The organism is Acidovorax sp. SRI_002 (assembly GCF_057586455.1).
Window position 1 is genome coordinate 1 of record NZ_JBYCZW010000007.1, and the last position, 112437, is coordinate 112437.

101 protein-coding genes and 3 tRNA genes (1 of these 104 only partly in view) are annotated in these 112437 nt (G+C 64.3%); 53 read left to right on the plus strand and 51 right to left on the minus strand.

What is annotated here, in order from left to right; all coding sequences use genetic code 11:
* The coding region (locus AC2YJX_RS19305) for a DEAD/DEAH box helicase (protein WP_487256989.1) at positions 1-1381 on the minus strand (1381 nt) is incomplete at its 3' end.
* A 243-nt stretch (positions 1382-1624) separates the two neighbouring features.
* Between AC2YJX_RS19305 and ettA the strand changes: the two genes are divergently transcribed.
* Both ettA and AC2YJX_RS19315 read left to right on the plus strand, forming a co-directional pair.
* A complete protein-coding gene (ettA, locus tag AC2YJX_RS19310; protein WP_055400762.1) occupies positions 1625-3286 on the plus strand; it encodes an energy-dependent translational throttle protein EttA in 1662 nt (553 codons plus the stop codon).
* Between the two features lie 60 nt (positions 3287-3346).
* A complete protein-coding gene (locus AC2YJX_RS19315; RefSeq protein ID WP_487256990.1) occupies positions 3347-5785 on the plus strand; it encodes a DUF1631 family protein in 2439 nt (812 codons plus the stop codon).
* A 115-nt stretch (positions 5786-5900) separates the two neighbouring features.
* On the opposite strand, the gene AC2YJX_RS19320 is transcribed toward AC2YJX_RS19315, so the two are convergent.
* The 9 genes from AC2YJX_RS19320 to AC2YJX_RS19360 form a co-directional block, all read right to left on the minus strand.
* Positions 5901-7223, minus strand: a complete 1323-nt coding sequence (locus AC2YJX_RS19320; RefSeq protein WP_487256991.1) for a TAXI family TRAP transporter solute-binding subunit — start codon at positions 7221-7223, stop codon at positions 5901-5903.
* Positions 7224-7357: 134 nt separating this feature from the next.
* Entirely contained in the window at positions 7358-7885 is a 528-nt protein-coding gene (locus AC2YJX_RS19325) for an EF-hand domain-containing protein (RefSeq protein WP_487256992.1), read from the minus strand.
* 13 nt (positions 7886-7898) lie between these two features.
* Positions 7899-8696, minus strand: a complete 798-nt coding sequence (locus AC2YJX_RS19330) for a lectin (protein WP_487256993.1) — start codon at positions 8694-8696, stop codon at positions 7899-7901.
* Between the two features lie 142 nt (positions 8697-8838).
* Positions 8839-9846: a P1 family peptidase gene (locus AC2YJX_RS19335; protein ID WP_487256994.1), complete on the minus strand. Its 1008-nt coding sequence runs from the start codon at positions 9844-9846 to the stop codon at positions 8839-8841.
* Positions 9847-9912: 66 nt separating this feature from the next.
* A complete protein-coding gene (locus AC2YJX_RS19340) occupies positions 9913-10269 on the minus strand; it encodes a copper-binding protein (RefSeq protein WP_487256995.1) in 357 nt (118 codons plus the stop codon).
* The gene (locus AC2YJX_RS19345; protein ID WP_487256996.1) at positions 10266-10805 is read right to left on the minus strand and encodes a DUF411 domain-containing protein; all 540 of its coding nucleotides are present in this window, start codon (positions 10803-10805) and stop codon (positions 10266-10268) included. The genes AC2YJX_RS19340 and AC2YJX_RS19345 overlap by 4 nt, the downstream gene beginning before the upstream one ends.
* A gap of 18 nt (positions 10806-10823) precedes the next feature.
* Entirely contained in the window at positions 10824-11321 is a 498-nt protein-coding gene (locus AC2YJX_RS19350; RefSeq protein WP_176885612.1) for a cupredoxin domain-containing protein, read from the minus strand.
* Positions 11322-11342: 21 nt separating this feature from the next.
* Entirely contained in the window at positions 11343-12725 is a 1383-nt protein-coding gene (locus tag AC2YJX_RS19355; protein ID WP_487256997.1) for a multicopper oxidase family protein, read from the minus strand.
* A 1-nt stretch (position 12726) separates the two neighbouring features.
* Positions 12727-14178, minus strand: coding sequence for a TolC family protein (locus tag AC2YJX_RS19360; protein WP_431153079.1), 1452 nt, complete (start codon positions 14176-14178; stop codon positions 12727-12729).
* Between the two features lie 705 nt (positions 14179-14883).
* On the opposite strand from AC2YJX_RS19360, the gene AC2YJX_RS19365 reads away from it, so the two are divergent.
* Both AC2YJX_RS19365 and AC2YJX_RS19370 read left to right on the plus strand, forming a co-directional pair.
* Positions 14884-15075: a hypothetical protein gene (locus AC2YJX_RS19365; protein ID WP_487256998.1), complete on the plus strand. Its 192-nt coding sequence runs from the start codon at positions 14884-14886 to the stop codon at positions 15073-15075.
* A gap of 360 nt (positions 15076-15435) precedes the next feature.
* Complete coding sequence (locus AC2YJX_RS19370; RefSeq protein WP_487256999.1) at positions 15436-18984, plus strand: EAL domain-containing protein; 3549 nt, start codon at positions 15436-15438, stop codon at positions 18982-18984.
* 27 nt (positions 18985-19011) lie between these two features.
* On the opposite strand, the gene AC2YJX_RS19375 is transcribed toward AC2YJX_RS19370, so the two are convergent.
* Entirely contained in the window at positions 19012-19671 is a 660-nt protein-coding gene (locus AC2YJX_RS19375) for a YitT family protein (RefSeq protein ID WP_218299490.1), read from the minus strand.
* A 323-nt stretch (positions 19672-19994) separates the two neighbouring features.
* Here AC2YJX_RS19375 and AC2YJX_RS19380 point away from each other — a divergent pair, with 323 nt between their 5' ends.
* From AC2YJX_RS19380 to AC2YJX_RS19395, 4 genes are read left to right on the plus strand one after another with little or no spacing between them, the layout of a single operon-like run.
* Entirely contained in the window at positions 19995-20825 is an 831-nt protein-coding gene (locus AC2YJX_RS19380) for a DUF3348 family protein (RefSeq protein WP_487257000.1), read from the plus strand.
* On the plus strand, positions 20822-23500 hold the full coding sequence (locus AC2YJX_RS19385) for a DUF802 domain-containing protein (RefSeq protein ID WP_487257001.1): 2679 nt from the start codon (positions 20822-20824) through the stop codon (positions 23498-23500). Before AC2YJX_RS19380 ends, AC2YJX_RS19385 begins: the two co-directional genes overlap by 4 nt.
* Positions 23497-24156 (plus strand): OmpA family protein, encoded by a 660-nt coding sequence (locus AC2YJX_RS19390; RefSeq protein ID WP_055393450.1) that lies wholly within the window; start codon positions 23497-23499, stop codon positions 24154-24156. Before AC2YJX_RS19385 ends, AC2YJX_RS19390 begins: the two co-directional genes overlap by 4 nt.
* Entirely contained in the window at positions 24149-24742 is a 594-nt protein-coding gene (locus tag AC2YJX_RS19395; RefSeq protein ID WP_487257002.1) for a DUF2894 domain-containing protein, read from the plus strand. The genes AC2YJX_RS19390 and AC2YJX_RS19395 overlap by 8 nt, the downstream gene beginning before the upstream one ends.
* A gap of 39 nt (positions 24743-24781) precedes the next feature.
* Here AC2YJX_RS19395 and AC2YJX_RS19400 read toward each other — a convergent pair whose 3' ends face one another.
* Entirely contained in the window at positions 24782-25657 is an 876-nt protein-coding gene (locus tag AC2YJX_RS19400) for a DUF3703 domain-containing protein (RefSeq protein ID WP_353848498.1), read from the minus strand.
* Positions 25658-25660: 3 nt separating this feature from the next.
* The gene (locus tag AC2YJX_RS19405; protein ID WP_218299494.1) at positions 25661-26308 is read right to left on the minus strand and encodes a cation efflux transmembrane domain-containing protein; all 648 of its coding nucleotides are present in this window, start codon (positions 26306-26308) and stop codon (positions 25661-25663) included.
* Between the two features lie 71 nt (positions 26309-26379).
* Here AC2YJX_RS19405 and AC2YJX_RS19410 point away from each other — a divergent pair, with 71 nt between their 5' ends.
* From AC2YJX_RS19410 to AC2YJX_RS19425, 4 genes are all read left to right on the plus strand, one after another.
* Complete coding sequence (locus AC2YJX_RS19410) at positions 26380-26841, plus strand: Cd(II)/Pb(II)-responsive transcriptional regulator (RefSeq protein ID WP_055393445.1); 462 nt, start codon at positions 26380-26382, stop codon at positions 26839-26841.
* Between the two features lie 196 nt (positions 26842-27037).
* Complete coding sequence (locus AC2YJX_RS19415) at positions 27038-27838, plus strand: MlaE family ABC transporter permease (RefSeq protein ID WP_055393443.1); 801 nt, start codon at positions 27038-27040, stop codon at positions 27836-27838.
* Between the two features lie 59 nt (positions 27839-27897).
* On the plus strand, positions 27898-28935 hold the full coding sequence (locus AC2YJX_RS19420; RefSeq protein ID WP_487257003.1) for an MlaD family protein: 1038 nt from the start codon (positions 27898-27900) through the stop codon (positions 28933-28935).
* A 35-nt stretch (positions 28936-28970) separates the two neighbouring features.
* Positions 28971-29651 carry a hypothetical protein gene (locus tag AC2YJX_RS19425; RefSeq protein ID WP_487257168.1) on the plus strand — a complete coding sequence of 227 codons (681 nt, stop codon included), beginning with the start codon at positions 28971-28973 and terminating at the stop codon, positions 29649-29651.
* Between the two features lie 11 nt (positions 29652-29662).
* Here AC2YJX_RS19425 and AC2YJX_RS19430 read toward each other — a convergent pair whose 3' ends face one another.
* The 6 genes from AC2YJX_RS19430 to AC2YJX_RS19455 form a co-directional block, all read right to left on the minus strand.
* Positions 29663-30040 carry a hypothetical protein gene (locus AC2YJX_RS19430; protein ID WP_228894763.1) on the minus strand — a complete coding sequence of 126 codons (378 nt, stop codon included), beginning with the start codon at positions 30038-30040 and terminating at the stop codon, positions 29663-29665.
* 126 nt (positions 30041-30166) lie between these two features.
* Positions 30167-30349, minus strand: a complete 183-nt coding sequence (locus tag AC2YJX_RS19435; RefSeq protein WP_055393434.1) for a hypothetical protein — start codon at positions 30347-30349, stop codon at positions 30167-30169.
* A 210-nt stretch (positions 30350-30559) separates the two neighbouring features.
* Complete coding sequence (locus tag AC2YJX_RS19440) at positions 30560-30880, minus strand: hypothetical protein (RefSeq protein ID WP_255577577.1); 321 nt, start codon at positions 30878-30880, stop codon at positions 30560-30562.
* A gap of 209 nt (positions 30881-31089) precedes the next feature.
* A tRNA-Ser gene (locus AC2YJX_RS19445) sits at positions 31090-31179 on the minus strand.
* Positions 31180-31259: 80 nt separating this feature from the next.
* Positions 31260-32177, minus strand: coding sequence for an SPFH domain-containing protein (locus AC2YJX_RS19450; RefSeq protein ID WP_055401799.1), 918 nt, complete (start codon positions 32175-32177; stop codon positions 31260-31262).
* A gap of 52 nt (positions 32178-32229) precedes the next feature.
* Entirely contained in the window at positions 32230-32655 is a 426-nt protein-coding gene (locus AC2YJX_RS19455) for an NfeD family protein (protein WP_176885629.1), read from the minus strand.
* Positions 32656-32801: 146 nt separating this feature from the next.
* Between AC2YJX_RS19455 and AC2YJX_RS19460 the strand changes: the two genes are divergently transcribed.
* Positions 32802-35171: an arginine/lysine/ornithine decarboxylase gene (locus AC2YJX_RS19460; RefSeq protein WP_121419719.1), complete on the plus strand. Its 2370-nt coding sequence runs from the start codon at positions 32802-32804 to the stop codon at positions 35169-35171.
* A gap of 180 nt (positions 35172-35351) precedes the next feature.
* A complete protein-coding gene (locus AC2YJX_RS19465) occupies positions 35352-35912 on the plus strand; it encodes a fasciclin domain-containing protein (protein WP_121419720.1) in 561 nt (186 codons plus the stop codon).
* An 87-nt stretch (positions 35913-35999) separates the two neighbouring features.
* Here the strand turns inward: AC2YJX_RS19465 and AC2YJX_RS19470 are convergent, their stop codons facing one another.
* Both AC2YJX_RS19470 and fabI read right to left on the minus strand, forming a co-directional pair.
* Entirely contained in the window at positions 36000-36845 is an 846-nt protein-coding gene (locus tag AC2YJX_RS19470; RefSeq protein ID WP_487257004.1) for a DNA ligase, read from the minus strand.
* A gap of 77 nt (positions 36846-36922) precedes the next feature.
* Positions 36923-37723: an enoyl-ACP reductase FabI gene (gene fabI / locus AC2YJX_RS19475; protein WP_055401808.1), complete on the minus strand. Its 801-nt coding sequence runs from the start codon at positions 37721-37723 to the stop codon at positions 36923-36925.
* A gap of 104 nt (positions 37724-37827) precedes the next feature.
* On the opposite strand from fabI, the gene AC2YJX_RS19480 reads away from it, so the two are divergent.
* The 4 genes from AC2YJX_RS19480 to AC2YJX_RS19495 are packed head-to-tail and all read left to right on the plus strand — an operon-like array spanning position 37828 to position 43404.
* Positions 37828-39654, plus strand: coding sequence for an extracellular solute-binding protein (locus AC2YJX_RS19480; protein WP_487257005.1), 1827 nt, complete (start codon positions 37828-37830; stop codon positions 39652-39654).
* Positions 39655-39672: 18 nt separating this feature from the next.
* Positions 39673-40704, plus strand: coding sequence for a microcin C ABC transporter permease YejB (locus AC2YJX_RS19485; RefSeq protein ID WP_487257006.1), 1032 nt, complete (start codon positions 39673-39675; stop codon positions 40702-40704).
* Between the two features lie 22 nt (positions 40705-40726).
* Complete coding sequence (locus AC2YJX_RS19490) at positions 40727-41773, plus strand: ABC transporter permease (RefSeq protein WP_487257007.1); 1047 nt, start codon at positions 40727-40729, stop codon at positions 41771-41773.
* 11 nt (positions 41774-41784) lie between these two features.
* A complete protein-coding gene (locus AC2YJX_RS19495; protein ID WP_487257008.1) occupies positions 41785-43404 on the plus strand; it encodes an ABC transporter ATP-binding protein in 1620 nt (539 codons plus the stop codon).
* 257 nt (positions 43405-43661) lie between these two features.
* Here AC2YJX_RS19495 and AC2YJX_RS19500 read toward each other — a convergent pair whose 3' ends face one another.
* Together AC2YJX_RS19500 and AC2YJX_RS19505 are read right to left on the minus strand one after the other, a co-directional pair.
* Positions 43662-44258 carry a lipocalin family protein gene (locus AC2YJX_RS19500; protein ID WP_487257009.1) on the minus strand — a complete coding sequence of 199 codons (597 nt, stop codon included), beginning with the start codon at positions 44256-44258 and terminating at the stop codon, positions 43662-43664.
* A 523-nt stretch (positions 44259-44781) separates the two neighbouring features.
* Positions 44782-45765, minus strand: coding sequence for a PhnD/SsuA/transferrin family substrate-binding protein (locus AC2YJX_RS19505; RefSeq protein ID WP_255577578.1), 984 nt, complete (start codon positions 45763-45765; stop codon positions 44782-44784).
* Positions 45766-45986: 221 nt separating this feature from the next.
* Here AC2YJX_RS19505 and AC2YJX_RS19510 point away from each other — a divergent pair, with 221 nt between their 5' ends.
* The 5 genes from AC2YJX_RS19510 (at position 45987) to AC2YJX_RS19530 (ending at position 51564) form a co-directional block, all read left to right on the plus strand.
* A complete protein-coding gene (locus AC2YJX_RS19510; protein ID WP_487257010.1) occupies positions 45987-46859 on the plus strand; it encodes a hypothetical protein in 873 nt (290 codons plus the stop codon).
* 23 nt (positions 46860-46882) lie between these two features.
* Entirely contained in the window at positions 46883-47353 is a 471-nt protein-coding gene (locus tag AC2YJX_RS19515; protein ID WP_121506749.1) for a hypothetical protein, read from the plus strand.
* Positions 47354-47480: 127 nt separating this feature from the next.
* A complete protein-coding gene (locus tag AC2YJX_RS19520; protein ID WP_218299506.1) occupies positions 47481-48701 on the plus strand; it encodes a hypothetical protein in 1221 nt (406 codons plus the stop codon).
* Positions 48686-50890, plus strand: coding sequence for an ATP-binding protein (locus tag AC2YJX_RS19525; RefSeq protein ID WP_487257011.1), 2205 nt, complete (start codon positions 48686-48688; stop codon positions 50888-50890). The genes AC2YJX_RS19520 and AC2YJX_RS19525 overlap by 16 nt, the downstream gene beginning before the upstream one ends.
* 281 nt (positions 50891-51171) lie before the next feature.
* On the plus strand, positions 51172-51564 hold the full coding sequence (locus AC2YJX_RS19530) for a VOC family protein (RefSeq protein WP_487257012.1): 393 nt from the start codon (positions 51172-51174) through the stop codon (positions 51562-51564).
* A gap of 89 nt (positions 51565-51653) precedes the next feature.
* Here AC2YJX_RS19530 and AC2YJX_RS19535 read toward each other — a convergent pair whose 3' ends face one another.
* Positions 51654-52547, minus strand: a complete 894-nt coding sequence (locus AC2YJX_RS19535; RefSeq protein ID WP_487257013.1) for a LysR family transcriptional regulator — start codon at positions 52545-52547, stop codon at positions 51654-51656.
* 106 nt (positions 52548-52653) lie between these two features.
* On the opposite strand from AC2YJX_RS19535, the gene AC2YJX_RS19540 reads away from it, so the two are divergent.
* From AC2YJX_RS19540 to AC2YJX_RS19550, 3 genes are all read left to right on the plus strand, one after another.
* Positions 52654-54018, plus strand: coding sequence for an acyclic terpene utilization AtuA family protein (locus AC2YJX_RS19540; RefSeq protein WP_487257014.1), 1365 nt, complete (start codon positions 52654-52656; stop codon positions 54016-54018).
* A gap of 176 nt (positions 54019-54194) precedes the next feature.
* A complete protein-coding gene (locus AC2YJX_RS19545) occupies positions 54195-54557 on the plus strand; it encodes an AtuA-related protein (protein ID WP_487257015.1) in 363 nt (120 codons plus the stop codon).
* A gap of 45 nt (positions 54558-54602) precedes the next feature.
* On the plus strand, positions 54603-55595 hold the full coding sequence (locus tag AC2YJX_RS19550; protein WP_487257016.1) for a Bug family tripartite tricarboxylate transporter substrate binding protein: 993 nt from the start codon (positions 54603-54605) through the stop codon (positions 55593-55595).
* A gap of 191 nt (positions 55596-55786) precedes the next feature.
* On the opposite strand, the gene AC2YJX_RS19555 is transcribed toward AC2YJX_RS19550, so the two are convergent.
* Positions 55787-56680 (minus strand): LysR family transcriptional regulator, encoded by an 894-nt coding sequence (locus AC2YJX_RS19555; RefSeq protein WP_487257017.1) that lies wholly within the window; start codon positions 56678-56680, stop codon positions 55787-55789.
* Between the two features lie 125 nt (positions 56681-56805).
* Between AC2YJX_RS19555 and AC2YJX_RS19560 the strand changes: the two genes are divergently transcribed.
* Genes AC2YJX_RS19560 through AC2YJX_RS19570 form a run of 3 tightly spaced genes read left to right on the plus strand, consistent with a single transcriptional unit; the run spans position 56806 to position 58652 of the window.
* Positions 56806-57672, plus strand: coding sequence for an MBL fold metallo-hydrolase (locus tag AC2YJX_RS19560; RefSeq protein WP_487257018.1), 867 nt, complete (start codon positions 56806-56808; stop codon positions 57670-57672).
* Positions 57673-57725: 53 nt separating this feature from the next.
* On the plus strand, positions 57726-58004 hold the full coding sequence (locus AC2YJX_RS19565; RefSeq protein WP_487257019.1) for a hypothetical protein: 279 nt from the start codon (positions 57726-57728) through the stop codon (positions 58002-58004).
* 3 nt (positions 58005-58007) lie between these two features.
* Complete coding sequence (locus AC2YJX_RS19570; protein WP_487257020.1) at positions 58008-58652, plus strand: DsbA family protein; 645 nt, start codon at positions 58008-58010, stop codon at positions 58650-58652.
* Between the two features lie 25 nt (positions 58653-58677).
* Here the strand turns inward: AC2YJX_RS19570 and AC2YJX_RS19575 are convergent, their stop codons facing one another.
* On the minus strand, positions 58678-59568 hold the full coding sequence (locus AC2YJX_RS19575; RefSeq protein ID WP_228894824.1) for a LysR family transcriptional regulator: 891 nt from the start codon (positions 59566-59568) through the stop codon (positions 58678-58680).
* Between the two features lie 132 nt (positions 59569-59700).
* On the opposite strand from AC2YJX_RS19575, the gene AC2YJX_RS19580 reads away from it, so the two are divergent.
* The 4 genes from AC2YJX_RS19580 to AC2YJX_RS19595 all read left to right on the plus strand — a co-directional run bounded on the left by AC2YJX_RS19580 (position 59701) and on the right by AC2YJX_RS19595 (position 65505).
* Positions 59701-60699 (plus strand): DMT family transporter, encoded by a 999-nt coding sequence (locus AC2YJX_RS19580; RefSeq protein WP_487257021.1) that lies wholly within the window; start codon positions 59701-59703, stop codon positions 60697-60699.
* 180 nt (positions 60700-60879) lie between these two features.
* Positions 60880-61248 carry a hypothetical protein gene (locus tag AC2YJX_RS19585; protein WP_147433748.1) on the plus strand — a complete coding sequence of 123 codons (369 nt, stop codon included), beginning with the start codon at positions 60880-60882 and terminating at the stop codon, positions 61246-61248.
* Between the two features lie 584 nt (positions 61249-61832).
* Positions 61833-63176 carry a PQQ-dependent sugar dehydrogenase gene (locus tag AC2YJX_RS19590; protein WP_487257022.1) on the plus strand — a complete coding sequence of 448 codons (1344 nt, stop codon included), beginning with the start codon at positions 61833-61835 and terminating at the stop codon, positions 63174-63176.
* A gap of 160 nt (positions 63177-63336) precedes the next feature.
* On the plus strand, positions 63337-65505 hold the full coding sequence (locus tag AC2YJX_RS19595; protein WP_487257023.1) for a TonB-dependent receptor family protein: 2169 nt from the start codon (positions 63337-63339) through the stop codon (positions 65503-65505).
* Between the two features lie 74 nt (positions 65506-65579).
* On the opposite strand, the gene AC2YJX_RS19600 is transcribed toward AC2YJX_RS19595, so the two are convergent.
* The 5 genes from AC2YJX_RS19600 to AC2YJX_RS19620 form a co-directional block, all read right to left on the minus strand.
* Positions 65580-66149, minus strand: coding sequence for a P-loop nucleotide/nucleoside kinase family protein (locus AC2YJX_RS19600; RefSeq protein ID WP_487257024.1), 570 nt, complete (start codon positions 66147-66149; stop codon positions 65580-65582).
* Between the two features lie 209 nt (positions 66150-66358).
* A complete protein-coding gene (locus AC2YJX_RS19605) occupies positions 66359-67345 on the minus strand; it encodes an alpha/beta hydrolase family protein (RefSeq protein ID WP_487257025.1) in 987 nt (328 codons plus the stop codon).
* Entirely contained in the window at positions 67342-68217 is an 876-nt protein-coding gene (locus AC2YJX_RS19610) for an AraC family transcriptional regulator (RefSeq protein ID WP_487257026.1), read from the minus strand. Before AC2YJX_RS19610 ends, AC2YJX_RS19605 begins: the two co-directional genes overlap by 4 nt.
* 201 nt (positions 68218-68418) lie before the next feature.
* Positions 68419-69378: an NAD(P)/FAD-dependent oxidoreductase gene (locus tag AC2YJX_RS19615; protein WP_487257027.1), complete on the minus strand. Its 960-nt coding sequence runs from the start codon at positions 69376-69378 to the stop codon at positions 68419-68421.
* Entirely contained in the window at positions 69341-69829 is a 489-nt protein-coding gene (locus AC2YJX_RS19620) for an Rrf2 family transcriptional regulator (RefSeq protein WP_487257028.1), read from the minus strand. Before AC2YJX_RS19620 ends, AC2YJX_RS19615 begins: the two co-directional genes overlap by 38 nt.
* A gap of 248 nt (positions 69830-70077) precedes the next feature.
* Here AC2YJX_RS19620 and AC2YJX_RS19625 point away from each other — a divergent pair, with 248 nt between their 5' ends.
* The gene (locus tag AC2YJX_RS19625; RefSeq protein WP_487257029.1) at positions 70078-70800 is read left to right on the plus strand and encodes a class I SAM-dependent methyltransferase; all 723 of its coding nucleotides are present in this window, start codon (positions 70078-70080) and stop codon (positions 70798-70800) included.
* A gap of 120 nt (positions 70801-70920) precedes the next feature.
* Here AC2YJX_RS19625 and AC2YJX_RS19630 read toward each other — a convergent pair whose 3' ends face one another.
* Entirely contained in the window at positions 70921-71859 is a 939-nt protein-coding gene (locus tag AC2YJX_RS19630; RefSeq protein WP_487257030.1) for a LysR family transcriptional regulator, read from the minus strand.
* 118 nt (positions 71860-71977) lie between these two features.
* Between AC2YJX_RS19630 and AC2YJX_RS19635 the strand changes: the two genes are divergently transcribed.
* On the plus strand, positions 71978-72376 hold the full coding sequence (locus AC2YJX_RS19635) for a tautomerase family protein (RefSeq protein ID WP_487257031.1): 399 nt from the start codon (positions 71978-71980) through the stop codon (positions 72374-72376).
* A 45-nt stretch (positions 72377-72421) separates the two neighbouring features.
* On the plus strand, positions 72422-72895 hold the full coding sequence (locus tag AC2YJX_RS19640; protein WP_487257032.1) for a cupin domain-containing protein: 474 nt from the start codon (positions 72422-72424) through the stop codon (positions 72893-72895).
* Positions 72896-73260: 365 nt separating this feature from the next.
* On the opposite strand, the gene AC2YJX_RS19645 is transcribed toward AC2YJX_RS19640, so the two are convergent.
* Entirely contained in the window at positions 73261-73815 is a 555-nt protein-coding gene (locus tag AC2YJX_RS19645) for a hypothetical protein (protein ID WP_487257033.1), read from the minus strand.
* Positions 73816-75204 (minus strand): DUF3696 domain-containing protein, encoded by a 1389-nt coding sequence (locus AC2YJX_RS19650; RefSeq protein ID WP_487257034.1) that lies wholly within the window; start codon positions 75202-75204, stop codon positions 73816-73818.
* A gap of 319 nt (positions 75205-75523) precedes the next feature.
* Between AC2YJX_RS19650 and AC2YJX_RS19655 the strand changes: the two genes are divergently transcribed.
* The 6 genes from AC2YJX_RS19655 to AC2YJX_RS19680 all read left to right on the plus strand — a co-directional run bounded on the left by AC2YJX_RS19655 (position 75524) and on the right by AC2YJX_RS19680 (position 83011).
* A complete protein-coding gene (locus tag AC2YJX_RS19655) occupies positions 75524-76762 on the plus strand; it encodes an ROK family transcriptional regulator (protein WP_487257035.1) in 1239 nt (412 codons plus the stop codon).
* Positions 76759-78249, plus strand: a complete 1491-nt coding sequence (locus tag AC2YJX_RS19660) for a sugar ABC transporter ATP-binding protein (protein WP_487257036.1) — start codon at positions 76759-76761, stop codon at positions 78247-78249. The genes AC2YJX_RS19655 and AC2YJX_RS19660 overlap by 4 nt, the downstream gene beginning before the upstream one ends.
* A complete protein-coding gene (locus AC2YJX_RS19665; RefSeq protein WP_487257037.1) occupies positions 78230-79246 on the plus strand; it encodes an ABC transporter permease in 1017 nt (338 codons plus the stop codon). The genes AC2YJX_RS19660 and AC2YJX_RS19665 overlap by 20 nt, the downstream gene beginning before the upstream one ends.
* 203 nt (positions 79247-79449) lie before the next feature.
* Entirely contained in the window at positions 79450-80430 is a 981-nt protein-coding gene (locus AC2YJX_RS19670) for a substrate-binding domain-containing protein (protein WP_121419798.1), read from the plus strand.
* A gap of 329 nt (positions 80431-80759) precedes the next feature.
* Positions 80760-81770: a sugar phosphate isomerase/epimerase family protein gene (locus AC2YJX_RS19675; protein ID WP_487257038.1), complete on the plus strand. Its 1011-nt coding sequence runs from the start codon at positions 80760-80762 to the stop codon at positions 81768-81770.
* 56 nt (positions 81771-81826) lie between these two features.
* Positions 81827-83011 (plus strand): Gfo/Idh/MocA family protein, encoded by a 1185-nt coding sequence (locus AC2YJX_RS19680; protein WP_487257039.1) that lies wholly within the window; start codon positions 81827-81829, stop codon positions 83009-83011.
* 84 nt (positions 83012-83095) lie between these two features.
* Here AC2YJX_RS19680 and AC2YJX_RS19685 read toward each other — a convergent pair whose 3' ends face one another.
* Positions 83096-83446 carry a hypothetical protein gene (locus AC2YJX_RS19685; RefSeq protein ID WP_010461104.1) on the minus strand — a complete coding sequence of 117 codons (351 nt, stop codon included), beginning with the start codon at positions 83444-83446 and terminating at the stop codon, positions 83096-83098.
* Between the two features lie 194 nt (positions 83447-83640).
* Positions 83641-84981: a GNAT family N-acetyltransferase gene (locus AC2YJX_RS19690; RefSeq protein ID WP_487257040.1), complete on the minus strand. Its 1341-nt coding sequence runs from the start codon at positions 84979-84981 to the stop codon at positions 83641-83643.
* Between the two features lie 80 nt (positions 84982-85061).
* Here AC2YJX_RS19690 and AC2YJX_RS19695 point away from each other — a divergent pair, with 80 nt between their 5' ends.
* Together AC2YJX_RS19695 and AC2YJX_RS19700 are read left to right on the plus strand one after the other, a co-directional pair.
* Positions 85062-86720: an NAD+ synthase gene (locus AC2YJX_RS19695; protein ID WP_487257041.1), complete on the plus strand. Its 1659-nt coding sequence runs from the start codon at positions 85062-85064 to the stop codon at positions 86718-86720.
* A gap of 55 nt (positions 86721-86775) precedes the next feature.
* On the plus strand, positions 86776-87114 hold the full coding sequence (locus AC2YJX_RS19700; protein WP_007857855.1) for a P-II family nitrogen regulator: 339 nt from the start codon (positions 86776-86778) through the stop codon (positions 87112-87114).
* A 114-nt stretch (positions 87115-87228) separates the two neighbouring features.
* Here AC2YJX_RS19700 and AC2YJX_RS19705 read toward each other — a convergent pair whose 3' ends face one another.
* From AC2YJX_RS19705 to AC2YJX_RS19730, 6 genes are read right to left on the minus strand one after another with little or no spacing between them, the layout of a single operon-like run.
* Entirely contained in the window at positions 87229-87822 is a 594-nt protein-coding gene (locus tag AC2YJX_RS19705) for an LOG family protein (RefSeq protein ID WP_487257042.1), read from the minus strand.
* Complete coding sequence (locus AC2YJX_RS19710; protein ID WP_487257043.1) at positions 87815-88225, minus strand: diacylglycerol kinase; 411 nt, start codon at positions 88223-88225, stop codon at positions 87815-87817. The genes AC2YJX_RS19705 and AC2YJX_RS19710 overlap by 8 nt, the downstream gene beginning before the upstream one ends.
* Before the next feature lie 55 nt (positions 88226-88280).
* The gene (locus AC2YJX_RS19715) at positions 88281-88829 is read right to left on the minus strand and encodes an RDD family protein (protein WP_055393768.1); all 549 of its coding nucleotides are present in this window, start codon (positions 88827-88829) and stop codon (positions 88281-88283) included.
* A 45-nt stretch (positions 88830-88874) separates the two neighbouring features.
* On the minus strand, positions 88875-89765 hold the full coding sequence (locus AC2YJX_RS19720) for a DUF3106 domain-containing protein (RefSeq protein ID WP_121419804.1): 891 nt from the start codon (positions 89763-89765) through the stop codon (positions 88875-88877).
* Positions 89766-89789: 24 nt separating this feature from the next.
* On the minus strand, positions 89790-90242 hold the full coding sequence (locus AC2YJX_RS19725) for a DUF3619 family protein (protein WP_121506719.1): 453 nt from the start codon (positions 90240-90242) through the stop codon (positions 89790-89792).
* Complete coding sequence (locus AC2YJX_RS19730; RefSeq protein WP_121419806.1) at positions 90239-90808, minus strand: RNA polymerase sigma factor; 570 nt, start codon at positions 90806-90808, stop codon at positions 90239-90241. The genes AC2YJX_RS19725 and AC2YJX_RS19730 overlap by 4 nt, the downstream gene beginning before the upstream one ends.
* 293 nt (positions 90809-91101) lie before the next feature.
* Between AC2YJX_RS19730 and AC2YJX_RS19735 the strand changes: the two genes are divergently transcribed.
* From AC2YJX_RS19735 to pbpG, 6 genes are all read left to right on the plus strand, one after another.
* Complete coding sequence (locus tag AC2YJX_RS19735; RefSeq protein ID WP_121506718.1) at positions 91102-92895, plus strand: acetolactate synthase 3 catalytic subunit; 1794 nt, start codon at positions 91102-91104, stop codon at positions 92893-92895.
* Between the two features lie 143 nt (positions 92896-93038).
* Positions 93039-93530, plus strand: coding sequence for an acetolactate synthase small subunit (gene ilvN / locus AC2YJX_RS19740; RefSeq protein ID WP_007857867.1), 492 nt, complete (start codon positions 93039-93041; stop codon positions 93528-93530).
* A gap of 61 nt (positions 93531-93591) precedes the next feature.
* A complete protein-coding gene (gene ilvC / locus AC2YJX_RS19745; RefSeq protein WP_055393779.1) occupies positions 93592-94608 on the plus strand; it encodes a ketol-acid reductoisomerase in 1017 nt (338 codons plus the stop codon).
* Positions 94609-94800: 192 nt separating this feature from the next.
* Positions 94801-95634: a CDP-diacylglycerol--serine O-phosphatidyltransferase gene (pssA, locus tag AC2YJX_RS19750; RefSeq protein ID WP_055393781.1), complete on the plus strand. Its 834-nt coding sequence runs from the start codon at positions 94801-94803 to the stop codon at positions 95632-95634.
* 213 nt (positions 95635-95847) lie between these two features.
* Positions 95848-97386, plus strand: coding sequence for a 2-isopropylmalate synthase (locus tag AC2YJX_RS19755; protein WP_121419808.1), 1539 nt, complete (start codon positions 95848-95850; stop codon positions 97384-97386).
* Between the two features lie 116 nt (positions 97387-97502).
* A complete protein-coding gene (gene pbpG / locus AC2YJX_RS19760; RefSeq protein ID WP_121506717.1) occupies positions 97503-98579 on the plus strand; it encodes a D-alanyl-D-alanine endopeptidase in 1077 nt (358 codons plus the stop codon).
* A 199-nt stretch (positions 98580-98778) separates the two neighbouring features.
* On the opposite strand, the gene AC2YJX_RS19765 is transcribed toward pbpG, so the two are convergent.
* From AC2YJX_RS19765 to AC2YJX_RS19790, 6 genes are all read right to left on the minus strand, one after another.
* Positions 98779-99606 carry an IclR family transcriptional regulator gene (locus tag AC2YJX_RS19765; RefSeq protein WP_055393786.1) on the minus strand — a complete coding sequence of 276 codons (828 nt, stop codon included), beginning with the start codon at positions 99604-99606 and terminating at the stop codon, positions 98779-98781.
* A gap of 56 nt (positions 99607-99662) precedes the next feature.
* A complete protein-coding gene (locus tag AC2YJX_RS19770) occupies positions 99663-100424 on the minus strand; it encodes an arginyltransferase (protein WP_487257044.1) in 762 nt (253 codons plus the stop codon).
* Positions 100421-101176 (minus strand): leucyl/phenylalanyl-tRNA--protein transferase, encoded by a 756-nt coding sequence (aat, locus tag AC2YJX_RS19775; RefSeq protein ID WP_487257045.1) that lies wholly within the window; start codon positions 101174-101176, stop codon positions 100421-100423. Before aat ends, AC2YJX_RS19770 begins: the two co-directional genes overlap by 4 nt.
* Positions 101177-101374: 198 nt before the next feature.
* A tRNA-Asn gene (locus AC2YJX_RS19780) sits at positions 101375-101450 on the minus strand.
* A 52-nt stretch (positions 101451-101502) separates the two neighbouring features.
* A tRNA-Asn gene (locus AC2YJX_RS19785) sits at positions 101503-101578 on the minus strand.
* A 137-nt stretch (positions 101579-101715) separates the two neighbouring features.
* Positions 101716-102135 carry a YbaN family protein gene (locus tag AC2YJX_RS19790; protein ID WP_055393793.1) on the minus strand — a complete coding sequence of 140 codons (420 nt, stop codon included), beginning with the start codon at positions 102133-102135 and terminating at the stop codon, positions 101716-101718.
* Positions 102136-102240: 105 nt separating this feature from the next.
* On the opposite strand from AC2YJX_RS19790, the gene def reads away from it, so the two are divergent.
* The gene (gene def / locus AC2YJX_RS19795; RefSeq protein WP_218299770.1) at positions 102241-102780 is read left to right on the plus strand and encodes a peptide deformylase; all 540 of its coding nucleotides are present in this window, start codon (positions 102241-102243) and stop codon (positions 102778-102780) included.
* Between the two features lie 188 nt (positions 102781-102968).
* Here def and AC2YJX_RS19800 read toward each other — a convergent pair whose 3' ends face one another.
* Positions 102969-105578, minus strand: a complete 2610-nt coding sequence (locus AC2YJX_RS19800; protein ID WP_487257046.1) for a [protein-PII] uridylyltransferase — start codon at positions 105576-105578, stop codon at positions 102969-102971.
* A gap of 86 nt (positions 105579-105664) precedes the next feature.
* Positions 105665-106480, minus strand: coding sequence for a type I methionyl aminopeptidase (map, locus tag AC2YJX_RS19805; protein WP_487257047.1), 816 nt, complete (start codon positions 106478-106480; stop codon positions 105665-105667).
* A gap of 137 nt (positions 106481-106617) precedes the next feature.
* Between map and purL the strand changes: the two genes are divergently transcribed.
* Positions 106618-110625 (plus strand): phosphoribosylformylglycinamidine synthase, encoded by a 4008-nt coding sequence (gene purL / locus AC2YJX_RS19810; protein ID WP_487257048.1) that lies wholly within the window; start codon positions 106618-106620, stop codon positions 110623-110625.
* A gap of 191 nt (positions 110626-110816) precedes the next feature.
* Here purL and AC2YJX_RS19815 read toward each other — a convergent pair whose 3' ends face one another.
* On the minus strand, positions 110817-111500 hold the full coding sequence (locus AC2YJX_RS19815; RefSeq protein ID WP_121419814.1) for a class I SAM-dependent methyltransferase: 684 nt from the start codon (positions 111498-111500) through the stop codon (positions 110817-110819).
* 276 nt (positions 111501-111776) lie between these two features.
* Between AC2YJX_RS19815 and AC2YJX_RS19820 the strand changes: the two genes are divergently transcribed.
* Positions 111777-112437, plus strand: partial view of a DUF808 domain-containing protein gene (locus AC2YJX_RS19820; protein WP_436130034.1) — the 5' portion only. It continues 326 nt past the right edge of the window; the window shows 661 of its 987 coding nt (coding positions 1-661); its start codon is at positions 111777-111779; its stop codon lies off the right edge, out of view.

Genomic DNA, 112437 nt, shown 5'->3' on the forward strand with positions numbered 1-112437 from the left:
CAGGGGCACCACCGGCGCGGCCACCACGGGCACCACCGCCGCCGCCACTGCGGGGGCCGCGGTCACCGCCACCGCCGCCGCCAGCACCCTGGCCGGCCTTGTTGGTGCGGATGCGGTCCATCATTTCGCTGCGGGCTGCCTTGGCGGCTGCCTGCATCACGTCACGGCTCGGGGGCTTGCCTGCACCGCCCCAGATGGTCTGGCGGCCCATGGCGATGGGCTCTGCCTTCTCGCCCGCGTCGGGGCCGAAGCCTTCGATGATCTGGACCGGGATCTGCTGCTTGGTGAAGCGCTCGATGTCCATCATGAAGCCTTCTTCGTCCATGCAGACCAGGCTCACGGCTTCGCCGGTAGCGCCAGCGCGGCCCGTGCGGCCAATCCGGTGCACGTAGTCTTCAGAGACGTTCGGGATTTCGTAGTTGACGACGTGCGGCAGGTCGTCGATGTCAATGCCGCGCGCTGCAATGTCGGTGGCCACCAGAGCGCGGATTTCGCCGCTTTTGAAGCCTGCCAGTGCCTGGGTGCGCGCACTCTGACTCTTGTTGCCGTGCAGGGCCATGGCCTGCACGCCGTTCTTGGTCAGGAACTCGGCCACATTGTTGGCACCAAACTTGGTGCGGGTGAACACCAGCACCTGGCTCCAGTTGTGCTGCTGGATGATATGCAGCAGCACCTGCTTCTTCTTGCCACGGCCCACGGGGTGAATCACCTGCGAGATGCGCTGCACGGTGGTGTTGCTGGGGGTGACCTGGATGCTCTGAGGGTTCTTGAGCAGGGTGTTGGCCAGGTCGCGGATTTCATCGCTGAAGGTGGCCGAGAACAGCAGGCTTTGCTTGTCCTTGGGCACCAGGGCCAGCACCTTCTTCACGTCGTGGATGAAACCCATGTCCAGCATGCGGTCGGCCTCGTCGAGCACCAGCACCTGCACGGTCGACAGGTCCAGGAAGCCCTGCTGCTGCAGGTCCAGCAGGCGGCCGGGCGTGGCCACCAGAATGTCCACCCCGCGCTTGACGCGGTCGATCTGCGGGTTCATGCCCACACCGCCGAAGACGACGGTGGAGTTGATATCCAGGTATTTGCCGTATTCGCGCACGGATTCTTCCACCTGGGCGGCGAGTTCGCGGGTGGGCGTCAGCACCAGGGCACGGATGCCCTTGCCACCGAACTTGTTCTTGGGGGCAGCGCTTTGCGAAAGGCGGTGCAGCATGGGCAGGGTAAACGCGGCGGTCTTGCCGGTGCCAGTCTGCGCGCCAGCCAGCAGGTCGTGGCCTGCGAGCACGGCGGGAATGGCCTGGGCCTGAATGGGCGTGGGGGTTTCGTAGCCCGTTTCGTGCACGGCCTTCAGGATGGCAGGAGCCAGGTTCAGTTCGTCAAATGTCATGTCTTTGGATGCGCCCGTCCGGGGCGCTGGGTATCGGCCTGTCGTGCAACCGGGAGGTTGTCGAGCCAGTCTCAAGCCGATGAGGTTCAAGAGTGGGAGCCTGGAAGTTGATGCTTCCTTCGTCCCCAGCAGTGTGCTGATGTGGCGGGCAACTGGAGCCCGCTACGGTGGGTATTGTCGCATGGCCCGATAATCTCGGTTTGCACGCAGAATTTCTGCTCATTTTTGCAGGTTTGACACTCAATGGCCCAATACGTTTTTTCCATGAATCGCGTCGGCAAGATCGTGCCGCCCAAGCGGCAGATCTTGAAAGACATCTCCCTGAGCTTCTTCCCGGGCGCCAAGATTGGCGTATTGGGGACTAACGGTTCGGGTAAGTCCACCCTCCTGAAGATCATGGCGGGCCTTGACAAGGAAATCGAAGGCGAGGCCATCCCCATGGCCGGTCTGAACATCGGCTATCTGCCCCAGGAACCCCAGCTGGACCCGACACAAACCGTGCGGGAGAGTGTGGAAGCCGGCATGGGCAAGGTTTTTGCCGCCAAGGCCCGTCTTGAAGAGGTCTACACCGCCTATGGCGCTGAAGATGCCGACTTTGACGCGCTGGCCGCCGAGCAGGCCGAGCTGGAAGCCATTATTGCAACGGCGGGTACCGACTCCGAGCACCAATTGGAAATCGCAGCCGATGCGCTGCGCCTGCCACCTTGGGATGCCAACATTGGTGTGCTCTCCGGCGGTGAAAAGCGCCGCGTGGCCCTGTGCCGCCTGCTGCTGTCCAAGCCCGACATGCTGCTGCTCGACGAGCCTACCAACCACTTGGACGCCGAATCGGTGGACTGGCTGGAGCAGTTCCTGCAGCGCTACTCCGGCACCGTGGTGGCCATCACCCACGATCGCTACTTCCTGGACAACGCCGCCGAATGGATTCTGGAACTGGACCGTGGGTCCGGCATCCCCTACAAGGGCAATTACTCCGACTGGCTGACCCAGAAAGGCGCCCGTCTGGAAGCCGAACAAAAGGGTGAGGAAGCCCGCGCCAAGGCCCTGAAGAAGGAACTTGAATGGTCGCGCCAGAACCCCAAGGCCCGCCAGGCCAAGAGCAAGGCCCGTCTGGCCCGCTTTGAGGAACTGAGCGATTACGAATACCAGAAGCGCAACGAAACGAACGAAATCTTCATCCCCGTGGCGGACCGTCTGGGCAGCCAGGTGATCGAGTTCAAGAACGTCACCAAGTCGTTTGGCGACCGCGTGCTGATCGACAACCTGAGCTTCAATATACCTGCAGGCGCCATCGTCGGCATCATCGGGCCCAACGGCGCCGGTAAGTCCACGCTATTCAAGCTGATTGCGGGCAAGGAAAAGCCGGACGCGGGGGAGGTCGTTATCGGCTCCACCGTCAAGATGGCCTTTGTGGACCAGCACCGCGATGACTTGTCGAATGACAAGACCGTCTGGGAAGACGTATCGGGCGGGCTCGACATTCTGAACGTGGGCAAATTCCAGATGGCCAGCCGCGCCTACTGTGGCCGGTTCAACTTCAATGGCGGCGACCAGCAAAAGAAGGTTGGCATGCTCTCAGGGGGGGAGCGCGGTCGTTTGCACCTGGCCAAGACCCTGATTGCGGGCGGCAACGTGCTGATGCTGGACGAGCCGTCCAACGATCTGGACGTGGAAACCTTGCGGGCTCTCGAAGACGCGCTTCTGGAATTTGCCGGCACGATGTTGGTAATCAGCCACGATCGCTGGTTCCTGGACCGGATCGCCACCCACATCCTGGCGGCTGAAGGTGACAGCCAGTGGACGTTCTTTGACGGCAATTACCAGGAGTACGAGGCCGACAAGAAGAAGCGCCTGGGTGAAGAAGGAGCAAAACCCAAACGAATGAGGTTCAAAGCCCTCAAATAAGGCGTCAGGTCAAGTAGCATTGCATCTGGAAACCTGTTGTCCGATCGATTCCTCCCCACCATGTCCCAGACTGCTTCTCGTTCGAGAACTGTTTTCCGCGCCTGTGTCGTCAACGCCGTGCGCGGCGGCGAGGCGTTGATGCAGGAATTGGTCAAGGTCACGCAAGGGGCCCTGACGGGTGAGGAGTCTGTCGTCCGCAATATCCAGCAGCGCAATCTGGTCAGTGACAGCCTGCGCTTGCTGAACCAGCATGAAGCTGCGCTGGTCAAGGGTTATCCCATGGCCCTGCTGGAGATTTTTGCCGAAGGTCCCGCTGCCAAAGGCCGCAGTTCTGCCGAGGACACCGGCATGGACTTCGGTGAACTCTCGCTCATGGATGAGAACGAGATGCAGGCGCAGGTGGAGCTGTCCAAGGCGCAGCAATCGGCGCTGCATGCCACTGATGCGGTGCTGGCCGAACTCAACACTCTCGTCAGTTCCGCACAGGGCTTGCGCAGTGTGCAACCCGAGCGCAACCCGCTGCGCCCTGAAAGTTATATCCGCGCTCTCCAGCAAGTGGTGGGAGACACTGGCGTATCGCCCGAAGTGCGCCAGCTGTGGATGCAGCACATGCGCGACCTGTTGGGTAAGCTGCTGGTGGATGAATACAAAAAAACGGCTGCCAGCCTGCGCGAACATGGTGTTCAGCCCGTGGGCTACGCGGTGCTCGGCACGCCCGGCGGCAACGCGGGTCGTGGCGGTGGTTACGGCGGCCCCGGCACCAACACCGGCATGGGTACCGGCTATGGTGGCGGGTACTCCGGCTATGGCAACTCGATGGGCGCGCCCATGGGAGACTATGGCAACACCGGCTATGGCCGTGGCATGGGGCCTTCCACTGGCTGGAGTGGCGATTCCCTGCAATCGCCGATGGCGCCAGCCGCAGAAGAAGCATTGTTGACGGTGGGCATCCTGCGCCAGATGTTGGCTGGCGGAGATCCTTTTGATCCACGCGCATATGGCGCCATGCCTTCGCACCCGGTGGCTTTGCAGCCTGCGTGGGGTGTGCCTCCTGCGGGCGGGGTTGTGGCGGGTGCCCAACCCATGCCACAAGGCGGTGGTTACTACCCTGTTGGTGCAGCGGCCGAGGCCATCGAGGACATGGCCCAGCTCGAACGCTTGGTGGGAAGGCTCGCCAGCGGCAGCCAGGCAGCTTCGCTGTCGGCGCCTTTGACGGGGTGGCGGGGCCCTGGTGTGGCTCCTGTGGTGTACGCGGCTATGCCGATGGAGGCGGCCACCCAATCCCCGGCCATGGCCATTGAGGTGGTTGGCCGCATGATGGAGAACATTGCCCAGGATGCTCGCCTTCTGCCTCCCGTGCAGAAGGCTGTGAAGAGTTTGGAGCCCGCACTCAAACAACTGGTGACACACGATGGGCGGTTTTTCACCGATGGCACCCATCCCGCGCGCCGTTTGCTGGATGAGCTGACGCAACGCAGTCTGGCGTTCACCGCAGAAGCAACGCCGGGGTTCAGCAGTTTCATGCGCTTGGTACAAGGGGCGGTGGAGCACCTGACTGCCAACGAAATCAAAGATGCAGGGCCTTTTGATACCGTGCTCAAGGCCCTGCAGTCTGCCTGGGAGACTCAGGAGCAGAAGATCAAGGCCCATCAGGAAGCGCAGCAAAAAGCCTTGCTCCAAGCGGAGCAGCGGGAAATGCTGGCCGAAAAGACTGCGGCCGACATCCGCAGGCTGCCTGATCTGGAGAACGTGCCCGCCGACGTGCTCGATTTTGCCGCCGGCCCATGGGCGGATGTGATCGCCTTGGCGCAGGTGCTCAAGGGCGGAGATGGGCAGGATGAGGACCCCGGTGGCTACTTGGCGCTGGTACCTGTGCTGCTATGGAGCGCCCAACCCGACCTGACCCGCCAGGAACCTGAGCGCCTGAACGAGGCCATTCCCGGCCTGCTGGCCAAGCTGCGCAAGGGGCTCAAGACCATCAATTATCCCGCTGTGCAGACCAGCGCCTTCTTGCAGCGTTTGGTGGGGCTGCATCAGTCGGCCTTTGAAAAGCCAGCGCCCGCACCTGTGGCGGCGCCTCAGCCAGAACCCGAGCCGGTGGCCCAAGAAGCAGCCTCTGCTGAAGCGCAAGCCTCCGCTGTGGCCCCCGAGGACAGTGTTCAGGCGCCCGTGGATGCGCCCGATCCCTACGCTGACTTTGTAATTGGCGCGTGGGTCGAGCTGGTCACCAACGGCCGGGTCGTCCGCACGCAACTTACCTGGGCCAGCCCACACGGCACTCTGTTCCTTTTCACCGCACCGGATGCAAGCACGCAGTCCATGACCCGGCGGATGCGTGACAAGCTGGCTGCGGACGGCTCCTTGCGGGTGGTTCCGGCAGTGTCCTCCACGGTCCGTGTTCTGGACGCTATCTCAGCGGGCTCGTCCCGGAAGGTGACCAGCAGCGCCCCTTCCTCCAAAGTTGCCCCGTTGGGCTCCAAGTCTTCCAAGACACGCTAACTCAGCACCCCGCGCTTCCCACGCGATTCGCCATCGCTTTGAGCCTTGGCCTCGCGTGCTCCATGCAACAAAGGGCGCTCAATTCACAGATGTACCCTGAAGCGCCAGGGACAGCTCAGGCGCGGAGCAACTTTTTGCGCACCAGGTGAATGTGATTGCGCAGCGCGTACAACTCGTCTGCGTAGGACAACGGTACGCTCACTTTTTCAGCCTGTGCCTCCAGCGTATTGAGGGCCTTGAGCAGCTCGGTGGCGTCAATGTTGCCAGCCTCCATGTCGTTTTCAATCTCACGAAGCCGGCCATACCAGCGGAATACGCGTGAACGCACGCGGAACTGGTACAGCGGCGGCACGACGCGCGACAGCGGGAGCATGATCGCCAGCAAAATGCCCAGTACCAGCCACATGCGCTCAATCAGGTTTGCCATCCAGAACGGCAGGTAGCGTTGCAGCATCGGCACCGGCTCGTTCATGGCCCGGTCGCCTTCCTTGGCAATCGGAAGTTCGCTATTGCGTGAGTTGGGGAACTCGCGGGCCCGGTTGAACCAGCCCGATCCGCCATGCAGTTTCTGCGCATTCTGCGCAAACAGGGTGAGCAGGGCAGGGTGCGTGGCATCGCGTGCCAGCAGCGAGGTGGTGGATGCCACCAGGCGCACATCCCGCGTGGGCACGTTGGCCGCCAGGTCCACCACGCCGCGCGGCAATGTGACCGGAGTCAGGAACGGAAACCGCCGCGCATAGGCCTCGTGCTGGGCAAAGTCCAGCAACTGCACGCCGGGTGTCTGCAGCAGCATCTGCACCATCAGGGATTCGGGGGCCGAGGCGAACACCAGCGCATCAAGTCTGCCCGCCAGAAATTCCACGGTGGCTGGCGTCTGCTCCAGTCGGGACATCTGCACCGCACCAGGCGCCACCTTGTTGGCGTCGAGCAGGCGCTCCATCAGCTTGGGCACGCCACTACCGTCTGAGCCTACATTGACCCGCCAGCCACGCAACTGCCGAAGGCTGTCGATGCGCGGCGTGTTGTACACACGTTCTGCAGTCTCCGCACGGTAGAACAGCCACACGGGCTCCACAAAGAGACTGCCCAGAGACACCAGCTCGTCGGCATCATCGGGTTGCAGTTCGGCCGTGCCACCCTGCACAAACGCCACATCGGCCTTGCCCTCACGCAACAGCTGCAGGTTGTGTGAAGAGCCATCGCTGGGCAGCAACCGGACTTCGATGCCGTCCACCGCCAACGCCTTCTGGTAGCGCTTGCCAAACTCCTCGTAAGCGCTTTGCGCCGGGCCTGTGGCCAGCGTTACGGTTTTGGGTGGGTTGGGGTTGAGCCACCAGTACGCCAGGACCAGCAGTCCCACCGCCAGAAACGCGAGAGGACCGGCCGACACGATCAGATCGCGCAGAGAAAGCAGGGTATTGCGGAAAGCCTGGGACATGGAATAAGTGCTGAACATGGGGTGGAGCAACCACGAGGCCTCTGCGACCATCCGAGGCCCCGTGGTTGTTCATGTGGCTGTGGCGTACGCCCTCCAGGCACATGGGGCCAGGAGCGACAAGGAGTTCCTGAGATCTATGGCTTGCTGCCGCGCCGCTGGCGCTCGTAAGCCACACATTCCGAAAGGGAGAGCTGGTCGTCCTGATCGGTATCCGCCGCGTCGAAATAGGCCATGCGGCTTTCAACGACTTCCTTGAACGACAGCTTGCCGTCGCTGTCCGTGTCAACGGCTGCAAGTCGCTTCAGGCGGCCTTTGCCCATGCGCGGCACCTGGGCCAGGTCGGAGAGCTGGACATGGCCTGTCGCATCGGGCGAGAGGTTGTGCCAGCCTTGCACGATGTCCCGGTGAAACTCTTCCAGAGACACCTTGCCGTCGTGGTTCAGGTCAGCAGACGAGCAGATCGCCTGGAGCCGGTTGGCGCGCGATGGTGCTGCTGGCTTCTGGGCCGTGGTGGTCACCTTGGGTGGGGATGTGGGGGAAGACACCAGGGCATCCGCTGCCTGCGCGGCGGATGCACATGCCAGAGCGAAGGTGCCTGCCGCTGCTGCACTGCACAGCAAGCGCATGGTGCGCAGAGCGTGTGGGGTTTGGGTTGTGATCATCATTGGGTCCTCCTTACCACCACCAGCGTTGGCTGGGACTGCGGTTGCAGGGCCAGACCATGGTGTGTGCGCCCTGGCGGACCCGGCCATCCTCCACGTCCAGGCATTTGCCGGTGAGCTGGCTCACGATCTGGCCGCCCCGGGTGGCCCAGCTTTGACTGCGCGAGCCCGAGCACGACCACAGCACCACCCGTGCGCCATCGCGCGGGTCGCCACGGTCCACGTCCACGCACAGGTCGCGTACCCGGATCTCACCCCCGCGCCCCACAGCAAAACGCTGGGACGCGGTGCCGTTGCATTCATACACCTGCAATGTGGTGCCTGGCTGGAACTTGCCACCCCGCACGTCCAGGCACAGGCGGCCGTCCACGCGGACTTCTCGCCCCCAGTCGCCACCCTGGCCGGGATAGTCCGGGTACTCGGGTCGCCGGTCGTTGTCGTGCCGGTTGTGGTTGGCCAGCAGCGCAAGGCCCGCGATGGCGGCCACCGCGGCCACCGCTGCACCTGCGTTGGAGCCACTGCTGTTGTTCGGTGCGTAGCTGCGGGTAATCTGGAAGCGGCCGCCACACCCCCCGTTGGTCCAAAGTTCCCGGTTCGTCAGGTCATAGCCCCAGGTGCGATTGAAACGGCAAGCCCCCTGTGTCTGTGCGCTCAGGTCCACCTGGGTGGTGTCGTCCGGCAGGCGATAGGACGTGTAGCCACCGTTGGATTGCAGGTCCACGAACTGGTCCTGGGCGATCGTGGCTTGGGTGTTCAGGAGCAAAGGCAGGCACAACAACCAGTTGTGCCGCAGACGGGTTAGGTCTTTCATGAATTCTCCTTGTCGCGATTGATAGGGTGGCAAGACTGGCGCGTGGGGGCCGCAGTGCGCTCCGGGCGTGTTCTGGCGCCTGAGCCCTGCGCGCGGTGTGGGCATCATATGGGCTCATGGGCGATGGCCCCATGACCATTGTTTACCCCAACTCACCAGCCCACGGCAAGTACAAACCTTCCGCCGTGGTGATGGACCGCGCCGCGCGTGCCGCGCGTGCCGTGGCAATGGCCGTGGCCTCGGCCGCCATGGTGGCCAGCACCATCATGCCCAGGCTTTTGCCTGCGCGGCCAGTGCCCAGGCTGAAGAGCGTGTCGCCGTCCGACATGGTGTGCACCGGGTTGATGCTGCGCGCCAGGCCGTCGTGGGCGGCCACGGCCAGGCGGTGGGCCTGCACCTTGGTGATGACGGCGTCGGTGGCCACCACGCCGATGGTGGTGTTGGTGCCCGCCAGCAGGGGCTGGGGCGGGTCGCCGCGCAGCAGGGCTCGGCGTGTGTCGCGCAGGCGCAGGCCGTCGTCGGTGCGGGCCCCGGCGATGACTTGCGCGGTGTCGGGGTCGATCACGTCACCCAGGGCGTTGCAGGCGATGAGTGCGCCCACCGTCACGCCATCCACCGTGACAGAGGCGGTGCCAATGCCGCCCTTCATCGCGCGCTGGATGCCGAAGATCTTGCCCAGTGCCGCACCCGTGCCCGCACCTACATTGCCCTCGGCCGGGTCGGCGGTGGATGCCGCATCGCACGCGGCGTAGCCCGCCGCAGCGTCGGGGCGGATGCGCATGTCGCCCACCAGCAGGTCAAACAGCACGGCGGCAGGCACGATGGGCAGGCGGCCCACGGCCACGTCGAAGCCTACGTTGCGCTCTTCGAGCCAGCGCACGGCGCCAGTGGCGGCATCCAGCCCCCAGGCGCTGCCCCCGGCCAGCATGATGGCGTGCACCTTGTCCACCAGGTTGGAGGGGTGGAGCAAATCCGTCTCGCGCGTGCCCGGCGCGGCGCCACGCACATCCACACCGGCCACAGAGCCCTCGCGGGTGATGATGACAGTGCAGCCCGTGGGGCGGCGGGTTTCGGTGAAGTGGCCCACCTCGATGCCTGCCACGCGGGTGATGCTGCCAGCGCTGCCGGCCAGAACGTGTTGAGAACTCATGGCCGTCGATTATGGTGCCCGGGCGCACCTGCTGGTTTGTGCGACGTCAGTCAGCCGGCAGGGGGCTCACGGGGCCTTTTCGATCTGCTTGACGTGGTAAGCGCCATTAACCTGCTCGGCCCGAAAGCGCACCTTGTCACCCGGTTTCAAGTCACCCACCACGCTGGCGTCCGCCACGCGGAACACCATGGTCATGGGCGGCATTTCCAGGTTCTTGATCTCGCCATGCTTCAAGGTGAGGCGCAGTGTGCGCGGGTCCCAGCGGGTGATTTCGCCTTCGCTCAGTTCCGCTTGCGCCGCCGACGGGGCCGGATGGTGGCTGTTGTGGCTATCGGAGGCTGCAGCGGTGGGGGCTTGCGCCAGAGCGGGCCCTGCGCCCAGGAGAAGCAGGCTGGCGACCAGTGGGATGCAAAGGATTTTCATGTCGATGCCTTCTTGTTGTAGCTTTTGACAACACGGGTGCTGCCGTCGCGCGCCACCAGCAGCACGTCGTACGGGTCACGCCGGTCGCCATACGCAGGGCCGTCCATGCCGGGCGAGCCCACGGGCATGCCAGGCACCGCCAGGCCCAGGGCCTTGGGCTTTTGCTGCAGCAGCGCGCGCACGTCGCTGGCAGGCACATGGCCTTCCACCACATAGCCGCCGACGAGCGCGGTGTGGCACGAGCCCAGCTTTTGCGGCAGGCCCAGCCGTGCGCGCACGGCGTTGTTGCCGGTGGCGTGCACCTTCACGGCAAAACCGTTGGCTTGCATGTGGTCCACCCAGTCCTGGCAGCAGCCGCAGTTCGGGTCTTTCCACACCTCCAGCGGTGTTGGGGTGTTGGTGGCTGCTCGGGACAGGCCGGGCAGCAGGGCGACGGCGACACCCGCACCCAGCAAAGGCAGTGCGGTGGTGAGCCATTGGCGTCGTGCAGGGTGGGCTGCGGTGGATGCGGAGCGTGGATTGCTTGAGTTGGTCATGGCGTGTCTCTCCTGGCGTTATGGGTTGCGCGGCAGCACAGTGATGGTGCCGGTCATGCCGGCCTGGTAGTGGCCGGGGATCAGGCAGGCAAAGTCAAAACTACCGGCGCGGTTGAAGTGCCACACGATGTCACCGGTCTTGGCCGCCGCCACGTGGGCCATGTAGGGCTCGTCATGTTCCATGCCGGGGTGCTTTTTCATCATCTCGGCGTGCTGGTTCAGCTCGGCCTTGGTGCCGATCACGATCTCGTGCAACACCTTGCCTTTGTTCTCGGCACGCAGCCGCACGGTGTCGCCCTCACGCACTTCGATGTGATTCGGAGCAAAGCGCATGTCGTCGGTCATGCGGACGGTGATGGTGCGGCGCACGGCCTTGGCGTCGCCTGCGATGCCCCAGTCCTTTTGCTCCTTGACCACCGGGCTGTTCGATGCGGTGTGATGGGCGTTTTCATGGCCAAAAGAGGTGCTAGCGCTTATCCATAAAGCGCAAGCAGCTATCAATTTAATAGTGTTCATGGTGTGTGCTGATGGGGAGGTTCAGTGCTGGTGGCCGCTGGCAGCGGGCTTGCGTGCGCTCGCTGCGCCGGGCGCGGTGCCTGGGGTGTCTGCGCGGGCGGGGCGTGGTGTGCTGGCGGGGGCACCCTGCCATTCGTAGGCCACCGTGCCCGCAGGTTGCTTGAAGTCTCCAGGGTCGCGGTAATCGCCCGCAGGCTGGTCGGCGCGCACCTTGAGGGTGGTGAACATACCGCCCATCTCCAACGGGCCGAAGGGGCCGGTGCCGGTCATCATCGGAAAGGTGTTGTCGGGCAGTGGCATCTCCATGGCACCCATGTCGGCCATGCCGCGCTCGCCCATCACCATGTAGTCGGGCACGATCTTCTGGATCTTGCCCACCAGGCCCCGGTGGTCCACGCCGATCATGGTCGGCACGTCGTGCCCCATGGCGCCCATGGTGTGGTGGCTCTTGTGGCAGTGCAGGGCCCAGTCGCCCAGTTCGTCGGCAATGAACTCGACCTGCCGCATCTGGCCCACGGCTACGTCGGTGGTCACCTCGGGCCAGCGCGCACTTTTGGGCACCGGGCCGCCGTCGGTGCCGGTCACTTCGAATTCGTAGCCGTGGATGTGAATCGGGTGGTTCGTCATGGTGAGGTTGCCGATGCGCATGCGCACGCGCTCACCCTGCCGCGCCACCAGCGGGCTGATGGCGGGGAACACGCGGCTGTTCCAGCACCAGATGTTGTGGTCCAGCATGGTGTTGACCTTGGGGGTCATGCTGCCGGGCTCCACGTCAAAAGCGTTGAGCAAGAAGGCGTAGTCGCGCTGCACCTTGGCGATGTGCGGGTGCGCGGCCTTCGGGTGGGTGATCCACAGGCCCATCATGCCCATGGCCATCTGCACCATCTCATCGGCATGCGGGTGGTACATGAAGGTGCCGGGGCGGCGCGCCACAAACTCGTACACAAAGGTCTTGCCCGGCTGGATGGCGGGCTGGGTGAGCCCGCCGACGCCGTCCATGCCGTTGGGCAGGCGCTGGCCGTGCCAGTGGATGGTGGTGTGCTCGGGCAGGCGGTTGGTGACGAAGATGCGCACGCGGTCGCCTTCAACCACCTCGATGGTGGGGCCGGGGCTCTGGCCGTTGTAGCCCCACATGTTGACCATGAAGCCGGGCGCCACCTCGCGCACCACGGGCTCGGCCACCAGGTGGAACTCCTTGACGCCTGCGTTCATGCGCCAGGGGGCGGTCCAGCCGTTCAAAGTGACCACCGGGTTGTAGGGGCGGCCCGTGGGCGGGTGCAGCGGCGGCGCGGTGTCGGCGCTGGTCTGCATGGCGGGCTCGGGCAGCGCGGCCAGGGCCGCGCGGCTGACGGAGGCTGCGGCCACTGCCGTGGCGGCGCCGGAGAAGAAATTGCGGCGGTTCATGTCAGTGGCCTTGTGGGGTGGTGGAGGCTGCGGCGCCCGATGCGAGGCCCTGCAGGGCGCCTGGCGATGTGCCGGTGAGTGCGAGCTGCAGATCGGTCTCGGCCAGCCAGAAGTCGCGCTGTGCTTCGATGGCGTTGGCCACGGCCTGGGTGCTGTTGCGCGCTTCGGCCAGCATGTCCCACACGCTGGCCAGCATGCCGTTGTAGCGCAGGGTGGTCTCGTCGCTGATGAGCTGGCGCAGGGGTACCACCTCAGCCTGCTGCTGGCGTGCCAGGTCGAGCGCGGTGCGGTAGGTGAGCCAGGCGGCGCGCACCTCGCTGCGGGCGCGCACGGCGGTGTCCTGCAGCTGGGCGGCACTTTGCTCCACCTCGGCCTGGGCGCGGGTACGGGCTGCGCCGCCCCAGTCGAACAGGGGCAGGGGCAACTCCAGCTCCCAACCCCGCGTGATCTCGCGGTGACCGCCATCCCGCTCGGTGGTGGTGTTGCGGCTATAGGCCAGGCCGATATCGCCAAACACGGCGCCTGCGCGGCTCCAGCCCTGCCGGGTGGCCTGGGTGTCGAGCTGGCGGCGGGCCGCTTGCACATCGAGCCGTTCGCGCAGCGCGGTGGCTTCGATGCCTTCCGCGGGCAAGGCGCTGGCGGGCAAGGGCGGCAGCTGGTTGGCCAGCTGGTACTGCGTCTGCAGCCCCCACACGCCCATGCGGCGATTGAGCTGCTCGCGCTCGGTGGCTGCGGCAAGGCGGGCGCGGGCGCGCTGGCGGGTGGCCTCTTGCAGCACGGCCTGCTCGCGGGCCTGCTGCAGACGGCTCCAGTTGCCCACCTGCACCATGCGGCGGGCCAGCTCGGCCCCGGCCTCGGCCGCCTCGACCATGCGGTCGTGGGTGGCGGCTATTTGCTCCGCGGCCACGGCACGCAGCCAGGCGCGGCGGGTGTCGGCGGCAAGCGTCACCACGTCCTGCGCGGCTTGCAGCGTCGCGATCTGCAGGCGCTCGGCCTGGCGCGCGGTGCGCCAGGGCAGGGTGATGAGGTCAATCAGGCTGAAGGCCAGGGTGCGCTCGATTTCGCGCTCGTGGCTGTTGGTGAATCTCCCCAGTGCAAGGTGCGGGTTGGGCAGGGTGATGGCCTGCACGCGCTCAGCGTCGGCCACGCCCAGTGCGGCCAGGCGGGCTTGCAGGCCAGGGTTGTGGAGCAGGGCAATGCGCACGGCAGCGTCTTGTGTCAAGGGCTGTGCCAGCCAGCCTTCGACGGATTTTTCTGCAGAGGCGCGGGCGGCAGGGTCCGCTGCAGGCAGGCTCGCTTGCACGCCCCCGGTGCGGCCCGCAGCGAGATTGGCGACGTCACCGCGCAGGCCATCGGGCGAGACACTGGCGCAACCGGCCAGTACAGCTGCAGCGGCCAACAGGCAAAGGCGCGGGGACAGGCGTGGGGAAAGGTGTGGAGAAATGTGCGGCATTTGGGCGGGGAGGTTCATGGCTTGCCTCCCGGTGCGTGGTGGCGTTGGTGCATCGGCGTGGGTGAAGCGGACTGGCCGTTGCTGCTGCTGCCGTGGTGCCCGTGGTGATGACGGTGGGGGCTTTTTTGCCCTTCGACAGTGGACGTGGGTGTGGCGGGCTGGGCGCTCTGCCGAGCCTCCCAGGCGACGATGTCGGCATGCCCCCTGGGAAAGGCAGCCACCGCCTCGTGCGCCTCGCGCCATGACTGGGGCGATGGGGTCGCGCCGGGCAATGGGGGTTGTGGGACGAGGGCGGGGTGGGCCAGTGGAGCCGTCGGGGCCGCAACATGGGCAGCGTCGGCAGTCGGTGCAAGAGGATGGCTGGGGGTGGGAGCAAGGCCCTGGGCCAGCGAAAGCAGCGGTGCCAGCAGCACAAGGCAGACGGTTCGCGGGGGCGATGAAGCGGGATATGGAAATGAAGCAGGCGCGCGCATGGCGATCTCCAGACAACGGACGAAAAAGGTGTTGCGCTACCGCCCGGGCCACCCTGTTTCAGGGGTGCTCAGGCTGGGGCAGACGCACTTCGGGCGTTGGAGATCAGGCGATGGGTGGTTTGATGGTCAGTGCGGGAGGCGCACTGTCAAACCGTGCAGACGCCGTGGGCAGCGCGGTGCCCAAGCGGCGGAGAGTGCAGGACGCTGCCGGGGCGGCGTCGAGCATTGCCGAATGGCAGATTTCGCAGGCGGAGCATGCGGCAGAGTGGTGATCGTGTGCAGCACACCCCACCAGTTCACCATCACACGCGGATGCCGCAGCAGCATGCACGGCATGGTCATCGTGATGGGCGATGGTGTGATCGCCTTCCTGCATTTCTGCAGCCATGGCCTGTGCGGCCTGGTCAGTCCTGTGCTCTTGTGAGGTAGGGTATGCCGCTTCGGTTGCCACCACGTGGCTGTGCTCCTGCGCATGCGGCGCGCTAGCAGGAAGCAGGGGCGGCAAGACCCCGGCGGCCATGGCGGTGCCAGTAAGTCCCCGCAGGACCAGCACCACCATCAACACGAAATAGAGGCCGCGACGCATGTCCCAATGATACGGCGGCACGCCTCAAGGTTCCCAAAAGGTTACATCTCCGGCCCCCGGCCCTTGGGGCGGCCACCGGGCACTGCGGGCAAATGGGGGTGCAGATGTAGGGCGGTTCGGCTTACGATGTAACAATGCGTTCGGTGCATCTCCTGGCCCTGCGGTGCCTGGAATGACTGTGCAAGACGAAAGGTCGGTATGCCTTCCTGGCTGGTGGGAACCTGGAGTACGTTGTCTGCGCGAATCCGCTGGCTGGTTCTGGTGGCGACCCTGCCCGCCGTGCTGCTGGCGGTTTACCAGGCACGGTCGCACCGCATGGACGCCATCGCCGCCGCAGAGAACCAGGCTTTGGGCACGCTGCGGGCCGTGGCAGCCAGCCAGCAGCGCCTGATTCAGAACACCCGCGATTTTCTGCAGAAGCTTGCTGCCATGCCCTCGGTGCACCGGCCGGCGGAACCCGAGTGTGGAAGGTACCTGGCCGAGGTGCTGTCGCTCAACGCCACTTACGTCAACATTGGTGTGCCACAGGCCAGTGGCGATCTGCTGTGCAATGCCCGCCCGTTGAAGGCGCCCGTGAACGTGGCGAACCGGCCCTATTTCCAGCACGCCATCACCACCCGGGAGTTCTCGGTGGGGGCTTTTCAGATCGACCGGGCTGCCCAGGTGGCGAGCGTCAATTTTGCGGTGCCTGTAGTCCCGCCGGGCAGCCAGGAGGTGGTGGGCGCTGCAGTGGCCGTGGTGTCGCTGGAGTGGTGGAGCCTACGGCTTGCCGATTTGGGCCTGCCACCCGGGGCCGTGGCGCGTGTGACCGACGCCGATGGGCGCGTGGTGGCGCGTTTTCCGCCCGATGGGGCCGAACTCGGAACCCAGTTGGCCGATGCAGATTTCAGCGCGGCGCTGCAGCGCTCTGCCGAAGGGGTGCTTCAGCGCAGCAATGCGGCCGGATCACACCAGTTGATGGTGTTTCAGCCGCTCATAGAGTCGGGTGGAAAAACGGTTGCCACCATGAGTCTGGCTGTGCCACTGGACCAGCTCTACGCCACTGCCAACCGCAACATGTGGACCGAGGTGGCCTTCTTGCTGGCTGGCCTTGCGCTGTCTTTCCTGCTGGCCCAGCAGGGCGTGCGGCGGGGCGTGATGAAACCATTGCGGCGCCTGTTGGACGCCACCGACGAACTGGCCCAGGGCCGTTATGCCCCCCAACCCCTCGCCACCGGCCTGGCAGAGTTGACCGAGTTGGGTCAGCGTTTTGACCGCATGGCGCTTACGCGCCAGAGCGCCGAGGCCCAGTTGCGCCAGAGTGAGGAAAACCTGTCCATCACGCTGCATTCCATTGGTGATGGGGTGGTGGCCACGGATGCGCAGGGCCATATCACACGCATGAATGCAGTGGCCGAACGCCTGACAGGCTGGCCGTTGCCCGAGGCACTGGGCAAGCCGCTGACGGACGTGTTTCGCATCGTCAATGCCAGCACGCGGGAGCCGGTGGTCGATCCGGTTCGGATGGTGGTGGCCAAGGGCGAGGTGGTGGGGCTGAGCAACCACACGACCTTGCTCGCGCGGGACGGTGCCGAATATCAGATTGCGGACAGCGCGGCGCCCATTCGCAATGCGCAGGGGCAGATTGTCGGTGTCGTGCTGGTGTTCAGCGACGTGACCGAGGCCTACCGCGTGCGCAAGCAACTGGAAGACAACGAAGCGCGCTTTCGCACCCTGACCATCTTGTCGTCTGACTGGTACTGGGAGCAGGATGCCCAGTTCCGCTTGACCCATGTGGACGGAAGCGACAAAGACCGTCTGCTGCAGGAGGCGGCTGCGTACATGGGCAAGACGCGCTGGGAGTTGGCAGGCCCTGGGGTGAGCGAAGCCCGCTGGCAGGAGCACCGCGAGCTGCTGGAACGCCATCAGGAGTTCCGCGATTTCGAGTTCCAGCGCAAAGACCGTTCGGGCCAGTTGCACTGGCTTTCGGTGAGCGGCACACCCATTTTTGACGTGAACGGCACATTTTGCGGTTACCGGGGCGTGGGCAAGGACATCACGGCGCGCAAGCGCGATGAAAACGAGCTGCGCATTGCGGCCATCGCGTTTGAGTCGCAGGAGGGCATGATCGTCACCGACCGAGAGACCGTCATCCTGCGCACGAACAGGGCCTTCACCAAAATTACGGGCTACAGCGCGGAAGATGCAGTGGGCAAGCGTTCCAGCCTTCTCGCTTCGGGCCACCATGACAAGGCCTTTTTCGACGCCATGTGGGGCAGCCTCTCGGACACCGGTGAATGGAAAGGCGAAATCTGGAACCGCTGCAAAAGCGGGGCGGTCAACCTCCACTTCATGGGCATCACAGCCGTCACGGACGATGGGGGCGAAGTCACCCACTATGTCGGCACGCTCAGCGACATCACCCAGCGTGCCCAGGCCGCGCGCGAGATCGAGCATCTGGCCTTTTATGACCCGCTGACACACCTGCCCAACCGCCGCCTCATGCTGGACCGTCTGCAGCAGGCGTTTGCCACCAGTGCGCGCACCGGCCTGCATGGCGCGCTGTTGTGCCTCGATCTGGACCACTTCAAGACCCTGAACGACACACTGGGCCATGACATGGGCGATGTCTTGCTGCAGCAGGTTGCGCTGCGCCTGGCGGGATGTGTGCGCGAAGGCGACACCGTGGCCCGCCTGGGCGGCGATGAGTTTCTGGTGCTGCTGGAAGACCTGGATGCGCTTGCCACCGACGCGGCTGAGCAGGCACAGAATGTGTCCGAGAAAATACTTGCCGCCCTGAACCAGCCTTACCAGCTTGCCTTGCACCATGTGCACAGCACGACCAGTGTGGGAACCGTGCTGTTCAGCGGCCAAAGCCAAACGGTGGAAGACGTCGTCAAACACGCCGACCTGGCCATGTACGCCGCAAAAACAGCGGGGCGCAACGCGATCCGGTTCTTTGATCCGATGATGCAGGCGGCGGTCTCTGCCCGCGCTGCACTGGAAAACGACCTGCGCACTGCGTTGGCTGCCGGGCAGTTTTTGCTGCACTACCAGATCCAGGTGGGCTGTGGTGTACGCCCTGTCGGGGCCGAGGCGCTGATCCGCTGGCAACACCCGGAGCGCGGCATGGTCCCCCCTTATGAGTTCATTCCTTTGGCCGAAGAAACGGGGCTCATACTGCCCATAGGCCTGTGGGTGTTGCAGACCGCGTGTGCTCAGTTGCGCCGCTGGCAGGGCAACCCCGCCACGGAACAGCTGCAGTTGTCCGTGAACGTGAGCGCGCGGCAGTTCCGGCAGCCCGATTTCATGGAGCAGATTCGCACCGTGTTGCTGCAAACCGGTGCGCGGCCCGACCGTTTGAAGCTGGAACTGACGGAAAGCCTGGCGCTGGACAACGTGGACGACACCATCGCGAAGATGAACGCATTGCGCGCCCTGGGTCTGCGGTTTTCTCTGGACGACTTTGGCACGGGGCAGTCATCGCTGTCCTACCTCACGCGCCTGCCGCTGGACCAGCTCAAGATCGACCAGAGCTTTGTGCGCAACATTGGCATTCAGCACACCGATGCGCTGATCGTGCAGACCATCATCGGCATGGCGCAGAGCCTGGGAATCGACGTGATCGCCGAAGGCGTGGAGACGGACGCGCAGCGGGCGTTTCTGGAAAAGCACGGCTGCACGCTCTTTCAGGGTTACCTGTTCAGCCGCCCGGTGCCGATCGGGGTGCTGGAGCAGTACCTGCAAGCACGGGCAGCCTCTGTTTGAGTTCTGGTCCGTGTGTTCTGGACCGACTTACACCGCCATGTAACGCCCTGGCCGATGGTTCATCGCCAGGACCAGGTTGAGCGCCACGGCCCCTGCAATGGACCAGGCAACGCGCAGGGGTTCCACCGTCCACAGCGCCAGCAGCACGATGCAGCAGTCCACTACCATCTGGACCTTGCCGGCGCGCCATCCGTACCGGTCTTGCAGGTACAGCGCGGCAATGCCCACGCCCCCCAGGCTGCAACGGTGGCGAAAGAGCACCAGAAACCCCGTGCCCGTGATCAACCCGCCTGCCACGGCCGCATACAGCGGCTGCAACTGCGCAAATTCCAGAAATTGAGTCTGCAGTTCGGTCAGCAGCGACAACAACAGCACGGCAATAAACGTCTTGACCGTGAATGCGCGCCCCAGCTTGCGCAGGGCGAGCCAGTAAAAGGGCAGGTTCAGCACAAAGAAAATCTTGCCAAAGCCGATACCCGTGGCGTAGTGCAATAGGAACGCAAGGCCTGCGGTTCCCCCGGTCAGCAGGCCTGCGCTGGTGAAAAAAGCAACCCCTACGGAAATGAGCAGCACGCCGGTGAAGATGGCCACAGCATCTTCCGTGAGCGTGTGCGGCACCACCACAGGAGCGGCCACTTGCGCAGGGTTTGGCAGGGAAGGGGCGTGGGGTGCAGGCGGGTTGGACATGGTGAGCGCAGGCGGGCAGGGCGGCGGGTGCCGGTCAGGGGAAAGAGTCGCAGATTGGACCATGCAAGCCCTGTGCCGGACTTGTCCGCCGTCAAGAAGCGGCGTGTGTGTGGGGGCTCGGTCCTGGAAAAACTGGCCGCTCCTTGGCTGTTTTTTGGCCGATTCTTGCAATCTGCTTTAGATGTAACACCTGCAACGCACAGCGATGTGGGGCTGGGGCGGCAGCGTTCCTGCGAAAATAGCGGGCTTTGCCCATTGCGGGGACCTGCTCCCTGACGCCCGCCACCCTTCGGGGGGGCCGGTGCCATGGACGCCTCAGATTGATGTACCAGCCCCACCGACTCAACAGCTCCAGACTTGTGCTTTTGCTCCAGCAATGGACGCAGCCACAAGGTGGATCGGCGCGCCAGGATGTGGCGGAGCAACTCAGCCAGTGGCTTAGTACCGTGGATGCGGTCAAGCTCAGCCGGGCGCTGCATGCTCTGGAGTCCAGCCAAACCCCGGCTGTCACTACGCTGGGGCGGGGGACGGTGGATGTGCGCGCATTGCAGGCCAGCCTTCAGTCCACCCGGGCCGAGTTGACGGACTTGGTCACGGCCAAGGCCGCGCCTGCCAAACCCGTGCGCGAGCGTGCCGACAACACCCCTGTCGACAGCCCGGACCCCGAGGCCGGGGCAGATTTTGCAGTCCACGCGGCGCGTTATCTGGCGCTACAAAAGCAGATGGATGCCAGACTGGCTGCCTTGCGCGCGTTGATTCGGCAGAGCTTGTCGATGGGCCCCGAGGGCCTGCGTCGGCTGGCCCTGCTGGATGCGGTGATGGACCAGATGCTGGGTGCGCGTGAGCAAAGGCTGTGGGCGTCGCTACCCGGCCATCTGGAGCGGCGGATGGCGCATTTGCGCGCAGCCCACCAGCAGCAGCTGGAGGCTGCAGGGCGAGATGATGAGCCGCAGCGCTGGGCGCTGCCGGGCGGCTGGCTGTTTGCCTTTGAGCAGGACTTGCGGGCGCTGCTGCTGGCCGAGTTGCAGGTGCGGCTGGAGCCCCTTGCTGGTTTGCTGGAAGCGGCGCAGAGCCATGACTCCCATCGCCGCACCACCCACCGTCCCCCCACAGCCACGAAGACCCCGGAACCGGTAACAGGAATGATCGAATGAACAAGAGTGTGATGGCCGCCATCTTTGCGGTGGGCCTGGCGGTGGTGGGCTGGGTGGGATGGGGATTTGTCGGGTCGAGCCCTCTGGCGCTGGCCATGACGGTGGTGATTGCTGCCGTCTACGTGGTGGGAGCCTATGAGCTGATGCAGTTCCGGGCCGCGACTTCGTCGCTGTCCATTGCGCTGGCCGGGCTGGGGCAGCAGCCCCTGGTGGACCTGGGTGGTTGGCTGGAGCGCATGCATTCGTCCTTGCGCAACCCGGTTCGCCAGCGGATCGACGGGGAGCGTGTGCCCCTGCCGGGGCCTGCGCTGGCGCCGTACCTGGTGGGGCTCCTGGTCATGCTGGGCATGCTGGGCACCTTTCTGGGCATGGTGGTCACCTTCAATGGCGCGGTTTTCGCACTGGAGGCCTCGTCCAGCCTGGAGTCGATCCGGGCGGCGCTGGCCGCGCCCATCAAGGGGCTGGGTCTGTCGTTTGGTACCTCGGTGGCCGGGGTGGCAGCGTCGGCCATGCTGGGGCTGATGTCCGCCCTGTGCCGCCGCGAACGGCTGGCAGCGTTGCGCATGCTGGATGCCCGCATCGCTAGTGATCTGCGCCCCTTCTCGGCAGCCCACCGGCGCCAGGAAATGTTCGAGGCCCTGCAGGCCCAGGCGCAGGCCATGCCGCTGATTGCAGAGCGCCTGCAAGGCCTGATGGAAGGGCTGGAGCGCCGCCACGAGCAGTTGAACGGCCAATTGCAAGACCAACAGCAGGTGTTTCACCGCGAGGCGGCTGCGGCCTACACCCAGCTGGCCACCACCGTGGGGGCATCCCTGCACGACAGCCTGGGCGCCAGCGCCCGCATGGCGGGTGAGACGATCCGCCCGGTGGTGGAGCAGGCCATGGCAACGCTGGCGCAAGAGGCTGAGCGCTCGCACCAGCGGCTGCGCGAGGCCACTGGCGTGCAGATGCACGCCCTCACGGCCCAATGGGAGGGCACGGCCCGCCAGGTGGCGGACACCTGGACGGAGGCCTTGGACCGTCACACGCAGACGCAGGACCAGCAGGCGGTGCAGTTGGGCAGCGCGCTGCAGTCCATCACGCAGACGCTAGAGCAGCGCACCACGAAGCTGCTAGCCACGTTGCAAGAGGCTGTGGCCCAATCACAGGCGGCCCAACTGGCGGCCGACCAGCAGCGCCTTGCGGGCTGGAGCCTGTCCATGGAGGGCATGGCCAGCCGACTGGCGGAGCAATGGCAGCTTGCGGGTGAACAAACGACGCAGCAGCAGCGCGGCGTCTGCCAGGCGCTCGAAGGCGCTGCCACCCAGCTCGACCAGTCACTGCAGACGGCATCACAGGCCTTTGAGCAGCGCACCACGGCGCTGCTGGCCTCATTGCAAGAGACTGTGGCCCAATCACAGGCGGCCCAGTTGGCGGCCGACCAGCAGCGCCTCGCAGGCTGGAGCCGGTCCATGGAGGGCATGGCCAGCGCACTGGCGGAGCGATGGCAACAGGTGGGCGAGCAAACCGCACAGCACCAGCAGGGCGTGTGCCTGGCGCTGGAAGGCGCTGCCACCCAGCTCGACCAGTCACTGCAGACGGCATCGCAGGCCTTCGAGCTGCGCACCACGGCGCTGCTGGCCTCGCTGGAACAGACGGTGGAGAAAACGCAGGCCGACCAGGCAGTGGCGGATCAGCAGCGCCTTGCGGGCTGGAGCCAGTCCATGGAGGGCATGGCCAGCCGATTGGCGGAGCAATGGCAGCAGGTGGGCGAGCGAACGGCGCAGCAGCAGCGCGGCGTGTGCCAGGCGCTGGAGGGCGCTGCGGCGCAGCTCACCGAGCGCATGACCGAGCAGGTCCACCAGGCCCTGGGCGGTGCCGCCCGGTTGATGGACCAGTCGGACGCGTTGTTGCACACCCGCATTGAGGCCGAAGCCCGATGGGCCGACACCCAGGCCCAGCGCATGGATGCGCTGGCGGGCGTGTGGCGCACGGAATTGGTGGCGCTGCGGGATGCCGAGGCGGCACGTGGCCAGGCCGCAGTGGAGCGGCTCGATGCGCTGCAGGCCGCCGTGGCCGGGCACCTGGCCACGCTGGGTTCTGCGCTGGAAGCCCCGCTCACGCGATTGCTGCAGACGGCGTCGGATGTACCGCAGGCCGCGGCTGAGGTGATCACCCAGTTGCGCCAAGAGATGACCCACCTGAGCGAACGCGACAACGCGGCCCTGGCAGAGCGCACGGCCATGATGGAGCAACTGGGTGTGTTGCTCCAATCGGTGAACGAAGCCGCCGGGCAGCAGCGTGCGGCCATTGAATCGCTGGTGGGGTCTGCGGCCTCGGTGCTGGAGCAGGCGGGGCAGGAGTTTTCCCAGGCGCTCGGCGCGCAGGCGGGCAAGGTCGATGAAGTGTCGGCACACGTGGCCGCCAGCGCGGTGGAGCTGTCGAGCCTGGGTGAGTCCTTTGGCCATGGCGTGGAGCTGTTCACGGCCAGTAACGAAAAGCTGATGGGCAGCCTGCAGCGCATCGAAGGCGCCATTGGCCAGTCCATGAGCCGCAGCGATGAGCAGCTTGCCTACTACGTGGCACAGGCCCGCGAGGTGATCGACCTGAGCATTTCTTCGCAGCAGGGCATCGTGGAAGACCTGCGCCGCCTCAACGGGCAGATGGCCGCAGCGGTGCAGGGAGTCGCCGCGTGACCGGCCTGGACGACACGCTGGACGATGCCACCGAACAGACGGCCCCGGTGTGGGCCGTGTTTGGCGACCTCATGGCGGGCTTGCTGGGTGCGTTTGTGCTGATTCTGGTGGGCGTGCTGGTGGTGCAGATCGACCTGGTCGCCAGCCTCAAGCAGGAAGTGGAAAAGCGGCAGATGGAAGAAAAGCGCCGCATGGCGCTGGAAAAAGCACTGGCGATTCCGCTGGCCAGCGGCCGCGTCACGGTCAATGAAGGCCGTATCGGCATCAGCGGCAGCGTGCTGTTTGCGGCAGGCTCTGCCGAGTTGCGCCCTGAAGGCCGGCAACTGCTCCAGAGCCTGGTGCAGCCGCTGCAGGTGTACCTGCGCGAACGTGACGAGATGCTGATGGTGAGTGGCTTTACCGACAACACCACGCTGCTGCAAGGGCGCCACCAGCGTTTTGCCGATAACCTGGAGCTGTCGGCCCAGCGCGCGTTGACCGTGACCCGCGCCCTGATCGAAGAGGACATGCCCTCGTCCCAGGTGTTTGCTGCGGCCTTTGGCGCCGAGCAGCCGGTGGCCGACAACGCCGACGAAAAGGGGCGGGCACAGAACCGCCGCGTGGAGATGGCCCCCGTACCCCGCGCTGCCCAGGCCAAGCCCGCCCGCAATGAGTGAGCCGACCCTGGAGTCCCTGCGGGCAGAAGGCGCGCAGCACCACGACCCGGTGCGCTTTCGGTACCTGGAGGTGCTGGCCACACGCCTGCCTGCGCAGCCCCCCGCCGTACAGCAGGTGCTGGCCCGCAGGCTGCAGGCCGCCTTGGTGGACTACGCCAGGCGCACCCGGACACCTCCCCGCCAGCCACTGGCGGCCACAGCGCCAGCCGATGCACCATCTGCACTGGCGCAACTGAACAGCGATCTCAGTACCCGCGCCCAGGCCGACGCAGACAGCGTGCTGGTGGGCGGTGGCGCCAGTGTGTCGGACATGAAGAGCGTGCGCCGCTTCAGCGAAGTCTGGTCCAAGATTGCTGCGGAACAGCAGGTGGCCCAGGCCTTCACGCGTGGGCCGGAAAACGCCGGACCGTTGAATGCACACCGCCTCATGTTGCGCTCCCTGGCCTTGATGCGGTCGCTGTCGCCGGACTACCTGCGGCATTTTTTATCGCAGATGGACAGCCTGCTGTGGCTGGAGCAGGCCGCTGCAAAGCCAGCCAGGGCAACCCTCAAGCCAGGTCGCGTGGCTCGCTCCTCCAAGCACTGAGTGCGCAGGCTGCGACTCGGGAAGCCGGGTGCGCAGTTTTCAGACGCCGTGGTCGCCCGGCTGCACGGGGCGGATCGCCGTTTCTTCCAGCGCCTGGTCCATCAGCACAGTGACTTCTGCCGCTGGCACCATGGGCCGGAAAGCACTCACGTGGGAGCGCCCGATGTTGCCCAACGGCAGCCGTGCCAGCAGGTGCCCCAGGGGCACCAGGGCCAGCCGCAGCAGCTGGCCGGTGGCCTCGCGCGCATCTCCCAGTGCGAGGGCGTAGCGCAGCATGGCGGTGTGTGACCGCCAGTGCAGGGGCAATGAGGTCTGTCCCAGCACGTGGGCGGCCTCCAGCCAACGCCAGCGCTGGGCGGGGGGCGCGTCAGGCTGGCGGGCAAAGCTGGCCAGCAGGTGGTTGAACGCGGCGCACCTGTGTAGCGCGGTGGGGGCGGCGCCCCCGGCGGCATGCTGCGCGGCCAGTTGGCGCCAGCGCCTTTGGCGGTGCCGGTAGAACACCTGGGCAAACAGGGCGCTCAGCGGTGTCATCAGCCAGGGCAGGTGGCGCGCAATCACCTCGATGTCATCGGTGTACAGCGTGCGGCCATCGGACAGGGGCTGCAGGGTGATGCGGTGGTCCCAGCGGCGCATGAGCACGCCTTCTCCGTTGTCGCGCAGCGTGGGCCAGCCGCCCCTTTGTGCAGCCGGCTCGATGGAGATGCGCACGGTTTGCGGGCCCATGGGCAAAACGCCCAGCAACCGCATGTGCAGCGCCAGCTCGCCGGGAGCCCAGTGCGTGGGCCATTCCGTGCCCCGTGCGGGGTGAAACTGGATGAGCGGCGCGGTGATGTGGCGGAACACAGCGGTGCTTTGCAGCTGCGCAGCCACCCATTCAGGCGGGGCGCTCAACGGAGTCGATAGGTGCACGCGCATGGATCAGTGCCCTTGCGGTTGTGGCTGTGCGGTGGTGCTGGCCAGCTCTTGCCGCGCGTGGCGTATCACGCTCCAGCCGCCGCTGATGGCCAAGCCTGCCATGATGGCCGCCACCCCCAGATCGGGCCAGGCGGTGCCGGTGCCCAACACACCCAGGGCAGCGCCCATCACCGCCAGGTTGCCCAGCGCATCGTTGCGGGTGCACAGCCACACGCCGCGCATGTTGGCGTCGCCCTCCCGGTAGGCATAGAGCAGGGCGGCCACGCCCAGGTTGGCCGCCAGCGCCAGCAGGCCCACGCTGCCCATGGTGAAGGGCTCGGGCGGTGTGCCTTGCCACGCACCCCAGGCCACGCGCCCAATCACGAACATGCCAAACGCCAGCATGCTGGCCCCCTTGACCAGGGCGGCGCGAGCGCGCCAAGTGAGGGCCATGGCCAGCACCCACAGCGACAGGCCGTAGTTGGCAGCATCCCCCAGAAAGTCGATGGCATCGGCCAGCAGCGATGCCGAGCCCGACTGGGTACCCGCCCCCAGCTCCACCACAAACATGGTGGCGTTGACGACAAGCGCTATCCACAAGATGCGGCGGTAGCGCGGGTCGGCGGCGGCAGGGCCAGTGGCGCAATGGTCGTCGTGGCAGTGGGCAGACATGGGGGGTTCTCCGTGCAGTTTTGAAAGCGATGGCATGATTGGAAACCTTGAAGTCACTTGAAGGTCAAGCCATGGATCAGAACGCTGTGCAGTTTCGCATTGGCGAGGCCGCCCTGCAGTCCGGGGTGTCTGCCGCCAACATCCGCTACTACGAGAAGGAGGGGCTGTTGCCCCCCGGCGTGCGGGGCGACAACAGCTACCGCCTGTACAGCGGTGCCGACGTGCACCAGCTGCGCTTCATCCGCCTGTGCCGCGCCATGGACATGTCGCTGCATGAAGTGCGCACTCTGCTCGCGCTGGACTGGAGCCGCAAAGAAGACTGCGACGCCGCACGCGACACGCTGGATGACCATCTGCAGCATGTGCGTGCCCGCCTGGCAGAGCTGCAGACGCTGGAGGCCGACCTGCTCGCGCTGCGCAACCGCTGCGATGGGACGGATGCCCACTGTCACATCATCGAAGCCCTGCACGCGCGTGCGGATGCGCAGCCCGCTGTGCCGTTCGCCACCGCTGCGGCAAAGCGGCATGTGTAGCCCGGTCTGCCGTGGGCGCTTGCAAGCACCAGCTTCCGCAAGGATGTGAGTAGCTGTTTCTTCTGCGTTTGAAAATGCTATAAAAATAATAGCTGTTTGCGCTTGTCTATCAAGCGCTAGATGCCAAAAACATCGAAAAATTTCTATGACAGTCCACCGTCAACGCTCTCTGTGAGTGCCCCGCTATGATCCGACCATGATTTCGCGCTTGCCCGGCCTCTCCCTGCCCGAACGTGTGTGGAACACCGCGCGGCGCTGGGCGGTCGCCTGGTGGCGCATCTTGTATCTGGGGGCGGTGGTGCTGGTGCTGGTGTTGTCGCCGTCCAGCTATGGCAAGGGCACGCGCAGGGCGCTGGCACGCCACCTGTATCTCGACACCGCCCCGGTGCTGCTCGGCTTTACGGTGCTGGCTGCCCTGATCAGCCTGGTGCTCACGCGCATCGTGGTGGTCACGGCGCTCAGCTATGGCCTGTCGCGCTATGCGCTGGAGATGGTGATCCGCGTGCTGGTGCTGGAGCTGATCCCGCTCACGGCGGCGCTGTTCGTCGCCATGCGCTGCACCATCCCCAATGGCTCGCAGATCACGCGGCTGCGGCAAACCGGACGGTTTGACGCGCTGCGCGCCCATGGCTCGGACCCGGTGCGCATCGAGCTTCTGCCGCGCGTGATCGCTGGAGTGTTCGCCTGCATCACGCTCGCCGCGCTCAGCTGTGTGGTGGCCCTGGTGCTGGCGTACCTGGGGGTGTATGGTTTCAATTTGGCGGGGTTGCCCAGCTACACCCGCATGTTTGGCCAGGTGTTCACGCCCAGCGTGACGATGGTGTTCGCGCTCAAGACCGTGTTCTTCAGCCTGGCCGTAGCGCTGATCCCCATGGCGGCAGGCCTGTACGACACGGGCGATCGCACCCAGCCCGATTCAGAGCTGGGCGGCCTGGCCCGCATGTTTGCCGTGCTGCTGATGATCGAGGTGGCCTCGCTCATGGGCAACTACTACTGACCGATGTCTGCTGACACCCGACTACCCCATTCCTTTACGGCGACCCACCTTCCGGCACCATGAACGACGAGAACCACAACGCCCGCCAAACGCCGCCCCCGGGGCCCGCTCCGGCTTCTCCCGCCACCGACGTGCCGCCCGTGGAAACCCTGCGCCCGGTGGCCTACCTGGAGATCAAGGCGGCGGCGTTGCTGCTGTTCACGTTGGCCCTCATCGTCGGGTCGGGCCTGTACCTGCTGTATGCGCGTGGTGCGTTCGAACCCACGCAGACCCTGGTGCTGACGGCCGACGACTCTGAAGGCGTGGTGGTGGGCATGGACATGACGTTCTCGGGTTTCCCCATTGGCCGCGTGCGCCGCATCGAACTGGCCGAAACCGGCAACGCCCGCATCATCGTGGACGTGCCCCGCAAGGACGCGCACTGGTTGCGTGAATCCAGCGTGTTCACACTGGTGCGGGGCATTGTGGGTGGCACCAACATCCGCGCCTACACCGGCATGCTGAACGACAAGCTCCTGCCCGATGGTGCCGTGCGCCCCGTGCTGCGTGGCGACGCCACCGCCGAAATCCCGCAGCTCATGGCCTCGGCGCGCGAACTGCTGTCTAACCTCAATGCGCTCACGGCGCAGGACGCTGCCCTGGGCAGCAGCCTGACCAATGTGCAGGCGCTCACCGAACGCCTCAATGGCCCCGGCGGCATGCTGGGAGTGCTGATGGGCAATGAGGCCGATGGGAAGAAAATTGTTGCCACGCTCGACCGCACCAATGCCCTGCTGGCGCGCCTGGATGGCATGGCGGCGCGGGCTGACAAACAGGTATTTGGCGCCGAAGGCAGCAAGGAAGCGCTGGTACCTGAGATGCGCGCCACCGTGGCCCAGCTCAATGGCTTGTTGGCCGACACCCGCACCAGCCTGAAAAAGGTGGATGCGGTGCTGGTGGAAGCCCAGGCCATTGGCGCCAATGCCCGCGAAGCCACCACTGACCTGGGGGCCTTGCGCGCCGAGGTGGAAAGCAATCTGCGCAAGGTAGAAAGCCTGGTCAACGAAATCAACCGCAAATGGCCTTTTGCGCGGGATACGGAACTCAAGCTGCCATGAAGCCCTTTTCAGTTTCTGCATTCCCTTCGAAGCCCATGCACCTGGCAAGGCCACTCCGGGTGTCATTGCTGGGAGCTGTGGTGGTTGCGGCGGCCTTGTTGTCCGCATGCTCCAGCAAACCTCCCGTGCCCGACTGGCAGATGAACGCTCAAGGCTCAGCCCAGAAGGCCCTCGAAGCCTATCTGTCGGGCAACCCCCGCGTCGAGCAGCTCGAATGGGACCGCGCCCGGGCTGAAGTGGCCCGCACGGGGCGCCCAGACCTGCTGGCCCGTCTGGAACTGATGCGCTGCGCTGCGCAGGTCGCCAGCTTGGTACCTGGCCCCTGCGAGCGCTTTGAACCGCTGCGCGCCGACGCCGCCGCGCCCGAGCGCGCTTATGCCGACTATCTGGGGGGGCGAGTACAGCCCCAGGACGTGGGCTTGCTGCCCGAAGCGCAGCGCAAGGTGGCTGCATCGGGCGATGCATCTGCGTTGCCCGCTTTGGAAGACCCGCTGTCGCGCCTCGTGGCAGCTGGGGTGCTGTTTCAGTCGGGGCGCGCCAGCCCGGCGGTGATCGCTATCGCTGCTGACACAGCCTCTGCCCAGGGCTGGCGCAGACCGTTGATGGCCTGGCTCAATGTGCAGGCGCAACGCACCGAAGCTGCGGGCGACCAGCAAGCCACTGCAGCGCTGCGTCGGCGCATTGCCATCGTGGAGCAGGGTGCGCCGCAGCGCTGAGGCGCGAACGGCTAGCGCAGGCGTGCCTGCAATTGCGTTTCGATGTGTTCCCGCTCCAGCGCAAACTGCTGGGCGGTGATCTCATTGGCTTCGTATTTGCGGGCGGTGGATAACAACAGCACCGTGTTTTCCAGGCGCGTGTCTTGTTGCAAAGAGGGCGGCAGGGCGGTCAGTCGGTCAAAACTCTGCTTGTAGAGTTCGCTCCAGCTCAGCGCCCCGGCCTGGGCCTGGGCGCGCGCACCGTCATGCCAGCGCGCGAATTCTTCAAGGGAGCCATCCCTCGGGCTGGTGCATCCCCCCATCGCCACCAGCAGCGCTGTCGCCGCCACAGGCCGCGCGAAGAAGCGAGCAGAAAAAAGACTTGCAGAGATTCGAAAACGTGTGGTCACGATCGTCCTCCATTCTGGATTGCCACCGAAAATCCCGGTGCGCAGCGCCAGATGGTACTCCGATGCTATGCTTTTTGCTACCCATGGCGAGTAGGCGTGCTAAACCACTCCACCTCATGCACAAGTTCACTCAAACAGACTGGAGGGAAAGATCTGGTCCAGCCCACTGGGCAAAAGCGGCATCGAATCCACCGACTGCACGGTCACATCGGGCATCAGCAACGATGCCGCCGCCAGTACCGCAAGCACAACCGTGCCGGCAAACGCAGCGAGGGCGCGGGTTCCGGGTGTCAAGGGGTGGCGCTTCATGGCGGATCCTTTGTCAAAAAGGTGGGAGTCCCAATGAGCTCCCGGGTCAGCCTCAATGGCTGATGGAGAGGATTTCAGCAAAACGCGCGGCCAGCGTCTGTCAGACAAGTGCGATATCCGCAGATGACCCCGGTTTGTTGCCTTTGGTTGCAAGTCATTCAGAAGCTTGGTTGTGCTCAGATGTTCCGTAGAGCGAGCATGCGCATGACACTAGGAGTCCAGCGTGGTCCTTGTCCCACCGCGCTGCACTTGGCAGGAGTCCAAAGACGGAAGCCAATCGGCCGAAGCCGGCGCTGGCGCAGAGCGCATGGGCGCGAACTTGAATGGGTGACGGGGGTAGGTTGTTGCCAGCGCTGCCCGCCCTTGCGGCGAAATGGCAAGAACCTCTGCTTTTTGCTCCTTGGCACGCACATCGGGAAGCTGCACCTCTACGAGCTGAGCAGCCGCCAGCACCCGAAGCTTGTCAACGTCGCAGGGCTTCTCGATCATCATGGGCAGCTTGCTCTGTGCAAGGACGAACAGTAGCTCCATGGGCATAGGTGCACTCCTTTTGGGTGGAGTCATTTATTGTGAATAGTGCGCCGCGGCGTGACAACCAATCACACGTTTTGCAACAAATCGGCGGGTTTGGTCCCACCGCTCCCGGCATTTCGCGAGGCGGGAAGGAGGCGCTGAAAGCGCTCCGTGTCACTTGAGAGGCCGAAACGAAAAAAGCGCCCCGAAGGACGCTTTTTGATTTTTGGCGGAGAGGGCGGGATTCGAACCCGCGGTGGGGATTAGCCCACACACGCTTTCCAGGCGTGCGACTTAAACCGCTCATCCACCTCTCCGAAGCCCTCGATTATAGCCATAGGAAAAGGGATATCTGGGCTGACGGTAGCCGTTGCCTCGAAAAAAGCTTTGCCTGCGCTCAGGCCGCTTTCTGTGAAGCTTGCACCATCTTCATCGCCGACCCGATCAGCGCAGACACCTCCGTCATGTTGCTCGGCACGATAAGTGTGGTGTTGGAGTCTGCTGCCACCTGGCTGTAGGCTTCCACGGCCTTCTCGGCCACCTTGAGCTGTACAGCCTGTTCGCCACCGGGTTGGCGGATGGCTGAGGCCACACGCTCGATGGCCTGGGCGTTGGCTTCGGCCACGGCCTTGATCGATTCTGCCTCGCCTTGGGCCTTGTTGATGACGGCCTGCTTTTCGCCCTCGGATCGGGCGATGAAGGCCTCGCGTTCGCCGGTGGCGATGTTGATCTGTTCCTGGCGGCGGCCTTCAGAGGCGGCGATCAACGCGCGTTTTTCGCGTTCTGCAGTGATCTGGGCCTGCATGGCGTGCAGGATTTCCTTGGGTGGTGTCAGGTCCTTGATTTCATAGCGCAGCACTTTCACGCCCCAGTTGAGGGCAGCTTCGTCGATGGCCTGTACGACCTGGGCGTTGATGATGTCGCGCTCTTCAAAGGTTTTGTCCAGCTCCAGCTTGCCGATGACCGAGCGCAGCGAGGTCTGCGCCAGCTGCGTCACGGCCATGATGTAGTTGCTGGAGCCGTAGCTGGCGCGCATGGGGTCGGTCACCTGAAAGTACAGGATGCCGTCCACTTGAAGCTGGGTGTTGTCGCGCGTGATGCAAACCTGGCTGGGCACGTCGAGCGGGATTTCCTTGAGGCTGTGTTTGTAGGCGACCTTGTCGACAAAAGGTACCAGGAAGTTCAGTCCCGGTGTGAGCGTGCCCGCGTACTTGCCCAGGCGCTCTTTGACCCAGGCATTTTGCTGGGGCACGACCTTGACGGACCGCGCGATGAAAATGACGGCAATGATGAGAATGACGATGGCAATTTCCATGAGAAGCCTCTTTTTCGTTGTTGATCTGTGAAGGTGAGCGACAGCGGGATTTTTAGAGAGGGTCTACCAGCAGGCGATTGCCCACCAGTTCAGCAACCCGGTGCATGCCCGTGGAGGGGGTGACTCCGGGACGGTGGATGGCTGTCCAGGTGGCACCCCGGTACTTCACGGTGGTGGTCCCATCAGCGTTCCAGCCCTCAATGAGAATGGTTTCGCCCACGTCCATGTTCACACTGCGATCCGCACGGGCCGAGGGATCTCCGGGCCGCTTTTTCTTGAGGTAGTACCAGCCCACCACTGCGCCGCCGCCCACAACAGCCGCTGCCACGATCTGCGCGGTAATTGGCAACCCCAGATGGGCCGCCAGGGCCGCTGCCACCAGTCCAATGGCCACCATGAGCAGATAGAACGTACCGGTGAGCAGCTCTGCAACGACCACAGCCCCCGCTGCGAGCCACCAGATGGTGGATTCCTCCATAGCCAACTCCTTGTTGTGGTTGTGTTTAGTGCACCACATTCTGGGACAAAAGGGTTGCAGTTCAAAGGCGCGTCAAGGTTATTCCTTACACTTCGCGCCTATTTCGTTTTTTGGCCGGGCAGGGCACGGTTGCACGGAGGCTGCGCATGAAGTTTCGCTTTCCCATCATCATCATCGATGAAGACTATCGTTCCGAGAACACCTCGGGCCTCGGTATCCGCGCGCTGGCGCAGGCTATCGAGTCTGAGGGTTTCGAGGTGGTTGGCGTCACCAGCTATGGTGACCTGTCGCAGTTTGCCCAGCAGCAAAGCCGCGCCAGCGCATTCATCTTGTCCATCGACGATGAGGAATTTACGGTGGGTGAGGGGCTGGACCCCATCGTGCTGAGCCTGCGCAACTTCATCGGTGAAGTGCGGCGCAAGAACACCGAAGTGCCCATCTATGTGCACGGCGAGACCAAGACCAGCCGCCACCTGCCCAACGACATCCTGCGCGAGCTGCATGGCTTCATCCACATGTTCGAGGACACCCCCGAATTTGTGGCGCGCCACATCATCCGCGAGGCCAAGAGCTACCTGGAGAGCGTGCAGCCTCCATTCTTCAAGGCACTGCTCGACTACGCTGAAGACGGCTCGTACAGCTGGCACTGCCCCGGCCACTCCGGCGGCGTGGCGTTCCTGAAGAGCCCTGTGGGCCAGATGTACCACCAGTTCTACGGCGAGAACATGCTGCGTGCCGACGTGTGCAATGCGGTGGAAGAGCTGGGCCAGCTGCTGGACCACAACGGTGCCATTGGTGAATCGGAGCGCAACGCCGCGCGTATTTTCAACGCCGACCACTGCTTCTTCGTGACCAACGGCACGTCCACATCGAACAAGATGGTGTGGCACCACACGGTGGCGCCGGGCGACGTGGTGGTGGTGGACCGCAACTGCCACAAGTCCATCCTGCACAGCATCATCATGACCGGGGCGATCCCCGTGTTCATGAAGCCCACGCGCAACCATTTCGGCATCATTGGCCCCATTCCGCAAAGCGAGTTCGAGCCTGCCGCCATCCAGGCCAAGATCAAGGCCAACCCGCTGCTCAAGGGCGTGGATGCGAAAAAGGTCAAGCCGCGCGTGCTCACGCTCACGCAGTCCACCTATGACGGCGTGCTCTACAACACCGAGACCATCAAGAGCATGCTCGACGGCTACGTGGACAACCTGCACTTTGACGAGGCCTGGCTGCCACACGCGGCCTTCCACCCGTTTTATGGCAGCTACCACGCCATGGGCAAGAAGCGCACGCGCCCCAAGCATTCCGTGACGTACGCGACGCAGTCCATCCACAAGCTGCTAGCCGGCATCAGCCAGGCTAGCCATGTGCTGGTGCAGGATTCGCAGACCACCAAGCTGGATCGCCACCTCTTCAACGAGGCCTACCTGATGCACACCAGCACCAGCCCGCAGTACAGCATCATCGCCAGCTGCGACGTGGCCGCCGCCATGATGGAGCCTCCCGGCGGTACGGCCCTGGTGGAGGAAAGCCTGCTCGAAGCGCTGGACTTTCGCCGTGCCATGCGCCAGGTGGAGCACGACTTTGGCAAGAACGACTGGTGGTTCAAGGTTTGGGGCCCTGAAAAGCTCGTGGACGAAGGCCTGGGCCGCGCCGAGGACTGGATCATCCGCAGCGATGGCAAGGGCAAGAAGAACGCCAGCAAGTGGCACGGCTTCGGCCAACTGGCCGACGGCTTCAACATGCTGGACCCGATCAAGTCCACCATCGTCACACCGGGCCTGAACCTGGACGGCAAGTTCGACAAGACTGGCATTCCCGCATCCATCGTCACCAAGTACCTGGCCGAGCACGGCGTGGTGGTCGAGAAGACCGGCCTGTACAGCTTCTTCATCATGTTCACCATCGGCATCACCAAGGGCCGCTGGAACACGCTGCTGACGGCGCTGCAACAGTTCAAGGACGACTACGAGAAGAACCAGCCCATGTGGCGCATCCTTCCCGAGTTCTGCCAGCAGCACAAACGTTACGAGCGCATGGGCCTGAAGGACCTGTGCCAGCACGTGCATGAGATGTACGCCAAGTACGACATCGCGCGCCTGACGACCGAGATGTACCTGTCGGACCTGACGCCCGCCATGAAACCCTCGGACGCCTACGCGCACATCGCCCACCGCCAGACCGAGCGCGTGGAGATCGACCACCTGGAAGGCCGCATCACCGTGGGCCTGGTCACGCCCTACCCACCGGGCATTCCGCTCTTGATCCCTGGCGAGGTATTCAACAAGAAGATCGTGGACTACCTCAAGTTCGCGCGCGAATTCGCCAAGCTGTGCCCGGGCTTCGAGACCGACATCCACGGCCTGGTGGAAGTGGAAGACGAGAACGGCCAGGTGCGTTACTACGCAGACTGCGTGGCAGAGCAAGGCAAGACCGGCAAGAACCCCAAGCCCCTGGCCACCGCCCAGAACCTGGTGCAGGTGGGCGACGACGGCCCGTACGGACGCAACGTTTAAGCACGTCTTCGCGCTGGTGTGTGGGTGCACCAGCGTCTCGAAAATCGCTCCCCCGGCATGGCTGGCGGAGCGATTTTTTTGTGCATTTGAATCCGCTGTTGTGGTGCTGCCGTATTGACTGTCAGCCGCGTGGTTTTCATGCGGTGGCGACTGTCTTCACACACCTCTCAGGAGATTCTCATGACCCTTCGATTCAACGCCCGCCTCGCCACCATCGCCTTCACCGCAGCCATGGCCGCTGCCGCAATGCCTGCCATGGCGCAGGTCATGGTGGGCGGTGCGCCCATGCTGGCCAGCAAGGACATCATCGACAACGCCGTGAACTCCAAGGACCACACCACGCTGGTGGCCGCTGTGAAGGCTGCGGGCCTGGTCGAAACGCTCAAGGGCCCCGGTCCCTTCACCGTGTTTGCGCCCACCAATGCGGCATTTGCCGCATTGCCCGCCGGCACGGTGGACACGCTGCTCAAGCCCGAGAGCAAGCCCACCCTGACCAAGGTGCTCACCTACCACGTGGTCGCGGGCAAGTACGACGCTGCTGCGTTGTCCAAGATGATTGCAGACGGCAAAGGCATGGCCAGCCTCAAGACGGTGGCGGGCGGTACGCTCACCGCCAAGGCCAGCGGCAATGCTGTCATGGTGACGGACGAAAAGGGCGGTACGGCGACGGTGACGATTGCCGACGTGTACCAGTCCAACGGCGTGATCCACGTGGTGGACAAGGTCCTGTTGCCTAACTGATTGAGCAACGGATGGGGGGCTGCCCGTCCGCTGTGCATGGCCGCCGCATCGCAGGGCCGGGATCGGCCAGGGGTTGCTGTGGCCCCGTCAGCGAACCGGCGGCACATCGTCCCGCACACGCACAAAACTCGCGAAGCGCGGCAGGCCCCCGTCATGGGTACCGCGAAACCGGTACGTCACCCAGCTGCCCACAGGTGGTGGGTCAGCCCGCTGCGCATCGCTGAAACCCGCCCCCAGTCGGAAACGCTGGCCCGAAGGCATTTCCACCAGCAGGGCTCCCATGCGACCGGCGTGGCGGCCCTTGCCAGGCAGGTGGGCGACCACGCGCGCTTCCGTGTCTTCGTGGGTCTTGACCTTGACCAGGTCGTCGCTGCGGCCAGACTGGTAGAGCGAGCTGCCCCGGTGCAGCATCAGGCCTTCGCCGCCCGCCCGCACCGTGCGTTGCAACAGGGCCTGCAGGGCAGCATCGTTTTCGATGCGCTTTTGGGGCACCGCCTGGACCCAAGGCTGGTTGATTTGCATCACCAAGGCATTGAGCGACCGCAGCCGTTCGTCAAACATGCCGCCGTGCCGGGGCAGGTCAAACACCATGAAGCGCATCTGGTGCCAGGCCGCCTCATGAGGCTGCTGTTGGCGCGTGGTGGATTGGGCGTGTGCAAAGCGCCCGCGTCCGGCCCACAGCTCTCCGTCCATGGGGGCGGTGGGCCACCCGGCGGTGAACCAGGCGGGGGCCATCACCGTTTCGCCGCCCCGCGTGCGCAGCGTGTGGCCGTCCCAGTAGCCCCGCACACCGTCGTATTTTTCGCTGACCCAATAGTCGGCCAGCGGCATGCCGGGCCGGTACACATTGGCCAGCAACAGGGCAGGGGCGTCTGCTGCGTGCGTGGGCAGCGCAGTGAAACTCAGCCACGCCAGCCAGTGCCTGCGGAGCATTTGCTATTAAATGTATAGCTACCAGCGCTTTTTCAATAAGCGCTAGGCCCTGTTTTGATCTAAATTTTCGATGACAATCAGACCTGGTCTGCGCTCAGGCCCGCCGTCTGGCTGAAGCCGCCGTCCACGTAGGTGATCTCGGCCGTCATGCCCGAGGCCAGGTCCGACAGCAGGAAGGCTGCCACATTGCCCACGTCTTCGATCGTCACGTTGCGGCGCAGGGGCGATGCATCGGCCACGCGGCTGAGCAGTTTGCCAAAGTCCTTGATGCCGCTGGCGGCCAGGGTCTTGATGGGGCCGGCGCTGATGCCGTTGGCGCGGATGCTGCGGCCGTCTTCGGTGCGGCCCACGGCCTCGGCCAGGTAGCGCACGCTGGCTTCCAGGCTGGCCTTGGCCAGACCCATGGTGTTGTAGTTGGGGATGGAGCGCAGCGCGCCCAGGTAGCTCAGTGTCAGCAGCGACGACTTGTCGTTCAGGTAGGGAAGGGCGGCCTTGGCCATGGCGGGAAAGCTGTAGGCGCTGATGTCGTGGGCGATGCGGAAACCCTCGCGCGAAAGGCCTTCGAGGAAATTACCGGCAATCGCCTCGCGGGGGGCGAAGCCGATGCTGTGCACAAACCCGTCGAATTGGGGCCAAGTCTGCGACAGCTCGGCAAACATGCGCTCGATCTGCTCGTCGCTGCCCACGTCACAGTCAAAGATCAGCTTGGAGTCGAACTCGGCCGCAAAGTCGGTGATGCGGTCCTTGAAGCGCTCGCCCACGTAGCTGAACGCCAGTTCGGCGCCCTGTGCGTGGCAGGCCTTGGCAATGCCGTAGGCGATGGAGCGGTTGGACAAAACACCCGTGATGAGCAACTTCTTGCCGGTCAGAAAACCCATGTTCAATCTCCTTTTGGAATGGCGAAATGTCGGCGGGCGGCCTGGCGCATGTGGGTATGCGCGATCTGCAGCGGGGCCCGGCGAACGTAGTGCAGAATTGTCGCATGCGGTTTTGGCTGATTTTTTTGCTGATGGGGTGTGCGGTTCCTGCATGGGCTGCACATGGGTATGCCCTGTGGGGCGAGCCGCGTTATCCCGCCGGGTTTGCGCATTTTGCGTATGTGAACCCAGATGCGCCGAAAGGCGGCGAGCTGCGGCTGGTCAGCAACCTGCGGGTTTCCACCTTTGACAAATACAACCCGTTCACCATCAAGGGCAACGCGCCAGCATATTTGTCGTCGCTGATGTTCGATTCGCTGCTCGCCGGTTCGATGGACGAAACCGCCACCGGTTATGGTCTGCTGGCCGAAGATGTGGAAGTTGCCCCCGATGGTTTGTCCGCCACCTTCCGCCTGCGGCCGGAGGCGCGTTTTCACAACGGCAAGCCCGTGCTGGCGCAGGATGTGAAGCACAGCTACGACACGCTGGTGGGCCCCTTCACATCCCCTGCCTACAAGACGCTGCTGATCGAGGTGGCGGGCGTGGATGTGATCAACGACCGCACCGTGCGTTACCGCTTCAAGCTGCCCAATCGCGAGCTGCCCCTCACCGTCGGCGGCCTGCCGGTGTTCAGCCGCGACTGGGGCGTCGAGAACGGCAAGGCCAAGCCGTTTGACCAGGTGGTGATGGATATTCCCATCGGCAGTGGCCCCTACAAAATCGGCCCGGTGCGTTTTGGCAAGGACATCACCTATGTGCGCGACCCGCAGTACTGGGCGCGCGACCTGAACGTGCGCAAGGGCACGGCCAATTTCGACAACATCCTTGTCAAGATCTACAAGGACAACACCGCGCGGCTGGAGGCCCTCAAGGCGGGCGAGTTTGACCTCATGCGGTTTTTCAGCGCGGGCGACTGGGCCCGACGTGTTACGGGCAAGAAGTTCGATACGGGTGAACTCGTCAAGGGCGAGTTTGTGCACAAGCTCCCCTCGGGTTTTCAGAGCTATGTGCTCAACACCCGCCGGCCTTTGCTGCAGGATGCGCGCGTGCGCGAGGCCCTGGGCCTGGCCATGGACTACGAGTGGATGAACCGCCAGATGTTCTATGGCGCTTACCAGCGGGTGAACGGCCTGTTTGGTAACACGGCGTGCGAAACCAAGGGTAGTCCCTCGCCCGAGGAGCTTGCGCTGATGGAGCCCTACCGCAAGGACATTCCGGCTGCCGCGTTTGGCCCGATGACGGTGCCCCCGCGCACGGATGGCGATTCCTCACTGCGGGCCAACCTGCGGCGGGCGCAGGCTTTGCTCAAGGAAGCCGGCTGGGAGGTGCGCGACGGTGCCCTGCGCAACGCCAAGGGCGAGGCCATGGTGCTCGAATACATGGACAGCAATGAAGGCGGCGTGCGCACCATCACCCCCTGGATGCGCAATCTCGAAAAGATTGGTGTCACCTTGCGGTTTCGGTCAGTGGACTTTGCGCTGTACCAGCAGCGTCTGCAGAAGTTCGACTTCGACATTACCTCGATTGCCTACCAGGGCACCAACAACCCGGGCCAGGAGTTTGCCGACATGTTTGGCAGCCAGGCGGCCGACGTGGAGGATTCCGGCAACTTTGCGGGCGTCAAGAACCCTGCGGTGGACGCGATGATCAAGGCCATGACCTCTGCCAAGACCGAGGCGCAACTGCTTCCCGCCTGCCACGCCCTGGAGCGCATCATTGCGCACAGCCACTACCTCATTCCGCAGTGGACGGCGGGCACACACCGCATGGCCTACAACGCCTGGCGGCTGGCACGGCCGGCCACGGTGCCGCCTTACGCCAGCGGCGAAGGGTGGGTCATCGACACGTGGTGGGCGCGTATTCCTCCCCAGACCGCGCCAGACAAGAAATAGCCATAAGACCGCCCACCCATGTTTGCCTATATTCTCAAACGTGTCTTGCTCATGCTGCCCACGCTGCTGGGCGTGCTCTTGCTGACCTTTGTGGTGATCCAGTTCGTGCCGGGCGGCCCGGTGGAGCAGTACATGGCCGAGGCCAAGGCCGGTGTGGGCGGTGGCGGCGCCGAGGGGGGCGGCCTGAGCTACCGGGGCGCGCAGGGCGTTGACCCCAACCGGCTGGAGCAGATCAAGGCGCTGTACGGCTTTGACAAACCTGCCCATGAGCGCTTCCTGCAGATGCTGGGACAGTTTGCGAGGTTTGATCTGGGCAAGAGCTTTTTCCAGAACAAGGATGTGTGGCAACTGGTGAAGGAGAAACTGCCGGTTTCCATCAGCCTGGGCCTGTGGACTTTTTTCATCAGCTACCTCGTGGCCGTGCCATTGGGCGTGGCCAAGGCGGTGCGCGCCGGGTCACGCTTTGATCTGGTAACCACGCTGCTCATTCTGGTGGGCTATGCCATTCCCGGCTTTGTGCTGGGCGTGGCGCTGCTGGTCATTTTTGGTGGGCAGTTGCAGTGGTTTCCATTGCGCGGGCTCACGTCGGCCAACTGGGATGAAATGACCTGGGGCGCGCGCATCGTGGACTATCTGTGGCACATCACGCTGCCCGTCACGGCCATGGTGCTGGGCAGTTTTGCGGTGACGGCCATGCTGACCAAGAACGCGTTCCTCGAAGAAATCCGAAAGCAGTATGTGCTCACCGCCCGCGCCAAGGGCTTGAGCGAGCGGCAGGTGCTGTGGAAGCATGTGTTCCGCAATGCCCTTATTCCCATCGTCACTGGCTTCCCGGCTGCGTTCATCGGTGCTTTTTTTGCGGGCTCGCTGCTCATCGAAACCCTGTTCTCGCTGGATGGGCTGGGCTTGCTCAGCTATGAGAGTGTGATCCGTCGCGACTACCCGGTGGTGCTGGGCACCTTGTATCTGTTCACACTGATCGGGCTGGTCACCAAGCTCGTCAGCGACCTTTGTTATGTGTGGGTGGACCCGCGCGTGAAGTTTGACTAGCCCGAACGAATCCATGGCCCTGATGAGTTCTGCTTCCGCATCGCCTTCGCTCTCGCCCTCCCGCCGTGCCTGGCTGCGCTTCAAGCGCAACCGCCTGGGGTATTGGAGCCTGCTGATCTTCTGCGCCCTGGTGCTGGTGAGCCTGTGTGCCGAGCTGGTCAGCAACGACAAGCCGCTCATGGTGCGCTATGAGGGGCAGACCTACTTTCCCATGCTCAAGGACTACTCCGAAAAGACCTTCGGGGGAGACTTCGAAACCCCCACCGATTACCTCGATCCCTTCATCAAGGAGCGCATTACCGCAGGCAGCAACTGGGCGCTGTACACCTTGAACCCCTACGGCCCCAACACGCTGAACTACTTTGCCAAGGCGCCCAACCCCTCGGCCCCCACGGCCGACAACTGGCTGGGCACAGATGACCGGGGGCGCGACCTGCTGGCGCAGCTGCTGTACGGATTTCGTGTGAGTGTGCTGTTTGGTCTGGCACTCACCATCACCGGCGTACTGCTGGGCATGCTCACCGGGGCCATCCAGGGGTTCTTTGGCGGCAAGACCGACCTAGCGTTTCAGCGCTTCATCGAGATATGGGGCTCCATGCCCGAGCTGTATCTGCTCATCATCTTCAGCGCCGTGTTCGCGCCCAGCATTGCGCTGCTGCTCATCCTGCTGTCACTGTTTGGCTGGATGGGTTTGTCCGACTATGTGCGCGCCGAGTTCCTGCGCAACCGCCAGCTCGACTATGTGAAGGCTGCCCGGGCCTTGGGGGTGAGCAACAGCCAGATCATCTGGCGCCACATCCTGCCCAACAGCCTGACGCCCGTGGTCACCTTTTTGCCCTTCCGCATGAGTGGCGCCATCCTGGCGCTGACCTCGCTCGACTTCCTGGGCCTGGGGGTGCCGCCCGGCACGCCGTCGCTCGGTGAACTGCTGAACCAGGGCAAGAACAGCATTGACGCGTGGTGGATTTCGCTGTCTACCTTTGCGGTGCTGGTCACCACCCTGTTGCTGCTGACCTTCATGGGCGATGCGCTGCGCGATGCCCTGGACCCCCGAAAGGCCGACCAGTGACCCCTACGGCCATGACCCCTTTGTTGCAGGTTCAGGACCTCCACGTTCGCTTTGGCCCCAAAGAAGTGGTGCGGGGCGTCAACTTCAGCATTGCCGCAGGCGAAAAGCTTGCGCTGGTGGGCGAGTCCGGTTCCGGCAAGACCATCACCGCTTTAAGCCTGCTGCGCCTGGCGGGCAATGCCGCCATCACCGGGCAGGCAACGCTGCAAGGGCGGGGCGACCTGCTGGCGCTGACCGAACGCGAGATGCGCGGCGTGCGCGGTGGCGACATCGCCATGGTGTTCCAGGAGCCCATGACCGCGCTCAACCCTCTGATGACGATTGGCCTGCAGATTGCCGAAATCCTGCAGCTCAAAAAAGGCCTGACCGGCGCCCAGTGCGCGCAGGCTGCCATCGAGCTGCTGGCCCAGACCGGCATCCCCGAGCCTGCACGCCGGGCCAACAGCTTCCCGCACCAACTCTCAGGCGGCCAGCGCCAGCGCGCGATGATTGCCATGGCCCTGGCCAGCAGCCCGAAGCTGCTGCTGGCCGACGAGCCCACCACCGCGCTGGATGTGACCTTGCGCGGCCAGATCCTGGACTTGCTGAGTGATCTGCAGCGCCAGACGGGCATGGCCGTGCTGCTCATCACGCACGACCTCAACCTGGTGCGCCGCTTTGCCAACCGCGTGGCCGTGATGGAGCAGGGCGTGCTGGTAGAGCAGGGCCCCGTTGCCGAGGTGTTTGGTGCACCCCAGCACGCCTACACGCGCCGCCTGATTGCCAGCCAACCCCGCCGCGATGTGGTCGAGTCCGATCCGCCCGCAGGCACTGCCCCGGTGGTGAAGACGCAGGATCTGCGCGTGGTCTACCCCACGCCGCTGCCCGGCATCAAGGGCTGGTTCAAGAAGGGCGAGTTTGTGGCTGTGCAGGGCGCCACGCTGCAGTTGCTGCCGGGCCAAACACTGGGGGTGGTGGGCGAGTCCGGCTCTGGCAAGTCCACGCTGGCGCAGGCCATCCTGGGGCTGTTGCCTTACGCCGGCCAGTTGCAGGTCGGGGGTCAGGCGTGGCAGCAACCTGCCATGCGCAATACCCCCGCCAACCAGCAGCTGCGCCGCCGCGTGCAGGTGGTATTTCAAGACCCGTTCTCCTCGCTGTCCCCGCGCCTCACGGTCGAAGAGATCGTGGGCGAGGGCCTGAAGGTGCACGAGCCCACACTGACCGTGGCCCAGCGCCGCATGCGCGTCGAGGCCGCGCTGGAAGAGGTGGGACTGGCCGAAGCACAGTACCCCCGTCTGCTGGAGCGTTATCCGCATGAATTTTCAGGCGGCCAGCGCCAGCGCCTGGCCATCGCCCGGGCCCTCATCGTGCAGCCGCAGGTGCTGGTGCTGGACGAGCCCACCAGCGCCCTGGACGTGACCATCCAGCAGCAGGTGTTGGGCTTGTTGCAGCGGCTGCAAAAAGAAAAGGGCCTGAGCTACTTGCTCATCACCCATGACGTGGATGTGATCCGCGCCATGGCGCACGACGTGGTGGTGATGAAGGATGGCGCGGTGTTGGAAGGTGGCAGCGTGAACGACGTGCTGGATGCACCACAACACCCTTACACCCAGCGCCTGGTGGCGGCGGCCACCGTGCCGGGTATCGGCTGATATTTGAATAGAAATGGCATCAAGGGACCCTCTGCACGAATCACCGCGCCGCGTGCATCTGCGGTCTCGGGCGGTCTGCCGCGTTGCAAATACTCGCAATAGCTGCGGCTATTGCTGCGGTTTGCGCCTTGCAGCCCATCCCGATCCGCAGCGCACACTTGCCGCTCGATTCGTGCAGAGGATCCCTAGCGCTTATTAGGTAAGCGTAAATAGCTATCAAATATATAGCTATTTGCGCTTGCCGGCGTTGGAGCTTTTCAGGTCATCACGGCCCGCTTGGCGTGTTGCTCGCTGGCGGCGGGCATCCACAGAATCTTGCGCACATCCACACCCATCGTCTGTGCCCGCTCCATGAGGTGCTCGCGCACATGCCAGGGCAGGGTGGGCGTGCGTGACAAGATCCACAGGTAATCGGTGCTGGAGCCCACCACCATGGCCCACTGGTAGTTTTCATCGAGCGCCACCACGTTGTAGCCGCCGTAAAACGGTCCAAAAAACGACACCTTGAGCGCAGCGCGCTTGGGCTCATCCACAAAGCGCGCCGTGCCTTCGGCCTGCTTCCACTCCTTGCGCACTGGGTCGTAGCCTCGGTTGACCACCTTGATCGTGTCGTCGGCGTTGCGGCTGTAGGTGGCGCTGGTCTGGGTCAGGCCGCGCTCAAAGGCGTGGTCGATGCGTGCCACCTCGTGCCAGTGGCCTGCGTAGCGGTCTGCGTCAAACCCCGTAACGGGCTGAATGCCCTCGGGCGCGCGGGGCGTGGAGCAGGCCGTGAGCGCCAGCAACGCCATCATTGCGGCAGCGCCGATGACCAGCGGCCAGGGCGAATGGGCACGGGGTGGGGTGTGAATGCGCATGGGCTTGCTCCTGCTGGGGTTGCTGCCGGGGCTGCCGTTGCACCTGACGTCACCTTATGGCACCTGACGGAATGTGCACTGCGCAGCGGCTGTTCGTGCGATCCACTGTAGGCACTGCAAGGGGGCCGGTGTGTAGGCGCGCGCTGGCAGCGGCTGTCGGCAGGATGTGCATCGGTGTGGTGGCGCTGCCGTCGTTCCGTACCTATCCAGGCCACCATTCTGGAGCGCTGTCGGAGATGGAGTTGGTGGCTTTGCCGCGGCGCACTTCTCGCAATGCGTCCCCCTGAGTGGCCGCATTCAGACAAGAGTGTTGATGGCTTCCACCTGCCAGGGATACGACGGCCTTCCGGTACCGGCGCTGCTTTCGTGTTTGCATCCCTGCTTGCCAGGGTCTGCTGGTGCCGGGCGGCCTGTTCTTCCTGGCTCTGTCGTGTTATGGCGGCAATCTGTTGCTGCACCATCTGAGCCCGCAAACCAGAGTCCGGCCTGCGGGGGCGGCGATAGACGCTTTTGACACCGGGACTTATTTGGCGGCAGCCTTGGCAGCCTGCGCCTTCTGCGTCTTGGTGTAGACCTCCATCACCGTCGCGAAGTCGCGCTCGAAATTGATGGGCAAAAAGGTGTCATTGCCTGGCAGCAGCTGGCGCAGCTTGGGCGAAAAGCTGTAGCTGTACGAGCACTTCTTCACGCGGGCCTGCAGCTCGGGCGATACGTCCTTGCCCAGCGTCCAGGTCTCGGTCATGAAGGGCGGGCTCTCCCACAGCGTGCGGATGCTGGAGCCCTTCACATCGCCCTTGACCACCATGCGTTGGTACAAATCGCTGGCCACGGCTGCGGCGGGGTAGAAGCCGTGCATCACCCCTGTGACCGAGCGCTCGTGGCCGTTGGAGAACACCACCTCGTAGTTCTGGTCCGGCACCAGCCCGATGGCCGGGAACAACGCGCGCGGCGCCAGGTTGCCGGAGTTGGAGGTGGGTGTGGAGTGGGCAATCTTCTTGCCCACCAGATCCTGCGGCTTGGTGAAAGGGCTGTCCACGCGCGAGATCAGGATCAGTGTGTAGGAATTGCGTTTGCCGCTGGCCTTGTTGCCGGGCACACCAAACGGGGCAGGCTGGCCAGCGCCCACCAATTGGGGCACCAGGCCGGGGTTGACCTGCGCCAGCTGTGCCTTGCCGCTGAGGAGGCTGTCGATCAGTTCCTTTTCGCCCAGCACATCGATGTTGGTGCTCTTCTCCAGCGATTCGCCTTGCAGGTTCTGCAGATCAATGTTGCCGCAGCGCGCCAGGTGGTTGAAGTAGTCCCCCCACAGCAGCATGGTTTCGCTTTTGGCATAGGTCTTGGGCATGGCCACCACCAGTTTCTCGCGTGGGCTGCCTGCAAAGCTCGTGGCGGCCGGGGTGGCTGCGGCGGCGCGGGCAGGCGCGGCCCGGTCGGTCTGCGCAGCTACCGGGCCCAGCATCAGCGCGGTGCCAGACAGCAGGGCAAAAAAGCGGGTATCGAATCGCATCGTTGTTTTCCCTCCAATTGTGGTGAAAGCGCGCTCCGCGCGCGGGTCGGCCAGTATGCATGAACGTTTTGTGACAATCAGCGCCTTGGCGACCCGGGCCGGTGGACGTTTTGTCAACCTCGCGCCGCCCCGGCATGGACAAGCCCGCAGGGGACATGCGCGGGCCTGGTCCACACAATTCCAATCCATCGCAATGCCTACCGCTGTGAACAGCGTTTCCCATGTCGCAAAACACCCTGACCTTGCAACTGTTTTTCGAAGACCCGATCAAGCTGAAGCTCGCACAGCTCACGTACCAATACCTGTGCTCAGACAACACGGAACAGGCCCAACGCTGGGCGGAGAAACTGGGGGCCTCCAGTCTGGAGTCCCTGTGGGATGCGCAATGGTTCAATGCGTCGGCATCTGCCGCTTCCACGCACCTTCTGCTCCAGTTCGACACGGGTACGAGCGACCCACCACCGCTGCGCCAGCTCGAAGCCCTGTTTGACCAGGGCCTGCGGGCTGCAGTGCTGGAGATCTTCTACGACCAGGTGGGGGAAACCGAGCGCATGCACTTCGACCGGGGCCAGTGGGTGTCGCGCAAGGCATTCATGGACGCCAACCCGCTGTGGCGCGCAGTGGTAGAGCCTGCGCTGCATGGTGGCGAAGGCCAGGGCAACGGCGGCGAGGAGGGTGGTGAGGCCGATGACCCCTATGCCTGCTCCAAAGACCCGGCCAAGCCCCTTGCCGTGGCCAAGCTGCGCCAGCAGGAGGAAAAGCGCATGCGCGAGGCCCGGGAGGCGGCCGAGGCCTTCGTGGAAATGGCGCAGGCCATGGGCAAGAGCGGCAAATCGCCCATGCAGGGCCTCATTGCCGTGCTGCTGCTGCGCGCCGGGCTCAAGGGGCTGGTGCATGCGGTGGCATTCACGGTCGTCACCGTGTTGCTGTTCAAAGGCTTCTGGCTGTGGATGGGCCTGGGGCTGGTTCTGGCCGTGGCGCTGCCGCTGTACTACATGGTCACTGAGCACAAGGAGCTGCGCGGGGACGACGGAGACGATGACGCCGACCAGCCTGGCGACGATGGCCCCGCCACGGTGATGGCACCCCAGTAAAAGAATCTCCGGAGAACAACAACATGCTGACGCAAATCGAATGGTGGGGTGGGGTGATCTTTGTGCTGGGGGCGCTGACCTACCGCATGGTCATGGGGGCCCTGGAGAGGCCGGCGGACGGTTTTCCCTGGTACCGGCTCATGATGCACGTGTTCTTTCTGGCCCCGGCCGCGCTGCTGGCGGGCTACTTCTATCCGCTCACGCAGCCCGCGCTGCAATACGGCTACCTGGCGCTGCTGGCCATCTCGCTGCTGGTGGTGGCCGTGATGCTGGTGCAGGAGATGACAGGCGATTCGGGCGAGGGCCAAGAAGAGGGGCGCAGCAAGGAGCCCTTGAAGGAGGGCGCGACAGCCAAGGCCGACGATACCGACGAGTACGAAGAGCCCGGCTGGCTGATGTCGGTGGTCGGCGCCATGGTGCTGTACAGCCCGGTACTCACGGCCTGTGGCCTCGCCAGCTACAAGGCCTGGCCCATGGTGCAGCGCCTGGCGTAGTGCATCCGCAGTGCGCAGTGGGATGGCGGTGGTCTGGCAAGGCTGACAATGCCTGCCCACCATCCCCATGTTTTTCGCTGCCCTTGGTTTTGGCTCGGTGTACCAGCCTTCGTTAGTCCACAACTCCATGTCCCCTGATTCCTTTGCCGATCTTCTGTCGGTCTACATGCGCCGCATCCGCGCCAGCGCCTCGGGTGTGGCCACCGAGATCGGCCTGAGCCGTGAGGCGGTGAACAACTGGCGCAACGGCATCTCGGTGCCCAACCCTCGCTCGCGCGACAAGCTGGTGGCCTGCACCCGCTACCTGCGCCTCACTGAAAGCGAGGCCAACCGCCTGCTCAGCGCAGCAGGGTTTGCGCCAGAATTTCCCCTGCAGGCCGAATCCACCGGTGCGCAGCCGTTTGCCGCGTTCCAGGACAAGGTGTTTGCGCAACTGGCCCAGGCGGTGCCATACCCCATCTCGCTGCTGCTGTCGCCCGCGCACTGGGGCCAGCCGCCGTTCCGGCACGAGCTGCTGCAGCGAGCCCGCGCGCAGTACGGCGAAGGCTCGGTGCTGCACATCCAGCCGCCCTACAGCGTGAGCACCGTGCCCGCCGAATACTTCGCCGCCATCGGCCGCCAATGTGGCCTGGGCGATGTGGCGTCGGACTACGAGTTTGAATCCGCGCTGGAGCGCCGCCTGATGGCGGGTGAGCGCATCTTCTGCCTGGTCAGCCGCTTTGAGCAGGGAACGCCCGCACTGCGCGAAACCCTGGCGGGCATCTTGCGCAGCCTGAGCGAGATGCACAGCGGCCGCCTGCACCTGCTGCTGTGCGGCGGGCAGGCGCTGGCCGACCTCAAATACCGCAGTGGCGATCTCTCCCTGCTCAACATTGCGCAGGTCCACCACTGGCCCGACCCGTCGCTGGACGACCTCACGCAACTGGCCCGCCACCGCTGGCCCGAGCACACCTGGACCGAGCCCGTGGTGGCCGACTTGCAGGCGCTCAGCGGCGGCCATCCCGCGTTGTTTGAAGAAGGGTTGCAGTGGCTGGTAGACCAAGGGGTGGGTGATGGTCATGCATCGTCTGCTGCGTTGCGCACCCACCTAACCAGCAGCCCGCGCCTGTGGCAAACCTTTTTGCCGCTGGCCCAGGCGCCCGCCACGCGCACGCGCTTGCAGCAGCTGCTGCAGGCCGACGATCTAGGCCGCGCGCGGCCCTATCTGCAGGACGACGAACTGCGCAGCCTGTTCTGGGGCAACCTCATCCACGTGCGCGGCACGGGCGATGCGGCGCGGCTGCACTGGCGCTGCGCCACCATCCGCGATGCAGGCTTGATGGTGCTGGACGCATGCTCGAACGCTTGAGCCCCTTTTTCTCCAGGGCCGTGGTGCGTGCCGTGGTCATTGCGGTGGTCACGCTGTTCGTGGCCAGCGCGCTGTTCACGCCGCAGCTCAACCCGGTCACGCGGGGCTCGTTCCTGGCGTCGGTCAATGTAGGCCCGGTGTGGGGCGAACTGGTGCAGTGGCGCGTCGCCATGATCGAGGCGCGCAACGAGCTGGATGGCTGGCCCAAGGACATCCACCAATACGCACCGCGCATTGCCAACCCGCAGCTGCGCGTCACCTCCCCGCGCCCCAACGTGCTGCAGGCCGACATTGCCCACAACCCCGAGCTGGGCAAGCTGGCGGGCACCCAGGTGGTGGTGGAGCTCAAACCCGGCACCCACACCTGGACGTGCCGCCCCGGCAACCCACCCATTCCACCGGGCTACCTGCCCATCAACTGCCTGGAAGGCAGCTCCGACGACTTCGAGCCCGTCAAACCCGCACCCGACGCAGACCCGTTCGGCTGGCTGCGCTCGCTCATCCTGTGGTGCGGCGTGATCTTTGCCGCAGGCGCCGTGGTATGGGTGGTGCGCCACCCCATGATCGGCGCCGGGCAGCTGCGGCCCGCGCGCCTGCGCCGCACCCCGCTGGCGCGGCTGCCTCAGATCGACCGGCTGCTGCGCTGGCTGCGGCGGCTGGAACCCACGCTGCTCGCTGCCGACATTCGCATGGTGGACTGGCGCCGCGCCGTGGCCTGCGCCCAGGCCACGGGCGGCGAGCGCGCCCCGGCATTGGCCCGCGCGCTGGCCGAGCGCGTGTCGGCACGCTGCCAGCCCAGCACCGACTGGGCGCTGCCCGGTGCGGTGTTTGAGTGGCTGTTCCCGCCCGACCTGCCCGTGTCGCTGGACCGCTGCCTGGTCTTTGTGCCCACGCCCGGCATCGACGAAGCCGCCGTGCTGCGCCAGCTGCGCGCCGTGCAGACCGGCAGCGACGTGCTGCTGATCCTGTGTGAGCACAGCGTGGATACCCCCTGGCCGCTGCTGCGCGCCCATGCCGACGACCGCGCCAATCTGCATGTGATGGTGGACAGCGCCAGCCAGACCGAATGGCTGATCGGCGGCGAGGCGCTGCAAGCGCTGCTGCGCCAACTGGCCGCGCAGCTGCGCATCACCCGCATCTCGCCGTACCAGACGCGCGGCGGCGTCACGCGCGAAGGCGCCTTCTTCGGCCGCGCCCAGCTGCTGGCGCGTGTCATCAACCGCGAGCCCGCCAACTACCTGGTGGTGGGTGGGCGCCAGCTCGGCAAAAGTAGCCTGCTCAAGGCCGTGCAGCGCCGCATGGCGGGCCATCCGCACACTGTGTGCCATTACGTCTCGCTGCGCGATCACCGCCTGGCGCCGCGCATGGCGCTGCAGTTTGGACTGCCGGCCGACACGCCGCTTGAAGCCATCGTGGATCATCTGCAGGCGCAGTACCAGGGCAAGCGCCTGGTGCTGCTGATCGACGAGGCCGACCTGTTCTTCCGCGATGAATCGGCCAACGGCTACGTGCAGCTGTCCACCCTGCGCGCGCTCAGCGAAGAGGGCCGCTGCTGGTTCATGCTGGCGGGCTTTTGGGATTTGTACGCCACGGCCGTGCTCGACTACCAAAGCCCACTGCGCAACTTTGGCGAGGTGCTGGCCATTGGCGGCCTGGAGCGCGCCGCTTGCCGCGAACTGGCCACCGAGCCACTGCGCAAGCTGCGCCTGGGCTTTGACAACGAAAAACTGGTGGATCGCCTCATCGATGCCAGCGGCCAGCGTGCCAACCTGGTGGCCATCCTGTGCCAGGAATGCCTGGAGGCGCTGTTGCCCGGCGAACGTGTCATCGAAGCCCGCCACCTCACCCAGGCCCTGGCCTCGCAAGCCGTGCAAGACGCCTTGGCCGGCTGGGGCCGCCTGAGCCACGACGAAGCCGCCTGCCGCCTCGACCGCATCGTGGTCTACCACACAGCCCAGGCCGGGCAGACCAGCCTGGTCACCCTGGCCCAACTGCTGCAAAGCCACGGCATCGCGGGCGACGCGCAGGCCCTGCGCCAGTCACTGGCACGCCTGCAGCTGGCCTATGTGCTGCGCAAACACGAAGGCGGCGAATACCGCTTTGCCATCCCACTGCTGCAGGACCAGTTCGAGCCGACTGAGGTGGAGTTGCTGCTGCACCAGGAGCTGGCGGTGCTGGGTCGCGGGTGAGCATGAAGCCTAGGAAGCCTCTGCACGAATCACCGCGCCGTGTGCATCTGCGGATCGGGCGGTCTGCGTCGCAAGCAAATATTCGCAATAGCTACGGCTATTGCTGCGCTTTGCGCCTGGCAGCCCATCCCTATGCGCAGCGCACCAGTGCCGCTCGATTCCTGCAGAGGCTCCTGGGGTAGTTTCCGCTGGCGGGTTGAACCCCAGCGGCAGCCCCTACACTGCGGCCATCTGATCCCCCCAGGCCGCGAGGGCTTGGACTTCTACAGGAGGTTTGGACAATGCCCATCCAGCTCGATCACCTGATGGTGCCCGCCCGCGACAAGCTGGCCGCCGCCCGGCTGCTGGCCGAACTGCTCGGCGTGCCCTGGTCCAAAACCGGCGTGGGGCCGTTTTCCCCTGTGTTCGTGAACGATGGTTTCACCATCGACTTCGACGAATGGCCCGAGCCCCTTCCGCGCATCCACTACTGCTTTCGCGTGAGCGATGCGGAGTTCAACGCCATCCTCGCGCGCATCCAGGCGGCGGGCATCCCGTACCGCAGCGCGGTGCACGGCCCCGTGGACAGCCAAGTGGACACAGCCCACGGTGGCCGCATCGTGTACTGGAACGAGCCCGATGGGCACCAGTGGGAGATGCTGACCGTGAGCTATGCGCGCGCAGCCGCCACCTAGACGGCTGGATTTCAAGCAAATTTGGCCGCCAGCGCTTGTTGCATAAGCGCTGATAGCTATCAAATTTTTAATTTTTTGCCGCCTGTGAATCATGGCCGCTGCGCCATCACCTGCGCATACAGCGCCTGCGCCGCCACAGACAGGCTCTCGTCCCGCCGCCGCACCAGATAGATCTGCCGCGTCAGCCCCGGCAGCGACAACGGCCGCGTGACCAGCCCCGGCTGGTCAAAGTGGAACAGCGTGAGCGCGGGCACCACGCTGATGCCGAGCCCCGCGCGCACCATGCCCATCACGGTGGCGAGCTGCTCCACCTCCATCAGCGTGTGCATGGCCTGCGGGTGCAGGGCGGCCTCAAGGTACTGGCGCACGCTGCTGGTGCGCGCGAGGTGGATGAAGGGCCAGGCGGCGAGGTCCTGCGCGGTGATGGCCTTGCGACGGCGGGCCAGCGGGTGGTCGGCCGGGCACACCAGGTAGAAGTTGTCGCTGCAGAACGGCTCGGCCTGCAACGCGGGCGTGTCGGCGCGGATGGCGGCCAGCGCAAAGTCGGCATGGCCGCTGGCCACGCGGTCGATGCAGGGCTCGGACAGCACATCGGCAATGTCGATCTCGATGCCTGGGTGCGCCGTGCGGTACTGCGCCAGCACACCGGGCAGCCAGCCCGCCGCCAGTGACGGCAGCAGCGCCACGGCCACACGCCCGCGCTGCAGCGTGGCGGCACTGCGCACGGCGGTCAGGGCGCTGGTGATTTCGGCGCGGATGCGGCGGGCCGACTCCAGAAAGTTCTGCCCCTCGGGCGTGAGGTCCACATGCCGCGTGCTGCGGTCGAACAGCCGCAGGCCCAGGTCGTCCTCCAGCGCGCGGATGAGGGCGCTGAACGCGGGCTGCGACAAATGGCACAACGTGGCGGCGCGCGTGAAGCTGCGCTGCTCGGCCAGCGCGAGGAAGGCGTCGAGCTGGCGGCTGGAGAGGTGGGGGGCGCTCATGCGGGGTGGGTGTGATTCATCTGTTTTTCAGATGGATTCATAGTAACAATCGATTTCACAGAATACAGCCATGTTCCTACAGTCACGCTCAGGAGACAACGGATTCATGCCGAACGACCAAAAAACCAACCTGCTCGTGGGCTGCGCCGCCGGCTTCTCGGGCGACCGCACTGACGCGGCCCTGCCCGTGGTGCAGGCGCTCATCGCCAGCGGCCAGCCTGCGGTGCTCATCTTCGAGACCCTGGCCGAGCGCACGCTGGCGCTGGCCCAGCTCGCGCGCCGCACTGACCCCGATGCAGGTTACGAACCCCTGCTGGTGGACCTGCTGCGCCCCGTGCTGGCGCAGTGCCTGGCGCACGGCGTGCGCATCGTCAGCAACTTTGGCGCGGCCAACCCGCACGGTGCCGCGCGCCGCATCCACGCGCTGGCGGCCGAGCTGGGCCTGGCCCGCCCGCGCATTGCCGTGCTGCAGGGCGACGACCTGAGCGGCCCCGAACACCGCGCGCTGCTGCAGGGTGCACTGGGCAGCACGATGCCCACCGAGCCCATCGTCAGCGCCAACGCCTACATCGGCGCGCAGGCCATTGCCGACGCGCTGCGCGCGGGCGCGGACATCGTGGTCTGCGGCCGCGTGGCCGACCCTTCGCTGGTGCTGGGCCCTGCGCTGGCGCACTACGGCTGGGCGCTGGACGACTGGGACAGGCTGGCCCGCGCCACCATGGCCGGGCATCTGCTGGAATGCGGCGCACAGGTGTCGGGCGGCTACTTTGCCGACCCTGGCTACAAGGATGTGGCGGGCCTGGCGCAACTGGGCTACCCCATCGCCGAGATCGACGCCGACGGCCACTGCACCATCACCAAACCCCCGGGCACGGGCGGCTGCATCACCGAACGCACGGTGAAAGAACAACTGCTGTACGAGCTGCACGACCCGGCGGCGTACCTCACGCCCGATGTGGTGGCCGACATCACCACCGCCCGCGTGACCACGGTGGGCGCCGACGCTGTGCGGCTGGAGGGCGTGCAGGGCCACGCGCGGCCCGACACGCTCAAGGTCAACGTGTGCTTTGAATCGGGCTGGTTTGCCGAGGGCGAAATCTCCTACGCCGGCCCGCGCGCCGAGGCCCGTGCCCGGCTGGCGGGCGAGGTGCTGCGCGAGCGCTTGCACGGCCTGGGCCCACTGCGCATTGACCTGATTGGCGTGACCAGCATCTTTGGCGACGACACCAGCCGCTGGCTGGATGCGCCCGCTAGCGACAGCCGTGACACCCGCGATGTGCGCCTGCGCGTGGCCCTGCAGCACCGCGACCATGCCATCGCCCAGCGCCTGGTGCGCGAGGTGACCGCGCTCTACACCTGCGGCCCCGCAGGCGGTGGCGGCGTGCGCACCGCCATGCGGCCCCGCCTGGGCACGGTGTCGTGCCTGGTGCCGCGCGATGCCGTGGCCGTGCGGTTTGAGATGGTGGGCTAAGAAGCTGTGAACGAATCCCTCATGCCCGCTCGTGCCGCAAAAACGCACGCCCTCGGCGTTGCAAATGCTCGCCATAGCCCGAGCTATGGCTGTGCTTTGGGCCTTGATGGCGCACGTTTGTGCGGCCCGCTCGGCCACGCCGGATTCATTCTCAGCTTCTGAGGAGTACACACACCATGACAACCACCATCACCGTTCCGCTTTATCGAGTTGCTCACAGCCGCACCGGCGACAAAGGCAACCGCTCCAACATCAGCGTCATCGCCTGGCACCCCGCGCTGTGGGATGTGCTGGTCGATCAGGTCACCGAGGCCGCCGTGGCACGCCAGTTCGCGCAGCGCCGCCCGCGCCAGGTCACGCGCTACCTGCTGCCGCAACTGCATGCCATGAACATCGTGCTGGACGACGTGCTCGACGGCGGCGTGAACGACTCGCTCAACCTCGACAGCCACGGCAAGGCACTGAGCTATCTGCTGCTCGATATGCCCGTCACCGTGCCCGCGCACCTGGCGCAGCACTTTGGCGGTCCCACGGCCTAGACCTCCCGTTTCGCTTTTTCATCCATACCAACACCAGGAGACAACATGACCCATTCATCCCCCCGCCGCGCTCTGCTCGCCACTGCTGCCGTACTGGCGTTGGGCACACTGCACGCACCTGCTGCGCTGGCCCAGGCGGCCGGTGCCTACCCCGCCAAGGCCATCACCTTCGTTGTGCCCTTTGCCGCAGGCAGCGCCACCGACCAGCTGGCGCGCGCGCTGGGCCAGTCCATCACCAACGACACCAAGCAGCCTGTGGTCATCGACAACAAGGCGGGCGCCAGCGGCATGATCGCCGCGTCGGCCGTGGCCAAGTCGGCGGCCGATGGGTACAGCGTGCTCATCACCACCAACACCACCCACGCCGCCAACGAGCACCTGTACAAAAAGCTCTCGTACGACCCGGTGAAGGACTTTGCGCCCGTCACCGGTCTGGGCAAGGGCGGCCAGGTGCTGGTGGTCAACGCCAGCGCGCCCTACAAGAACGTGGGTGAGCTGCTGGCCTTCGCCAAGAAGAACCCCGGCAAGCTCAGCTTCGGCAGCGGCAGCTCATCGAGCCGCATGGCGGGCGAAATGCTCAAGCAGCTGGCGGCTGTGGACATCCTGCACGTGCCCTACAAGAGTAACCCGCTGGCCATCACCGACCTGCTGGGCGGGCAGATCGACCTGATGATCACCGACACCTCCACCGGCGTGCCCCAGGTCAAGGCGGGCAAGCTGCGCGCGCTGGGCTACTCCACCCAAAAGCGCAGCGCGCAATTGCCCGATGTGCCCACGCTGGACGAAGCGGGCGTGAAGGGCTACGACATGGGTTACTGGTTTGCGGCCTACGTGCCCGCAGGCACGCCCGCGCCGGTGGTGGCGCGCCTCAACGAGCTGCTGACCGCCGCCATCAAGAGCGCAGCGGCCAAGAGCTTCTTCGAGAACGCGGGCTCGGAAGCCTGGACCACCACGCCCGATGAACTCGCCAAGTTCCAGGTCGCCGAAACCCAGAAGTGGGGAAAGGTGATCAAGGCAGCAGGTATCGAGGCCGAGTAAGCCGCAAGCTCGGTAGCGGCGGGTGGCAACACGCGCTGCGCCGGGCTTCACTCCCTCTCTCACCAGGGGAGAGGGAGTGTCAGCGCGCTTTCAAAGGGTTGTGAAAATCAAGCCAAATGGGCCTCTACCGCCTGATGGAAAAGCGCTAGCAGCTATCAAATTTGAAGTAATTAAGCCGAGGCGACCATCCCTCACCACGGCACCCCGGCAAACCGTTCCACCAAAAAATCCAGCAGCGCCCGCACCGCAGGCGACAAGTGCCGGCGCGACGGGTACAGCGCATAGATCGTCATCACCGGCAAGTCCCAGCCCGGCAACACGGCTTGCAGCTCGCCGCTGTGCAGGTAGGGGTTGACCAGATACGTCGGCTGCATCGCAATGCCGCCGCCCGCCAGCGCGGCGCGCATCAGCGTGGTGGCCTCGTTGGCGCTGAAATGGCCGCTCACGCCCACGCGTTCCACCACATCGCCCTGCGTCAGCTGCCACACGCTTTTGCCAAAGTTGGCATAGCTCAGGCACCGGTGCTGCGCCAGGTCGGCAGGCTGCTGTGGCACGCCGTGCGCGGCCAGGTAGGCGGGTGAGGCCGCCAGCACCGAATCACACCGCGCCAGTGGCCTGCCGATGAGCAGCGGGTCGGGCTCGGCGCTGATGCGGATGGCCAGGTCGATGCGCTTTTCCACCAGGTTCAGCGATCCCTCGCTCGCGTCCAGGTCGATCTTGAGCTGCGGGTGTTGCGCCAGAAAGTCCGCAATCGCCGCACCCATCTGCGCAAACGCGAACGACACGCTGCAGGTCAGCCGCAGTTGCCCGCGCAATGCGCCCTCTGTGGTGGTGGCAGTTTCTTCTTCCAGGTCTTGCGACAGCGCCAGCATCTGCTGGCAGCGGCGCAGCGCGTGCTCGCCCGCGTCGGTCAGCGTCACGCTGCGGGTGGTGCGCTGCAGCAGCCGCGCCTGCAGCCACTGCTCCATCTCGCCCACGTAGCGCGTGACCATGGCACGTGACATCTCCAGTTTGTCGGCCGTGGCGCTGAAGCTACCGCTGGTGGCGACTTCGGCAAACACATGCATGGCGGTCAGGCGGTCCATAAGGGGTTATTTGATCGATTGGAGAAACAAATATGTGCGAATTGTCCGGTTTATTGGATCGATTGGCGCAAATAAACTTCATTCTGTCATCAACGCCAACCTCTCAAAACCCTGGAGAACCCACCATGTTCCGCACCACTCTCATCGCCGCCACCCTGTCACTCGTTTTCGCGGGCGCCCAAGCAGCCCAGCCCCTGCAGGTCAAGGTCTACAACGCCGACGGCAACAGCTTCAACGTCAACTCCACGCTGGTCTATGGCGACAAAGAGGCCATGGTCATCGATGCGGGCTTTACCCGTGCCGATGCGCTGCGCATTGCCGCCAACGTGCTCGACACGGGCAAAGAGCTGAAGACCATCTACGTGAGCCAGGCCGACCCCGACTACTACTTTGGCGTCGAGACGCTGAAAGAAATCTTCCCCAAGGCCGACGTGGTGACCACGCCCGCCGTGCTGGAGAAGATCAACGCCAAGCTGGCTGGCAAGCTCGCCTTCTGGGGCCCCAAGATGGGTGCCAATGCACCGCGCACGCCCGTGCTGCCCAAGGCGATTGCTGGCAACACGCTGAGCGTGGACGGCCAGACCGTGGAGATCCGTGGCACCACCGGCCTGCTGGCGCACCGCCCGTATGCGTGGATTCCATCCATCAAGGCCGTGGTGGGCACCATCGGCGTGTTTGGCACCAACACCCATGTGTGGACGGCCGACACACAAACGGTGGCCGAGCGCAGCGCCTGGGTGGCCCAGCTCGACGAAATGGCCGCCCTGCAGCCCACCGTGGTGGTGCCCGGCCACATGCCCGCCGGTGGCGCGCTGGATGCCGCCAACATCAGCTACACCAAGGGCTACCTGCAAGCGTTTGAGAAGAACGCCGCCGCCACCAAGACCAGCGCCGAACTCATCGACGCGATGAAGAAGGCCTACCCCGCAGCGCCCATGGGCCTGTCGCTGGACATCGGTGCCAAGGTCAACAAGGGCGAGATGAAGTGGTGAGATGACGTACTGAAAGCTGTCAAAGCAAGTTGTTGAAAGCAAGGAACCAGATCGTGACCGCTACAACACACCCGCTCCAACAAGTCCTGCAGCACCTGCACGCCGGGCGCTGGAACGCGGCGCACGATCTGGTGCAGCACGATGGCTCCATGCTCGCAGCCTGGCTGCACGGCATCCTGCACCTGCAGGAAGGTGATTTGGAGGATGCCGAAAACTGGTACGACCGCGCAGCCCGCCACTTCCGCAGCCGGGGCACGCTGGCCGAAGAAATTGCGGCGTTTGAAGCCACGCTGACCGCGTCCGAAACCTCAGACCCTCAAGAAAGAACCTGACCCATGCCCAACGTCACCGTGACCTACTTGTTTGACCCCTTGTGCGGCTGGTGTTATGCCGCCGCGCCCGCGCTCAAGTTCCTGCAAGCGCAGGAGGGTGTCGAGGTGGTGCTGGCCCCCACCGGCCTGTTTGCAGGCGCAGGCGCGCGGCCCATGGACGCGCAGTTTGCCGCCTATGCCTGGTCCAACGACCGGCGCATCCAGCAGCTCACAGGCCAGCCCTTCACGCAGGCCTACCGCGATCAAATTCTGGGTGCTGCGTCCGGCCGCTTTGATTCAGGCCCTGCCACCCTCGCGCTGACTGCCGTGGCGCAGACCGCGCCTGCGCATGAACTGGAAGCCTTGCACGCGCTGCAGCACGCACGCTATGTGGAAGGCCGCGACACCGCAGAACCCGAGGTGCTGGCGGACCTGTTGCGGGCTTTGGGCCTAGTCGATGCCGCCGCATTGACGCTGGCACCCGACGCCGCACTGCACAGCGTGGCGGCCGAGCGCGTAGCCCGCGCCCAGGCCATGCTGCGTGCCGTGGGTGCCCGCGGCGTGCCGCAATTGGTGGTGAAGGGGCAGGGCGGTGCGCTGCGGTTGATCGGAGGCGATGCGCTGCTGGGGCCGCGCGAGAAACTGGTAGAGCACGTCCTGGCGGCCTGAGGCCCTGAACCCAAGGAGGCAGCGCTCAGGCCTTGGGCAGGAGTTCGCCCCGTCGGCCCAAGGTTCGCACCATTTGCTCATACATCGCATCCACGGCCGGTGAGCGCAGCGACACCTTGCTGCGCAGCACCGCCACGTTCATCGAAGCCAGCGGCGGCAGGTCAAACTCCGCCGGCAGGTTCTGCAAGATTTGCAAATGGGCCGGGGCGCTGCACCGCGTGAGCACCGCCACCGCCAAACCGCTCTCCACAGCAGCCAGCTGGCCCGCCAGGCTGGAGCTGTGGTACACGATGCGGTAGGTCCGCCGCCGCGTGCCCAGCGCGGCCAGGGTGGCCTGCCGGGCCATGCTGGCCGATTCATACACCGCAATCGGCAGCGGGTCGCGCCGCCAGGCCTCGAACTGGGCGGCCCCCACCCACACCAGCGGCTCGTCGAACAAGAAGCGCCCGCGTTGCGGCTTGTCTTGCGAGACCAGCGCCAGGTCCAGCTCGCCCTTCACCACACGCGGGATCAGCGACGTGGACTGCTCGCACGTCAGCTCAATCTCCACCCCCTGGTAGCGGTGCGAAAAGCTGCGCAGCACTGGCGTGAGGTAGGCCGACGCATAGTCGTCGGGCACCCCCAGCCGCACCCGGCCCGCCAGCTTGGGGCCAAACAATGCGGCATGTGCCTCAGCCTGCAAATCGAGCACGCGGCGCGCATACGACAGCAGCTCGGCCCCCGCTGGCGTCACCTCCAGGTGGCGCGGCCCGCGCAGCAGCACCGGGCGGCCCAGCGCGGCCTCCAGTTTCTTGATCTGCATGCTCACGGCCGACTGGGAGCGGTGCACCAGCGGCGCCGCGCCCGAGAGCGAGCCTGCATCCACCACGGCCACAAAGGCACGCAGCCAGTCGATCTGAAAGTCTGGGTAGTTCATGGGGGCCTTTATCGGTCGGACCAGTGACGACAGCGGTGGGGCTCTCGGTGGGTTGGTAAATTCGTTTATCGAATGGTAGCTGTTCGATTTATCCGTTTTACAGGATTCCTGTAAAGCGTGAGCATCGGCGGCATGAACCACTCCAAAGCCAGCACCGTCGCATCGCCATCCCTGGCCACCACACCGCTGCCCGTCAATGCCAATGCCATCACGCGCGAGCGCGACGGCCAGTGGCTGCTCATCGCCGGTGGCGTGCTGCTGGGCACCATCGGCGTGTTTGTGGAAGAGGCGGGCCAGCACCCGCTGGTCACGGTGTGGTTCCGCTGCGCATTCGGTGCACTGGCGCTGCTGGCCTGGTGCCTGGCCACGGGGCGGGGACAGCAACTTTTTCTGCACGGCCGTGCCCGCTGGGTGGCCTGCGCTACGGGCGTGCTCATGGTGCTCAACTGGGCGCTTTTTTTTGCAGCCATCCCACGCACATCGATTGCCGTGGCCACCGTGATCTTTCACATCCAGCCCATCTGGGTCATCGTTTTTGGCGCGTTGTTCTTGCGCGAGGCCGTGTCGCCCACGCAGTGGCTGGCCACACTGGCCGCGCTGGGCGGGCTGGTGCTGACCACGGGCTTGCTCGACGGCACCGCAGGTGTCGCAGCGGCCAGCAGCACCGGCGGCGGCAGCTATGTGGCTGGCGTACTGATGTGCCTGGGCGGCTCACTCTGCTATGCGGGCGTGACGCTGCTCGCCAACACGCAGAAAACCATCAGCCCCTTTGCCATGGCGCTGTGGCAGTGCCTGGTGGGTGCGGTGGCGCTGGCGTGGGCGCCCTTTGTGCTGGGCTGGCCGCAGCAGAGCGCCGCGTGGGGCTGGCTGCTGGGCCTGGGCGTGCTGCACACCGGCCTGGCGTATGTGGTGCTGTTTGCCGGCATGTCGCGCCTGGGGCTGGGGCGCATTGCGGTGCTGCAGTTTGTATATCCGCTCACGGCGGTGCTGGTGGACTGGGTGGTGTATGGCCGCACGCTCAGCCCCATCCAACTGGGCGGCGTGGGGCTGATGGCTGTGGCGCTGTGGACGATTCGGCGGCCCCGTTCGATGGGGGCGGGTACTCCGTGCTCCACCACCGCAAGCCGCTGATCAGGCCCGCCCCCACGCTCAATGTGTGAAATGCACCAAACGTTGGGAGTAGCTTCGCTGTAATTTCCTGTAATCGCCAAACCGCTTTGGTGGCGCCACCATGGGCTCACTTCATCAACACGTGATGAAGCCGAGGGCGCCGAAAATCGTCACAGAGTAGGCATGAAGGGGAACTTGGCAATGAAAAAATTCATGACTGCGGTCTGCGTGTTGCTGCTGTGCGGCACAGCCTTTGCGAGGCCGACCTATGTATTCCAGCCTCAGTGGAATCAACCCAACAACAACGATGTGAACAACGGCGCCACCGGGCAGCCCTACACCCAGACTCAGATTGAGGCGTTCCTCAACAATGCGAAGGACCGCCGTTCCAGCGCACCCCTGGCCAGCCAGATTCTGGACTCGTGTGGTGTGGTCGAGGTCGAAAAAGGCTGCCATCAGGCCACGGATCCGCACATCACTATTTGGGTGGATAACCGGGTCAAATCCAACCAGGTCAAAGCGTGCCAGAAGCTCAACCCAGGCACTGCCGTGCACGCGAACGGCTGTTGACGGCACCACAACTTACCCCCGCCGGGAACGTCGTGCTGGATGGGGGTAGATGGCGCAAATCCGTTCGGGCTGCGCCTGTCAATGGCCCACCAGGTGATTGGGCAGGCTCAGCGTGAACGGCCCGTTGTGCTCGCAGGCCGTAGAGGAACGCCTCCGCAGAAATTATGCCGAAAAAGGTATCCAGCGCTTGATGGATAAGCGCTTCAAGCTATCAAATCAGTAGTATTCGGGTGGTGTGCACTACAGCGATTCCGTCAGTTGCACCACCACCGACCGATGATCCGAACCCAAGTCCGGCCCGAGGTCAAAACGCACCTCCCGCCAGCCCGTTCAAGCGAGCACAGGGTCCGGCGGCAGCACCGACAACCTTCCACAGGCGCTGGGCCAGTTGGCCACCATGCCCTTGGCGCGGCGCAGGAGGGCATCCAAGGCTACCAAGACAAAAATCGACGCGGCATTGTGTGTGCCCGCTGCCTCTATGTGGGTGCACGGTGCGCACGCCGCCGTCACACGCCGCCATCACATGCGGAACTGACGGCACTGGCCTACAGCTGCCCGCAAATCGGGCCGCCCATACTGCGTTGATGAAAACGCACCTCTGCTCCCACCGCTTCACCCAGGGGCCGCTGGCGTTGGCCCTGGCTGGGTCCATGGCTCTGGCCCTGGCCCAGCCGGCCACCCCTGGCCCCGGCCTGGGTCCGAACCCGCAATTGCCCGCACCGGAAAAGAGTGGCCTGGTGCCCACCTTCAACATCGCACCTGCACAGGGTTGGCCGCAGGGCACCCAGCCGCAGGCCCCTGCGGGGTTCAAGGTCACGGCGCTGGCGCGTGGGCTGGACCATCCCCGCTGGGTCTACACCCTGCCCAATGGCGACGTGCTGGTGGCGGAAAGCAACAAGCCACCGCCTGCAGAGGGCGCCAAAAACGTGCACTCCGACGGCCTGCGTGGCCTGGCCATGGGCCTGGTGATGAAACGCGCTGGTGCTGGCACGCCCAGCGCCAACCGCATCACGCTGCTGCGCGATACGGACGGTGACGGCGTGGCGGATGTGCGCACCGCCTTTATGCAAAACCTGCTCTCGCCCTTTGGCATGGCGTTGGTGGGCACCCAGCTCTTCATTGCCACGGCCGACGGTGTGGTGAAGGTGCCTTACGAAGCCGGGCAGACCTCGGTCAACACGGCACCCGTCAGGGTCACCGATCTGCCCGCCGGGGCCAACCACCACTGGACCAAGAACATCATCGCCAGCCCCGATGGCCGCAAGCTGTATGCCACCGTGGGCTCCAACAGCAATGTGGGTGACAACGGCATGGCGGCGGAAGAGGGCCGCGCCGCCATTTGGGAGGTGGATGTAGAGACTGGCAGCAAGCGGCTGTTTGCCACCGGCCTGCGCAACCCCAACGGCCTGGGCTGGGAGCCGCAGAGCAAGGTGCTCTGGACGGTGGTGAACGAACGCGACGAGCTGGGCAACGAACTGGTGCCCGACTACCTCACCTCGGTGAAGGACGGCGCCTTTTACGGCTGGCCGTGGAGCTACTGGGGCCAGCATGTCGACACCCGTGTCAACCCGCCCAACCCCGACATGGTGGCCAAGGCCATCGCCCCCGACTTTGGCCTGGGCTCACACGTTGCGCCGCTGGGCCTGGCGTTCTCCGACGCCCGCATGCCCGGCGCCTACGCCAGCGGCGCGTTCATCGGCCAGCACGGCTCGTGGAACCGCAAGGAGCTGACGGGCTATAACGTGGTGTTCGTGCCTTTTGCCGACGGGCGCCCCTCGGGGCCTCCCCAGGCGTTTCTGACGGGATTTTTGAGCAAGGACGGCGATGCCTATGGCCGCCCCGTGGGCGTGGCGCTGGACGGCAAGGGAGCGTTGCTGGTGGCCGACGACGTGGGCAACGTGGTCTGGCGCGTGGTGCGGTCCGAATGACGTCTGCGTAGGTGCTCGGCCCTTCGTTGCGGTGGGTTGGCAAGACCGCCACGGGGCCAGAGCAGACTATCCTGCGGCTTGCGGGGCTTGGCCCCTGTGCCCGCCACGCGACGCTTCGTAAAACCCCGTTCAGAAATTCCGCAACCAGGAATCGGCACCCATGTCTTTTGCAGCCACCCATTGGCCCCACGCCGCCCCAGTTAACCGGGTTGCCCGCATCCTGGCCGGTTGCGCGTGTGTGGTGGCGCACGCCCATGTCCATGCGCAAGATAGCCCGGCCGATCCCGCCCAATCACTGCCCACCACGCCCCCCACACTTGAAACCCAGCAGGTCACCGGCAGCGCGCAGGCGCAGCGCCAGTTTGACAGTGCAGCCAGCCACAGCGGCGTGGCCGTGGATGCCTTCACGGCCCCCACGCCATTGGTGAATCTGTCAGAGCTGTTGGCCGGGCAGGCTGGCGTGGTGGCCACAGACCGGGGCAACTACGCGCAGGATCTGCAGATCGCCGTGCGTGGCTTTGGCTCCCGCGCCACCTTTGGTGTGCGGGGCGTGCGCATTCTGGTGGATGGCATCCCCGCCACCATGCCTGACGGCCAGGGCCAGGCGGCCACCGCACACCTGCCGTCGGCCAGCCAGGTCGAAGTGCTGCGCGGCCCGCTCGCGCAGCTGTATGGCAACGCAGCGGGGGGCGTGGTGCAGGTCACCACCCGCGCGCCCCGGCCCGGCGGTGGCGCCCAGGCGGGGTTGGCGGTGGGCTCGTTCGGCCAGCGGCTGGTGGATGCATCCTTGGACTTTGGCGACCAGCGCCTGGGCGGGCTGCTGGGGGTGTCGCACTTCGAAACCGAGGGCTGGCGCGGCCACAGCGCCGCGCGGCGCACGCACCTCAACGCCAAGCTGCAGGCACAGCCCGACAGCCGCACGCGCATCACGGCCCTGGTCAACCTGTACGACCAGCCCATGGCGCAAGACCCACTGGGCCTCACGCGCGCGCAGTTCGATGGCGACCCGCGCCAGGCCAGCGCCCTGGCCACCACCTTCAACACCCGCAAGTCGGTGGGCCAGAACCAGCTGGGCCTGGTGCTGGAGCGCCAGCTCAGTGACACCGACAGCGTGCGGCTGCGCGCCTATGGCGGTGGGCGCCAGCTCACGCAGTACCTGTCGTTCAGCGGTGCGGCGGCCAACAGCGCAGGCGGGGTGGTGGACCTGGACCGCAGCTACCACGGCGCGGCCGCCACCTGGACGCGGGCCGTGCGTCTGCCCTCGGGCCTGCCCCTGACCTGGACGGTGGGGGCAGAGGCGAATCGCCTGTCCGAACACCGCCAAGGGTTCGTGAACAACGCGGGCACCAGCGGTGCGCTGCGGCGCGACGAACAAGACAGTGCCGCCAACACCGATGTGTATGCCCAGGTAGACGCCTGGCTCTCCCCCCGCTGGCGCGCCATCGCCGGGCTGCGCGCCAGCCAGGTGCGCGTGCAGGTGGATGACCGCTACATCACCCCCGCCAACCCCGACGACAGTGGCGCGCGCAACTGGCGCCACACCAGCCCCGCGTTGGGTCTGGTGTGGGCTGCCACCGACCAGCTCAACCTGTACGCCAACGCAGGCCAGGGCTTTGAAACCCCCACGCTGGCCGAGATGGCCTACAGCACCGGCAACACCGGCCCCAATTTCGGCCTGGCTGCCGCCCGCAGCCGCCAGTGGGAGGTGGGCGCCAAATGGCAGGGCGCCCACCAGCAGCTGGAGCTGGCATGGTTCGACACCCGCAGCCAGGGCGAGATCGTGCCCGTGGCCACGGTCAACGGCCGCTCGGTGTTCCAGAACGTGGACAACGTGCGGCGCCGGGGGCTTGAAGTGGGTTGGCGTGCACAGTGGGGCACCTGGGCCCCGCGCGCCAGCTACACCTACCTGGATGCCCACTTTGGCAGCGCCTACGCCGGGGCAGGGGGCGCCAACGTCGCCGCAGGCAACCAGTTGCCGGGCACGGCGCGGCACGCTGCGCAGCTTGCCATCGACTACGCACCCACCGCGCGCTGGCAACTAGGGGCTGCAGCCAATGTGTCAGGGCCGGTGTTTGCCAACGATGTCAACAGCGAGCGGGCCGCAGGCTTTGCCGTGCTGGGCCTGCACGCGGCCTACGGCTGGGGCGGCCAACAAGCAGGTCCAGGTGCAGGTGCAGGCACGACGCGCTGGCAGCTCTGGGCCCGGCTCGACAACGTGTTCAACCGCCACCACGCGGCCACCCTCATCGTGAACGACGCCAACGGTCGCTACTTCGAGCCCGCCGCGGGCAGGCGCCTCATGGTGGGGCTGCGCGCGCAGTTCATGTAGTCGAGGTGGTCTGGCCCCGGGGCACTTCCATCGCCACGGAAGGGCCTGCGTGCAAGCACAGCTGCAACCACGGCCTACCGCTCCGCCAACGGCACAAACACCACGGTGCGTTCCGCGCACTCCACATCGCCGGGCGGTTGCCACAGGTCGCTGGCCAGCTCAAAGATGTGCGGCGGCACCACCATCGAAAACGTCGCTCCCTGTTCGGCATTGCGCCGCAACACACGCTCGCGGCGCACCTCGCGCGGAGCATCGAGCACATACACCACCATGGCGTCGGCCCACGGCCCCATGCGGGCATAAAAGGCGTCGCGCTGGTGGGTCTGGATCAGTCCCACCTCCAGCACCACATCGTGGCCCGCATCCAGCACGGCTTCGGCGGTCTTCCAGATTTGCGCCAGGCAGCGCAGCGTGCGCGGCACATACCAGGCCATCACATCGGCCATGTCAGCCGTGTCGGGCCGGTCAGGCGAGAACAGCGTGGCCATCCAGTCGTCCAGGTTCAGCGGCACGGCGCGGTGCTGCTGCACCAGGTGGCGCACAAAGGTGGACTTGCCCGCTCCCACCGGGCCGATGACCAGGTGGATGCGTGGGGCGGTGCCTGCAACGGCTGCGGGGGTGGTGTGGGTCGAAGCGGTTTGCATGAGATAAGGGCTCCAGAAATGCAAAAAGCCCTCTCTGCAAGCAGGGAGAGCTTTCCATAGGGCGGACGAAAAAAAGCCCTCAACGGTGGTGGAGGGCTTTGCGGTTCGCTCCAACCCCAAAGGTCAGAAGCGAGGTTGGCAGTGTAGGTGGCCGGCGCTGGCTGCGTCAACCCACGGGCCGCGTGGGGACGACGAATTCCAGCCTGCCCTCAGGGTGCTCTGGCTGCCACGATGTGCCGCTGAAAGAACGCCAGCACCTGGGCATTAAAAATCTGGTGAAAAGCCACCCGGTCAAACCCCGCTGCATCGCGGCAGATTGCTGGCATCGCTTCCATCAGTGCTGGCGGGCAGGGCGCCAGAAAGGCGAAGTGCCCCGCGTTGGCTGCCACGTGCCAGTCCGGCGCGCTGGGCAGGCCCTGGCGCACCGTCTCCACACTCTGGGGCGTCACGCCATCGCCACCCAACGCCGAGGCCCACAGCTGGACCGGGATGCCGACCTGCCCCAGCCCCTTGGCATCAAACACGCTCAAGGGGTCGACGATGACGGCCGCCCGAATGCGTGCGTCCCGCGCGGGCGGGGCGGGCAGTTCTTTGCGACGGATCTCGCCGCACAGGGGCCGCGACGACTCGGGCGGGCACAGGTCCTGCCGCAACGTCCAGTCCGGCACGGCACCGATGGTGACAAGGCCCGTGTAGCCGCCGCGCGAAAAGCCGAACAGGCCGACCTTGCTGGCGTCCAGCTGGGCATGGCGGTGCCACGCGCCCAGCATGTAGTCCGTCAGCCGCTTCATGTCCACGGGCCGCGTTGCAAAGGCCGACAGGTGGCCCTGGCGGCTCAGGTCCTGAAAGTTGTCGCCCGGGTGGCTGATGGCGGCCACCACATAGCCCGCATCGGCCAGCGTGGCCGCCGTGTCGTGGTGCCCCAAGGCCGAGCCGCCCGTGCCGTGCGACATGACGATCAATGGCATGCCTTGGCCGGTGAGGGGGCAGTCCCGCGTGCCCTGCAGCACCAGGGGCGCCAGCTCGATGCGGCCCGGCGGCGCGCTGCAGGGCGACCACACAGCGCCGCGCAGCGCGGGCCCGTCCTTGTCTGCGGGCACCTCGATAAAGGCAAAGCCCGCAGCGTGGGCCAGGGTGGTGGCGCCGCAGAGCGCTGCGGGCAAAAGGGAACGAAAGAGCCAGTGAAAACGGGTCATAGGGATGGGGTGGGGCGGATGGGAATCAGCAGATCGGTGCGCAGGTCCGCCTGCGCGGCGTTGCGGGGGGAGTTGAGGTAGTGCTCCAGCGTGGGGCGGTCGTCCGGTTCGTAGCCGCTGGCCGGGAGCCAGCGTGTGTGGATGGCCGCCAGTGCCGCGTTGATGCGCGTGTAGGGGCCTGTCAGCGTGTGGCGTGCATACAGGCCTGCCGGGATGTCCAGCCGTTCCAGTCCGCCATCTGCCGCCGGGAGCGGCTCTGGCAGCACCACCGCCGCGTAGTAGCGAAAATCGCCGCCCGTGTCCTGCGGGTCTCCGCACGATGCGCCCAGCCGGTGGGTTGCACGCTGGCCGCACTGCAGGTACAGCCGCCGCTGCGTGTGGGGGATGGTGGATGGCGGCCCCTGGTGGCGCAACGCATGCAGGCGTTGCGCCGGGCGCTCAACGATCTGCACGGCCAGCGTTTGCTCGGCCTTTGCATGCGCGTTTGCATGCGCGTTTGCGGCGCCTGGATCAAGGATGAGGCGGTGCATGTCCCGCTGGAACGCCCGCGGCGACTGCCCGGTGAACTGGCTGAACGCACGGGTGAAGGCCTGCGGGCTGTCGTAGCCCACCTCCAGCGCCACCTGCGTGATGCTCTGCCCGCCTTGCTCTAGCAGCCGCGTGGCCAAGGCTAAGCGCACGCGGCGCACCGTGGCGGCCACGGTTTCGCCCGCAATGCTGCTGTAGACGCGGTGGAAGTGGAAAGGGGAGAAGTGGGCAATGGCGGCCAGGTCCTCCAGCCGATGCGCTGCCAGCGGGTGCGCCACGATGTGGGCGACCACGCGGGCCACGCGGTCGCGGTAGTGCTGATCGGCGCTCTGGTCCAGGCTCATGGCCGCAGAGTGTGCCGCAGCTTGCGCCCCGGTACTTAGCCGATCTTGCTACTTTGTGGCCTGGTGCCGCGGCAGCGCTGCGCTACTTGGAGCGGCTGACAAAAATCAGCGAAGCGGTTCTGGCTAGGCGCTGCGTCGCAGGCAGTACGAGCAGTACGACAAGACGCGGCAACAACGCCAGAAGAGTTTTGTTAGCTGCTCTTATTGCCCAAACACCAGCGCCTGGTGCGCCCCCACACCCGCCAGCACCCCTTCGGCCGAGGCCAGCGTGGCGTTGTGCCGCATCAGCGTCAGGTCGCCAGCGGCATACACGCCGGGCACGGTGGTCATCTTGTTCGCATCGGTGCGGAGGTAAGGGCCCATGGGCCCATCGTCAAACGCGCAGCCCAGCTGCTCGGCCAGCGGGCTGGCGAGGCGCGTGGTGGCGGCCACATACAGCGCATCCAGCGGCACTACGAGCGCATCACCGCCACTGGTGGCATGCAGCCGCACGGCCTGCAGCGCCTGGCCCAGGCCTTCCAGCGCGGCGATGGGCGCGGGCTCAATGGTGATGCCCAGCGCCTGCAGCCGCTCGCGGTCGGCGCTCTCCAGCGTGGTGTCGCCATTCAGAAAGAGGGTGGTCGGGCCCCAGTCGGCAATCAGCTGCGCGTGCATGGCCGAGCCTGCCGAGTGGTACAGCACGCCCAGCCGCTGGCCTGCAAATTCATAGCCGTGGCAATACGGGCAGTGCAAAACCGAAGCGCCCCAGCGCTCGCGCAGGCCCGCAATGTCGGGCAAGCCATCCTGCACGCCAAAGGCCAGAACCAGCTTGTGGGCCTCCATGGTTGCGCCATCGTCCAGCACCACTTCAAACCCGTTCTCGGGTGACCCCGCCCGTTGCTGCGCCGTGGCCGACACCACCGTGCCCTGCACAAAACCCACCGTGGGATAGGCCGCCAGCTTGCGCCGCGCCTGCTCGATCATCGCCAGCGGCGGCTCGCCGTCTTGCCCGAAGAAGCCGTGCGACGCTGCCGCAAACCGGTTGCGCGGCTGGCCTGCATCCACCACGCACACCCGCCGCCGGGCACGCGCCAGCTGCATTGCGGCCGACAGGCCGGCAAAGCTGCCGCCTATCACGATCACCTCATACGCCTGGGTGGTTGTCGCTGCCGCTGTCGCCATGCTCAATCTCCTTGTGACCGTGGCACCCGGCCACCATGCGTTCATGAAACTCGGCCGAGAGCTGCGCCAGCGTTACCTCGCCCAGCCGCGCCAGCAGCGCCTCTTCGGCCGCCTGGTAGGCGTCGGTCAGCGCGCGGTTCACCGCCTGCTCGACGATGCAGCCGGGGCTCTCCACCCTGTTGCCCACCGCCAATAGCGTAGGCGCGCCCAGCGCCTCGTAGATGTCGCGCAGCGTGATGTCGGTGAGCGGGCACGACAGCACCCACCCCCCGCCATGCCCCTTGGCTGAGGTGACAAACCCCGCATACCGCAGCCCCGCCATCAGGCGGCGCACCACCACCGGGTTGGTCTGCATGGCCTGCGCCATCGCCTCAGACGTGGCGGGCCCCTCCATCTCTGCCATGTGCAGCAGCGCGTGGAGGACGTTGGAAAGGCGGCTATCTCGTTTCATGCAACATTTAAAGTTGCGTGATGCTAGCATGCAACCAGAAACAGTGCTGGCGCACGAACAGACAGCTACTGAATTGATAGCTGCTGGCACTTGATCGATAAGCGCTAGAGGCCAATTTGGCTTTGATTTTTTCAGACGTTGCCCACCCCTGACCGTTCGGGTTGAGCCTGCCGAAACCCTGCGCTGACTTGGCAATGCCGTTGGACAAGCTCAACGCAAAAGCGCGTATCCACCACACGCAACACACCATGACCCAACCCACCACGTCCCCCTTCACCGACCCCGCCGCCGTTGCCCGCTACGCCGACGGCCCACGCCGCAACGTGCCCGGCTACGACAGCCTGCTGCGCATGTCCCGCATCCTGCTGGCCGAGCGCGTGCCCGCCGATGGTCGCGTGCTGGTGGTGGGCGCAGGCGGCGGGCTGGAGCTGGAAGACATGGCGCTGGCGCACCCCGGCTGGCGGTTCGACGGCGTGGACCCCAGCCAGCCCATGCTGGACTTGGCCGCCCAGCGGCTGCAGAGTGCGGGCGTGGCGGGCGACCGCGTGGCGTTGCACCACGGCTATGTGCAGAGCGCACCGGCCGGGCCTTTTGATGGCGCCACGTGCCTGCTGACTTTTCACTTTGTACCGCGCGAGGAGCGCGTGCCCATGGCGGCAGAGATCCGGCGGCGACTGAAGCCCGGTGCGCCGCTGGTGGTGGCACATCTGAGCGTGGCGGATGGCGCAGGCCGTGGCGGCGGGGGCGGGGCAGGGGAGCGCGACCTGTGGCTGTCACGCTACGCCGCGTTTCAGGTGGCGTCCGGTGTGCCGCCGGAGCATGCGGCCAAGGCGCGGGACAAGGTGGCTGCAGAGCTGGCGGTGCTGACGCCGCAGGAAGACGAGGCGATTCTGCGCGAGGCTGGGTTCACCGATGTGCAGATGTTTTACATGGGCTTTGCGTTCAGAGGCTGGGTGGCAACGGCCTGCTAGCAACCAACGAAAGCGGGGCAACTCACTGACCCCGCATGTCCGCAACTTGCTCCCTGTCAGGCTGTCTTGCGGCTGGGGTCGGCAGCCCCCGGCCAGCTAGCCGTAGGGCATAAAAGAACTTCAACGCACAGGCGCCAGCGCCCACCGGTCCTTCGACGCCTTCACCAGAAAATCAATCACCGCCTTCACCCTGGCCGCGTTGCGCCGCCCCGGTGATGACACCGCGTACAGCGTGTGCACCGTGCGGGACGCAAAAGGCGCAAGCACCTCCACCAACCGGCCTTGCGCCACATCGGCCGCCGCGAGCGGGCTGGACAGCATGCCGATGCCCGCGCCGCCCACCAGTGCATGGTGTACCAGGGCCGAACTGCTGGCGGCCAGGCGCGAGCGCACGGTCACCTCCAGCGGCTTGCCTTGTGCAGTGCGAAAGGCCCATGTCACCGCCGGCCCCTGCGCGGTGTGCGTCACGGTGTGGTGCTGCTGTAGCTCGCTAGGCTCGGCGGGCGTGCCGTGCTGTTTCAGATATCCAGGGGCCGCGTACAGGCGCCGCTCAAACCGGCCCAGTTCGCGCGCCACCACCAGGTCGCTGTGGCCCACGGTGGTGCGCAGCGCCACGTCGATGCCCTCCGTCACCAGGTCGGCCACACGGTCATCGGCCAGCAGCTCCACCCGCAGCGCGGGGTAGCGCGCCTGCAGGTCCGCTAGGTGGGGCAACACCAACGCCTCGCAAATCTCCTGGCTGGAGGCCAGGCGCAAGGTGCCCGCCACGCGGCTGCGCTGGTCCGACAGCGATGCCCCGATGTCCTCCAGCTGCGCCAGCAAGGCACGCGCTTCCTGCGCCAGTTCTGCGCCTTCGGGCGTGGCCGACAGACCGTGTGTGGACCGGCGCAGCAAGCGCACGCCGTAGCCGGCCTCCAGCCGGTCCACACCGCGCGCGACGACTGACACCGCCACATCCATCTCGCGCGCCGCTGCAGAAAACGAGCGCAGGTCGAGCGACCGCACCAGCCACCGCAGGTCGGCCGGATCGGGGAGGAAGGAGCGGGGTTCTTTTTTCATCGTGCGCGCCTTTGCGTGCGGAGCAAAAGCCATTATCGCCACGGGCGGTTTCCGTGGCGGGGCGCAATTTCTACAGTGAAGGCTCGTTCAACCCCATGAGTTTTTACAGGAGCCCTCCATGCCCATCCTCAACGTCAAAGTGTCTGCCCAACGCACACCCGAGCTGTCTGCCGGCATTGCAGAAACCCTGCTGGACCTGACCACCCGCGTGCTCGGCAAGCGGCGTGACCTCACGGCCGTGGTCATCACCTTTGTCGACCCGGCCGACTGGTACGTCGCCGGCCGGTCGCTGGCCGACCTGAAACAGTCAAGCTTCTACTTCGACGTCAAGGTGGTGGACGAGACCAACACCAAGGCCGAGAAGGCGCGCTACATCGCCGAGGCGTTCGCAGCCTTTGAAGGCCTGCTGGGCACGCTGCACCCCGAAAGCTATGTCTATGTGCAGGACGTGCGCGCCGCAGCGTACGGCTTTGGCGGCCGCACGCAGGAATACCGCCACCAGCACCCCGAGCAATAAGCAACCAAGCCATCCACCAACCAACAACTACCCAGGAGAACCGACATGACGATGACGACAACGAACAACCGCCTTGCCGACGTGATCGTGGCCCAGACGCTGGAGCGTGCGGGCCTGGCGGACTGGATTCCCGAAGGCGAAGGCAAGTGGTCCCTGCCCATTCAGTTCCTGCCCGACGATGCCGGTTGGGTGGAACTGATGCGCCTGTCGCCCGGAACGCGGCTGGGCCTGCACCGGCACACGGGCGAAGTGCACGCCCTGACGCTGGCGGGCGAGCGCCGCCTGAACGATGGCCGCGTGGTGCGGCCGGGCGACTACATCCACGAGCCTGCTGGCAATGTGGACTGGTGGGAGGCGACGGGCACCGAAACGCTGCTGGTGCATGTGGTGGTGAAGGGCAGCGTGGAATACCTGGGGCCGCATCACACGGTGCTGCAGCGGATTGCTACGGCGGATCGGCGTGCGGACTACCGCCAGTGGTGTGAAGCGAAGGGGGTGGTGCCACGAGATTTGGGTTGATGACGTGTTTCACGCATCGCGCTCGCGGGTGCGCTGCGGTCTAGGGCGGGCCGGAGCTGGAAGACATGGCTGTCGCGCTATGTCGCGTTACAGGTGGCGTCCGGTGTGCGTGAGCCTGGGTTTGGCGATGTGCGGATGTTTTGTAAGGGGTTTGCGTTTGGGAGTAGGCGGCTTGTTCGGGATCAAAAAAAGGCCGAAGTCGTCTGTAGTGGCCGTAGATTGATCAATAAGTGGACGAGGAAGCGTCAGGGCGGAAAGTAAATTTCGTTTATCCGACCCTGTAACGAACGAAAGGAGCGATAGGAAGTTAAACCTCGCCAACTAGCTAATGGGCATGCACGAAATTAATGAGAGCAAGCTCCAGGCTATGGGGCAAGATCCTTGACGGCATTTTTGATGCATTTCAAGTCAATGCCATCGTTGGAAAGTTGTTTTGACACCGGCCCCTTCCCTGAAAGAAAAATGGCGTTTTTATTAACTGCTTGCTTCTGCTTGGGGTCATAGAAATCAATATCTTCTGCAACTAATATCGGTCGATTTCGATTGCAAAGGCGACAAAGGCCGTGCGCCGTTCTTATATACCATATATCTTTTGAATTCGGAAAGCCAAGAGCTCTGTATCGTTTCACGAGTTGTGCATCCGTGGAGGCTGTTACCTCATAAAAACGACCACTTGAGAAGCCATCTGCCAGCCATTCTTCAAACCACTCCGCGGCAAAGTTGGCTAATACGCTCCATTCATTTTGGATCTGGCCCCCCTCATCGAGAAAGGCGACCGCGTTGTTGCCTAGGCGTTCAAATAAACTGAGTGCTGAATCTGTGCGCTCGGGGGTTTTGATTTCGCTGACCTCTTCAAGTGCGTAGGCTCGAAAAACGTTTGCATCTATGACTAATGTTTGCATTGTTGTGCCCGCCAGCATTTAAAAATCTAGGCCTATTTGCTCCATCCGAATTTTCGCTAGACGCTTTGATTCGGTGAGTTTCTCTGGGAAAAATCCTTTTGGCCACTCTCTTGTAAATTGTCCTTTCCGGTCTATCCCAATGCGCGTGATTTCATCTAGCGGGCGACCTTTGTCATCCTCTGGTGAGTTGCTTACATAAAATATACAAACATCCTCAGGCTTTATGTTTCCGGCTGCAATATGCTGTTGCATTCGGAGAATGAGATGCTCACTATGAGTTTCGATAACAGTCTGTACCGAGTTTTTATACAGTCTCAATAAATAGTCACCGAGCTCCGCTTGAGCTTTTGGATGAAGGTGCAGTTCAGGTTGTTCTGCTAGGTATGTTGAATTTTTTGGCAACGCGAGCCCGCCCGCCAAAAATGGTAAAACTTGACTGTGTCCATACCCCACATCGGCAATGTTTTGATCTTCCTTTGTGAAGAAATTTTGGATGCGAATCTCAAAATGCCGATCTGAAATTGGCACAAGCATTGCCTCTTTTCCCATTTCCGCACTTTGAAGCCATCTATTGATATGGTCTTGAATAGTCAAGCCTTCGGACTTTTCCCTTTTTCGATCCTTTGTTGCAAGTATCGAAGTAAGATTTTCTCCTGATATGCCAATTCGTTTGCTGCGCTCGCCACTAAATAAATAGGTTCTTGATGGCGCGATGCGAAGTGGTCCTAAATAGTCTGAGCGAGCTACGGCTGACGCAAGGCGAGGCCAAATTCTCGCGAGCTTCCTCAACACAGCATGATTTGGTCCGCTGTTGAAGTCTTCGGTAAATTCCTTGTATACGTTCCTTCTATCGCTTTCGAAAACACCTAAGCGTTGAGTAACGGGGACGGGAAAAAAGTGGCGAAATCTAAATTCTCTGGAAATATAATTTTTCAGGCTTGGAGGTATATCCAAAGTGCCCAAGCGTTCGATGTTGTATCTTTGGCCTTCGCGAGAGTATTTTGCTGAGGCTAGATGATCTCCATCCAATGCAATTTTTATAGATTGGGCGTAGACCTCGCGATCTTCTTGGCTGTATTTGAAGACTAGATCTATGTTTAGAATTGAGTTTTCCGAGTTTCCTGTGTCTACGCTTGGAATATCTAATTCAAATTGTATTTCTAAAGGGCGGCCTCGATGGTTCTTGTAAATAAGATCTTTGTAAGTGCCAAAATCGCCGAATGGGCCATTGAGAAGTAATGGGACCTGGTCGTCATAGCTGTCAAGAGTTTGGCAGATGAGTCGAAGGGCTCCTACTAATGAGGACTTTCCTGAATTGTTTGGCCCTACAATGATATTGAGCTTTTCGAGATTAATGGATGCACTCTGGAAGCGCTTAAAGTTCCCGACGGTTATACGTCTAAACATTTTTTCTCCTGTATTTGATAGATGTTTTTCTCTTTGCCCAGAATCGCTTGTTTTCAGTGATTTTCTCTTTTTAATTAAAGAAAGGAATATGCGTGACGCACGTGTCGCTGAAGCTTCATGCTACTTGCTAATGTGGCTGCTTAACCCCCCCTCCCCTTTGATCAGTATTCTGGAATACAAACCACATTGCGCATAGTGTTTTAGTTCGGCCAAAAATTGGTCAAAGTTCAGTCTTGCTCGGCCAAAGTAGACCGCATAGCATCCCTGTCAAGCACCCGCCCCCATGAGGTGCTGCACAAAACCATGACAGGAGACAAGCTTGCCATCCACCCGCTGGAGTCACTGCGGCGCCGAAGATCTGGACGTCTTGCAGACCATCTTCTGGTCCGCTGGCGCGTCGCGCAATGCGCTGGCGCAGCGCTTGGCCTATTCCAAGAGCAAGGCCAACGCCATGGTGGCGGCGTTGCTCGATGAAGGCCTGCTCGACGAGGTGGGCCTGCAGGAATCCTCTGGCGGCCGGCGTGCCGAAACCCTTCGTTTAAGCGAAACCCTGGGCGTGGTGATTGGCGCCGACCTGGGCGCCACCAGCATGCAGATAGCGGTGATGCGGCCCGACATGACAGTGCTGGCGCGGCACCGCGAGCCCATTGATGTGCGCCAGGGGCCGGGCGTGATCCTGGCGCGGGTGCGGGGGCTGATGCGAGAGCTGCTGGCGCGCTGCGGGCTGGCGCCCAATCAGGTGATTGCCATTGGCATGGGCGTGCCGGGGCCGGTGGATTTTGAAAGCGGGCAGCTCGTCAACCCGCCGCTGATGCCCGACTGGGACGGCTTTTCCATTCGCGACTACCTGCGCGAGGCGTTTGCCGCGCCGGTGTTTGTGGACAACGACGTGAACCTGATGGCGCTGGGCGAGATGTACCGGCTGCAGCGCAATCTGCCCAACTTCTTGGTCATCAAGGTGGGCACGGGCATTGGCTGCGGCATTGTGTGCCACGGGCAGGTGTACCGGGGCGCCAATGGATCGGCGGGCGACGTGGGCCACATCTGTGTGGACCAGCATGGCCCGCGCTGCCACTGCGGCAACCAGGGCTGTGTGGAGGCCATGGCCGCCGCACCCGCCATGGCGCGCATGGCCATCGAGGCGGCGCAGCGTGGCGAAAGCGCGATGCTGGCCGAGCGGCTGCAAAGCACGGGCACGCTGACCATTGAAGACGTGGCCCAGGCCAGCCGCACGGGCGATGTGGCGGCCAACGCCATCATCCAGCGCGCGGGCAGCCTGGTGGGGCAGATGCTGGCGTCCATCGTGAACTTCTTCAACCCGTCGCATGTGTTCATTGCCGGGCGGGTGACGGACATGGGGCCGCTGTTCCTCGCGTCGGTGCGGCAAAGCGTGTACCACCGGTCGCTGGCGCTGTCGACGCGGCACCTGGAGATTCAATACGCGCCGCTGGCCGACGATGCCGGTGTGGTGGGCGCGGGTGTGCTGGCGATGCAGGAGAGCCTGTCGCGCGCGGGCTCGGTGACGGGTGCGGGCGTTGGCGCAGGAGTAGCGCGATGAGCGTGGCCGTCGAGTTCCGCAATGTGACCAAGGAGTTTGGCCCCGTGCGCGTGTTGCACGGCGTCGGCTTTGCGCTGCAGCCGGGCCGGGTGTATGGCCTGCTGGGCGAGAACGGCGCGGGCAAGTCCACACTGATGAAGATTCTGGCGGGGTACGAGAGCCCCACCACCGGCGAGGTGGTGGTGGACGGCGCGGTGCGCGCCCCGGGCGGCGGATCGCGCGCGGCCGAGGCGCAGGGCATTGTGCTGATCCACCAGGAGTTCAACCTGGCGGACGACCTGACGATTGCGCAGAACATCTTCCTGGGCCACGAGATCAAGCGCGGCCCCTTCCTCGACGACAAGGCGATGCGCGAGAAGACGCGCGCTGCCCTGGCACAGGTGGGTTTGCCACTGGACCCCGACACGCGCGTGCGCAAGCTCATCGTGGCCGAAAAGCAGCTGGTGGAGATTGCCCGCGCGTTGGCCCGCAATGCGCGCCTGCTCATCATGGACGAGCCCACCGCCACGCTGACCCCCGGCGAGACGGAGCGCCTGTTTGCGCTGATGGCCGGGCTCAAGGCCGCGGGCGTGACCATCATCTACATCTCGCACAAGCTGGACGAGGTGGAGCGCACCACCGACGAGGTAGTGGTGATGCGTGACGGCCTGCTGGTGGCGCGCGAGGCCACGGCCAGCGTGACGCGGCGGCAGATGGCCAACCTGATGGTGGGGCGTGAGTTGGCGGATTTGTTCCCGCCCAAGCTGCCGGCGCCTGCGGGTGGAGAGCCGGCCATTAAGGTGCGGGGCCTCACGGTGCCCGGCTGGGCCGAGGATGTGAGCTTTGACGTGCGGCGCGGCGAGATTCTGGGCTTTGCCGGGCTGGTGGGCGCAGGGCGCACCGAGCTGTTCGAGGGACTGCTGGGCCTGCGCCCGCGATCAGCCGGCACGGTGGAGCTGGCGGGCAAACCCGTGCATTTGAAAAGCCCGCGCGATGCGGCGCGCCATGGCCTGACGTACCTGAGCGAAGACCGCAAGGGCAAGGGCCTGCACGTGCACTTCAGCCTGCGGCCCAACCTGACGCTGATGGCGCTGGAGCGCTATGCCAAGCCCTGGCTCGACCCGGCGGCCGAGCAGGCTGCGCTGCGCGATGCGGTGCAGGAGTTCGGCATCCGCACCGGCTCGCTGGAGGTGCGTGCGTCATCGCTGTCGGGCGGCAACCAGCAAAAGCTGGCGCTGGCCAAGGTGCTGCACCCCGGCCCGAGCGTGGTGGTGCTGGACGAGCCCACGCGCGGCGTGGACGTGGGCGCCAAGCGCGAGATTTACCACCTGGTGCAGCGCCTGGCAGAGCAGGGGCTTGCGGTGGTGGTGATTTCGTCTGAACTGATGGAGCTGATCGGCCTGTGCCACCGCGTGGCGGTGATGCGCGCCGGGCGGCTGCAGACCACGCTCCAAGAGCCTAATTTGACCGAAGAGGAGTTGATCGCACATGCCACAGGTACCCGCTGAAAACGCCAACACTGCAGCGGGCCGCCACGGCGGCGCCACGGCCTGGTGGGGCAAGCTGCACGGGCTGGGTCCGGTCATCGGGCTGGTGCTGCTGTGTTTTGCGGGCACGCTGCTCAACAGCAACTTCGCCACGTATGACAACGTGATGAACGTGCTCACGCGCACGGCCTTCATCGGCATCATCGCGGTGGGCATGTGCTTTGTGATCATCTCGGGCGGCATCGACCTGTCGGTGGGGTCCATGGCGGCGCTGATCGCAGGCTCGGTCATCCTGTTCATGAACGCCATGGCGCCCGTGCTGGGCTCACCCCTGGCGGCCGTGGTGGTGGGCATGCTGCTGGCGGTGGTGCTGGGCGCGGTGTTCGGGCTGGTGCATGGGCTGCTCATCACCAAGGGGCGTATCGAGCCCTTCATCGTCACGCTGGGCACGCTGGGCATCTTCCGCGCATACCTCACGTACTTTTCGAACGGCGGGGCCATCACGCTGGAGAACGATCTGTCGGACATCTACAGCCCGGTGTACTACGCCAACCTGCTGGGTGTGCCGATCCCCGTGTGGATCTTCCTGCTGGTGGCTGTCATCGGCGGCGTGATCCTGAACCGCACGGCCTACGGCCGCTATGTGCAGGCCATCGGCTCCAACGAGCAGGTGGCGCAGTACGCGGCGGTGGACGTGCACAAGATCAAGATCCTGACGTACATGCTGCTCGGGGTTTGCGTGGGCATTGCCACGCTGCTGTATGTGCCGCGCCTGGGGTCCGCATCGCCCACCACAGGGCTTCTGTGGGAGCTGGAGGCGATTGCTGCCGTCATCGTGGGCGGCACGGTGTTGAAGGGCGGGGCGGGCAGCATCACCGGCACGGTGGTGGGCGCCATCCTGCTCTCGGTCATCAGCAACATCCTCAACCTCACCAGCATCATCAGCGTGTACCTGAATGCGGCGGTGCAGGGCTTCGTGATCATCGCGGTCGCCTTCATGCAAAGGGGCAAGCGGTGATGGAGTGGATGGAACAACTCTCCTGGCGTTGTTGCTGTCTGCGCTTGTATGCCGCCGTGTCAGTCGCACTGTCTGCGACACAGCGCCTAGCCAGGACCGCTTCGCTGAGCTTTCCAGCCACTCTTTGCGTGCATTTGTTTTTCAAGGTGTTCCCCAGCCGGCCAGCTTTCTTGGCCATATTCCAAAGCAACAGGAGACAACGCATGAACAGCCAACTTTCTTCTTTCACCCGCCGCCTGGCCCTCTCGGCCGTGGGCGCCGCCGCCTTCGCATTGGCCGCACCCGCCATGGCGCAGGCCAACAAGACGGTGGTGGGCGTGGCCATTCCGTCGGCCACGCACGGCTTCACGGGCGGCATCGTGTACTGGGCCAACCAGGCCAAGAAGGACCTGGAGAAGGCCCACCCCGGCCTGCAGGTCATCGTGAAGACCGCAGGTGGCGCGCCCGAGCAGGCCAACCAGCTGCAGGACCTGGTCACGGTGAACAAGATCAACGCACTGGTGATCTTCCCGTTTGAATCCGCCGCGCTGACCAAGCCCGTGGCCCAGGTCAAGGCCAAGGGCGTGTACGTGACGGTGGTGGACCGGGGCCTGACCGACACCAGCGCGCAGGACGCGTATGTGGCCGGTGACAACACGGCGTTCGGCAAGATTCCGGCCGAGTACATCGCCAAGGCGCTGGGCGGCAAGGGCAACGTGGTGGCCATGCGCGGCATTGCGACCACGCTGGACAACGAGCGCATGGACGCGTTCAACAGCGTGCTGAAGAACCACCCCGGCATCAAGCTGCTGGACGCCAAGTACGCCAACTGGAACCGCGACGACGCCTTCAAGGTGATGCAGGACTACCTGACGCGCTTCCCGCAGATCGACGCCGTGTGGGCCGCCGATGACGACATGGCCGTGGGCGTGCTCAAGGCCATCGAGCAGGCCAAGCGCAAGGACATCAAGCTGGTGTTTGGCGGCGCGGGTGCCAAGGGCATGATCAAGACGCTGATGGACGGCAGCAACCCGCTCATCCAGGCCAACGTGTCGTACAGCCCCAAGTTCATCTACGACTCGATCAAGCTCACGGCCGAGGCGCGCATCAAGGGCGAGAAACTGCCCGCCAACACCATCATTCCGTCGGTGCTGATCACCAAGGAAACGGCCAAGGATTTCTACTTCCCGGACTCACCGTTCTGATGGCGTCAATGTGAGTCAAGTTGCCTGATCAGGAACATCCCTCAGATGAGGACATCAGCCCCCGCACCCTCAGCGGCGCTGGGTGTTACTCCCTCTCCCCTCGCGGGAGAGGGTGGGGGAGAGGGGGGCCGCATTCCGCGCCGCGCCCGTTCCATCCCCCCTCTCCCCGGCCCTCTCCCACCAGGGGAGAGGGAGTGAGGGGCGATCTGAGATGTGTGAAAAATCAAGCCAAATTGGCCTCTAGCGCTTATCCAGTAAGCGCTAGCAGCTATTGAAAATATAGCTTATAGCCGCTTCGAACCTGCAACCCAACGTCCCTTGGAGCCACCATGCCAAGACCCGTCACCCTCTTCACCGGCCAGTGGGCCGACCTGCCTTTGGCGCAACTCGCGCCCCTGGCCAAAAGCATGGGCTACGACGGCCTGGAGCTGGCCTGCTGGGGCGACCATTTCAACGTGCAGGAGGCGCTGTCGTCGCCCCAGTACGTCAAAGACAAACACGCACTGCTGGCCCAGCACGGCCTGCAGTGTTTTGCCATCGGCAACCATCTGGTGGGCCAGGCCGTGTGCGATCTGATCGACGAGCGCCACCAGTCCATCCTTCCGCCCCATGTGTGGGGCGATGGCAAGCCCGAGGGTGTGCGCCAGCGCGCTGCTGCCGAGCTGGCCGACACGGCGCGCGCTGCCGCGAAGTTTGGCGTGAAGACAGTGACGGGCTTCACGGGCTCATCGGTGTGGCATTCGATCTATGCCTTTCCGCCCACCACGCAGGCGTATTGGGACAAGGGCTTTGCTGATTTTGCGAAGCGCTTTGGCCCCATCCTCGATGTGTTCGAGCAGCACGACATTAACTTCGCGCTGGAGGTGCACCCCACCGAGATCGCGTTCGACATCGCTTCGGCCGAGCGCGCGATTTCAGCAGTAGGCGGCCACCAACGCTTTGGCTTCAACTTCGACCCGAGCCACCTGGCCTACCAGGGCGTGGACTACGTGAAGTTCATCCGCCAGTTTGCCGACCGCGTCTACAACGCCCACATGAAGGACGTGTGGTGGGGCAAGGGCGACGGCACGGTGGGCACCTTCGGCGGCCACACCAGCTTTGGCGACGCGCGGCGGAACTGGGACTTCCGCAGCGTGGGGCGCGGGATGATCGACTTCGAATCCATCATCGTCGCGCTCAACGACATCGGCTACCAGGGCCCGCTGTCGGTGGAGTGGGAAGACAGCCGCATGGACCGCGTGCACGGCGCTACCGAGAGCGCGGCGTTCTGCAAGCGGCTGGATTTCAAGCCGGCAGCCGGCGCATTCGACGCCGTGTTTGCGCGCGACAAGCAGGCCTAGCCGCACCCCTGCAAAAAAACGATAACAACAACACACAGCGAGCAAAGGCGTTTCGTATGTCCAGTCCCCAAAAGCTCCGCTACGCCATGGTGGGCGGCGGCCATGGCGCCTTCATCGGCGCGGTGCACCGCAAGGCGATGGCGCTCGACGGCCAGTTCGAGCTGGTGGCCGGTGCGCTCTCGTCATCGCCTGAGCGGGCGCGCGCATCCGGCGCCGAGCTGGGCCTGGCGGATGACCGCAACCACGGCAGCTGGCAGGACCTGCTGGCCGACGAACTGCGCCGACCGGCGCATGAGCGCATAGACCTGGTGAGCATCGTCACCCCCAACCATGTGCACCACCCGGTGGCGTTGGCGTTTGTGCAGGCGGGCTTCCACGTGGTGTGCGACAAGCCGCTGGTGCACACCAGCGCGCAGGCCGACGAACTGGTGGCCGCCGTGAAGAAGGCGGGCACCGTGTTCGGCGTGACCTACAACTACACCGGCTACCCCATGGTGCGCGAGGCGCGCTACCTGGTGCACAGCGGTGCGCTGGGCACACTGCGCAAGATCACCGTCGAATACAACCAGGGCTGGTTGGCCACAGCCGTGGAAGAGGGCGGCGCCAACAAGCAGGCCGACTGGCGGCTGGACCCGGCGCGCAGCGGCAGCGCAGGCACGCTGGGCGACATCGGATCACACGCCGAAAACCTGGCTGCCACCGTCACCGGCCAGCACCCCGCCTGGGTGTGCGCCGACCTCACCACCTTTGGTGCCGGGCGGCAGCTGGACGACGACGCCCAGCTGCTGCTGCGCTACGACAGCGGCGCGCGCGGCTTCATCGTGGCATCGCAAGTGGCAGCGGGGCTGGAGAACGACCTGCGCCTGCAGGTCTCGGGCACGCTGGGCACCATCACCTGGCGGCAGGAAGAGCCCAACCAGCTCGTCCACTCCCCTGTGGACGGCCCGCGCCGTATCCTCACGCGCGGCTCGCCGTGGCTGTGCGAAGCGGCGCGGCGGGCAGGGCGCATCCCTGCGGGGCACCCCGAGGCGTTCATCGAAGCCTTTGCCAACATCTACCTGGGTGTGGCGGCCGACATCCGCGCGCGTGCCGCTGGCCGCGCGGCCGACCCTTTGGCGGCCGACTATCCGCGCGTGGAGGATGGTGCCGAGGGGGTGCGCTTTATCGAAAAGGTGGTGGAGTCCGCTGCGAGCGAGCGCAAATGGACCGCATTGGCCCACTCTGCGGGCCTGAACGGTTGAATCAAATTGGCCCGTAGCGCTTGTCAGAAAAGCGCAGACAGCTATCTATTTGTGAGCGTTTGACGGGCCGTCTGCAGCCGTTGGTCAGTTGCCTGCCAGCTGAAACCGCTGGTCAAAGTTCATCTTGCCCAGCACACGCAGTGCCGCCGTGCGGGTGGCGTTGTCCACCTTGCTGATGTCCAGGCTGTAGCGCTTGGCGGTGGACACCACGTCCACGCTTTTGGGGCCCCACTGCACAGCGACCAGCAGGGCGGGGCGCTGGCCCGCTTCGGCACCCACCGACACACCGCGCTGCTCGGGCCGCAGCATGAATTCCAGCCGGGGGGTACGTACCAGGGTGAGGCGGTGGGCGCCCTGTGGGCCCAGCGCGAACGAGACGACCCAGTCGTCTTCGTCTTCCACCGTCAGAAATGGGACATGCTGCGGAGCGGCCATGGTGAGGGTGCTGTGGGTTGACGGGCGGGCGGATGGGCCGCCGTGGTGCGCAGCCCGGGTGCGGGCGGCCGCCAGTATGCCGTTGCAAAAGCTGTGCCGAGGTCGGGAGAACCCGAGGTTGGGCGCATCCAACGCGCTGGTGGCGTTGTCAGGCTGGTGCAAGCTGGTGTGGGGCGGGCTGGCGTTGCGCAGGCTCAGGCTGTCTTGAACGGGCTGCGTTCGTGCAGTTCGCTCAGGTACTCGGCCACCCCGGCGCCTTCGCGCTGCAGGAACCGCTCCACCGCGTCGGCAAAAGCCGGGTGCGCCAGCCAGTGGGCGCTGGTGGCCTGCACAGGCAGCAGGGCGCGGGCCATCTTGTGCTCGCCCTGGGCGCCACCCTCAAAGCGGATCACGCCGTGCTCGATGCACCACTGCAGCGGCTGGTAGTAGCACGCTTCGAAGTGCAGGCAGTCCACGCGCTCCAGCGCGCCCCAATACCGGCCGTAGGCCACAATGTTTTGGTCTTTTTGGCTGCCAGCGCTGGATGGTAAAGCGCTGATAGCTATCAAACTGCTAGCAATTGGCTGGCCGTCGCGCTCGGCCACAAACAGCAGCCAGGCCTCGGGCATGTGGGCCGCCATGCGGGCGAAGAAGTCCCGCGTGAGGTAGGGCGGGTTGCCGTGTTCGAGGTAGGTGCGTTCGTAGCAACGGTAGAAAAAATCCCAGTCGGCTGCGCTGATGTCCGCACCGCGCGACCAACTGAAGCTGACCCCGGCATCCGCCACGCGGCGGCGCTCCTGGCGGATCTTCTTGCGTTTGTCCTGGGAAAGGCTGGCGAGGAAGTGATCAAAATCTCTGAAGGGTTGGCCCGAGCCGCCGCCGGGCAAGGTGCTGTCGGGGGAGGGTGCATCAGACGCAGCGGGGAGCGTAGGGGCAACGTTCTCGCCGCCGCCGGGCCGCCCCAAGGCGGTGAGGGCCCCCTCGGGGGGCAGCGAACCACGCGCAGCGGGGAGCGTGGGGGCCACATTCTTCCAATGAAATTGCACGGTGTGCCGCAGCATCAGGTCTTGCTGCGCACTGGTCAGCACGTCGTCGTCGCTGGCAAACAGGATGTGCACTGACGACACGTTTTCGTCCTCGCACCACTGGCACACCGCCTGCACCAGCAGAGCGCGTGCAGCATCGTCACGGGCCAGAAGGCGGCTGCCCGGCACGGGGGTGAAGGGCACGGCGATCACGGCCTTGGGGTAGTAGGGCACGCCGTGCTGTTCGTAGGCGCTGGCCCAGGCCCAGTCGAACACGTACTCGCCGTAGGAGTGGTTCTTGAGGTACAGCGGGCAGGCGGCAATCAGGGTGTCGCCCTCCCACAGGGTCATGAAGCGCGGCGCCCAGCCGGTGCGTGGGGTGGCGCTGTCGCTGGTCTCCAGGGCGGCCAGGTACTCGTGGCGCATGAAGGGCGTGGGGTGGCTTTGCTGGGCCAGCAGGGTGTTCCAGGCCGCAGCATCCACGTCCAGCGCAGTGGCAAGTACGCGGGCGATAATGGCAGATTCAGCCATGCACGCCCCGGTTTTGTTTTGCAAGCTGCGGGCCCGTGTGGGCGGTGTTCAACCTGGCCGCAGGGGCCGATTCCAGTTCCATGACGCTCTCCATTTGCACTGCGCAGCTCAACTTTGTCGTGGGCGACATGCCCGGCAACGCCCAAAAGATCATTGCGGCGGCCCGCGAGGCGTATGCCCAGGGCGCCCGTTTGCTGCTGACGCCTGAGCTGGCGATTTGCGGCTATGCGGCCGAAGACCTATTCCTGCGCCCCGCCTTCATTGCGGCCTGTGATGATGCCGTGAAAACCGTGGCCGGCGAGACTGCGGGGTTGAAAGGCCTGGCCATTGTGCTGGGCCACCCGCAGGCCGTGGCGCCCGATGCTTCGGCGTTCAGCGCTTGCTTCAATGCCGCCAGCGTGCTGCGCGATGGGCAGATCGAGCAGACCTATGCCAAGCGCGAACTGCCCAACTACCAGGTGTTTGACGAGCGCCGCTACTTTGTGGCGGGCGATAAGCCTTGCATCTTCGAGGTGGAAGGCGTGCGCGTGGGGGTGCTGGTGTGCGAAGACGCGTGGTTTGCCACCCCTGCACGCGATGCTGCCGCAGCGGGGGCACAAATGCTGGCGGTGATCAATGCATCGCCTTTCCACCTGGGCAAGAGCGCCGAGCGCGAAGCCACCATGCGCGAGCGTGTGGCCGAGACGGGTTTGCCGCTGGTGTACGCGCACCTGGTCGGCGGGCAGGATGAGGTGGTGTTTGAAGGTCGCTCGTTCGCGCTCAACGCCGATGGCTCGGTGGCCTGCCGGGGGCCGGGTTTTGAAGAAAAACTGGTGTTTGCGCAGGTCCATCAAGCGCAAAATGCTATAAAAATTGAAGCGGATATAGCCCCAGAGAAAAGCCTGGAAGCCGACCTGTGGGATGCCCTGGTGCTGGGCGTGCGCGACTATGTGGGCAAGAACGGCTTTCCGGGCGCGCTGCTCGGGCTGTCGGGGGGCATCGATTCGGCCCTGGTGCTGGCGATTGCCGTGGATGCGCTGGGGGCCGACAAGGTGCGCACGGTGATGATGCCTTCGCCCTACACGGCCGACATCAGCTGGATCGACGCGCGCGACATGGCCGAGCGCCTGGGCGTGCGCTACGACGAGATCTCCATCAAGCCGCAGTTCGAGGCCTTCAAGGCCGCACTGGCCAGCGATTTTGCAGGGCTGCCCGAAGACACGACCGAAGAAAACCTGCAGGCGCGCATCCGGGGCACGCTGCTCATGGCGCTGTCCAACAAGTTCGGATCCATCGTGCTCACCACGGGCAACAAGAGCGAGATGTCCACGGGCTACTGCACGCTGTACGGTGACATGGCAGGGGGCTTCGCAGTGATCAAGGACGTGGCCAAGACCCGCGTGTTCGACCTGGCCCGCTGGCGCAACGCCAACGACCCGTATGGCACGGGCGCCAGTCCGATTCCAGAGCGCATCATCACGCGCCCGCCCAGCGCCGAGCTGCGGCCCGACCAGAAAGACCAGGACAGCCTGCCGCCCTACGAGGTGCTGGACGCCATCGTGGCGCGCTACATGGAGAACGACGAGCCCATCGAGTCCATCATCGCCAGCGGCTTTGAACGTGCCGATGTGGAGCGTGTCACGCGCCTCATCAAGCTCAACGAGTACAAGCGCCGCCAGGCGCCGGTAGGGATTCGCGTCACGCGCCGCAGCTTTGGCAAGGACTGGCGTTACCCTATCACCAGCAAATTCAGGGCGTGACGCTTCGGCGCTGCGCTTTCAGACCCCTTTTTTTACATCCTCCAGGAGACCCGCCATGAAAATGATCACCGCCGTCATCAAGCCCTTCAAGCTCGAAGAAGTCCGCGAAGCCCTGGCCGAGTGTGGCGTGACCGGTCTCACCGTGACCGAGGTGAAGGGTTTTGGCCGTCAGAAGGGCCACACCGAGCTGTACCGTGGCGCCGAGTACGTGGTGGACTTCCTGCCCAAGGTCAAGGTCGAGGTTGTCGTGAAAACCGAGGACGTGGACCGCTGTGTGGACGCCATCGTGAATGTGGCGCGCACCGGCAAGATTGGCGACGGCAAGATTTTTGTGACGGCCGTGGAGCGTGTGGTGCGTATCCGTACTGGGGATCTGGACGACGCGGCTGTATAAGGCTCCCCCCTTAGTCGCTGCGCGCCTTCCCCCTGAGGGGGACGCCACCAGTGGCCTGGCAAAGCCAGTTCCACGGTGGCACTGGCCTTGCGCTGCGCCAGTTTTTGAAGGCCGTTAGATCACCGAGCGCAGCGGGACGGGCGCTTGGTCGGGGCCGGCGTCTTGCACCAGCGTGCGCAGCAGTGCCTCGGCATCGGTAGAGGCGTGCAGCAGGTCCATCTGCCATTCGCCCATGAAGCCGCTGGCCACGCTGGTCTGCAGAAAGCCCAGCAGGCCATCGTAGTAGCCGGCCACATTGAGCAGGCCCAGGGGCTTGTCGTGGTAGCCCAGCTGGCGCCAGGTCCACACTTCAAACAGTTCTTCAAAAGTGCCGATGCCGCCGGGCAGGGCCAAAAAGGCATCGCTGCGCTCGGCCAACATGGCCTTGCGTTCGTGCATGGTCTGCACGATGTGCAACTCGTCGCATTGGCGGTTGGCCAGCTCTTTGTCGACCAGCGCCTGGGGAATCACGCCCACCACGCGCCCGCCCGCAAGCCGCGTGGCCTCGGCCACCGTACCCATGAGGCCGCTGCGGCCGCCGCCATACACCAGCTGGCCGCCGTGCTGGCCAATCCATTGGCCCACCGCTTTGGCAGCGTCGGCAAAGGCCGCGTTCTCGCCAGGTCGCGAGCCGCAATACACACACACGGAAAAAGTCGGTTCAGCCATGGAAAATCCTCTGAAAAACCGCTGCACCCCAGATGCCCGCGCACAGCAGCAAGGCCAGCAGCACGGCAGCGCTGCCCATGTCCTTGGCGCGTTTGGAAAGGTCGTGCCACTCGGGGCCGATGCGGTCGATGGCGGTTTCGATGCCGGTGTTGAGCAACTCCACGATCATCACGATCACCACCGAGCCTGCCAGCAGCGCGGTTTCTACCCAGCTTTGCCCCAGCCAGGGAGACGCGGGCAGCAGCACCAGGGCGGCAATGGCTTCCTGGCGGAATGCCTTTTCGTTCCAGCCTGCGCGAAGGCCTTCGATGGAGTAACCCGCAGCGTGCCAGATGCGGTTCAAGCCCGTGCGGGCCTTCTGGGGGTTGGCGGGCGCGGAGGACTCGGGTTGGGACAGGGGCATAGGGATATTGTGTCGCAGCCGCATGACAGCGGGCGTTGCAGCCCGCGCGCAGGTGCTACTTTTTCGGAAGCTCGAAGTGCACCAGGCGCGTGCCTGCCAGGGCGTCGTGCCAGAACTGCCGCTCTGGATGAAAGCGGCTCAGGATGGCCCAGATGGCAACCCAGCCGAACAGCAGCACCAGCACTTCAATGGCCGAGACGCCCAACAGATAGGCTGCCAAGGGCGGCAGGAACCACACCCAGCTCAGCAGGTAGCGCAGCAGCGCACGCGCCTGGGTGATGGGTTGCCCGGCGGTGTCCACCACACGGATGAGCCAGGTCTTTTGAGCCAGGGTCTGGCCTTTGGCCCAGAACCAGGTGAAGTAAATGCCAAACACCACAAACAGAAAGGCCTGCAGGGCGTGCCGATTGTCCAGGGCGTGGCGGGTTTGGCTCAGGGTGCCGAACAGGTAGCCTGCAATGAAGACCACCCCGAACATGAGCATGCCCTCATACAGCCAGCAGGCCATGCGGCGCCACAAATTGGGCGTGGGGCCGAGGGCGGCGGAAGAGGTCTTTGCAGAGAGGGATGCCTGCGGTGCTGGGGCGGGAGGGGTGGCGGTCATTCCAGAAGGCGAAAGCAAGGCGGAGAGTGTCGGCCAGCGACGGGACTACTGAGGATACAGGCCAGAGTTGTCGGGAGTGACCATGGGCGCTGTTGTCGCAGGTGTTTCTGCGGAACCTGCGCCCAGAGGGGGGAGTGCTGCCGGTACGGCCACCGGAATCGAGACGGGCGCCGTCTCGACCACGTTGGAGGCCGGATTTTGCGTGGGCACGCCGGTCGCCGGGGGCGCCGTGGGGGTGACCGGTGCCGCCACACGGGGGGCGCTGTGGTCGAGCACGGGCGGAATCTTCGGTGCGTTGGGGCGGCTGGGGTTGGCCTGCGTGGCCGCCGGAACCTGGGCCAGCTTCTTGGGCGACACGGGGCGCAAGGCCGTGGCGGCGCCCTTGGGCTTGGGGGCGGCACGCGCAGCCAGCGCACGTTTTTCCTCGTCGGACAGCGCCTGGTAGGCCTCCCACTGGGCGCGTTTGTCGTCGCGGGCAAGCCGGTTAGTGACTGCATAGTTCAGCCGGGCCTGGTTGCGCTGCTGTGCGCTCAGGCTGGCCCAGTCCGTCATGCGGTCATGAAATTTGGCCTGTTCTTCTTCAGGAAGCGCCGAGAAATTGGCGGCCAGCGCAAGCCAGCGGCGCTTTTGCGCTTCGCTGATGAGCGCCCAGCGCTCTGCCAGTGGGTACAGCGCCAGTTTCTGGGGCGTGGTCAGGGTTTCCCAGCCCGGGCCGGTCTCGACCTGTGGCACTGCCATGGTGCCAGGCCGGGTGGACGTGCGGGCATTGTTGGGGCTGGCAACCGCAGCTTCAGCCCCCGCAGGCAGCAGGGTGCCGGGTGCCATGCGCATCTGTACCAGCACCTGGCCACCCACCGCTGCGAGCACGCCCAAGAGCGCCAAAGCCAGCACGAAGGCTGGCAGGGCAGGGGAAGCGTCGGGTGAACTTGGGTGCATGCAGTACGCGGTCGGGGGCGGGGCTTAGTTCGACGGGGCAGAGGTTTTGAGGAATTGTACGAAGCCAGGGTCAGCGTAGGCTGCTGGTGGCAAATCGTCGGTCAAAAGGGCTGCATCGACTTCGGCCAGGTCATTGGCGCTGCTTTCGTCCTGGGCAATGTTGATGACCACCAGCCCCACCACCAGTGCCATCAGCGGAACGGCAGACACCAGTGCATTCCACCAGCCGCCACCCTCGTTGCCGCCACGGCCCAGCGTGGCACTGCCACCCGCATGCACCACAACGGGTGCAGCCAGACGCACCGGCACGGTGTCTTTCTTGCGCTTGGCAAGGGCTTGCATGCGCGAGGCGCGCAGCCGTTCGGAAATGTCGTAAGGCAATTCGTCGGTGCCGCTGGACAAGCGCGCCGTGACGCGCAGTGCAAAGCGCTCTGCCGCAGCTTCTGCCTGTGTCGATGGGGTCTGTACAGTGTTCATGGCTCGATTCCTTTGGCCTTCAGTGCCTTGCTGAGGGTTTGTATGGCACGAAAACAGTGCGTTTTGACGCTGCCTTCGGAGCAGCCCATGGCGGCTGCCGTTTCTGCTACATCCATTTCTTCCCAGTAACGCATCAGGAACGCTTCCCGTTGACGTGGGGGCAGCTCGGCAATCTCGGCTTCGATCCCGTGAAAGATCTGCGCCCGCCGGGTCAGATCCTCAGCGCTCTCTGCCCGTTCCCCATTTTCTGGTCCTGAATACGCTTCAAGCAGATCAAAATCCATGCCATCTTCGCCGGGACCTTCAAAGTCGCTCATGCTCGAAAACAGTGCATTGCGGGTTTTCTGGCGGCGAAACCAGTCCAGCGTGCAGTTGGAAAGTATGCGCTGGTAGAGCATGGGCAGCTCAGCCGCCGGCTTGTCACCATAGTGCTCTGCCAGCTTGAGCATGCTGTCCTGCACGATGTCGAGCGCCGCTTCCTCATTGCGAACGTGGTAGACCGAGCGCTTGAATGCGCGCTTTTCTACACTTTTGAGGAAGTCGGAGAGTTCTCGTTCGGTTGCCAAGACGGGTCAGCCCGGGAGGGGATCGGTGCCGGTGAGTTCACAAAAATGTGGCTATCCGGCACGTGGAGCCTTTGATTATCGCATCCGCCGGGGTTTTTTTCGGGGGATGGCAGTTTTACATGTGTTGCAGTGCGATAATCGCCACTGCAATTCAAAGGCAAACGGGTCACGGTCCGGCGCGGCAATCATCCCGCCCATGTCCTTGGCCTCAAGTTCCAAGCTGGCTTCACAAGAGCGCATGTTAGGAGCACCCAAGGTTTTTCGTCAGAGAAATTCACAAAGGTTGATCGATCATGGAAATCTCCAAGGCTGAAATCTCTTCAGCGGCCGCTGCTTCGCAGGGCAACACCTCCCCCGCTTCCGCTGCTCAGGACCTCATGGGTTCCGAGATCCTCATCAAGTCGCTTCAGGCTGAGAACGTCCAGTACATCTGGGGCTATCCCGGCGGTGCAGTTCTCTACATCTACGACGCGCTCTACAAACAAGACACCATCCAGCACGTGCTGGTGCGCCATGAGCAGGCCGCCGTGCACGCTGCCGACGGCTATGCCCGCGCCACGGGTGAAGTGGGCGTTGCGCTGGTCACATCCGGCCCAGGTCTCACCAACGCAGTGACCGGTATCGCTACGGCGTACATGGACAGCATCCCGATGGTGATCATTTCCGGACAGGTGCCCACGCCCGCCATCGGGCTGGATGCCTTCCAGGAGTGCGACACGGTCGGTATTACCCGCCCCATCGTCAAACACAATTTCCTCGTCAAGGACCCGCGCGATCTGGCCATGACGATGAAGAAGGCCTTCCACATTGCCCGCACCGGCCGCCCCGGCCCCGTGGTGGTGGATGTGCCCAAGGACGTTTCCTTCAAGAAGGTGCCGTACAGTGGCTATCCACAAAGCGTGGAAATGCGCTCGTACAACCCTGTGCGCAAGGGCCATGGTGGTCAGATTCGCAAGGCGCTGCAACTCCTGCTGGCGGCCAAGCGTCCCTACATCTACACCGGCGGTGGCGTGCTGCTGGGCAATGCCACCAATGAGTTGCGCACGCTGGTGGACATGCTGGGCTACCCGGTCACCAACACGCTGATGGGCCTGGGTGCATACCCCGCATCGGACCGCAAGTTCCTGGGCATGCTAGGCATGCACGGCACCATCGAGGCCAACAACGCCATGCAGAACTGCGACGTGCTGCTGGCTGTGGGCGCGCGTTTTGATGACCGCGTGATCGGCAACCCCAAGCACTTTGCGCAGAACGACCGCAAGATCATCCACGTTGATATTGACCCGTCGAGCATTTCCAAGCGCGTGAAGGTCGATATCCCGATCGTCGGCGACGTCAAGGACGTGCTCACCGAGCTGATCTCCATGATCCGCGAGAGCAGCACGCGCCCTGACTCGGGTGCTCTGGCCGCCTGGTGGGACACCATTGAAGGCTGGCGCAAGCGCGACTGCCTCAAGTACAGCATGGGCAGCCCAGACGTCATCAAGCCCCAGTACGTGGTCGAAACGCTGTGGAACATGACCAAGGACGCGGACACCTACATCACGTCCGACGTGGGCCAGCACCAGATGTGGGCCGCGCAGTACTACCGCTTTGACGAGCCACGCCGCTGGATCAACTCTGGCGGCCTGGGCACCATGGGCGTGGGCATCCCGTACGCCATGGGCATCAAGCTGGCAAAGCCGCAGTCCGAGGTGTTCTGTATCACTGGCGAAGGCTCGGTGCAGATGAACATCCAGGAGCTGTCCACCTGCCTGCAGTACAACACGCCGATCAAGATCTGCTCGCTGAACAACCGCTACCTGGGCATGGTGCGGCAGTGGCAAGAGATCGAATACTCCGGCCGCTACAGCCACAGCTACATGGACGCGCTGCCCAACTTCGTGAAGCTGGCAGAGGCGTACGGCCATGTGGGCATGTTGATCGAGAGTCCCAAGGACGTAGAGCCCGCTCTGCGCGAAGCCCGCAAGCTCAAGGACCGCACCGTGTTCATGGACTTCCGCACCGACCCCACCGAGAACGTGTTCCCGATGGTCCAGGCCGGCAAGGGCATTACCGAGATGCTGCTGGGGTCGGAGGACCTTTAAGCCAAATCGGCCTCCAGTGCTTGTTCGTCAAGCGCTACCGGCTATCGAATAGATAGCATTCACTTTTTTGACGAATCTATTGCCTGCCAAGCCCGTGCATTACCGTGCACGGGGGAGGGCAGCGAAAAGAGGAATCTGCACCTATGAAACACATCATTGCCGTTCTGCTGGAAAACGAACCCGGTGCGCTGTCGCGCGTTGTAGGCCTGTTTTCTGCCCGTGGTTACAACATCGAATCGCTCACCGTGGCGCCCACTGAGGATCCATCGCTCTCGCGCATGACGATCCAGACCACGGGCTCCGACGATGTGATCGAACAGATCACCAAGCATCTGAACCGCCTCATTGAGGTCGTGAAGGTGGTGGATCTCACCGAAGGTGCCTACACCGAGCGCGAGCTCATGATGGTGAAGGTGCGCGCGGTGGGCAAGGAGCGCGAGGAGATGAAGCGCATGGCCGACATCTTCCGTGGCCGCATCATCGACGTGACCGAGAAGAGCTACACGATTGAGCTGACCGGCGACCAGTCGAAGAACGACGCTTTTCTGCAGGCCATTGACCGCACCGCCATCTTGGAAACCGTACGTACGGGTGCCAGCGGCATCGGCCGCGGCGAGCGCATCTTGCGCGTGTAAGACAATTCACCCCGTTTTTCCCATTTCAACCCCCAACAACGCATTTCAACCGGAGCGACCCATGAAAGTTTTCTACGACAAAGACACCGACCTGAGCCTGATCAAAGGCAAGACCGTGGCCATCATCGGCTACGGCTCGCAGGGCCATGCCCACGCACAAAACCTGAACGACAGTGGCGTGAAGGTCGTGGTCGGCCTGCGCAAGGGCGGTGCATCGTGGGACAAGGTCGGCAAGGCTGGCCTGACGGTTCTGGAAGTCAACGACGCCGTCAAATCCGCTGACGTGGTCATGATCCTGCTGCCCGACGAAGACATCGCAGCCGTCTACAAGAACAACGTCGAACCCAACATCAAGCAAGGCGCCTCGCTGGCCTTTGCCCACGGCTTCAACGTGCACTACAACCAAGTCGTGCCCCGTGCTGACCTGGACGTGTGGATGGTGGCGCCCAAGGCCCCTGGCCACACCGTGCGCAACACCTACACCCAAGGCGGCGGCGTGCCCCACCTGGTGGCCGTGCACCAAGACAAGTCCGGCAAGGCCCGTGACTTGGCCCTGAGCTACGCAGCTGCCAACGGCGGCGGCAAAGCCGGCATCATCGAGACCAACTTCAAGGAAGAAACCGAGACCGACCTGTTCGGCGAACAAGCCGTGTTGTGCGGCGGTGCCGTCGAGCTGATCAAGATGGGTTACGAAACCCTGGTTGAAGCCGGCTACGCCCCTGAAATGGCCTACTTCGAATGCCTGCACGAGCTCAAGCTCATCGTAGACCTGATCTACGAAGGCGGCATTGCCAACATGAACTACTCGATCTCGAACAATGCCGAGTACGGTGAGTACGTGACCGGCCCTGAAGTGATCAACGAGCAGTCGCGCGCCGCCATGCGCAATGCCTTGAAGCGCATCCAGAACGGCGACTACGCCAAGATGTTCATCCAGGAAGGCCGTCTGAACTATCCATCGATGACAGCCCGTCGCCGCAACACGGCCGACCACAGCATCGAAAAGGTGGGCGGCCAACTGCGCGCCATGATGCCCTGGATCGCCAAGAACAAGCTGGTCGATCAGACCCGCAACTGATTCTCCATCGCTGGAGCATCACGAGGCCACTTCGGTGGCCTTTTTCGTTGGCGGTCGGTCCTGTTGGCAGGCGCTACACTGCGACCTTCGCCTTGATGGCGCGCGGCGATCTGTCTGTGAAGCGGGAGTTGCCGGATACTATAAATTTAATAGCTGCTCACGCAATATGGGCAAGCGCTGGAGGTCAATTTAATGCATGACGGCAATGAATCCACCGACAACCCCGGTGTGATGGTGCGCAAACGGCGCAAGGGCATCTACATCCTGCCCAACCTGTTCACGCTGGCGGCATTGTTTGGGGGCTTCTATTCGATCGTGATGGCTATGAATGGCCGTTTCGACATGGCGGCCGTGGGCGTTTTTTGTGCGATGGTGCTCGATAGCCTCGATGGTCGGGTAGCGCGCATGACCAATACCCAGAGTGCGTTTGGCGAGCAGATGGATTCGCTTTCCGACATGGTGTCCTTTGGGGCGGCGCCTGCCCTGATCGCCTATGAGTGGTCCCTCCAGGGGCTGGGCCGCTGGGGCTGGATTGCCGCATTTGTGTACTGTGCCTGTGCCGCGCTTCGCTTGGCGCGCTTCAATGTGAATACCGGCGTGGTGGACAAGCGCTATTTTCAGGGGCTGCCTTCGCCAGCCGCTGCAGCTTTGGTGGCGGGGTTCATCTGGCTGATGACCGAGCTGGGCGTGCATCCTGGTGAAGACCACTGGCTGACCTGGAGTCAGACGACCTGGATCATGTTCGCATTCACGCTGTACGCGGGGCTCACCATGGTGACCAATGTGCCGTTCTACAGCTTCAAGGATGTGCAGATGAAAAAGAGCGTGCCTTTTGCAGCCATTGTGTTGATCGCGCTGGGCATTGCCATCATCAACATCCACCCGCCCATCGTGCTGTTTGGTGTGTTCGTGTTCTACGGCCTGAGCGGTTACGGCGTGTACGCCTGGCGCAAGGCCAAAGGACAGCACAGCAGCGTGATCAGCACCTCGACGGACGAACCGGACGAACGTGGACTGCACAAGTGATTGGAATGATGTCTGGCCAGTTGTGCTACATTGCACCGCATGAATTCGTTTGCACTGGCTCTACTGCTACCTCCCTACGGGCGGAGACAGTAGGCGCACGCGCACACTTTTTCCACAAAGGCCCGTATGCACCCGCAACGGGCCTTTTGTTTTGGGCGCCAGATTTTTAGTGTTGCGGGCCAATTCCACCCCACCAGTATCAGGAGAAACAACATGGCTGACAAACTCATCATTTTCGACACGACCTTGCGCGATGGCGAGCAGTCCCCCGGCGCCTCGATGACCAAGGATGAGAAGCTGCGCATTGCCCGCCAGCTGGAGCGCCTGAAGGTGGACGTGATCGAAGCCGGTTTTGCGGCCAGCTCGAACGGAGATTTCGAGGCGGTGCAGGCGATAGCCAATGCCATCAGGGAGTCCACCATCTGCTCGCTGTCGCGCGCCAATGACCGCGACATTTCCCGCGCAGCAGAAGCGCTTGCAGGGGCGAACAGCGCGCGCATCCATACGTTCATTGCCACCAGCCCGCTGCACATGGAAAAGAAGCTGCGCATGACGCCAGAGCAAGTGCTGGAGCAGGCCAAGCAGTCGGTGCGTTTTGCGCGCAACCTGGTGGGAGATATTGAGTTCAGCCCCGAAGATGGCTACCGCAGCGACCCAGACTTCCTGTGCCGCGTGCTCGAAGCTGTGATCGCCGAGGGTGCCACGACCATCAATGTGCCCGACACCGTGGGCTATGCCATCCCCGAGCTGTACGGCAACTTCATCAAGACCCTGCGCGAGCGCATTCCCAACAGCGACAAGGCCATCTGGTCCGTGCACTGCCACAACGACCTCGGCATGGCCGTGGCCAATTCGCTGGCCGGTGTGAAGATTGGCGGCGCGCGCCAGGTGGAATGCACGATCAATGGTCTGGGTGAGCGCGCTGGCAACTGTTCTCTCGAAGAGGTGGTGATGGCGGTCAAGACCCGCCGCGACTATTTCAACCTCGATCTCAACATTGATACCCAGCACATCGTTGCGGCCAGCCGAATGGTCAGTCAGACCACGGGGTTCGTGGTGCAGCCGAACAAGGCCGTGGTGGGGGCCAATGCCTTTGCGCACGCCAGTGGTATCCACCAGGATGGCGTGCTCAAGGCGCGCGATACCTACGAAATCATGCGTGCCGAGGATGTGGGCTGGAGCGCCAACAAGATCGTGTTGGGCAAGCTCAGCGGCCGCAACGCCTTCAAGCAGCGCCTGCAGGAACTGGGTGTGAGCCTGGACAGTGAAACCGAAGTCAACACCGCTTTCACGCGCTTCAAGGAGCTGGCCGATCGCAAGAGCGAGATTTTTGACGAAGACATCCTGGCGCTGGTGAGTGATGAGAGCGTGACCAGCGAAAGGGAACAATATGGCTTTGTCTCTCTGTTCCAGCAAAGCGAAACGGGTGAGCACCCCCGAGCACGCATTGTCTTTACGGTAGACGGCCAGGAGGTGCGGGGCGAGTCCGAAGGAAACGGCCCTGTGGATGCCTCACTCAAGGCCATCGAATCGCATGTGAAGAGTGGTGCGGAGATGGTGCTGTACTCGGTGAACGCCATCAGCGGCTCGACAGAGAGCCAAGGCGAGGTCACCGTGCGCCTGCAGAACAGTGGCCGCGTGGTCAACGGCGTGGGAGCAGACCCCGATATCGTGGTCGCTTCGGCCAAGGCCTATCTGAGTGCGCTGAACAAGTTACAAAGTAAAGCTGACCGGGTGGCTGCACAGGGTTGAATGATCAATTTATAATTTCATTCACTTTCTTGGAAAGTCGCGCAAGGTATTGATCTTGCGCGACTTTTTTTGATTCTGTACACTGCTCAACACTTATTACCGTTTGGAGCACTTTGATGCACCATCGCCACCGCGCCGCAGTGACCCGTTTTTTCCAGCTTTTGGGCTTTGTCGTCGTCAGTACGGCGCTGGTTGTGCCGATTGCGCACTCAGGGGAGCGCTCCAAGGCGCCAGCCAAAAAGCAGCAAGTCAGTTCGGCCAATGCCAAGCGCGCTGCTCCGGCCCGCAAGGTCGCTACCAATACCCGGGCCGTGCGTGTCACGGCCAAGACCGCCAAGGCGCCGACCCGTGTGGCCTTTGTGCCTGCCAAGCAGTCGTTCGGGCAAATGGCGGGGCTGCATGAGGTGAGTGATCCGCTGGATCTGAAGTCCAGCGTCGCACTCGTGATCGACCAGGACACGCATGAAGTCCTGCTCAGCAAGAATGATCAGGCAGTGCTTCCCATTGCGTCCCTGACCAAGCTTATGACGGGCTTGCTGATTTCCCAGGCCAAGCTGCCGATGGATGAGCCCATTACGATCACCCAGGATGACGTTGACACCGAAAAAGGCAGCCGCTCGCGCCTGACCGTGGGCTCTACGTTGACCCGGGGCGAGATGCTGCACCTGGCGCTCATGTCCAGCGAGAACCGCGCAGCGCATGCGCTGGGTCGTACGTACCCTGGTGGCCTCGAAGCGTTTGTTGTGCAGATGAATGTCAAGGCCCGCCTGCTCGGCATGACCGATACCCGTTATGTTGAGCCAACCGGCCTTTCCAGCCGCAACCAGTCCAGCGCACGTGACCTGGCTACCCTGGTGAATGTGGCGCATGGTGATCCCCTGCTGCGCGAACTGTCCACGTCACCGGGATATGAGGTGGCAGTGGGTCCCAAAACATTGCAGTACAACAACACCAACGGGCTGGTAAAAAACCCCACCTGGGACATTGGCCTTCAGAAAACCGGCTACATCTCGGAAGCAGGGCGCTGCCTGGTGATGCAAACCCAGATTGCCGGGCGCAAGCTCATCATGGTGTTTCTGGATTCGGCGGGCAAATTCAGCCGCCTGGGTGATGCTGAGCGTGTGCGCCATTGGGTGGAGTCGATGCCGTCATTGACGGCGCCTTTGCAGGCCCGTGCAGGGTCCAATGGGTGAGGCAGTTAATCCTGTAGCTTGTACATCCTTCCCTGGTGCGCCAAGCATTTGGTGCTGGTAGCGTCGGCGGGATTTCGTGCCGACTGCCTTGTGCGCTGATTTGATGGATCCACCGGCCGACCGGGCATCACTGCCCGCGTCGGTTTTTTTGCAAGGATCAGGCCCGGCTGCGGCTGCGGTAGCTGTTGTGTCCCGAGGCTCAGCGAAGTCCCGGACGCAAACCCGCATCACCGGATGCCGACGCTTCCATGCTGGGTGTGTGACCCAGAGCCAGAGAAATCTCGTTGGCCGTGGCTTGGAGCTTGGGAAGCCATCCTTCGTCCAGTCGATCAGCGGGTGCTGATATGGACAGTCCGGCTACCAGCTTGCCTTGGTCATCGTAGACGCCAGCGGCCATGCAGCGCACGCCCAGTTCCAGCTCTTCGTTGTCGCGGGCAATACCGTACTGGCGCGCTTTGGCGAGTTCACGCTCCAGGATGGGCAATTGGGTGATGCTGTTGCGGGTGTGTCCGGCCAGACCGGTTCGGGTGGCGTAGGCCCGCACGCGCTGGGGGTCGTCCAGGGCCAGAAATAGCTTGCCTGTGGAGGTAAGGTGCAGAGGGGCCCGTCCGCCAATGGCGCGCACCACCTGCATGCCGGAGCGTTCACTGTAGGCACGTTCGACATACACAATCTCGTCGCCCTGGCGCATGCTGAGATTGACTGGCTGCTGGATCAGCTTGTGAAGATTGCGCATCGGGGTCAGGGCTGCATCGCGCACGCTCAGGCGCGCTTTTACGAGGTTGCCCAGTTCCAGCAGGCGCATGCCCAGTCGGTAGCTCCCCGATTCTGGCCGATCCACGAAACGGCCAATCGTGAGGTCGTTCAGGATGCGGTGCGTGGTGGACGGGTGCAGCCCTGTTTTCTCGCTGATTTCCTTGAGAGATATTGCCTCTTCGCGTGACGCCAGAACATCGATCAGCGTAAACATGCGTTCAAGCACCTGAACGCTGGGTTTGACGGGGATGCTGGGATCGTTTTTTTTCATGGACGGCGATGCAGTGACGGCCGCAGCATTTTATCTTGTGAAATGCAAGCCTGCATTCATCCGCACTGATTCGCGCCCAGTCTGGCGCGATGCCATTGGCCATCGGTCCGGATCTCATGGGGGTGAAAGCGCGCCTTGTAGTTCATCTTGGGGCTGGCCTCGATCCAGTAGCCCAGGTACACATGGGGCAACTCCAGGGAGCGTGCCTGGGCAATCTGCCACATCACGTTGTAGGTGCCGTAGCTGCAATGTGGCTCGGGTTCGTAGAAGGTGTAGACCGCCGAAAGCCCGTCGTCGAGCACGTCCAGGATGGACACCATCTTGAGCGCGCCGGGCTCTCCTGTTGTGCCATCTGTTTCGCGGAACTCCACCAGACGTGAGTTCACCCGGCTTTGCAGCAGAAACTGCGTGTACTGGTCGATGCTGTCATGGTCCATGCCGCCGCCCGCATGGCGGCCGTTCTGGTAGCGCAGATACAGCTGATAGTGCTCGGGTACAAAACACAGGCGCAATACCCGTGCCTGCAGGTTGCCGTGCCGCACGGTAGCGCGCCGCTGGCTCCGATCCGGCTGAAACTCGTTCACCAGCACGCGCAAGGGGGTGCAGGCCTGGCAGCCATCGCAATAGGGGCGGTAAGTGAACATGCCACTGCGGCGAAACCCCTTGGCCACGAGATCGGAATACACATCGCTCTGGATCAGGTGGCTGGGCGTGGCGACCTGCGACCGTGCCTGCCTGTCCGGCAGATAACTGCAGGGGTAAGGGGCTGTCGCGTAGAACTGCAGGGTCTGCAGTGGTAGGTCATTGAGTTGCGTCATGCCGTGGGCGCCGTGAAGGGCTGCAGCTCGTTCCAGTATACGGGTTCAAACGACCACGAGAGGGCGGGCTGGTCCAGTGCGTTTTGTATGTGAGACAGGAACTGGGCTCGCGAGATTTCGTGGGCTCCCAATGAGGCCAGGTGCCGGGTGTTCTGTTGGCAATCAATCATTGCCACACCCTGGCGGCGGCACAAGGCCACCAGGGCTGCAAGCGCGATTTTCGATGCATCGGTAGCGTGGGCGAACATCGATTCACCGAACACTGCCTGCCCCAGTGCGACGCAATACAGGCCGCCTGCCAGTTTTCCATCGATCCAGGTTTCAACGCTATGAGCACTGCCCGCTGCATGGAGGCGGGTGTAGGCTTCAACCATCTCGGGCACGATCCAGGTGCCCGCCTGCCCGTCGCGCTCCTTGCTGGCGCAGGCTGTGATCACGTCCAGGAAGTTGTGGTCTATGCGGATCTCGCAGGCTGTATTTGCTCGGAATGCCTGCAGGGTCCTGCGAAGCGAGCGATGGAGTCGGAAGTTCGCCACGGGCAAGACCATGCGTGGATCGGGAGCCCACCACAAGATGGGTTGCCCCGGGCCGTACCAGGGGAACGTGCCCTGGGCATACGCCGCTCGCAGATGCGCTACATCCAGCGTGCCACCGGCAGCCAGGAGTCCGGGGGCGGGGTCGTCGGGTCCCCATGCTTTCGCAGGGTCGGGTAGCGGATCTTCAAGCTCCAGCCAAGGCAGTTGCGGGGGCATGGGGTTGCAATACAAATAGGACTTGCGCAAATCGGCGTGCAACGGCCGCCTCGCATTGGGATGAGCCGCTTGGCTGGGCCAGTTTTGTGCAAGTCATGACAAAGAACTGTATTGTCAGGCAGGCACAGGGGTGGTGGATTTTCTTGAGGCGTATGAATGAAAAAGCCCACCATGCGTGAACATGGCGGGCTTCTTGGCTGGCTCCTCGACCTGGGCTCGAACCAGGGACCTACGGATTAACAGTCCGGCGCTCTACCGACTGAGCTATCGAGGAATGATCGGTATGTAAAAGGCCCCGCGTACACATGCAGGGCCTGCAAAATTCTTGGCTCCTCGACCTGGGCTCGAACCAGGGACCTACGGATTAACAGTCCGGCGCTCTACCGACTGAGCTATCGAGGAACAAGACTTAGATTATATACATAAAAATTGGGGCTCCGAAGATTTGACGGCGTGTTCTTGCGTGGTGTTGCGGTCGCGTGCCGAGGTGTGCGAATGACGGCCAACTTTCACTACTCCGGTGAGGGGAAGGGTGGGCTTCAGGGCTCGGGGCGGTGCCACAGCCAGGCTGCCACGCAAACCATGGAGGTGATGGCGATACCCACCACCCACGGCCGGGTGCCCGTGGCGAACAGCACGATGCCGCTCAGCGCCATCAGCAGTGTGGCACTCCACTTGGCCCGCCGGCTGACCTTGCCGCCCTGGGCCCAGTTGCGAAGCAGGGGGCCGAACAAGCGATGGTTCCACAGCCAGCGGTAGAGCCGTGGCGAGCTGCGGGCTGCGGCCCAGGCCGCCATGAGGATGAACACCGTGGTCGGCAGTCCGGGAACGATCACACCGATGATGCCCATGACCAGGCACAGCACGGCAAATGCGAGCAGCAGCCAGCGCACGGGCCAGGGCAGGGTGCGCAGTGGCGGCGCGGCGTCTTCGTGGGACTCGGTGGGGGGCTGGGGCATGTCCGTTATTGTGAATGCCCCGGCGGCGGCGCCTGCGCGTGCGCACGCGCTATGCTGCCGCAGCAGCGCATGCGCCGCTTTTCACTTGACCTGAATGCACCTTCGATGACCATCCACACCATCCTGAAGATGGGCGATCCGCGCCTGCTGCGTGTTGCCCAGCCTGTCACTGAATTCGATACCGATGCGCTTCACCTTCTGGTGCGCGACATGTTCGAGACCATGCAGTCTGTCAACGGAGCGGGACTTGCGGCGCCGCAGATCGGCGTGGATCTGCAGCTCGTGATTTTTGGATCTGGCGAGCGCAATCCACGCTACCCGGACCGGCCCGTGGTCCCTCCCACCGTCTTGCTCAACCCGGTCATCATGCCCCTTGGTGATGAGGAGGATGAGGACTGGGAAGGTTGCCTTTCGGTGCCAGGGTTGCGCGGCAAGGTGCCCCGCTGGTCGCGCATTCGCTATACCGGGTTTGATCCGTATGGCGACCCGATCGACCGCACGGTGGAAGGGTTTCATGCCCGGGTGGTGCAGCACGAATGCGACCACCTCATCGGCAAGCTCTACCCCATGCGGGTGCGCGATTTCACGCAGTTCGGCTTTACCGAAGTGCTGTTCCCGGAGATCAGCGCCAACGAGGACGACTGATGCCTCCGCTTGACAGGCACACATCTGTCACCGGTGTACCTGCACCGGGATAGATCTTGCTGTGGGTGAGGGCTTCGTACGCGTGGTTGCTGAAGCTGATCAAGGTGCCATATGTCAAAAAAGGCCGCTAGCGCTTTCTGGTAAAGCTCTGGTTGCTATTAAAAAGATGGCATTTTGTCGAGCGTGGCTCACGCGGACAGTTCGCGCAGCAGCTCGGTCTCGATCTCGATCTGGCGGGCGTTGTTCTGCAGCTCGGGGCCCTGGATCAGGAAGGTGTCTTCCACCCGCTCCCCCAAGGTGCTGACCTTGGCCAGTTGCACGCTCAGGTGGTGCTGCGCCAGGATACGGGCCACCAGGTAGAGCAGGCCCGCCCGGTCGCTGGCTGAGATGGCCAGCAGCCAGCGCTGGGCCTTTTCGTCGGGTCGCAGGGTGACGCGCGGCGCCACCGGAAAACTCTTGACCCGGCGCGAGACCCGCTTGCGGGCGGGCTCGGGCAGCGGGCCACCGGCCTCGATCACACGCACCAGATCGCTTTCGACCATGTGCGTCAGCTCCCGGTAGTGCCCCGGCTGCGATGAGGCCACCACCTGGAAGGTGTCGAGGGCATAGCCGTTGTTCGCGGTGTGCACGCGGGCATCCAGGATGGAAAACCCTGCGCGGTCGAAATATCCGCAGATGCGCGCAAACAGATCGGCCTGGTCGGCCGCATACACCATCACCTGCAGCCCGTCGCCTGCCAGCGACTGGCGCGCGCGCACCACAGGCTTTGCCGTGCCGACATGGCGCGACAGGTGGCGCGTGTGCCAGGCGATGTCGGCAGCCTCGTGCCGCATGAAGTAGCTCACGTCCAGTGTGGCCCACAGGGCCTTGTGTGCCTCGAAGGGCAGGGCGCTCAGGGCCAGCAGCACCAGCGCCTCGCGCTTGCGGGCCTCGATTTCGGCGGCAGCGTCGGGCGCCCGGCCGCCCAGGGTGCGCAGCGTGGCGCGGTACAGGTCTTCCAGCAGTTTGCCCTTCCACGCATTCCACACCTTGGGACTGGTGCCACGGATGTCGGCTACGGTGAGCAGGTACAGCGCGGTGAGATAGCGTTCGTTGCCTACGCGCTGCGCGAACGCGGCGATCACGTCGGGATCGCTCAGGTCTTCCTTTTGGGCGATGCGGCTCATCGACAGGTGTTCGCTGACCAGGAATTCGACGAGTTTTGCGTCCTCGCGGGCGACGCCGTGTTGGCGGCAAAAGCGGCGCACTTCCACGGCACCGATCTGCGAGTGGTCGCCCCCACGGCCTTTGCCAATGTCATGGAAGAGTGCGGCGATGTACAGGATCCACGGCTTGTCCCAGCCGCCAGCCAGCTGCGAGCAAAAGGGGTACTCGTGCGCGTGCTCGGCCATGAAGAAGCGGCGCACGTTGCGCAGCACCATCAGGATGTGCTGGTCCACCGTGTACACGTGGAACAGGTCGTGCTGCATCTGCCCGACGATGCCGCGAAACGCCCACAGGTAGCGGCCCAGCACCGAGGTCTGGTTCATCAGCCGCATGGCATGCGTAATGCCCGACGGCTGCTGCAGGATGCGCATGAAGTTGTCGCGGTTGACCGGGTCGCGGCGGAAAGCGCCATCCATCACGCCGCGTGCGTTGTACAGCGCACGCAAGGTGCGGGCTGACAGATCTTTCAGGCCCACCGTGGTCTGGTAGAGCAAAAAGGTTTCGAGGATGGCGTGTGGGTCGCGCGTGTAAAGGTCATCGCTGGCCACCTCGATGAGCCCAGCCTTTTCGAAGAAGCGCTCGTTGATGGGGCGCGGCTCGTGCGTCGAGGGATTCAGGCGCTCTTCGATGTTCAGCAGCAGGATCTGGCTGAGCTGCGATACAGCCTTGGCCGCCCAGTAGTAGCGCCGCATGAGGCTCTCGCTGGCGCGCATGGGCAGCCGCGATCCGTCGGGCGCCTGTGAGCGGTAGCCAAACGACTCGGCCACGGCGGTCTGCAGGTCAAACACCAACCGGTCTTCATGCCGCCCTGCGGCGGCATGCAGGCGCGCACGGATGAGGCACAGCACCGCCTCGTTGCGCTCGATCTGGCGCACCTCGAACGCGGTGGCCATGCCGCTGGCGGCCAGCTCTTTCCAGTTGCGGCCCAGCCCCGCGGCCTGGGAGACCCACAAGATCATCTGCAGGTCGCGCAGCCCGCCAGGAGACTCTTTGCAGTTGGGTTCCAGCGAATAGGGCGTGTTCTCGTACTTGTTGTGGCGCTGGCGCATCTCCAGTGTCTTGGCCACCAGAAACGCCTGGGGATTCATCTGCGTGCGGTACTGTCGCTGGAAGTCTTCAAACAGCGCTGCGTTGCCGCACACGAGGCGTGATTCAAGGAGGGAGGTCTGCACGGTGACATCGCCCGCACTTTCGGCCAGGCATTCGGCTACCGTGCGCACGCTGGAGCCAATCTCCAGCCCCGCATCCCAGCAGCTGCCGATGAAACCTTCGAGCTGGGTGCGCAGTGCGCTGCCCGCCTCGGGCGCCGCACCATCGGGCATCAGCAGCAGTACATCCACATCCGAATAAGGAAAGAGCTGGTCGCGCCCGAAACCGCCCACCGCCACCAGGGCCATGTCGGCAGGCAGTTCGGCGCGCTGCCACAGCGTTTGCAGCAGGGTGCCTGCCAGGGTGGACAGCTTGCGCAGCAGCACCCGGATGCCGCGTGTGGAGGCCCCCGTCGCTTTCATGGCGGCCAGCAGCGCCGCTTTGTCGCTGCGGTAGGCGTCCCGCAGGACGTGCACTTCAGGCAGGGCATGGATTTTGGTCATGGTCGTCGAAGGTCGCGCTGAAGAAGGGCCATGCAAAAAGCCATGCAAGAGTTGTGCGAGCCGGCTGGCAGGGGCCGGCGAGCGGGTCAGGTCTTGGTCGCGGTCACAAATGCCGGGAGCGGCGGCGAGCCTGCCGACAGCGTCATGACTTCATAGCCTGTTTCGGTAACCAGCACCGTGTGCTCCCACTGGGCTGACAGGCTGTGGTCCTTGGTCACGATGGTCCAACCGTCGTTACCAAAGTCTTTTACCTCGCGGCGGCCCGCATTGATCATGGGCTCGATGGTGAACACCATGCCGGGCACCAGTTCTTCGAGCGTGCCGGGGCGGCCGTAGTGCAGCACCTGAGGCTCTTCGTGGAATTTTTTGCCAATGCCATGGCCGCAGAACTCGCGCACGATGGAAAAGCCCTGGCCTTCGGCATACTTCTGGATGGCGTGGCCGATGTCGCCCAGATGCGCGCCGGGCTTGACCTGCACGATGCCGTGCCACATGGCATCGAACGTGATGGCCGACAGCCGCTTGGCGGCGATCGAGCATTCGCCGATCAGGTACATGCGGCTGTTGTCGCCATACCAGCCGTCCTTGGTGATCACAGTCACGTCCACATTGACGATGTCACCCTTCTTCAAAGGCTTGTCGTTGGGGATGCCGTGGCACACCACATGGTTGACCGAGGTGCACAGCGAGGCCGGGTAGGGTGGATAACCCGGTGGCTGGTAGCCCACGGTGGCCGAGATGGTGCCCTGCTGTGCCATGCATTCGGCGCCCAGGCGGTCGATCTCTTTGGTGGTGATGCCGGGCTTGATGTGGGGGGCGATGTAGTCCAGTACTTCGGAGGCCAGACGGCAGGCCAGGCGCATGCCCTCGATGTCCTCAGCGCTTTTGATGGTGATGCTCATCCCCGGATTATCCCATTGGCCCCCGCGCCGCGCAGGCGGTGCGGCCATGCCCGGTAAAATAGCGGGCTCCGGTCCTGGCTGCACGCTGGCGCCCGGAGCCACCCTCTACCCCTGACACCCCCCAACAGGCCGCTACCGTGACCTTGCACATGACCACGCTGGCGGGCGGCAACGCCCTCAGCTCCTTCCGCGCCCAGCAACTTCAACCCGCCCTGGAGGCGATCCACCCCAAGATCAGCGGCATTGCAGCGCGTTTTGTGCACCTGGTCGCTACCGACGCGGCCCCTACACCCACTGAGCAAGAACGTTTGGCCGCGCTGTTGACCTACGGCGACCCTTATGCGGGCTCCGAAGACGGCGCCGTGCTCATCGTCACGCCCCGCCTGGGCACGCTGTCGCCCTGGGCCTCCAAGGCCACCGACATCGCCCGCAACTGCGGCATCGCCATCCGCCGGGTCGAGCGCATCACCGAATACCGCATCAGCCTCAAATCCGGTCTGCTGGGCAAAACCCCTGAGCTGGCGGCCGAGCAGCTGGGCCAGGTGGCCGCCTTGCTGCACGACCGCATGACCGAATCGGTGGTGGCCGACCGCAGCGCCGCCGCTGCTTTGTTCACCGAACTGCAGCCCGCGCCCATGGAGCATGTGGACGTGCTGGCCGGCGGCCGCGCTGCCCTGGAGGCCGCCAACACCCGCTTTGGCCTGGCGCTGGCTGACGATGAAATCGACTACCTTGTGACTGCCTTTACGGGCCTCGCGCGCAATCCCACCGACGTGGAGCTGATGATGTTCGCGCAGGCCAACAGCGAACACTGCCGCCACAAGATCTTCAACGCGCAGTTCACCATCGACGGCGTGGCGCAGGACAAGAGCCTGTTCGGCATGATCCGCAACACACACCAGCTGGCGCCCCAGCACACGGTGATCGCGTATTCGGACAACGCCTCGGTGATGGAAGGTCACCAGGTCGAGCGGTTTGTGGCAAAAATGGGATCTGGCGCTGATCCATCAAGCGCCAATAGCTATCAAAAGAGTAGCGTTACCCAGCATGTGCTGATGAAGGTGGAAACCCACAACCACCCCACGGCCATCTCGCCCTTCCCCGGCGCATCGACCGGCGCAGGCGGCGAGATACGTGATGAAGGCGCCACCGGCCGCGGCTCCAAGCCCAAGGCGGGCCTCACGGGCTTCACGGTGTCCAAGCTCTGGGGCAGCACCGTGGGCAAGCCCGAGCACATTGCCAGCCCGCTGCAGATCATGGTCGAAGGGCCCCTGGGCGGCGCCGCGTTCAACAACGAGTTTGGTCGCCCCAACCTGAACGGCTACTTCCGCGAATACGAGCAAGAAGTCGGCGGCGTGCAGCGCGGCTACCACAAGCCCATCATGATTGCGGGCGGTGTGGGCGTGATCGATGCCGAGCTGACGAAGAAGATTGAGTTTCCCGCCGGTTCGCTGCTGATCCAGCTGGGCGGCCCCGGCATGCGCATCGGTATGGGCGGCAGCGCCGCCAGCTCCATGGCCACGGGCACCAACGCGGCCGAGCTGGACTTTGACTCGGTGCAGCGCGGCAACCCCGAGATCGAGCGCCGCGCGCAAGAGGTCATCAACCACTGCTGGGCGCAGGGCGCGGCCAACCCGATCCTCGCCATCCACGACGTGGGTGCGGGTGGCTTGTCCAACGCCTTCCCCGAACTGACCAATGACGCAGGCCGGGGCGCGCGCTTTGACCTGCGTGCCGTGCAGCTCGAAGAGTCGGGCATGGCGCCCAAGGAAATCTGGAGCAACGAATCGCAAGAGCGCTACGTGCTAGCCATCGCGCCCGAGTCGCTGGAACAGTTCAAGGCCTTCTGCGAGCGCGAGCGCTGCCCGTTTGCCGTGATCGGCACGGCCACCGAAGAGCGCCAGCTGGTGCTGCACGACCCTGCTGCTACGGCCGACGATCAGAAGCTGCCCGTGGACATGCCCATGAACGTGCTGCTGGGCAAGCCGCCAAAGATGCACCGCGATGTGAAGACGGTGGTGCGCGAATTCGCACCCATGGCCCTGACCGGCGTGCCGCTGCAAAAAGCCGTGATCGACGTGCTGGCCCACCCCACGGTAGCCTCCAAGCGCTTCCTCATCACCATTGGCGACCGCACCGTGGGTGGCCTGAGCCACCGCGACCAGATGGTCGGCCCCTGGCAGGTGCCCGTGGCCGATTGCGCCGTGACCCTGGCCGACTACAAGGGCTTTGCGGGCGAGGCCATGAGCATGGGCGAGCGCACGCCGCTGGCCGCCATCAACGCGCCGGCTTCAGGCCGCATGGCCGTGGCCGAGGCCATCACCAACCTGCTGGCCGCCCCCATCGAGCTGCCGCGCGTGAAGCTGTCGGCCAACTGGATGGCCGCGTGTGGCGAGCCCGGCGAAGACGCCGCGCTGTACGAAACCGTGAAGGCCGTGGGCATGGAGCTGTGCCCTGCGCTGGGCATCAGCATCCCCGTGGGCAAGGACAGCCTGTCCATGCGCACGCAGTGGAGCGAAGGTTCTGAGAAGAAGAAAGTTACCTCGCCCGTCAGCCTGATCGTGAGCGCATTCGCTTCGCTGTCCGACGTGCGTGGCACGCTCACGCCCCAGCTCAACGCCACCGAGGCCGACACCACCCTGGTGCTGATCGACCTGGGCAAGGGCCAGAGCCGCATGGGCGGCAGCATCCTGGGCCAGACGCTGGAGCAAAGCGGCGATTTGGTACCCGATGTGGACGACCCGAAAGACCTGGTCAACCTCGTCAACGCCGTGAACGCACTGCGCGCCAAGGGCCAGATCCTGGCGTACCACGACCGCAGCGACGGCGGCCTGCTGGCGGCTGCCGCCGAAATGGCCTTTGCGGGCCATGTGGGCGTGGCGCTGAACGTGGATTTGCTGGTCACTGAAGGCGACGGCATCAGCGACAGCCGCATGGACACGGGCGATGCCAAGAACTGGGCAGGCCAGGTGGGGGCTCGCCGCGAAGAGCTCACGCTGAAAGCCCTGTTCAACGAGGAACTGGGTGTGTTGCTGCAGGTGCGCACGGCCGAGCGCAACGACGTGATGCAGACCCTGCGCGAGCATGGCCTGTCCAAGTTCAGCCACTTCGTCGGCAAAACGCGTCCTGCATCGTCCGAGATCGACGCAGGCAAGGGCGAATTGCAGGTCTGGCGCGATGCCAAGGCCGTATTCAGTGCGCCGCTGGCCGACCTGCACCAGGTGTGGGACGCTGTGAGCTGGAAGATTTGCCAGCAGCGCGACAACCCCGCCAATGCCGATGCCGAACACGCCGCAGCGGGCGAGCCCACCGACCCCGGCATGCACGTGCACCTCACGTTCGACGCCACTGACAACGTGGCGGCGCCATACCTGAACCTCGCCAAACCCAAGGTCGCCATCCTGCGCGAGCAGGGTGTGAACTCGCACATCGAGATGGCCTACACGTTCACGGAAGCAGGCTTTGAGGCCTATGACGTGCACATGACCGACCTGCAGACTGGCCGCGTCAAGCTCGAAGACTTCAAGGGCGTGGTGGCCTGCGGCGGCTTCAGCTACGGCGACACCTTGGGCGCGGGCATCGGCTGGGCGCGGTCCATCACCTTCAACCCCGTGCTGGCCGCGCAGTTCCAGGGCTTCTTTGGCCGCACCGATACGTTTGGCCTGGGTGTTTGCAACGGCTGCCAGATGTTTGCCGAGCTGGCCGACATCATCCCCGGCGCGCAGGACTGGCCACGCTTCACCACCAACCAGAGCGAGCGTTTCGAAGCCCGCCTGTCGCTGGTGGAAGTGCTCGAATCACCCAGCTTGTTCCTGCAAGGCATGGCCGGCAGCCGACTGCCGATTGCTGTGGCGCATGGCGAGGGTTATGCCAACTTCAAGTACCGGGGCAACGCCGACAAGGCCATTGCCGCCATGCGCTACGTGGACAACCACGGGCGCGCGACGGAGCAGTACCCCTTCAACCCCAACGGCAGCGCAGGCGGCCTGACGGCGGTGACCACGGCCGACGGCCGCTTCACGGCCATGATGCCGCACCCCGAGCGCGTGTTCCGCAACGTGCAGATGAGCTGGACGAGTGAAGACAAGGCGCAGTACAGCGGCTGGATGCGCATTTGGCGCAACGCGCGCAAGTGGGTAGGCTGATCCGGCGCTGATCATCTGCACCGCTGCGGCGGTTGTTGCCAAAAGGCCGGTCCCTCATGGGGTCGGCCTTTTTTCGTGGAGCCAACCATTGAGAAAGGTGGGCGGCGCGGGTGAAAGGCGGCAAGCCAAGGGCTGCTCCGTAACGAGGGCCTAGCCCCCCTCGGGGGAGGTGCTCCCGGCGGCTCAGGGGCTCATCCCATCTTGCGTTGGTAGATCAGCAGGCGGCCCTTGTAGGCCGGGCGGTCTTCCAGGGCCGGGTGGTCCAGGCGCTCTTCCACCACTTCAAACCGGTGCACTGCCATCTGCTTGTGGAAGGTAGAGCGGTTGCCCCGGTTCGGGTCCACGATCCAGATCTGCGCGCCCTGGCCGGCGTGGCGGTCCAGAAAACTGGCCAGCGAGGCGCGGGCGTCGCGTTCATACAGCACATCGCTGCCCATGATGAGGTCGAACTGACCTTGTACCGCGCCTGTTCCCGCGGCGGCGTCCGCGCCCCACTGGCCCGTGCGGTATTTGAGGGGCGGCAGGCCGTTGAGCCGCAGGTTCTCCAGCAGAAACGTTGGTGCCAGCGGGTGGCAGTCGCTGGCGGTCACATCCATGCCGCGCCGGTGGCACACCAGGCTTGCCAGGCCCAGGCCACAGCCAATCTCCAGCACGCGCTCGCCGGTCAGCAAAGGGCGGCTGGCCATGCGTTGTGCCAACTGTGCCCCCGATGGCCAAAGCAGGCCGAACAGGGGCCACGCGGCCGACGATATGCCAAGCGCCTCGGCGGCTCCCAGTGGATCAGAGAACTGTTGCCTGTCGAGCAATGATCGAATGATCAGGTCGGCTGCGCCAGTGATGGCGATGTCTTCGTGTTTGGTGAGGTAGCCGGGCATGGCTTGGGCATGAAGCCCGAATAAGAGCACATGCTCCAGGACCCCAGAGGTGATGGGTGAGGGCGCGAGTATGCGCTTTGTGCGGGGCGGCATTCGCGCCATCCATCGCTGTGCTGAGCAAGGGGCGGCCCACCAGTGGGAAACAGGTCGTGCAAGGGCCGCCCAGATCGAGGGGTCTGTGCCGCGCGGCGCCGTTGGCCTGGGCGTTGCTATAGTCCGGCGCACGCATGGCGGCATGCCCGCCGATTTTGTACTGACTTATTTCAAGGATTCCCCATGGCCACTGGCAGCCTGCTTGCCCTGTTGGACGATATCGCCACCATCCTCGACGACGTGGCCCTCATGACCAAGGTGGCGGCCAAGAAGAGCGCTGCCATGGCCGATGACGTGTCGGTCATGACAAAGGTGGCCGCCCAGAAGACGGCCGGTGTGCTGGGGGATGACCTGGCACTCAATGCCCAGCAGGTCACCGGGGTGCGGGCCGAGCGCGAAATCCCTGTGGTGTGGGCCGTGGCCAAGGGCTCCATGATCAACAAGGTCATCCTGGTGCCTGCCGCGCTGCTGATCAGCGCGTTTGCGCCCTGGGCGGTCACGCCTTTGTTGATGGTGGGGGGCGCTTTTTTGTGTTTTGAGGGCTTTGAAAAAGTGGCGCACAAGCTGCTGCATGCCCAGCACCAGGATGAGGCCGAGCACGAAAGCCATGCCAAGGCCAATGCGAACCCGGCGGTGGACCTGGTAGCCTTTGAAAAGGACAAGATCAAGGGCGCGGTGCGCACCGACTTCATCCTGTCGGCTGAAATCATCGCGATCACGCTGGGCACCGTGGCCAATGCACCGTTTACCCAGCAGGTGGCCGTGCTGTCGGGCATCGCCATCATCATGACCATCGGTGTGTATGGCCTGGTAGCGGGCATCGTCAAGCTCGATGACCTGGGCC

What these genes read in the sequence shown, in the direction of transcription:
- AC2YJX_RS19695 (WP_487257041.1), top strand. Translation starts at nt 85,062, where the DNA reads ATGACGCTCTCCATTTGCACTGCGCAGCTCAACTTTGTCGTGGGCGAC.
- AC2YJX_RS19725 (WP_121506719.1), bottom strand. Translation starts at nt 90,242, where the DNA reads ATGAACACTGTACAGACCCCATCGACACAGGCAGAAGCTGCGGCAGAG.
- AC2YJX_RS19500 (WP_487257009.1), bottom strand. Translation starts at nt 44,258, where the DNA reads ATGCGCATTCACACCCCACCCCGTGCCCATTCGCCCTGGCCGCTGGTC.
- AC2YJX_RS19495 (WP_487257008.1), top strand. Translation starts at nt 41,785, where the DNA reads ATGACCCCTTTGTTGCAGGTTCAGGACCTCCACGTTCGCTTTGGCCCC.
- AC2YJX_RS19720 (WP_121419804.1), bottom strand. Translation starts at nt 89,765, where the DNA reads ATGCACCCAAGTTCACCCGACGCTTCCCCTGCCCTGCCAGCCTTCGTG.
- AC2YJX_RS19455 (WP_176885629.1), bottom strand. Translation starts at nt 32,655, where the DNA reads ATGGAGGAATCCACCATCTGGTGGCTCGCAGCGGGGGCTGTGGTCGTT.
- AC2YJX_RS19520 (WP_218299506.1), top strand. Translation starts at nt 47,481, where the DNA reads ATGTCCCCTGATTCCTTTGCCGATCTTCTGTCGGTCTACATGCGCCGC.
- pbpG (WP_121506717.1), top strand. Translation starts at nt 97,503, where the DNA reads ATGCACCATCGCCACCGCGCCGCAGTGACCCGTTTTTTCCAGCTTTTG.
- ilvN (WP_007857867.1), top strand. Translation starts at nt 93,039, where the DNA reads ATGAAACACATCATTGCCGTTCTGCTGGAAAACGAACCCGGTGCGCTG.
- aat (WP_487257045.1), bottom strand. Translation starts at nt 101,176, where the DNA reads ATGCCCCCGCAACTGCCTTGGCTGGAGCTTGAAGATCCGCTACCCGAC.
- AC2YJX_RS19600 (WP_487257024.1), bottom strand. Translation starts at nt 66,149, where the DNA reads ATGCAAACCGCTTCGACCCACACCACCCCCGCAGCCGTTGCAGGCACC.
- AC2YJX_RS19375 (WP_218299490.1), bottom strand. Translation starts at nt 19,671, where the DNA reads ATGTCCAACCCGCCTGCACCCCACGCCCCTTCCCTGCCAAACCCTGCG.
- AC2YJX_RS19700 (WP_007857855.1), top strand. Translation starts at nt 86,776, where the DNA reads ATGAAAATGATCACCGCCGTCATCAAGCCCTTCAAGCTCGAAGAAGTC.
- AC2YJX_RS19685 (WP_010461104.1), bottom strand. Translation starts at nt 83,446, where the DNA reads ATGGCCGCTCCGCAGCATGTCCCATTTCTGACGGTGGAAGACGAAGAC.
- AC2YJX_RS19670 (WP_121419798.1), top strand. Translation starts at nt 79,450, where the DNA reads ATGAACAGCCAACTTTCTTCTTTCACCCGCCGCCTGGCCCTCTCGGCC.
- AC2YJX_RS19650 (WP_487257034.1), bottom strand. Translation starts at nt 75,204, where the DNA reads ATGTTTAGACGTATAACCGTCGGGAACTTTAAGCGCTTCCAGAGTGCA.
- AC2YJX_RS19590 (WP_487257022.1), top strand. Translation starts at nt 61,833, where the DNA reads ATGAAAACGCACCTCTGCTCCCACCGCTTCACCCAGGGGCCGCTGGCG.
- AC2YJX_RS19555 (WP_487257017.1), bottom strand. Translation starts at nt 56,680, where the DNA reads ATGGACCGCCTGACCGCCATGCATGTGTTTGCCGAAGTCGCCACCAGC.
- AC2YJX_RS19450 (WP_055401799.1), bottom strand. Translation starts at nt 32,177, where the DNA reads ATGGAAATTGCCATCGTCATTCTCATCATTGCCGTCATTTTCATCGCG.
- AC2YJX_RS19570 (WP_487257020.1), top strand. Translation starts at nt 58,008, where the DNA reads ATGCCCAACGTCACCGTGACCTACTTGTTTGACCCCTTGTGCGGCTGG.
- AC2YJX_RS19815 (WP_121419814.1), bottom strand. Translation starts at nt 111,500, where the DNA reads ATGCCCGGCTACCTCACCAAACACGAAGACATCGCCATCACTGGCGCA.
- AC2YJX_RS19630 (WP_487257030.1), bottom strand. Translation starts at nt 71,859, where the DNA reads ATGAAAAAAGAACCCCGCTCCTTCCTCCCCGATCCGGCCGACCTGCGG.
- AC2YJX_RS19645 (WP_487257033.1), bottom strand. Translation starts at nt 73,815, where the DNA reads ATGCTGGCGGGCACAACAATGCAAACATTAGTCATAGATGCAAACGTT.
- AC2YJX_RS19575 (WP_228894824.1), bottom strand. Translation starts at nt 59,568, where the DNA reads ATGAACTACCCAGACTTTCAGATCGACTGGCTGCGTGCCTTTGTGGCC.
- AC2YJX_RS19585 (WP_147433748.1), top strand. Translation starts at nt 60,880, where the DNA reads ATGAAAAAATTCATGACTGCGGTCTGCGTGTTGCTGCTGTGCGGCACA.
- fabI (WP_055401808.1), bottom strand. Translation starts at nt 37,723, where the DNA reads ATGGGTTTTCTGACCGGCAAGAAGTTGCTCATCACGGGTGTTTTGTCC.
- AC2YJX_RS19530 (WP_487257012.1), top strand. Translation starts at nt 51,172, where the DNA reads ATGCCCATCCAGCTCGATCACCTGATGGTGCCCGCCCGCGACAAGCTG.
- AC2YJX_RS19580 (WP_487257021.1), top strand. Translation starts at nt 59,701, where the DNA reads ATGAACCACTCCAAAGCCAGCACCGTCGCATCGCCATCCCTGGCCACC.
- AC2YJX_RS19465 (WP_121419720.1), top strand. Translation starts at nt 35,352, where the DNA reads ATGACCCTTCGATTCAACGCCCGCCTCGCCACCATCGCCTTCACCGCA.
- AC2YJX_RS19380 (WP_487257000.1), top strand. Translation starts at nt 19,995, where the DNA reads ATGTACCAGCCCCACCGACTCAACAGCTCCAGACTTGTGCTTTTGCTC.
- AC2YJX_RS19615 (WP_487257027.1), bottom strand. Translation starts at nt 69,378, where the DNA reads ATGGCGACAGCGGCAGCGACAACCACCCAGGCGTATGAGGTGATCGTG.
- AC2YJX_RS19355 (WP_487256997.1), bottom strand. Translation starts at nt 12,725, where the DNA reads ATGAACCGCCGCAATTTCTTCTCCGGCGCCGCCACGGCAGTGGCCGCA.
- AC2YJX_RS19415 (WP_055393443.1), top strand. Translation starts at nt 27,038, where the DNA reads ATGATTTCGCGCTTGCCCGGCCTCTCCCTGCCCGAACGTGTGTGGAAC.
- AC2YJX_RS19625 (WP_487257029.1), top strand. Translation starts at nt 70,078, where the DNA reads ATGACCCAACCCACCACGTCCCCCTTCACCGACCCCGCCGCCGTTGCC.
- AC2YJX_RS19540 (WP_487257014.1), top strand. Translation starts at nt 52,654, where the DNA reads ATGCCGAACGACCAAAAAACCAACCTGCTCGTGGGCTGCGCCGCCGGC.
- AC2YJX_RS19405 (WP_218299494.1), bottom strand. Translation starts at nt 26,308, where the DNA reads ATGTCTGCCCACTGCCACGACGACCATTGCGCCACTGGCCCTGCCGCC.
- AC2YJX_RS19335 (WP_487256994.1), bottom strand. Translation starts at nt 9,846, where the DNA reads ATGAGTTCTCAACACGTTCTGGCCGGCAGCGCTGGCAGCATCACCCGC.
- AC2YJX_RS19505 (WP_255577578.1), bottom strand. Translation starts at nt 45,765, where the DNA reads ATGCGATTCGATACCCGCTTTTTTGCCCTGCTGTCTGGCACCGCGCTG.
- AC2YJX_RS19325 (WP_487256992.1), bottom strand. Translation starts at nt 7,885, where the DNA reads ATGATCACAACCCAAACCCCACACGCTCTGCGCACCATGCGCTTGCTG.
- AC2YJX_RS19510 (WP_487257010.1), top strand. Translation starts at nt 45,987, where the DNA reads ATGTCGCAAAACACCCTGACCTTGCAACTGTTTTTCGAAGACCCGATC.
- AC2YJX_RS19345 (WP_487256996.1), bottom strand. Translation starts at nt 10,805, where the DNA reads ATGACCAACTCAAGCAATCCACGCTCCGCATCCACCGCAGCCCACCCT.
- AC2YJX_RS19425 (WP_487257168.1), top strand. Translation starts at nt 28,971, where the DNA reads ATGCACCTGGCAAGGCCACTCCGGGTGTCATTGCTGGGAGCTGTGGTG.
- AC2YJX_RS19320 (WP_487256991.1), bottom strand. Translation starts at nt 7,223, where the DNA reads ATGTCCCAGGCTTTCCGCAATACCCTGCTTTCTCTGCGCGATCTGATC.
- AC2YJX_RS19400 (WP_353848498.1), bottom strand. Translation starts at nt 25,657, where the DNA reads ATGCGCGTGCACCTATCGACTCCGTTGAGCGCCCCGCCTGAATGGGTG.
- AC2YJX_RS19535 (WP_487257013.1), bottom strand. Translation starts at nt 52,547, where the DNA reads ATGAGCGCCCCCCACCTCTCCAGCCGCCAGCTCGACGCCTTCCTCGCG.
- AC2YJX_RS19480 (WP_487257005.1), top strand. Translation starts at nt 37,828, where the DNA reads ATGCGGTTTTGGCTGATTTTTTTGCTGATGGGGTGTGCGGTTCCTGCA.
- AC2YJX_RS19435 (WP_055393434.1), bottom strand. Translation starts at nt 30,349, where the DNA reads ATGAAGCGCCACCCCTTGACACCCGGAACCCGCGCCCTCGCTGCGTTT.
- AC2YJX_RS19605 (WP_487257025.1), bottom strand. Translation starts at nt 67,345, where the DNA reads ATGACCCGTTTTCACTGGCTCTTTCGTTCCCTTTTGCCCGCAGCGCTC.
- AC2YJX_RS19790 (WP_055393793.1), bottom strand. Translation starts at nt 102,135, where the DNA reads ATGCCCCAGCCCCCCACCGAGTCCCACGAAGACGCCGCGCCGCCACTG.
- AC2YJX_RS19665 (WP_487257037.1), top strand. Translation starts at nt 78,230, where the DNA reads ATGCCACAGGTACCCGCTGAAAACGCCAACACTGCAGCGGGCCGCCAC.
- AC2YJX_RS19635 (WP_487257031.1), top strand. Translation starts at nt 71,978, where the DNA reads ATGCCCATCCTCAACGTCAAAGTGTCTGCCCAACGCACACCCGAGCTG.
- AC2YJX_RS19315 (WP_487256990.1), top strand. Translation starts at nt 3,347, where the DNA reads ATGTCCCAGACTGCTTCTCGTTCGAGAACTGTTTTCCGCGCCTGTGTC.
- ettA (WP_055400762.1), top strand. Translation starts at nt 1,625, where the DNA reads ATGGCCCAATACGTTTTTTCCATGAATCGCGTCGGCAAGATCGTGCCG.
- AC2YJX_RS19595 (WP_487257023.1), top strand. Translation starts at nt 63,337, where the DNA reads ATGTCTTTTGCAGCCACCCATTGGCCCCACGCCGCCCCAGTTAACCGG.
- pssA (WP_055393781.1), top strand. Translation starts at nt 94,801, where the DNA reads ATGCATGACGGCAATGAATCCACCGACAACCCCGGTGTGATGGTGCGC.
- ilvC (WP_055393779.1), top strand. Translation starts at nt 93,592, where the DNA reads ATGAAAGTTTTCTACGACAAAGACACCGACCTGAGCCTGATCAAAGGC.
- AC2YJX_RS19350 (WP_176885612.1), bottom strand. Translation starts at nt 11,321, where the DNA reads ATGAACACTATTAAATTGATAGCTGCTTGCGCTTTATGGATAAGCGCT.
- AC2YJX_RS19640 (WP_487257032.1), top strand. Translation starts at nt 72,422, where the DNA reads ATGACGATGACGACAACGAACAACCGCCTTGCCGACGTGATCGTGGCC.
- AC2YJX_RS19485 (WP_487257006.1), top strand. Translation starts at nt 39,673, where the DNA reads ATGTTTGCCTATATTCTCAAACGTGTCTTGCTCATGCTGCCCACGCTG.
- AC2YJX_RS19610 (WP_487257026.1), bottom strand. Translation starts at nt 68,217, where the DNA reads ATGAGCCTGGACCAGAGCGCCGATCAGCACTACCGCGACCGCGTGGCC.
- AC2YJX_RS19410 (WP_055393445.1), top strand. Translation starts at nt 26,380, where the DNA reads ATGGATCAGAACGCTGTGCAGTTTCGCATTGGCGAGGCCGCCCTGCAG.
- map (WP_487257047.1), bottom strand. Translation starts at nt 106,480, where the DNA reads ATGAGCATCACCATCAAAAGCGCTGAGGACATCGAGGGCATGCGCCTG.
- AC2YJX_RS19690 (WP_487257040.1), bottom strand. Translation starts at nt 84,981, where the DNA reads ATGGCTGAATCTGCCATTATCGCCCGCGTACTTGCCACTGCGCTGGAC.
- AC2YJX_RS19460 (WP_121419719.1), top strand. Translation starts at nt 32,802, where the DNA reads ATGAAGTTTCGCTTTCCCATCATCATCATCGATGAAGACTATCGTTCC.
- AC2YJX_RS19360 (WP_431153079.1), bottom strand. Translation starts at nt 14,178, where the DNA reads ATGCCGCACATTTCTCCACACCTTTCCCCACGCCTGTCCCCGCGCCTT.
- AC2YJX_RS19705 (WP_487257042.1), bottom strand. Translation starts at nt 87,822, where the DNA reads ATGGCTGAACCGACTTTTTCCGTGTGTGTGTATTGCGGCTCGCGACCT.
- AC2YJX_RS19680 (WP_487257039.1), top strand. Translation starts at nt 81,827, where the DNA reads ATGTCCAGTCCCCAAAAGCTCCGCTACGCCATGGTGGGCGGCGGCCAT.
- AC2YJX_RS19735 (WP_121506718.1), top strand. Translation starts at nt 91,102, where the DNA reads ATGGAAATCTCCAAGGCTGAAATCTCTTCAGCGGCCGCTGCTTCGCAG.
- AC2YJX_RS19545 (WP_487257015.1), top strand. Translation starts at nt 54,195, where the DNA reads ATGACAACCACCATCACCGTTCCGCTTTATCGAGTTGCTCACAGCCGC.
- AC2YJX_RS19525 (WP_487257011.1), top strand. Translation starts at nt 48,686, where the DNA reads ATGCTCGAACGCTTGAGCCCCTTTTTCTCCAGGGCCGTGGTGCGTGCC.
- AC2YJX_RS19330 (WP_487256993.1), bottom strand. Translation starts at nt 8,696, where the DNA reads ATGAAAGACCTAACCCGTCTGCGGCACAACTGGTTGTTGTGCCTGCCT.
- AC2YJX_RS19490 (WP_487257007.1), top strand. Translation starts at nt 40,727, where the DNA reads ATGAGTTCTGCTTCCGCATCGCCTTCGCTCTCGCCCTCCCGCCGTGCC.
- AC2YJX_RS19710 (WP_487257043.1), bottom strand. Translation starts at nt 88,225, where the DNA reads ATGCCCCTGTCCCAACCCGAGTCCTCCGCGCCCGCCAACCCCCAGAAG.
- AC2YJX_RS19620 (WP_487257028.1), bottom strand. Translation starts at nt 69,829, where the DNA reads ATGAAACGAGATAGCCGCCTTTCCAACGTCCTCCACGCGCTGCTGCAC.
- AC2YJX_RS19340 (WP_487256995.1), bottom strand. Translation starts at nt 10,269, where the DNA reads ATGAAAATCCTTTGCATCCCACTGGTCGCCAGCCTGCTTCTCCTGGGC.
- AC2YJX_RS19660 (WP_487257036.1), top strand. Translation starts at nt 76,759, where the DNA reads ATGAGCGTGGCCGTCGAGTTCCGCAATGTGACCAAGGAGTTTGGCCCC.
- AC2YJX_RS19515 (WP_121506749.1), top strand. Translation starts at nt 46,883, where the DNA reads ATGCTGACGCAAATCGAATGGTGGGGTGGGGTGATCTTTGTGCTGGGG.
- AC2YJX_RS19675 (WP_487257038.1), top strand. Translation starts at nt 80,760, where the DNA reads ATGCCAAGACCCGTCACCCTCTTCACCGGCCAGTGGGCCGACCTGCCT.
- AC2YJX_RS19770 (WP_487257044.1), bottom strand. Translation starts at nt 100,424, where the DNA reads ATGACGCAACTCAATGACCTACCACTGCAGACCCTGCAGTTCTACGCG.
- AC2YJX_RS19365 (WP_487256998.1), top strand. Translation starts at nt 14,884, where the DNA reads ATGGCAGATTTCGCAGGCGGAGCATGCGGCAGAGTGGTGATCGTGTGC.
- AC2YJX_RS19470 (WP_487257004.1), bottom strand. Translation starts at nt 36,845, where the DNA reads ATGCTCCGCAGGCACTGGCTGGCGTGGCTGAGTTTCACTGCGCTGCCC.
- AC2YJX_RS19385 (WP_487257001.1), top strand. Translation starts at nt 20,822, where the DNA reads ATGAACAAGAGTGTGATGGCCGCCATCTTTGCGGTGGGCCTGGCGGTG.
- AC2YJX_RS19395 (WP_487257002.1), top strand. Translation starts at nt 24,149, where the DNA reads ATGAGTGAGCCGACCCTGGAGTCCCTGCGGGCAGAAGGCGCGCAGCAC.
- AC2YJX_RS19440 (WP_255577577.1), bottom strand. Translation starts at nt 30,880, where the DNA reads ATGGAGCTACTGTTCGTCCTTGCACAGAGCAAGCTGCCCATGATGATC.
- AC2YJX_RS19715 (WP_055393768.1), bottom strand. Translation starts at nt 88,829, where the DNA reads ATGACCGCCACCCCTCCCGCCCCAGCACCGCAGGCATCCCTCTCTGCA.
- AC2YJX_RS19560 (WP_487257018.1), top strand. Translation starts at nt 56,806, where the DNA reads ATGTTCCGCACCACTCTCATCGCCGCCACCCTGTCACTCGTTTTCGCG.
- AC2YJX_RS19370 (WP_487256999.1), top strand. Translation starts at nt 15,436, where the DNA reads ATGCCTTCCTGGCTGGTGGGAACCTGGAGTACGTTGTCTGCGCGAATC.
- AC2YJX_RS19765 (WP_055393786.1), bottom strand. Translation starts at nt 99,606, where the DNA reads ATGAAAAAAAACGATCCCAGCATCCCCGTCAAACCCAGCGTTCAGGTG.
- AC2YJX_RS19755 (WP_121419808.1), top strand. Translation starts at nt 95,848, where the DNA reads ATGGCTGACAAACTCATCATTTTCGACACGACCTTGCGCGATGGCGAG.
- def (WP_218299770.1), top strand. Translation starts at nt 102,241, where the DNA reads ATGACCATCCACACCATCCTGAAGATGGGCGATCCGCGCCTGCTGCGT.
- AC2YJX_RS19420 (WP_487257003.1), top strand. Translation starts at nt 27,898, where the DNA reads ATGAACGACGAGAACCACAACGCCCGCCAAACGCCGCCCCCGGGGCCC.
- AC2YJX_RS19800 (WP_487257046.1), bottom strand. Translation starts at nt 105,578, where the DNA reads ATGACCAAAATCCATGCCCTGCCTGAAGTGCACGTCCTGCGGGACGCC.
- AC2YJX_RS19550 (WP_487257016.1), top strand. Translation starts at nt 54,603, where the DNA reads ATGACCCATTCATCCCCCCGCCGCGCTCTGCTCGCCACTGCTGCCGTA.